We start from the raw sequence: 115343 nt of genomic DNA, 5'->3' as shown, positions 1-115343 counted from the left end.
AAACGGTTAGCCTCCAATAAATCCTCGAGTCGCCCCGTATCCTTCCACCACCCCGATATGACATGTGGCCTAACCTCGAATCCTTCGTCTATGAGCCACTGGATTGCATCAGTTATTTCCAACTCGTCTCTCCAAGAAGGCTGGATCGACCTAACAGCCTCGTGGATATGTTCATCGAACATGTACACGCCGACCAGAGCAAGGTCACTCGGTGGATGTTCGGGCTTCTCCACAAGACGGCGTACTCGTCCATCCGGGTCAAGTTCGGCAACACCAAAGCGTTGTGGCTCTGGAACCTTCGCAAGGAGTATCTGCGCGTTGGCTCCGCACCTCAGAAACTCTTCTACAAAGCCTTCTATACGGTACTTGAGAATGTTGTCTCCTAGGTACATAACGAATGGATCGGATCCCAAATACTCTCTCGAGATCAAAACTGCGTGCGCTAATCCGAGAGGCTTTTCTTGATAGATGAAGGTCGGAATGATTCCCCACCGACTTCCATCTCCAACAGCATCCTTTATTTCTGCGCCAGTGTCTCCCACGACAATGCCGACATCGGTTATTCCTGCCTTGGCTATAGCTTCTAGGCCATAAAACAGAATCGGCTTGTTGGCGACAGGAACCAGTTGCTTTGCTGATGTGTGAGTAATCGGCCTGAGGCGAGTTCCCTCGCCGCCAGCCAGAACTAATGCTTTCATTGCAGATCGCTTCCCAAGCGCAGAACAATGTCTCCTTCGAGAGCTCTAGTGGTGTAGACGAGGCGTGCCCCTGGACCGACGATATCCTCAACTGTCTTAGCGTACTGCTCGGCGCCCCGTTCGTACCTGACTTCAGTTCCAGAGGTGGGCTTTTGGGCGACTATGCCGGTAACAGAGAATCCTTGTCCTCTCAGGCGCTGTGAGACTGACTCGGCCAACCCAGCCTTGCCCGAGGCATCCAGAATTTTTACCTTAATTTGAACTACTCGGGGAAGAGCATCCCTTGATGGCTGAGGCGTCCCGTAGTCAGGGCCGCCGCCCAACGAGTAAAAGAGATTGTTCGCATCCGGCTGCTTGAGCACGACGTAGGACACCCCGTTTATCATCTTCGGCTCCCCTGGCACCGAGAGCATTTCGACCCTGTCCGGGCTCATGTCCCCAAAGCGGCGGTAAAGTTGGATAAAGCTCTCTACATCGACTCCCTCGTCGACTTTCACTCCAGCAGAAACAGCTTTTGCCAGCTCCCTCCACCTCGCCAGAGCATTCACGCTAATAGCCTGACGCATAAGAGCTTTCAAGAATTGCTGTTGGCGCTGAATCCGCCCGAAGTCACCGGAAGTATCGGGAACCCAACGGCCATTCTCGAAAATCTGCGGAGTCCTCGAGCGCGTATAGGCGAGGGCATACTCCCCCGACAACCTCTGACATCCGGCCTGGCGGATATCTAGACCGGTTTTCTCGTCTCTTATTGGGGCGTCGAAGCAAATCTCGACCCCACCAACGGCATCTACAACAGAGATAAAGCCGCTGAAGTCGACTTCGATATAGTGATGGATTTTCAGTCCCGTCAGTTTCGAGACCGTCTGAATAGCAAGATCGGCTCCACCGTAGGCGTAAGCAGCATTGATCTTGTCAAATCCGTGGCCGGGGATCTCTACTCTCGTATCACGAGGTATCGAGAGCACCACTCCCTTGAGGCGCCGAGGATCAAGTTGCAAAAGCATAATGGTATCGGAGCGGCGACCCCCGACTTGAGACGGTGAACCGAAATCAGAGTTTTGCCCCTCCCGGCTATCACTTCCCAAGACCAAAAAGTTCTGAGGCTGCCCAGCTTCTACTGGGGCTAAGGTACCCCTACTCACCGTTACAGTGGGAATGTCCTCTACTGTCTGTCGCGCTAGATAGTAAGCAAATCCCGCAGTTGCCGTCACTGCCACGAGGGCAACGGCCACAAACACCCCCAGAAAAACGGCTATTCGCCTTGCTGATCTATGAGGTTTCACCCTCTCGGTATCTGTGACCGCCGATGAAGAGCTGACTTCACATTTGCCTTGTCGTCGGAGTGCCACGGGCGTAACCCCACCTTCCGCTGCGTAATCTCTCACTAGCTGATCTTTATGGTTTGCAAGCGAAGCGCCGTCTTGCGTGGCAGGTACACGGTCGATCGCACCCGGCGAATTTAGATCGTGAGCCTCTCCGCCACGTGCAGAGGTCGTAGCCCCGGTTGGCGAGTCTACCCCTCCGGGCTCACCTAGACCGAGTATCGCTACGTCCGGTAGCCGTTTCGGATGCGTTGCTGCACTTTGCTCGCTTTTGTCTACGTGCCCGTCGCCCCCTGGGGCTTGCTTTGCTTGACTGTGTTTTCTAAGTCTCAAATGCGGTCGCATGAGTGAGAGATTATGTTCTAGACCGAAGAAAAATTTCCATGGAGCTTACCTGTAAGCCACTTTCTACGGTTCCGTTAAAACCCTTCGAAAAATGCAGCGTCTTCTGGGCCTGCATCCTTTCCCTAACTCCAGAGCTCATCCAATCGAGAAAAATCCCCTGGATACCCCACCAGCCTCCTTAGTGTATGATGCACCCCCTGAGAATCTCATTGACACGCGGACCAAGCGCTCGGACGGATTGTCCGGCCCACTCCCACCTTGAGCTTGTCCAACAGTGAGGATGACTTTTGACAGTGGTTGGAAATACGGCTTCTTCAGATCGATCCATCTTAGGCGACGACCCTAGCTTGAAAGAACGCGTCGGCGCGCGTGCTGGGCGATTTGTGGTAGTGGGCGGCGCCGGGCCGGCCGGCCTAACCGCGGCATACGAAATGACCAAGCATGGTATCCCAGGCGTGGTGGTGGAAAAAGACTCGGTTGTCGGCGGCATTGCTCGCACCGTAAATGCGGAGGGGTGGCGCTTCGATATTGGCGGACACCGTTTCTTCACCAAGGTGAAAGAAGTAGAGGATCTTTGGCACGAGATGATGGGCGATGATTTCCTTACTCGCCCTCGACTGAGTCGCATTTATTACAAGGGTCGTTTTTACTATTATCCCCTCCGTGCTTTTAATGCATTGCGCAATCTCGGGATATTCGAAGCCTTTTTATGTGTCCTTAGCTACATAAAAGCCCGTCTATTTCCTAGGCCCACTGAAGAGTCATTCGAAGATTACATAATCAACAAGTTTGGTCAACGGCTATATAAGCATTTCTTTAAAACCTATACAGAAAAGGTATGGGGCGTACCATGCACCGAGATCCGGGCAGAATGGGCTGCTCAACGCATCAAAGGTCTTAGCCTAACATCCGCGATTATCAATGCGGTCTTCAAACCAAAAAAGCAGGGAATTAAAACTCTGATTGAGCGTTTTGAGTATCCACGTCTCGGGCCCGGAATGATGTGGGAAAAATTTAAAGACTATGTTGAACAACATGGAATAGAAGTGCGCATGGATACGGAAGTAGAGAAGATTCTATGGGACGGAAACCGCATTACAGGTGTCATCGTTCATCCTAAAGGTAAGGATCCATATGAAATTCAAGCCACAGACTTTATCTCTTCAATGCCCATCAAGGAGCTTGTCGCCAAGATGGATCCGCCGCCGCCTGACGCGGTAAGGCAGGCCGCGCAAGGGCTTAGATACCGAGATTTCCTAACCGTAGCTCTCGTGATTAATGAAGAGAACCTGTTCGAAGACAACTGGATTTATATCCACTCACCGGACGTAAAACTTGGTCGGATTCAGAATTTCAAAAATTGGAGCCCCGAGATGGTTCCGGATCCTAAAAAAACGTGCCTCGGGCTTGAGTACTTCGTCTTCGAAGGCGACGACCTGTGGAGTATGTCAGACGATGCTCTCGTAAAACTAGGCGAAGAAGAACTACTAAAACTAGGCCTCATAGAGCCCGGAAAAGTGGAGCGCGGATGGGTGGTTCGGATGCCAAAAGCCTATCCAATGTACGACAGCGGGTACGATCAACGAATAAAGACTCTGAGAGATTTTCTCGACTCTGTGGATGGACTGCACCCGGTGGGACGAAATGGCATGCACAAGTACAACAATCAAGACCATTCGATGCTCACTGCGATGCTAGCTGTGCGAAACATTACTGGTGCTTGTTATGACGTATGGTCAGTGAACGTAGAACAGGAGTATCACGAAGAGGGTGAGGAGGTATCGTTGTCCGATAAAAGGGCGACAGCGACAGGGACTCACATCGAAGCTCCGATGCCGGCTACTAGCACTGGCTCCTGAACTCGTCGCACTTTCGGGCTAGTATGTTCTGTGAATTGAGCAGAGGTTTAGCGTCCGGTTAGTTCATATATCGCTACGTCTTCGAAATCAGCGCGCAACACTAGTTTTGGAGTAGACGCTATTTCTTTTCGTATTTCAATTTCTAGAGAATTGAGGTCAGGGTATTCCCAGCCGTAGTGAGCCGCATCCGGTCCTCCTTTTCTGTAGCGAGCGAGTGCCGGAAAGTCAACCACGATGTAGCGGACCCTCAACGACTCCAACCGATCCATAGCTTTTTGGGCCGGAAACGTCGTTAGATCCGACACCGTATCCAGATAGCCGACAGGTTCGTATCCGGAGTATCCATTTACCCGAGGCTGCCAATCGTACGTAGATAAATACACACGCACTGCTTCTGCCTCCGCACTAGAGGGCACGCCGGGCGCGTAGATAGGCAACTCCACACTGGGGCCTCTTTCGGCTTGGGCCAGCCATCGCACATAGACCGGGGCCTCCCGAATGTTTGCTGGAAGAGGAGCGGACTGTCCCACCGCTATTGCGGACTCAAAAACCCACAAACCACATACTCCCATGACGAACAGCGATCCCACCCAGGAACGCCTCGCTAGCCGAGCCCACGCCGAAGCTGCGCAGGCTGCTACGAAGATATAGACGAGAAGTGAAAATCGACCCGCGGCTCTGAACTGTGACAGTCCAGGTACCACAGTGAGAAGTCTGTAAGGACCGGGTACTCCCGCCCAGCTCCTGCGAACTCGCATTTCAGGGCCGAGCATGAAAAAGATCCCGACAATAGCAGTGACGAGCCAGGGAGTAAGCCTCTTTACCAACTTTGCATCGAGAAAATCATCCATTTCGGGGCGCGTATCGCTCCGGTTCGAAAACGATCTCGTATTGGCGCGTTCACCGTTTCTCTTTTGCCTCCGCTGAGAAAGGCGTACCAGCGTGAGCCTACCGAGCGGACAGAAGTAGCCTATGAGAAGTAGCACCACCCCGGATACACCTATGTAAGCTATCGTCTCCATCTTGTCGTTTTTGCCGACAGGTGCAGGTAAGTGCTTGTACGCAATGGACCGCTCGGAAGGCTGGAAGAGGTTTGATAGCTTGACCGAGTAAATCGCTATCTCGACAGGGGATCTGGTAACGTTGACCTCTGAGCGTGCCTTAATCAACTGGAGCGAAAGTGGAGCCGCTATTACAAGCATCACAAGAGCGGAGCCACCTAGATACATTACGAGTTTTCCCGTAACTATTCTGCGAGCGGACGAAGCTCCCTCGGTGTCGCAAGTACCTCTCGATGATTTTTGGATCCTCCCCACGGAGCTAGCGTCATCCACGGAAGAATCACTACTTTCAAAAAGATCCTTTCGTCGGAGCTCCCCGTTGACCCCTAGCCATGCCAGGGCAAAGAATGGGATCGCCACGCTCGCAATCGCCCAACTGGAGTAAGAAAAAAGCGGTGTGGCTCCCCACAGCACGCCTAGTCGCATTGCCCTCGCCATCGATGGCTTTCCCAAGAGGTCTTCTAGAAGTAGCAAAATCAAAGGAACGGTGAAGTAGGAACTGACATGCATGTGTCCTATCTGGTTGAAGTGAAAAGCAGAAAAGCTCATCGCCACAGCGCCGACTACGCCCGCCCCGTAGGAGCGGCCTATCCTTTTTCCCAACATGTAACCTGCCCAGCCATCGAAAATGAAAAGAGAGACGGCGACGGCAGTGAATGCAGCAATTGCAGATGAGAACATCCATTCGAATACCTTGAAAAGTGGCATCAGACCGAGGATGTGTTCTGTATATCCCATCACCCACCTTTTGGGGTAGAAGAACCATCCCTGCCAGAACTGATGTATGTAGCCTTGCGTCAGCGCACGCCACTGCCAACGCCACGTCGCTACGTACAACGAGGGATCCCCTGGGTTTTCCAGAAACGAATGCGAGAAATCGAGTCGTTCAGGGATGACAAGCAGAATTGAAAGCCCCAAGAGAAGGAACGTAACTACTAAACCTCTTCCCACTGCAGCGAGGCTCTGTCTTTTTATCGAAAACCCAAAGGGTCTGCTTCGGGACACTTTCGAAAGCCCTACTCCAACCAACGACCGTGAAATCAGCAAATGAAAGTGCTCATAGCCCTGCCAACATACAACGAAGCTCAAAGCCTAGGAGCAATCGTGTCGTCAGTTCTAGCCAGAGTCCCCGAGGCGTCAATTCTCGTCGTCGATGACTCCTCTCCTGACGGAACCGGCGAGATTGCCGACAAGTTAGCCGAAGAAGACAGTCGTGTATTCGCGCTCCATAGGCCCGCTAAAGCAGGTTTGGGGTCCGCATACAGAGACGCCTTTCGGTGGGCATTGCAGAGAGACTTCGACTCTGTTGTCGAAATGGACGCCGACTTCTCACACGATCCGGAGGCATTACCAGAGCTCATCGCTGCCTGCGACGGCTCCAACCTAGTTATCGGAAGCCGGTATGTCAACGGGGGAAAGGTTCAAAACTGGTCAAAAGCGAGGCTATTGCTGAGCAGAGGCGGAAACCTTTATGCCGCTGTAGCGCTAGGACTGCCCATAAGGGATGCCACAGCTGGTTTCCGCGTCTACTCGCGCTCGATACTAGAGCGAATAGACCTCGACTCGGTTCGTACGAACGGCTATGCATTCCAGATAGAGATGGCTTACAAGGCCTTCCTTCTCGGAGCCGACATTGTAGAAGTACCCATTACTTTCACCGACCGCCGAGTTGGCGAATCGAAAATGTCGGGAAAAATCGTCGCCGAGGCACTGGCGTGGGTGACTGCGGAGGCTATAAAGCGACGGCTCCGACGCCGATAATCAAATCGATATGTGGACAAAACGAACTTTTCTCGTAGCCGCAGTAGTGGCGGTCTTAGCTTCATCGAACGCGCTCGTTGATTCTCAAAAAGTAGCCCACGCACGCCATCTGACCGGCGTGCCACAGTTTTCGACCATAGCTTGGAGTCCAATTATCGGACTCCAAGGAAGCTGGTCGAACCTTCCGGGAACCGACCTGGGATCCAACTTCGACCATTCCAGTCCTGTGATCGCCGACCTAGATGGGCCTGGCCCTTTACCCCCTGCCGCATTTGTGGGAACCAATGACGGGTGCGTCCATGCGTTCGTATACAACGGGAGCTCTACGCTTGGCAGTCTTCCTGGCTTTCCAGCTTGCGTCGGTACTTACATGGGTTCTTCCCCTGCAATAGCCGACTTGGATGGAAACGGCGTCTCCGAGATCGTCATCGGTGCAGGCCGCCTTTACCAGCCAGGAGACCCTGACCCGTGGAGACAGGATTTCGGCGGCATCTGGATCTTCTGGAACGGCAACCCCAACAGTCGAAGCCACTACCAAGTAAAAGAGGGGGTTTTCTCAACCCCTGCCATCGGAGACATCGATGCTGACGGCCGCCCAGAGATTGTTTTCGGCGACTTTGCTATGTGGGTGAGAGCGCTCAGCTGGAACGGACAGTTGAAATGGGCAGTGTTCATCGCTGATACGGTTTGGTCTTCGCCAGCTCTCACCAAAATTCCTGGGCAAAACTACTTAGCAACCGTGATCGGGACCGACTTGGGTGGGGGCAATCCAGGCGGCCACCTCGGCTGCCCGCAGTACTACGCAGGGTACTTGGTGCGTGGCTTTCTTCTTGCGCTTGATCCCAACGGCAATCCGATCCCCGGCTTCCCCAAGTGCATGGATACCCCAATCTGGTCTACGCCGGCGATAGGAGATATCGACAAAGATGGACGGGCAGACGCGGTATTTGGCACAAACAACTACATAGAGAACGGGACCAACGTGGGAGCTGCGCATCGCATTCACGCCATCGACTTGTGGAGCAGCTTCCGAGGTGGCACCTGGGTCGACGACAAATCGATCGTATACCTTCAAGGATGGCCGGTGAGCGTTTCATCCCAGAACGCAAGAATCTTCTCTAGCCCTGCTCTGGGAGACATCGACGGCGATGGATACGACGAAGTCGCACTTGCCGACATACGCCAGTGCCCGTGGGATCCCCCTACCACCTGGAACTGCGGAAAAATGTCGATTTACAACCGCTTTGGATTGCGTCTGGCAGACCAGGACGGTGGAGACCCAAACGCTATCCAGAGTTATCCGTTCACAGGTTCGCCGATCATAGCGGACGTTGTAGGAGATGCACGCCCTGAGGCGATCTTTGGCGGCGGTGACGCGCATATACACGCCATAGGAGCATCCTGGGGTGTGCAAGCAACGTTTTACTCATGGGGAATTCCGGGCAGCGTCTACGGAAGGCAGTTCAGAAACTCGGCTGCAGTTGGAGATCTCACCGGAGACGGAAAACCGGAATTGTTTGTGGCCGGGGGCACTCATGAGAACCCCTCGAGGGGAGCGGCATGGCTGCTAGCGCCTATGAAGACGAACCCGACCTGGCCAGCACCGTGGCCACAGTTCAAGAGGGATCCCCAGCGCCAGGCCAATAAGTTCTCCCCGCTCGTCTACACGCTAGAAGCTACTCCCGGAGACAGTAAGGTAAGGCTTCGGTGGTTTACGAATTCGACCCCGGCGGTGGCATCCAAACTGCTACGCAAACTGGCACCCGCCTGCCCTGCCTCTCCTACCGACGGAACCGTTGTTTTCCAGGGGTCTGCAAATACTTTCACCGACACGGCGGTCGTGAACGGAACGACGTATTGCTACGGAGCTTTCTTCGACGATGGCTCAGGGGAGTTTTCCTCGCCGGCTTTCGCTAGTGCCACCCCACTTCCTCCCCCTCCGCCTCCATCGAATCTCGTAATGCGCGAGGAAGATGGACAAGTACTTTTGTTTTGGGATTACTCTACCGCCGGGAACTTCAGCGGAGTACGGGTCGTCCGAAAAGCAGGAACTGTGCCACCGGCCAATCCTTCCGATGGGACCGTAATCTTTGATGGCAAAGCCAAGTCTTACGTCGATTACGGTTTGACCAACGGAGCTCCCTACTCGTATGCCCTTTTCTCGCACAACGGGATACCGGAGTATTCGGCTCCCGCAACCTCCTCAGGCAAGGTTCCCACTCCTCATTCAGGGCTACCCTATGCGTTTTTCACCGCAGAAGGCTACACAGGCAACCCGGGGTTCCGATCTGTTCACTATCTTACGCTCGGTAACCACGAGATCACTGATGCGTCAGTAGTTCTCACCCTCTACCCAGAGGGTGGGATCCCTGTCGAGTTCTCTACGATAGTCCCGAAAAAGTCGCGCAGGACATTGCTGACCAACTCGATCGTCGGTCCGGCGAAATCGGTGGGGGTGAGGGTAGGCGTTTTGGCAGGCCCAGGAGTGCTGCTCGAACGGCCCATGTACTTCTCAGGCGATCCGGGAACGGGGTCTTGGGTAGCCGATGGTCACAACGCCATGGGAGTACGATCACCTAAAACCGAGTGGTATTTTGCGGAGGGTTACACGGGGCCGGGCTTTGTGGAGTACTTGACCCTTCTAAATCCCTCTGCAGAAGCGCCATCCCAGGTTCGACTGGACTTCGCCTTCAACGGCGGGGTGCCTCCATCGTCTATGGCAGTTACTGTGGGTCCTCAAGCTCGCTTCACAGTAAACGTCAACTCGGTAGTGGGAGGAGGAAAAGAGGTATCGACCAAAGTAAGTGTGGTGTCGGGACCGGGGGTCGTTGCCGAACGGGCAATGTACTTCGTCGCCGACCCTGCGGTGGGAGCGGTAGTGAGAGGGGGACACGCAAAGCCGGGGACATCCGCTCCCCGTTCTTCGTGGTATTTCGCGGAGGGTTACACGGGACCGGGCTTTGTGGAGTACTTGACTTTCCAAAACCCTTCTTCTCAGCCCTCCCAGGCGGATGTCGATTTCAATTTCAACGCTGGGCTACCTCAGATCAAGAAAAGCTTCGGCATACCTTCTAACTCCCGCTTCACCGTTAGAGTCAATGACATCGTTGGGCCGGGAAAGGAGGTGTCCGTCAAGGTGTCTGTGCCGGCGGGTATGCCAGCTTTGGTAGTGGAGCGACCGATGTACTTTCATGCAGACCCGGCTTTAGGAACCTTTGTCACAGCAGGACACAACGCCGCTGGCATTCAGAGCCCCGCTACATCGTGGCTGTTCTCGGAGGGATACACCGGCGGAGGATTCGTAGAGTACTTGACAGTGCAGAACCCCTCTCTCACCGAAACGGCTGTGGTGCGGTTCGAGTATGTCTTCAACGACGGAGGAGTCCCGGTAACGATAGAGAGGGCGATAGCACCTTCGAGCAGGGCCACTTTCAACGTCAACTCCGATGTGGGCCCCTGGCGAGAGGTGTCGGCGCGATTGACGGTGAGATCGGGCCCCGATGTCGTCGTAGAACGACCAATGTACTTCGCTTCCGACCCTGCACTGGGAGCAGTGGTCCGCGGCGGGACCGTAACGTTTGGTTATGCTCCTTGAACATGATGTCTAGGAGTAACCGGAGGTTTGGTGCCGCGATACTGCTGGCTCGGTGACAAACTTGTACCCGAGCGCTCAGCTAAGGTCAGTGTGCTGGACCGCGGCCTTCTTTTGGGCGAAGGGCTGTTCGAAACGATGCGAGCCTACAACGGGAAAGTCTTTGCCCTCGGCCGCCACTACAAGCGGATGAAAGCCGGCGCCCGGGTTCTGGAAATCCCTCTTCCTCCGCTGCGCTATGTCGAGGATGCGATCGCCAAGCTTCTCGCCGCCAACCGCCTCTCAGAGGCGAGAGTCAGGTTGACAATGACATCTGGACCCGGGGGACCCGGCCTACTACCCACAGGACCCACTTCTCCGACCATGATTATCCTCGCCCATCCGCTAGACGCCCTTCCCGACAGGCTGTACCGAAAAGGGGCTAGGGCAGTAATTTTGCCCATCCGGAAATCCACCGGGTCGACTCTAACAGGGATCAAAACCACCAGCTACGTAGAGAACATAATCGGGAGAAGAATGGCCAAAAAAGCAGGCGCAGACGAGGGGATTTTTCTCAATTCGGAGGGAGATCTGTGCGAAGGTGCGGCATCCAACATCTTCTTGGTGAAATACTCGGATCTGTACACACCTGATACAGGGTCGGGCTGTTTACCTGGCATCACCCGAGAGATCGTGTTGGAATTGGCACCAAAAGCTGGGTTGACACCTCAAGAGCGAGCACTGTCGCCGATCGACCTAGTCGATGCGGAGGAAGCGTTTATCACGTCCTCGACCAGAGAGCTGATCCCTTTAGTAGAAGTCGATGGCGACGAGATTGGAGAGGGTCGTCCCGGAAGTAAAACCGCACGGCTCCACCAGATCTACAGGGAGATGGTAGAGCGGTACTGTCCCTCGCCGAGACGAGAATGACGAGCGCCATCGTGGCCTAGGCTGCTCGGACCTCTCTAACGTCTCCCGCCACGATCACCTTGCGCTCTCCGGAGTCCAAAGCCACAACCAGATCCCCACGCTCGTCGATGTCGACAGCCACGCCCTCGAGCTCGTCTTGGAGTAGCTTGACTCGCACCCTCAAGCCGATGGTCGAAACGGCTCTTCTGTAGCTCGCCGCAAGGTCCCGAGGGCCCGATTCCAGCTCGGCGAGCCAGTACCCGAGCTTGCGAACGATTGAGATTGCCAGAGCTCGCCTCTGGGGCGGTGAGCCCGCTACGATCGACAGCGCGGTTGCGGTTTCGGCAATATCCGGCGGAAAATCTTCCGGCCTCCATTCGACGTTCAGGCCAATCCCTATGACGAAAAACGGGCGCCCCTCTCGATCGGATCCCCGCTCGGTTAGTATTCCCCCAAGCTTTTTGCCCTCGAAAACGATGTCGTTGGGCCACTTGAGCTTGGTATCCAAGGACGATACATCTCGCACCGCATCGACGACAGCTAGCCCCGCTGCCGCATTTACCAGCCCGGCGTCTTCGCTGCTAACTCTTGCCCTGGCCAAAACGGACATAAGAATGCTTTTCCCTTTTGGAGATGTCCAGCTGCGACCCATTCGTCCCCGACCTGCGGACTGTTCTTCTGCCAATAGGACAAGACCCTCCGGCTCACCAGCGCGACCAAGCTCAAACAGAGCAGTATTGGTCGAGTCGATTTTTTCGACTACGAGTGCTCTGAAGAAGCGCTGTCCGCGCAGAGCTTCGTTGATTTGGCGAGCATCGTAGGATCCAGCCGCAGTGATCGAAGTGTCGGAGTCCGCTCTTTGGATACGATTCTGCAACTCTCTTTTTACCTCCGTTTGCATATACTGCGCATTACGTTGTGACCTACGACCTAAATCGTAAATCTAAGCCACACTCCGGATTGGGAGCCGCCAACCCGGTCTCGTGCTGCACAAAACGCAGGCACTCGCCTATACTGCGCTTGCCGATGTGCCTATACTGCGCTTGCCGACAAAAGATCGCTTTGTGAGAGGGTAATGTTCCAGAAGATTTTGATTGCAAACCGTGGGGAGATTGCTGTTCGTGTCATCCGCGCCTGTCGGGACCTCGGCGTAAAAGCGGTCGCTGTTTACTCCGACTTCGATCGAAACTCCCTACACACTAGGTTGGCCGACGAATCGTATTACATTGGGGACTCTCCAGCCACAGAAAGCTATCTAAAGATCGAAAGGATCTTAGAAGTAGGGCGGGAATCGGGCGCCGAGGCAGTTCATCCCGGGTACGGTTTTCTCGCAGAAAATGCGACCTTCGCAGCCGCAGTCGTAGACTCGGGGATGACGTGGATCGGACCGTCTCCCGAGGCCATAGCAGCCATGGGAGACAAGGTATCGGCCCGCAAACTCTCCGAGTCAGCTGGATTTCCGCCAGTCCCTGGGACTCTCGAAATGATCACCTCACCCTCTCAAATCGTGGAATTTGCGAACGAGCACGGTTGGCCAGTCGCAATCAAGGCCTCCGCTGGGGGGGGTGGCAAGGGCATGCGGGTTGTCCATTCCGAAGAAGAAGCCGAACAAGCATTTATTTCTGCCCGACGTGAAGCCAGCTCCTATTTCGGAGACGACTCCGTGTATTTAGAGCGATACATTGCCCGGCCGCGTCACGTAGAAGTCCAGGTTCTTGCCGACTTGCACGGCAATGCGGTCTACGTCGGAGAGAGGGACTGCTCTTGCCAGCGCAAGTACCAGAAAGTAATAGAAGAGACTCCCTGTCCCTCGATCAGCGATGAAACCAGGCGATCACTCGGGGAGGCCGCGCTAAAGCTCGTGAGGGCATGCGGATATCAAAGCGCTGGGACCGTCGAGTGCCTACTCGACGAAGACGACAACTTCTACTTCCTGGAGATGAACACCCGGATCCAGGTGGAGCACTGCGTCACAGAAGAGGTTTACGGGGTAGATCTCGTAGCTTCACAGATCAAGATCGCTGCGGGAGAGCCATTGCCATTTTCTCAAGCCGACCTTGTGGGAAGGGGGCACGCCATCGAGTGTCGGATCAACGCAGAAGACCCCACTCAAGGATTTATGCCCACACCTGGTACCATAACATCCTGGCAAATGCCGCAGGGTCCAGGAATCCGAGTCGACGCTGGATACGAGGCAGGGTCAGAGGTAGGCCAGTTCTACGACAATCTTGTGGCAAAAATTATAGCCTCTGGCAGCGACCGCCAACAGGCTCGGGCTCGCATGCTGAGAGCTCTTCAAGAGACAGTAATAGAGGGCGTCGCCACCAACATTCCACTTCACAAGGCGATACTTACCCACCCCGATTTCATAGACGCCAAGCACTACACACGTTTCATCGAGGAAGAACTAGACCTCCGATCACTGAAAGGGCATCCGACAAAACCGGTACTACCTCATCCGGGATATCAGGAACGCCAGGTAGTCGTAGAAGTTGGATCGAAACGTTTCGATGTCAAGGTATATCTGCCGGAGTCTGCACAGCCCGTAGGCGCAGGCTTGAGTAGGCCTTTGAGTACCGTGAACAAGTACAAGCCCAAAGTCCCAGCCAGTGTGGCGCCCACCCGGGCTGCAACAGGTACTGCGCCTGGAGTCGTGACCGCGCCGATGCAGGGAACGATAGTTCAGATACTCGTCGAAGAAGGACAGCAAGTGGCTGCCGGGGATGCGCTTTGTATCCTGGAAGCAATGAAGATGGAAAACCAAGTAGTTGCGGATGTATCCGGCCGCGTAAAAGAGCTCAAATGCAAAGTGGGAGACACGGTGGGGGCTGGCGACGTTTTGGTGATCTTGGATAGCGCCTAGAAGCGCCGCGCTCGGTCTTGATCGCCTCAGGGGCCGGCGATCAATTAGCTTACTCTCAATCACTGCCCACTTCGCGCGAGAGGATCGAGTCTGCTCTTGCAGCCAACCCGATACGTGGTCCTAGATCGTAAACAGCCCCTGCACGCGATAGCCAGAGCCAAATACCGAATCCCACCACAACAACGAAGAACGCCAGCCTCCCTAACCCTTCTCCAATTGCTCTTATGTTTGGTGAGAGAAGGACATAACCTCCCGGAAGTTGGGTGAACGAGTAAACGAAGGCGGCGGCCATCGCAAGACGAAAAGTCTGCCCTTCAGAGACCAGTGCCAGTACGAGCATCGGCCAAACCAGATACCACGGAAGCAGGTAGGCAGTGGTAAAGCAGAAGGCCAGCAACGCTTTACCCCACACCTCTGGAAGCAGCTCTTCGGAGCGACCTAGTCGGCGGCAGAGAAGCAACACGTACAGACCGAACACAACGCCTAGAGCGACCCGAAAGATTGCCACCCAGCCAGAAACCCCGAACAGCCTCACACCGAGGGACTCCAACCCCAAGTGAACGACCTGAGCAGATACGTACGGCGCGGATATGCTGGTCTGTAGTCCAGAGACTCGTACGAGAGCTCTTAGGGTATCGAGTCCTTTCCAGAACGGCGCATACGCAGCAACCACCGTGGCGCTTGATAACGAAACCAGCCACGCCACTCTTTGCCAACCCCCGATATCCTCTCGCTTTCTCCACACCAGCAACATGTAGAGAAAAAGAGGAACCAGAGCAGTTACCTTCACTAAAGAACCCAGTGTAACAACGACGCCAGCTAGAAGGCGGTGCCCCTCCAGAAAGAGGAGAAGGCCGCCAAGGAGTGCAGCAGCCACCAGGATATCGTTGTGGCCCCCGCCCACTATGTGAATGAGTACCAGCGGATTCCACCCAACAGCCACCACAGCTACCGTGGCTGCCCTCGACAATTTCTGAGCACAGCGAATTAGAAGCCAGAGCGATAATGCGAAGAAAAAAGCTGCCACAGCTTTGAGCCCTATTATCAGGATGCCGAGCCCACCTAATACTCGCGCACACGCCCAAGCTATCCCCTGCATAACGGGCCCATAGACGCTCGGCATGTCCCACCACATCCTTCCGACAAAGTTGGCCGTTGAATCTTGTGCCACCTTCGAAGGCCCAGAGAGATAAGGGTTCTCGTAGTAGAAAGCTGCCATTCTTCCATAAGCGGCGTATGAGTAGATATCTTGACTGGCGATCGGAGGAGTCGGAACGAGCAGAATAGCGAACCCTACCGCCCATGCAGCTGGTAGCAAAGCACGTTGCGGCTGCTTTTTTGCCTCTCTCAGTGCAAGCGCAAAGAGCGCAAATGCCGATGTGAGCAGAATGACGAATGCCACAACAAGTACGCTCGGGGATCCGTGAAAAAACCGGGCTATGAGGGAGTAAGGGCTTAACCGTTCTATGTCCGCGGGATAAGGCGGAACAATAGGCGATCTAGGAAGCAGCGAGAGTACGCCGAACGACATGTACACCGCTGAGCCAGCCAGGCCCAACGCTGTCCATCTGGGCTTTGTCCTTCTCTTCCCGTCTAGCCTGAAGTCGCTCGATTTCCACGAAGAAGAATCGTCGCATAGCGTCGTTGGCGAGTCAGATTCAGAATCGAGGTTGGTAGGTGCCAAACTCCGCTCTAAGTTCGTCACATATCTCGCCAATGGTCGCTCCCGCTCTCAGAGCCGCTTTCATCGCATCGAGGAGATTGCCGTCTCCCTTGGCAACTTGTCGCACGGCTTCTAGTTTCTCCCCTACTTCAATCGGATCTCGCTTCTTGCGTGCTTCCTCAAGGCGTCGAATCTGGGCTTCTTCTAAGGCCTTGTCAACTTTGAGGACCTCGAGCGGTTCCTCTTCGTCTTCGATAAACTCGTTAACCCCTACGATCAATCGCTTTTTCGTCTCGACCTCCTGAGCCCAGCGGTAGGCGGCTGCCTCAATCTCCGACTGCATGTAGCCGGCCTCTATAGCTGCCACCGCTCCCCCCATTTGCTCGATCTTGTCGAGATATTCTTGGGCACCCTTTTCTACCTCGTTTGTTAGCGACTCGACGTACCAGCTGCCTCCTAGTGGATCGACAACGTCTGCAACCCCGGACTCGTACGCAATGATCTGCTGAGTCCTCAGCGCAATCCTAGCTGCCTTCTTCGTTGGCAGCCCCAGCGCCTCGTCAAAGCTGTTGGTATGAAGGCTCTGCGTTCCTCCCAGCACCGCCGCGAGTCCTTGGATGGCCGTCCTTACGATGTTGTTCTCCGGTTGCTGAGCGGTGAGCATGGATCCGGCTGTCTGCGTATGGAAGCGCATCAACCAAGACTTTGGATTTTTGGCACCGAAGCGGTCTCTGCAGATGCTAGCCCACATCCGCCGAGCGGCTCGAAATTTGGCTATCTCTTCGAAAAAGTTGTTGTGTCCGTTCCAGAAAAAGCTGAGTCGGGGCGCGAACTCGTCAATTTCCAATCCTGCATCGAGCGCGGCTTCTACGTACGCGATAGCGTTTGCCAACGTAAAGGCAAGCTCCTGCACAGCTGTGGCACCTGCCTCCCGTATGTGATACCCCGAGATCGAGATCGTGTTCCAGCGAGGAAGGTTTCGCCGACAGTAATCGAACGTGTTGGTTACGATCCGCATCGAGGGGCGAGGAGGAAATATGTATGTGCCCCTCGCTACATACTCCTTGAGGATGTCGTTTTGAATCGTCCCTCCTAGTTTCTTGGGGTCCGCACCCTGCTCTTCGGCTACGATCTGATACATCAATAACAAAAGGGAGGCGGGGGCATTTATGGTCATTGATGTCGTAACCTTTTCGAGAGGGATTCCCTCAAAAAGTCTTCTCATGTCGTCAACGGTGTCAATAGCGACCCCGACCTTGCCCACCTCCCCCGCTGCCCTGGGGTTGTCGGAGTCCAACCCCATCTGGGTGGGAAGATCAAATGCAACCGACAGTCCCGTCTGACCAGCCGCGAGCAGGTACTTGAATCGCTGGTTGGTCTCTTCCGCGGTTCCGTAGCCGGCGTACTGGCGCATCGTCCACAGGCGACCTCTGTACATGGTCGGATGAATGCCCCTGGTAAAAGGAAACTCGCCCGGGTCTCCCAGGTCGCTGTCGTAGTCGAAGCCCGCTATGTCTTCCGGTCTGTAAAAAAGCCGTAGTTGGATACCTGAATGGGTCTCGGCAACAGGCACAACTTTAGAATCGGATCGGGCACTGCCCCGGTTTTCGCTTTGCGAAGAAGACGTGGACGCGCGCTCCTCTATTGTGTGGTCTTTTGCGTTTTGTTCAGTCATCGCTAGGGTATAGGTGGCTCTTCACTCGCATATTCAGGATGAGTACAGCTTACCCGCCGCTTATGAGAACAGGTGAAGCTGAAGCGCGGACGTGCACCTCGTAGCCACTGAGGCCTACTAAAGGCAGCAACACGAACGAAACCGTACAAACAGCGGCTCCCTCCACTCGTGCCCCCTGCACCTGAAACCAAGCACGAGATCCCGTGGGAGCATTGACCGTAAATACTCTTTCGGCTGCTGAAACTGCTGCTAAACGCTCGGGTTCGAGATTGTTTTCTATGGAACCTTTGAATTTCTCAAGATCCACGTGCCCTGCACCAGCAAGCACCGCGGCATCCAGCGCGTTCTGAAGCTGCCGTCGGATTAGAAACGCTCGTGATCCGTCGAGAACGAGACCCCCAATAGCTAGAACGATCATCAGTACTGCCATAACCAGAGGGAAAGATTGCCCAGACTCGAAATCGAGGTTTGAATGTTCGCGCTTCATTTCGGAACCGGTGAGTGCGGGCCGATTTCGAATCGGCTCTTGGAAGAAACTGTGATTGGCAACGAGGCGTGGAGTGCCCCACCCAATGAAATTTGGAGTGGGTAAGTGACAGCCACCTCCACACTGGATCCACGCGCCAGCCTGCCTTCCAATGATATATGGGCTCTTGACGGATCGAGACCATAAGTCCGCAGCACGCCGCTAGCAGAAGCCACGGCCGATTCTCTAGCAGCAGCTTCGAACCGTGCCACCGAGGCCGATCGAGCGGCGTCTCTCGATGCAGCAGACACAGCTAGTGCGACGCGCTGTGCCTCGCTCAAAGCTGCAATCGAGAAAGCTAAAGATAATGCGAGAGCCATCCCCACCAAAATTACCTCTACCAGGGCACTCCCTTGCTCTGAACAGTGGTTGGCAGATCGCGTCATCGTCGCTGAACCGCTTTTTCCTCTCGAAATGCCCAGGCCTTTGCTCGGAGGGGAAGTCGGGGAAGAAAGGGTGCGGAGGGAACGAATTCGCCTTGGACCTCTACTTCCACAAAGTCGCCATCTTCTCGAACATAGGCGTTCAACGCGCGAGAGTACTCACCGACTACATCGGGCAGTAGTTGATCTATGCGAACTTTTGCAGAAGAGACATGCGTTCCATAGGGGGCTGCGGTCCGGGCAGCCTCAGCTGCAGCAGCGTGCACGAGATTGCGGACATAGGCAAAGATCCCGATGTCTATCGACACGACGAGTACTACTACCAAAAGGACGAGCGAAGCCAAAAACTCGACTGTCACAGAGCCTGTGTCGCTTTGAGCTTCCGACTCGCTGCTTTTGTAGAGCCCTACAGAATCGTTCGATCGAAATTTGTGTGCGGAATACGTGCGCATACCCAGCTCACCTAAAGAGCTTGGACAATGCCCTGGTAAGAATCGAGCCGAGCATGGGCTGAGCGATCGCCCAAATAAACAAAGTTATTCCGACAGCCATCACCAAGATCATCACCCACTCTCCGATCGACCCGTCCTCCGAACTCGCACCTCTTTGTGCGCGAAAGAAAATGCGTCGCTTCGAACGGAAGTAATCAGCCCATTCCGCCGCTATCGAAGACACAACAATCGATAACGTCAAAAAAGCGAAGGTGGCCAGCCAGGTCCAAAAGCGTTTCCGAAAAACAAACAGTTGGCTCCCACAGGAAGGACCTGGGCTATTTGCGACTGTGGAATTGCAATTGACAGGACGTGTTGTTGATTGCTTCACTCCCCCCTCCTTTTTTATTCGGGTTTTGATTGTTTTCTTGGCTTACCTGCGCTTCAACCTCCGAAGCAGCAGTGACCTCAACCCATTACGAGCCTCAAGGTGTAAAACCCTGGAAGCGCCGCAAACACAAGGGCTGTGGGCAAGATGAGAAACACCACTGGAACGATCATCAACATTTGCCTCTTTCCCATCGACTCGACGACCGCGGCCTTGCGTGCCTCTCTCACGTCTCTAGCCAGTGCGCGAAGCTGATCGGTCAAGCCCACCCCCCTTTCATGAGCTCTGCCAAGAGCTTCCGCCAATACGTTGACCGCGGGACGGCGTATACGTTCGGCGAACGCAGTGAGAGCTACTTCAAAAGGAGTCCCCGAGGTAACCGCGGCAACCACAGTAGTGACCTCGCTTTGCAATGGGTGCTCCACCAAACCACTGATCGCTGCTAATCCACTACGGACGCTTTCGCCCGATGAGATAGCTATGCACAAGAGATCGGCCAGATTGGCCACATCAGCGGCGACTCTGTCACGGGCCTTTTCTGCTCTATGCTTGACAAAAAACTCCAAGCCGCCTCCTGACACAAACGCGGCAAAGAGAGTCGTAGCAGCGAGCTGACGTATTCCGCCTTGCCAGGTATAACCTGACAGTCCTATTCTGGAAGCCCCCGAAACCGCCGAATATAGGGTTCCGCCAACCAGCGCGCCTATTGTTGCAAAAGCAAGTTGGCACGCTCGGAAGCTCGTAGCATCCAGTCCTACTCCTGCTAGCTGTAAATCGACGTCGAGACCAGATGAGACAAGATACTTCTGGACTCGACTAGGGAATGATGCGACCGCTCGGCGAGCCCACGCCACCTCTGCGAGATTGTTCGTGAGGAGCAGACGGCAACCTACAAAAGCCGCCACAAGTGGGAACAGGAGGGTCGGATCCAGTGCCCTCACCTTGAAGGTACCTTTCCGATTTTCGACATGAGGGCGTATCCGGACACCGTCGCAATCGCCCCGCCCACGATCACCTTTGTGCCGAGCGCTGTCGAATAAACTGCGGCCGTTGCTGGCCTCAATGAGAGGAGTACTACGATCACCCAGGGTGCCGCAGCGGAGATACGCGCCGCCGTAACTGTCCACGACTGCCGAGCTTCGATGTCGCGCTCTATGCTTAGGCGTTCAGATGCCAGCTCTGCTGCGGTCTTCAAAACTGACACTAGCTCCGATCCCCCTGAGCGGTGTGCCAATCGGAGCGCTCCGAGTTGCTGATGGATGCCCGCATACTCGAGCTCGGACCCCAGTGCTTCGACAGAGCTGTCAAAGTCGCCAGTGGCGGAGTATCGGCGTGCAAAGCGCGCAAAGTACGGGCGAAGCTCTGCCGGTCCACTCGATCCTAACGCTGCAAGCGCTCGAGGCAGCGAGTCTCCAACCTGGAGGTTGGCTACTAAATGGCGGCAGGCATCGGGCCAGCTAGACCGTATCCTCTCTACCCTACGACGCTTCCGCATGCTCGAAATAGAAATTGGAATCCACACACCGGCCACTGCTCCCAACACCCCGAGAGCGGGAACCGCGGTCACTAGATAAGCAGTCATCCCGGAGGCTGCCGAGGCACCTAAATAAGGAACCAGCGTTTTCGCAAAGGCTGCAACGCTAGAGAAAATTGCATCTTTGAATATCGGCGGGGAGTATGAGGCGGCCTCGTCTGCGACCAAGCTAGAGAATGTTTTAGCACTTTTTGGATGCCTGGTCCGCGGGGCGTTATATGCTTTTTGGCTTCTGAAAAAGAACTGCTCGATTGCTAGATATCCCCCAAGAGCCGCGCCGAGAAAAGCTACATACACCGCCATAGCACGAACGCTCATGCTCGCTCTCCTCCCGCTTGAGCCCCAACCCGTACCGATGCCCGCTCGCCGTCCCGTAGCACATCCAAAAGATCGATCCCTACATCCTCGAAGCGGGCCAAATTTCTGGGAAACTCACCGGTCCAAACCAGTTGTCCCTCCTCCCGGCTAAAAATGGGGGACGCGGTTACGCCATCCGGAGCAAGCTGATCACCGATGGCGAGAATCTCGTCAACGTAGCGAAATCCGCTCCTTCTTTCTCTTTTGCAAAAAACCACTAGGTCGATGCAGGAGGCGACTGTCGAGGCAACGAACTCCTTTGAAATGTTCTCCCCGGCCAACAACGGCAGGGCTGTCAGCTTTCTTACAGCCTCTCTAGCGGTGTTCGCATGGACACTAGTCATAGTGGCGCAACCCGTGTTCATGGCGATTAGCATGTCGAAAGCCTCTGCGCCTCTTACCTCTCCAACGATGATTCTGTCGGGGCGCATTCGAAGCGTTTCCTTGACTAAACGGCGCAGCGTAATTTCGCCCTCTCCTTGCATGTTGGGCTCTCTGCACTGCATCCCTACGAGATCAGGGTGATCAATGCTCAACTCGAAAATCTCCTCGCAGGTGACAACTCGCTCGGACGCTGGTATAGCGGAAGCCAAGCAGTTGAGCATAGTCGTCTTCCCAGCGCCAACAGCTCCTGCCACGACGATGTTCAGCCCCGCAAGGACAGAAACCGACAAAAAAGAAGACGCGTGTTCGCTAAGAGATCCTCGAGACACTAGCTCGTCCAAGTCGTTCACCTCTATGCCGGTGAACTTTCGGACGTTTAGAGTCCAGTGTTGCGTGACAGGGGGAATCACGACATGTAGACGACTTCCATCGGGCAGCGAAGCATCCACGAAGGGAGATGCTCTGTCGATACGCTTCCCGGTGAAACCCAGCATTCTCTCGACTAGATCTCTTACTTCTTTCGAATTGATTCGTACCGGAACTCGCTCGTGTACACCTCTACGCGACACGAAAACATTTCCTGGGTTGTTCACCCAGACCTCTTCGACAGCGGGATCCGCGAGCAGGTCTGCCAAAGCTCCGAAGCCGGAGAAGCGCTTAATCAACTCTCCTGCCAAATCTCCGTCTGATTCCCCGTCTGTCAGCAAAGGCAGTTTTTCCGTCAAAGCTCGTTGCCTGTAGCTGCGAACAACTTCTTTGGCCACGCGATAGAGAGATGGCGGGTCCAAAACTGCCTCATTACGGATCCGCTCTTTTAGATCGTCTTCCAAAATCGACATGGCATTGCTATGCATCTCTTTTCCTCCTGGCGATAACAGCAGCCACGAAAGAACCGCAGAACAACTTCGATCTGCCGCCGGAGCCATTGCCATTGGCGCCATCAAAAGCGGGAATCTCAAAGCCAGCCGACTCAGCTAACGACCGCACTGCAGCGGTGAACTCGGTCCCGCCAAGGTCCGAACTCGGCAAGCGAGTACTCCAAAAAAGGTTGAGCAAGCGAGGATCGTGAGGAAGGCAGACCACAGCGCTGCATCCCGTGGCCGAAACGAGAGCCTTGCAGTGGGCTCTCAGTTTCCTAAGAGGAACCTTTTCTGGAAGCAAGTTGAGGGCCACTACAAGGTTTGTGGAGTCTCCCAGTGCTCCACAGACGCGTCCCCAGGTTTCAATGAAGGTTTTCACCCCGCCGGGATCCGCTCGGCAAACCAAGATCCACCCTCGCTGAGCAAGGGGGTCGGCTCCCATGGATCCGCCGATTGAGCCGAGGAGGGCCATACCTAGAGACCGGCGGACACCCCGGGTTATTGAGCCCGCATCGAGTATGACGGCCTCAGCTCTCCGCTGTAGCTCCAACACCACGGGCCGCAGGGGAAGAAAAGGCGAAACGCGTCCAGAGACGGGGTCCCCACTTTCTTCTGCGATATCTGGACGGTTCTTTGCACACGCCAACAACTCCCTGCTGGAAAGAGGTTGAATTCGCCAGCAAATCTCGCCAGAGTCACCGAGGTGATCGCGGTTGCAGGCGCCATCGACTGAAGGATCTTTTCTCTTTGCCACCCCAAGCCACCGAGATAAACCCCATGTCTGGCAGTCGACATCGCCAACCGCTACCGACCATCCCGCCTGTGCCAGCACACGCGCCAGAGCAATCGTAAGAGTAGTACCCCCTGCCGAGTGGCCGAGAGATGCAACCCCGATCGATCGCGGCCGGCGCACTGCAGAGGGGACGACACTCTCATGTCGCTCAAATGCCTGTGATCCCCGAGATCGTGCACAGCTCTGGCCTGTCTCAGCCGAACCCGAGGCGACTCGGAGGATCTGAAAGACAGCCGAATCCAGATCTGCGCCCAAGGGCACTCTTGTTCGCACGGCGTTTTTCGCGAGAATCGCCTCACCCTCTACATCACCGGCTTCGAATGCGCCAACCAGAGCGCAGCCGTGGGACTCGAGTTCGGATACGAGCTTTTTAGGAAACGGCGCAGCGTCTGGGAACACCACCACGAGGTCCGCCGAGCCAAACCAAGACCATATAGCGGCCTCTGCAGCCTCTTCGACGAGTTCTGCAGAAGTCACCGATCGGTTGTGAGATAGGGCGCCCACTAAGGCTTCGCCTAGTCGGTCTTGGCGACCTCCTACAATCACCGCGCGTACCTCGCGGCCATTTCGGACACCTCTTAGGCCAGGCGATGAGCCATCACTGCTGATTACGCCTCGCCCAATACCGTCGCAAGTGCCGGCGCTCATCGCTACTCCTCCTGCCCTAAGGAAGTATCCGAATCGAATGAGACGCCACCCGACATCTCCCGTCCCAAAACGCTTTCGCCGGGGATAGACCTCACGACAGAGACCACAGCGTTTTGCGATGCGAATACCAATCGGACGAGGTCGGCTGCCGCGACCTCGACCGTGCACAAAATCCCCGGCTGCCCGCCGAGTGCGGAGGGCAAAGACTTGCCCGAGCCCGACATCTCTATGCCGTCGCCGTCAGTTGCAGGAGCCGATACGGAGATTAGTTTCACCGCAGATGCGACAACGACAGTCCGAGCAGCTTCGGTACCAACGGTGAAGCTAGCTAGCACATCTACGCTGTCTCCAGGTGCCAAATCGGGAGTGCTACCGGCCCGCGCTGCGTGCAGCTGGACGAGGCGTCGAGGGGTCTCGCTGCTATCGGGAGCAAACGACGAGCGCAAAATAGGTTCCCCGGCCCGCGAGGGCTTGAGCAGGCGCAGCCCCATAACCGATCCTCTCTCTTCGCTCCTTACGAGGTGGTCGAGTGTGTCACCTGTTGCGGCCACAGCAGCTTCGGAAACGTCCGCATCGGATAACACCGCTCCGGCGTCCATATCGTGAGAAAAAACCAGCACACCTACAGGCGCTACTCGACTCCGCAGTACTGCAGTTGCAGATACCAGCGAGATCGAGATCAACGCCACCCCGGCGACAACCCGTGGCGCTACAGTCCCCGGACGGAGCGAACGCCCGCTGAATTTGGTGTAATTCGATCCGATTCGTGTCATAAGTCCTTCTTAGATGTCCTTTGTAGGTAACTACGTCCAATACAATGGAACTGCCAGCATCTGAGCGTGACGGCAGCGTTTTGCTTTTGTGCAGAGCCTTTGAGGAGGAATTAGCGAAATGGCTGAGGCAACACGTAGACCACAAAACAAAAGGGGCCAAACACCCACTACCCCCTCACGACTCCTCACACCCAAAGAGGTCGCCGAGTACCTAAGCGTCACCGAGAGCCAGGTGTACACCCTCATGCGAGAGGGGGACTTGCTGGCGCTCAAGATTGGAAAGCGCGGCGTATGGCGTGTAGACAGGGAGGAGCTGGAGCGGTACATCGAGAGTTTGAAAAAAGAAGCCATCCAGCGAGTAAGGACAGCCTCAAGCAGAGGAAAACGCCAGCGCAAGCGGTCCAGGAAAGAGTAGCTTCCCTCTCGACCACTCGAGACTTCGATACTTTCTATCCCCCCTCTTTTCACTTCCCCCTCTTTTGACTATTCTTTTGAACTATTGCCGACCCCAGGACAAATCGCCTCTTCCTAGTAACGAGGCAATAAGGCGATCGCCTGCCGCAGGAAGCTACCTGACCGGCAGTCGGAGCAGGTCTACGCTCGGGACACAAGTGTAAATAGGAATTTCACCGGACGCAATAGTAATTTTTACAACCTAAATAAGGCTAACTCAATGTAACACATAGTATAATCTTGCAAAGACAGGCACATTGTTTTATATCACTTACGGTGCTGTGCCCATATTGACGAGTAGATCGAGTGTCTATTCAGTCATCTTGAAATCGGCGTTAGACGGTTCGGCAGATCAGGAGGGGGGCCATGAGACTTGCCGAAGAGACCACTTCCATCGATTCGACCGATGCGCTCAGCCTTCACGATCGGCACAGCGCTTACGTGTGGATCTTTTACTCGTCTTTGGTAGGAGTCGAAGCAATGGGCTGCTACTGTTATCTGGCATCTCTTCTAGAACAGGGGGTTTGCGAGGTCACGTGGGAGCAGGTGACAGAAAACCTTGGTCTTTCGAATCGAGAAATCCTGGTGAATGCGCTCTGCTCGCTCGTTACAGCGGGCATGATCGAGCTCAGTCAAGGTGTGTGTCTAGTTCGCGAAAAACTCCCCTCGATCGATCCAGTCTTGGAATCCCAGCTTCCCAGGCAGCTTCGGCGAATCCACTGCGAGGCACGCACTTTGCTGTCGAGCCTCCCGCCAGGTCAAAACGTGCACCGTCGAGCGGTCTCGAACGTCGAAGCCATGCGAAACAGAGCAAGAAGAGAAGCTGTATCCCTCCTGAGACTCGGTCACTCCTGTAAAGAGACTGAGCTGGAATTGTCCACTCGCGGATACCACCCATCTCTCGTTACGTCGAGTACGATTTGGGCCCTGTGGCACCTGGCCGCCACTGCACAAGACAGAGTTTCTATCATGTCCCCGATATCATCGCCGTCACCCCTGAGGCTCATCGATTCGACCCGCAGTCTCGAGGTAGTAGGCCAGACTCTCCCCACCCGTTCACCGATAGACTCATCGGTAAAATAGTTCATCACAAAAGAACGCTTTTTTCCTTAAAGCGACAAGCGCCGGCTGGGCACGGCATCTAGCACGCGGGCAGGAGTATTGGTATGAGCGCAGAAACACCCTCGAGCCAAAGGTATCCCGGTGGCACACAATTTGCCGATCCCAGCATCTTGACTGCTGCAGAGTGGGTCGCCAATGCCACCGCTCTAGTTGTATTCACTGGAGCTGGTGTGTCTACGGAGTCGGGTATTCCAGACTTCAGAGGGCCCCAGGGAATCTGGAAAAAGATCGACCCCTCTATTTTTGAGTTTTCAAGGTATGTGCGCGACCCAGAGATACGCAAGCTTTCTTGGCGGATGCGCCTAGAGCATGGAGCCTTCGAAGCGCGTCCCAATCCTTCGCACTACGCGATAGCAGAGCTAGAAAAGCTCACGTCCTTCGAGGCACTGATCACTCAGAACATCGACGGGCTACACCACGCAGCCGGTTCCACTCCGGAAAAGATCTACGAGATCCACGGGACGATGAAGCAAGTCAAGTGTTTGGATTGCGGGAGGAGATGGCCTACAGAAGTCATCCTTGAAAGAGTAACAAAGGGACAGGAGGATCCATCATGTACCTCGTGCGGCGGAATTCTAAAAACTGCAACAATTTCCTTCGGTGAACAGCTTGAGTCCCACACTCTCGACAAGTGCCAGGAAGCTGCAGTCCGCTCCGATGTCTTTTTGGTAGCAGGAAGCTCTCTGGTCGTTTACCCGGCTGCCGCACTCCCTCAGATAGCTCGCGACACCGGTGCCAAATTGTTGATCTTCAACCTCGAGGAAACTCCTCTGGATTCGGAAGCAGACCTTGTGTTTAGGGGAAAGACTGGTGAACTGCTGCCCCGTCTGGTAGAAGCAGTCAAGAGCGTGCAATAACTAAGACAGACCTGCTTCGGCCGGGAATTTCCACCGATTAGCTCGGTTTTTTCATGTAGCGTTCAGCGAGGAGAAAGGTAGCTGTCCGACGACGAGTGGTCTCCTCGGGAAGAGCCGTGGACAGGTTGGCTAAAAGTCGCTTGCTACATCTACATATAGAGGCAGCGACCATATCTGCATAGGGTAGATCGGCAGTGTTGTCTCACATGACGGGGTGATCCGTGGCACAAAACTTCAGAGAATTTTTGCAAAAAACCAAACAAGAGATAGAAGAGGTCGATCCCCACAAGGCACACGCCCTCATCCAAGACGGATGGAAAGTGATCGACGTTCGCACCGATGAAGAGTTTTCTCAAGGAGCGCTGCCTTCTGCGATTCACATAGATAGAGGTTTTCTCGAGTCCCGCGTTGAAGATGCCCTTCCCGACAAATCCCAACCAGTTGTCGTCTATTGTGCGGGCGGTGTTAGGTCTGCATTTGCCGCTAAGACTCTAAAAGAGCTGGGTTATCAGCGGGTGGTCTCTATGAGTGGCGGTTTCAATGCCTGGAAAGACGCGGGTCTTGAGTGGAAGGTTCCCAAGGTCCTCACGGCAGAACAGCGGACCCGCTACCACCGCCACATCCTTTTACCGGAGGTCGGAATAGAAGGGCAGATAAAGCTCCTTGAGTCAAAGATTCTGCTATTGGGCGCAGGAGGCCTCGGAGCGCCGGCCGCGCTGTATCTCGCTGCCGCAGGCGTAGGAACCCTGGGGATAGTCGACTACGACGTCGTCGACCGGTCGAACTTACAGCGCCAGATTATCCACAATGAAGAGCGTATCGGGATGCTGAAAGTGGAGTCGGCGAAAGAGACGATTCAAAAACTCAATCCCGACGTTGAAGTCGTGGGATACAACACCCGCCTGGCTGCGGCCAATGTTGTAGACATTATCAAAGATTACGATGTGATAGTCGATGGGACGGACAACTTCCCCACCCGCTACCTGCTGAATGACGCATCTGCGATACTCGGAAAGCCCGTAGTGCACGGATCTATCTTCCGCTTCGAAGGGCAAGTTAGTGTATTCTGGCCGGGCCACGGGCCATGCTATCGCTGCCTTTACCACCAACCCCCTCCCCCCGAGCTCGCCCCCTCCTGTGCGGAAGCGGGAGTTCTAGGTGTGCTGCCAGGAATCGTAGGGGCCCTGCAAGCCTCAGAGGCGATCAAGATCATCTTGGGAATCGGCGATCCTCTTGTTGGGCGGTTGTTGGTCTTCGATGCTCTCGAAGCGACCTTTAGAGTTCTTCGCCTACGTAAAGACCCTTCCTGCCCGACTTGCTCCGAGGGCGCCCGAATCGAGCTCGTCGACTATGACGAGTACTGCTTGCCAGCGAGCGAAGTCGCCAACCCCCGTCAATAGGTCGAACTAGAACACAGAGTTGCTGCAGCGTTTCGAGCAGGAACCCATCACCCCGGCGGCTGGTAGACGGTGCCCGGAACTTGGCTTGCCGGCGCGGCAGCAAAACCCGCGCCGAGCATAGGGTAGCTGTAGGGTCCGTAATATCCAGATCCGTACGTGTAGTTCTGCCCATACGTCCACCAATATCCGCCGTAGTAGTTTCCAGGCACGCCGTGCTGAAGCGGATAGGGAAAGTAGTAGCCACTAGCGTAGTAGTAAGCGCCGGGCACATATGCGATCGAAAACAAGCGCCGTTCTTTGGGGTCCAGCATAGGTGGTTCCTCGCCACCGGCCATGTAGTACACGCTAACCTGGCGCTTCCGTGCTCCCTCGAACACCCTTTCTACTCTAGAGCTGAGGAGCATCCATAAAGCCAACCAGAGCGGCGCAGCAATGATGGAAGCCAGCACTATTAGGAACGGGAAGATCGGGAGCAGAAGCAACTCGCTGGAGACCAAACTTAGAACCAGCACGAGAGTGGAACCAAGAAGCCCGGACACCGTCAGTGCATATGCCCATCTGTACCCCATGAGCATGAACACCGGTGATATGACAAGCACGGAGGCTGGCACATAAACCAGAACCAACAGAACGATCGAGCCTGTGCCCAACACCTCAGAAACGCCAAAGCCGAGAACTACCAAGCCCCAAACAATCGCCAGCGTTGCGCCCACTAAAAGCTGCCATGGGCGGCTCCTCAAACTCGCTCTCCAAGATGGCGGCTGAACTTTGGCGAAGTAGTAAAGCGGTGGCGGGTGAGGCCAGACGGTCACCAAGTCAACTTCCCATCGCTTCAATGAGGGCCAAAAGCGTTCTCACCCCCACACCAGTTCCGCCTTTAGGAATCTCGAACTCATCTGCTTCAGAGCGAGCAGGTCCCGCTATATCCAAGTGCGCCCATGGAATCCCTTCTTCGACAAATTCTTGAAGGAAGAGTCCCGCAGTGAGCGCCCCGCCGTAACGGCTGCCAATGTTCTTGATATCAGCAACCTCGCTCTCCAGCTGCTTCCTGTAGTCTGCAGGAAGAGGAAGTCTCCACGCACGTTCTCCCGCTCTAGATGCAGCATCAAGGACCGCGGCTGCAAAATCGTCGTTGTTAGCCATGACGCCGAAGATCTTGTTCCCGAGCGCGACCATACAAGCGCCCGTGAGGGTCGCAAGATCCACGATGGCGCGAGGTTTCAACTCGGACGAGAGCGAAAGGGCATCGGCCATAATCAGCCGTCCCTCAGCATCGGTGTTCAACACCTCCACGGTTTTGGAGTTGCGGAATACCAGGACGTCTCCCGGCTTGGTGGCCGAACCAGAAGGCATGTTCTCTACTAGGGGGAGAAACCCCACAACTCTTACTTTGGCTTCGAGTCCGCGCAGAGCCGACATCGCTGCTGCCACGGCTGCAGCGCCGGACATGTCGGTCTTCATCGTTTCCATCCCGTCAGCTGGCTTGAGAGAGAGGCCTCCAGAATCGAACACCACTCCCTTGCCCACCAGACACAATGGCTGGGCATCTTGCGACTGCGCCGGTACGTACTCGAGGCGAACGAGGCAAGGATCGTTGGACGAACCCTTTCCTACGCCAATCACTCCACCGAGCCGTTCTCGCTCTAATCGATCCCTTCCCCATACCTCGACTGCTAGACCAGCCTCCTCCGCCCTACGGCGAATTTCCTCGGCCAACACAGCAGGAGCTTTAGATCCAGCTGGCTCGTTGACCATATCCCTGGCCCAGCACACCGCCTCTACGACACATCTCGCCTTTATCAAGGCTGCTGAAGCCTCCTCTAGGGGGCACTCCGCTAACACGAGCTTCTCAGGGCAGGTGTTCGCCCCGGTGTTCGAGTTGGATGACTTGTACCGATCGAAGCGGTAGGAGGCAAGTCCCGCTCCCTCTGCAGTAGCCCTCAGAGCCGCTGGGGCATCTACCACAGATTCGTCAACTTTCCAAAGGGTCGTCGCTATCGTCTTCGCGTTCTTGGCACTCCTCACTACTGCTGCTGACGTCTCCCTGATAGTCTGCGCAGTAAGCGTCCCAGGTTTTCCTACGCCGACCAGCATGACCCGAGGCGCGCGGGTTTTACCCCCAAGTGCCTCTGATGGGAGCACGAGCGTCTCGCCCTTTTCGGCCTTGAAACCAAAGGCCCGTATAAATCGCGACAACTCCCCTCCGGTCTCCGAATCGAGCTGGTCAGCACCGGGACCGAGCCTGGGAGAGTCTCCCGCAAGCACAGGCAGAGCGACCATATCCACATCGACACTGGATGTAGACTCTCGGCTAACTTCAAACTCCATGCTTTTCCTCCTTGTGCCTTGAGCTTCCCCTCGCAATCCACTCGATCTTCCCGGCTATGTAACGACCGCTCTCAATGCTCGGTGAGCGTGGGCCCTCTACAGCTTTTCGTACTTCGAGCCCTCCTGCCACCGCGCGAGCGTGTACACCAAGTCTCCGAGCCTGTTCATATAAGCGAGCAAGTACTCGTTAGATACCCATCCGGCTGCCTGAGCAGCGACGACGGCACGTTCGGCCCTGCGAATGACGGTACGCGCGTAATCGAGATAGGCTGCAAGTAAATTCTGCCCGGGAAGAACAAAGGCTCTTGGAGGATCGCAGAACTCAAGAAGGGCGTCGATTAGGCGCTCGAGAGACTGCACCATCTCTGCACTCACTTTGGTCTCTCCTGGTCGAAGCTTCTCCCTGTTTTCGGGAGCCGTAGCAAGCTCTGCTCCCACGACGAAAAGCTCCCGTTGAAGCTTCTTGAGCACGATCTCCAAACCTGGATCTGTGTTGGCTGCCCTAGCCAACCCCAAAGCCGAACACGCCTCGTCGCATGCCCCGTAGGCCTCCGGCCCAGGATCGTACTTTTTTACTTTGCCACCAAATAAAAGGCCTGTCTCTCCAGAGTCACCCGTCCTGGTGTACGGCTTGAACGGCCACTTCTTTTTTGATCTCAAATGACACCGCCTATCATCGCCTTCGCTATAACGTCAACACCGAAAGCAGTCAAGATCGCCAGGTAGGAAAGTCCCGTAGCAGCCATCACTGCTGGGTATCCCCTGTTTTTTAGAGCACCCAACACTGCCAATCCGAGTACGACGGTGAGCAACACATCTGCGTACCAAAAGAGGCGCAGGTATCCGGAAATGCCAGCAAGCGGCGCTTGCGATACATCGAGCATCCCCGGTTTCAGGATAAGTGATACGACTTCTATGGGAAGCGATGCAATGAAAACGACGCCGAGGCTGTATATGGCCGACCTGTCAAGCTTAGGATCGACCAGGAACCAGTGTCCCAGAACCATAGTGGCCGTAACGGACCCCAAAAAAGCGAGAGCAGACAAAGCCCTCGCTACTCCGAGGTCTGGGGGGGTTTGAGCCGCACCGGCTGCCACGCACGAGACGGCGGAGGCGAAAGACCCAGCGAATGCCGCCACATCGGAAAACCGCACTGGTACCTGTCTGTCAAACCAGTACGCAAGCCCGGCCATAGCTAATACTCCAGCCGACACCAGACTCGATCCTAGCCATATCCTTTGGTGTAGAACGGAAACATCGGGAAGTTGAGACGACGTGAGCACGGTAGCGCCAATAACCACCCCCGCGCTTGCGGTGAGTGTTCCATAGAAGCTGGGCTTGACGGCTTTCCATCTTCGTACTATCAAGGCAAAAATGGCCATGCCCGCCCCCCACGGACACAAGACTGCAGCAGCGAAGAGCTTCACCGGTCCACTTTGCCCAGGAGAATCTGTTGCTCTATCAAGCTAGACAGGGAGCGAATGTACTCATACCGCTCACACATAGATGGGGTCCCTAGCGGCATCGTTGAGTCGCACCCCGCCTTCTTTGGTAGCCACAACAATGTCTTCAATCCTTATCCCCCACTCTCCCTCCTTGTAGATTCCAGGCTCAATAGAGAAGCACATCGATTCTGCGATTCGCTCCTCCGAGCCCTGTGCGATGTAGGGAGGCTCATGAGGATCTAGGCCAATACCGTGTCCTGTGCGGTGGATAAATTGGTCCCCATAACCGTCGCCCGATATCCAGTCGCGGGCCACTCGATCGACATCACCAGCCTTAGTTCCCGCACGAGCCGCCTCGACTGCCAGTTGCTGGGCTGTACGCACAGTTTCATAGGTGGCCTCGAAGCTAGTAGGGGGATCGCCGACCACGACAACTCGTGTGATATCCGATCGGTAGTGCCGCACCACACCGCCAAAATCACAGACGACTATGTCGCCGTTGGAGATCGTTCTTCCCGTTGGCTCGTGATGGGGACTTGCGGAGTTCGGGCCCGAAGCAACTATCACAAATCCCACCGAGTCGTTTCCGACATCCAAAAGAGCCGAGGTAATACGAAGAGCGATTTCCTTTTCTGCGACGCCTGCCTCGACAATCTCGCCTAGCCGTGAGGCCACTTTATCGGCAAGGCACGCGGCTTTTCTCAACAACCGCAACTCCTCGGAGTCTTTTCTGGCTCGTAGCGGGCCGATTACCTCGGAAGCTTTACAAATAATGGGATTCGACAGTCTTTTCGCCAACTCTACAAAATGCATGGCCCACATCTGATCACCCACCGCAACAGTTCTCGCCCTGCCTATCGCAGCAGCTACGGCCTCATAAGGCTCGTCTCTCTCATCCCAGCACACAACTTCAGCGAGCGACGTGGTCACCTCCGGTACCCGCAGCCTCTCCAGGCGAGGAACAAAGAGCGTCGGATGTCGCCCTTCTGTGATCACCAAGAGGGTAGGCCGCTCTAATGCCAAAGCGTCGTAGCCGCACAGGTACAACAGGTCGGAAGAGGGAGACAAGACGACGGCATCCACTCCTGAGTTCGCCATCGTCTCTAAAAGGCGTGAGACCCGGGAAGCATACGTTGTACGCGAAAATGTTCCTGCTTCCATCGATGCCTGCGTTACTCCTGCGCAACCAGCTACCTAAACCGACACCGATACACTGTAATCGCCTCTAGAACTCAGAGCCCGTTTTGCTCAACTGGCACATAGACGCGACGTGCTTGACTGACTGCGAACCGAAACGGCAAGCGAGGGATTGCAGTGGTAGACAGAGTTACATACAAAGCTAACGGAATCGACTTCCATGCTCTAGTTGCCGGAGAGGGGGACCCTGTACTGTTGCTTCATGGCTTTCCCGATATCCAAGAGAGCTTCCACCATCACCTAGAAGCACTGGCGGAGGTAGGCTTCCGAGCCATAGCCCCTCCACTTCGTGGCTACCCACCCACCAAAGGGCCCGGCCCATACACAGTAGAACAGTTAAAAACAGACACTCTGGAACTCGCACACAGAGTTGGGATGAGCTCCGAGGTCCCCGGCTACCTTGTAGGCCACGACTGGGGAGGAATAGCCGCGTGTCTCGCAGCTGGAGAAGAACCCTCATTGTTCAGGGGAGTCGTCATCGCCTCCGTACCGCACCCTGCCTCATTCGCTGCTCGAGTACTCGGCGGCGACTACGACCAACTCAAAAGAAGCTGGTACATGTTCTTCTTTCAGATGGAAGGCTTGGCGGAGACAGTCATATTGACATCTAAGATGGCCTTCGTAGAGCGACTTATGCTCGACTGGTCCCCCTCGCTGCTCAAAAACGAAGGATCGGAGTTGGTGCACAAACGGATGGAAGCGATGGCGGAACCCGGAGTTTTGAAAGCTGCACTCGAATACTATAGGTCGGTTTTTCCCAAACCTGACCGACCGCCTCCCCTTGTAGCCAAGCCAGTTTCCGTACCGGCCCTGCTCGTTTTCGGGTCCGAAGATAATTGCATACCTCACACAGTAGCCTCGGACTCGAACGCATTCTTCACGGCAGGATACCGCCTCGAGGTACTGTCTGGTGCTGGACACTTCGTCCACACGGAAAAGCCAGAGGCATTTTCCAGGCTCGTAACCCAATTCTTCACGGATATCCGTAGTCAGTAGAGCCTGAGCCACCGTATGGGCTTCGAATGGAGGGTGGTTTGGGAGCCCCGGCCGGCGGCGGGATTTCTATTGGTTCGGATCCTGCTCCACCTTCTGGAACTGAGTTCCCCCAACCCTCGCTTTTAGAGGTGGTCCAGGGAGAAGGGGGTACGCCTTTTTCGTTAAGTACAGGACAAGAGGTGGGACCAAGTGAGAAATATGACATGTTTGAGGGCCCGTAGCTCCACAAGGAAAAGACAGTACCCCTTTCCGTTTTTATCTGGAGCAAGACCGAAGCGGCTTTGGCGGCTTTGGTGTCACACACTTGCACGTAGACAGCTCCGCGCCGCTGCGGATTCGATCCCTGCTCCCACAAGACGCTAGGCATTCTCGATCTTAGAAGACTCGTATCATCGGTGAACCCGCCTGTGTCCATGTAGTGAGCAATCTCCGTTTTTAGAGCATTGTCGAGCGCGATCTCGGCCTGTGTTCGCTCGGCAATGTTTACTCCCACAACAGCGGTGCGTCCCGCACTCCTCACGTATAAGTAGACAGCTAAAACGATCCCCCCTAAGACGGCAAGCCCCAACATTGCGGCCGCAATTGCAGCGGTGATCCTCCGTCTGCGTTCGGGTTTTTTTTCACCGGCAGGTACAAGCGCCTCGCGCCCATAATCCCCGTGTCGAGTCTGCGTTGCCTGCCGCTCAGCGCCGGCTTTGGCAGCGCTGAGCATAAACGGTCCCTCTTGCGCTCGTTTCCAGGGATCTGTTTCCTGGGTTGTATCTTCCATGATGCTTCTCTATCCCGCTACCCGGCCTCACTCAAAAGAAGAACAGGCAGTCGCGTTGTCAATGCGTCGCCTCACAGCCGATTCCACCGCCGCTTTTGCATGGTATGAAGAGCGCACCAGCGGGCCGGCTTCCACGTGAGTAAAGCCCATTTCCAATCCGACACGGCGAATCTCCTCGAACGCCTCACGTGGCCACCATTTCTGTACCTCAAGGTGATTGCAGGAGGGCTGCAAGTACTGTCCCACCGTCAAGACATCCACTCCGACTGCCTTTAGATCAGCCATCGTCTGAATAACTTCCTCGAAAGTTTCCCCTAATCCGACCATAAGGCCGGACTTGACTACCGGCCTGGGCGAGTGCGCCGACGCTCTCGCTAGAAGGGTGAGGCTGCGAGCGTAGGTGGCAGCACCCCGGACAGCTCGCTGAAGCCTAGCCACCGTTTCGATGTTGTGGTTCAACACGTCCGGCTCGGCGTTTAGAACCGTCGCCAATGAGGAGCGATCTCCCTTGAAATCCGGGATCAAAACCTCGACTCTGCATCTAGGGATCCTTCGCCGGATAGCCCGAATTGTAGCGGCAAAGGCCGAAGCTCCTCCGTCTTCAAGATCGTCCCGGGCCACACTGGTCACCACAGCATGGTCTAGGCCCATAGCGTCGACAGCCATGGCTACCCGCTCGGGCTCTTCATCATCGAACCACCGGGGCTTGCCCGTCTTTACGTTGCAGAAACCGCAAGCCCGTGTGCATGTATCCCCGAGGATCATCACTGTTGCAGTACCTTGGGACCAACACTCGTAGATGTTTGGGCATCTAGCCTCTTGGCACACGGTATGTAGCGCGAGATCTCGCACCAGCGCCTGGATGCGACGATACTCACTTCCCATGCGGGCTTTTACTCTCAGAAAGGACGGTCTCGGCTGACCTTCTGCGCTGCGAGGTGGTCCACTACGTTTTAGTGCAATGGTGCGCTTTCTTTGCCCTACCATTGGGACACCACCCCCCACGCCAGCAAAATCGAGCGAGCCGAGGTCCAAAACGCTCGCTAGGTGTTCAGCCAGAGCCTTCGCTAAGTCGGCAGGGTCAAGCCTTGCACCAGTTTCGGCTTCGATAGAAGTCACACCTGCATCTGTGATTCCACAGGGAACTATCTTGTCGAAGTAGGAGAGCTCGGTAGAGACATTGAGGGCCAGACCGTGCATAGTAGTTCTTCGCCCAACCCGAACGCCTATAGCGCAAATCTTTCTTTCGTTGACCCATACACCCGAGTTTTTATCACTTCTTTTTGCTTCGATCCCCAGCTCTCCGAGCAACCGAATTACGGCTTCCTCGAGCGAGCGAACATAGCCAACTACGTCAGGGCTGTTGAGTTGAATGATTGGATATGCAACCAGCTGGCCCGGCCCGTGGTAAGTGATAGCGCCGCCCCGGTCGGTTTGAATTACCTCGGCTCCCAGTGTCTCGTACTCTGCAACTGCCAGCAGCAGGTGTTCGGGCTTGGAGCGCCGTCCTAGGGTGTAGACGTGTGGATGCTCCAGAAGAAGAAGGTAGTCACCTGTGAGTCCACCCCCCCGCCGTTCGAAAAGGGCCTTCTGTAGGTCGTACGCTTCTTTGTAGTGAACCCGTCCAAGCCATCTAGCTGTGAGAACCCGGCTGGCTGGAGCAGCGGTGGGCAGCGCCATCGACCGTAAACGCTCAGCTCAGCTGTCGGGCGCCGCTAGGGCATCCCAGTCCCAGCCCTCCGCCGATCCTTCCAGGCGCCTCTTTACTGCCTGAAGGAACCGGGCAGCGTTAGCCCCGTCGAAGGCCCTGTGATCCCACGAAAGACCGAGCGTTACCATCTTTGCTGGAACAACCTGTCCCCCGCGTACCACCGGCCTATCTTCGATCGCTTCTAAAGACAGGATCGCTACCTGAGGGGTGTTGATGATCGGAATGGAAAGTTTAGTTCCGAAAGAGCCCGGGTTCGTAATGGTGAAAGTTCCACCAGTCACATCGTCTGGAGTCAGTTTGCCGGCCAAAGCGCGCTGCGAGAGATCCTGAATACGTCGAGCTAGCTCCCAGACCGTCATTTGGTGGGCATTGTGAATAACGGGGACGATCAGTCCTTCCCCCTCCAAGTCGACAGCTACGCCTAAGTTGACGAAACGGTCGAAAAGCGTCATTGTACCGGCTTCTAGATCGAATCTGGAGTTGACAAAAGGAAGCTCTAGAAGCGCGTTACACGCCGCGAGGGCGACGAACGGAAGATAGGTAAGGCTGTAGCCATGCCTGTCGGCGAAATCTTTTTTGTACCGCTCCCGGGCGTCTGCCACCCGCTCCATCTCGACATCGATGCACTCGAAGCAATGCGCCGCACTACGCCTTGCCTCTTGCATGTGTTCGGCGATCCGCCGCCGGAGTCGAGAAATAGGTATCGTGGTGCCTGCGGGCTCAGGTGTATGACCATGCGGTTTGGCCGGCCCTGCAGAAAGAACTTCCCCCGATCCCGCAGTTGGAGCGGCGGCGGGCTCGATCACAGATGGCGCCTCTGCAGAAGGAGCGATTTGACCGGAAGACGACACCGCAGCTTCCTCCGTCGCTGCCGCTGTGTCTGCAGCAGCTGCTGCCTCGACATCTTTCAGAGTAATTCGACCGCCAGCCCCGGTACCCGCGATCTTGTCCAGATCGACTCCTAACTCTCTAGCCTTCTTGCGGACGGCAGGCGAGAATATCCCTCGCCTCGGCCCGCCGGGCTTTACCTCCTCACCGAGCTCGGGATGTTCCAAACGCCGCAGTCCCTCGGGAGTCACCCTCGCTTGGGGCTTTGGAGGCGCTGGAGGCGCCTCCCCGCGAATCTGGGAGGGGTGTGCCTGAAGACGCAGCTCCTCCAGCTTTGGAGGACTTTCTCTGGGCAGCGAGGGCTGGGCATGAAGGCGCGACTCCTCTGACAAAAGCCGGCCCCGAGCAGAGTCCACAGTGCTTGCCTCAGATGGTCGGGCTCGCAGCTCTTGAGTCCTACCGGGTTCCCATCCCAACCGCATTGTCGAGCGAGCATCGGCCGATACCGGTTCGGATTGACCCTCCGATGTCACTTGAGACACCGCTTCCTCGAATGTTCCCGGCTCTGAAGACTTCTCCTGAAAGGGCGGTTGCTCCGCAATAATGCACAGCTCGGTCCCCACGGGAACAGTCTGACCTTCTTGCACAAGGATCTCGGAAACCCACCCCGCTGCAGGAGACGGAACCTCGGTCTCTACCTTGTCGGTAGAGACCTCAAAGAGGGCTTCGTCTTCCTCAACCCTCTCGCCTACTCTCTTGAACCAGCGGGAGACCGTGCCTTCCGCGACACTTTCGCCCAGCTGGGGCATTCTCACTGTGTAAGGCACCGCACCCCCTAGCCGTTACGAGCGCTCTCCTAGCATCTCACCTGCGCCGAGCCCTAATACCTGCTCACCGTGCCCCTTCCCTTGGAGCACCGTGTCTTATATATCAAAGCTCCTGATCTTCACCCTCACCACTCAGTCAGTTCTTTGACTGCTTTTACAATGTCTTCCTTTCCGGGGACGTAAGCGTCTTCTAGAACCGGAGCGAACGGTACCGGTGTGTGGGGCGAGGTTAGTCTTCGAATCGGAGCATCCAACAGATCGAAGCCCCGATCGGCAATCACTGCGGCCACCTCGGCTCCGACGCCACAGACGGGATTAGCCTCATGGCATATGAGTACCCGATGGCACCGAGCTACCGATTCCAAAATCGAATCCACGTCGAGAGGGGCTAGCGTCCTTAGGTCCAAGACTTCAAGCGAGATACCGTCAGCCTCTAGCTGCTCTGCTGCGTCCAAAGCGGTGTGGACCTGAGCCCCGTATGTAATACAAACAGCGTCACTACCCCGACGCTGGACCTTGGCTTTGCCTATCTCTACCACATACTCACCCGCGGGTATCTTCTCTTTGATACGCCTGTACAAAAGCTTGTGCTCTAAAAAGATAACGGGGTTGTCGTCCCGTATCGAGGCCTTGAGAAGTCCCTTGGCGTCGTATGCCGTAGCAGGTGCGACGACCTTGAGGCCAGGGGCGTGACAAAAGAACGCCTCCGGCTGTGCGGAGTGGAATGGGCCAGCACGGACCCCTGCACCGGATGCTCCCCGTACGACCATCGGCACCGGCTTTCCGGTGCGATAGTGCATCTTTCCGGCCTCGGTGACGAGCTGATCAAAAGCCTGGGTTATGAAGTCGATGTACTGCATCTCAGCTACCGGACGCATTCCCTGGAGTGCAGCTCCGATAGCGTACCCCACGATCGCGGCCTCACTGATCGGTGTGTTGATGACTCGTTCGGACCCGAATTTTTCCACGAGTCCTTTGGTGACTTTAAAAGCCCCACCATACTCGGCTATGTCCTCACCCAACAGGAACACTCGCTCGTCGGCCTCCATCTCCTCGATCAGGGCGTCGGTGAGCGCTTCTATGTAAAGGCGCTCTACCGTCTGGGCCTCGAGCTCAGGCGAAGACACCTTCATCCACCTCCTCTGGGGATGGATCCGGCTGCTGTTGCGCCCACGATATAGCCTCGACTATCTCTGCCTTGATCCTGGCCTCCAGCTCGTCCCGCTTTCTCTGGTCAAGAAGACCCTGCTCTTCAAGAAACCGCTCGAAGCGGACAATGGGGTCTCTCGCTTCCCAATAGCTACGTACCTCAGGTGGAACGTATTCGGCGGCGTCGTGACCTGCGTGCCCCAACTGCCGAAAGGTGTTTCCCACAATCAGGGTCGGTCCACCACCCCCACGCGCCCGGTTGACCGCGGCGCGGACAGCTGCTACCACCTCCAAGACGTCGTTTCCGTCAACCTCGACACCGGGGATTCCATAACCGCGTGCCCGCTCGACTAGGCTCTCGCAACAGAACTCCTGCCTGTTCGGTGTCGAGTAGGCATATTGGTTGTTCTGAACCACCGCAATAAATGGCAGGTTCAAAACCGCTGCCATGTTGATCGTCTCGTGCCACTGGCCATTGTTGGCAGCCCCCTCCCCGCACATGGCCAAAGCCACACGGTTTTCCCCTCTTAGTTTGAACGCGAGAGCACTCCCACCCGCCAACGGGTATCCGTCAGGTAAATGGCTCACGACATTCATAACGCCGATGTCGAAGGCGTGAAAGTGGGAGTTTCCGTCTCGTCCTCTAGTGGGTCCGTCACGCTTTCCGAAGTAGTTGAGCATCACGCGCTTTAGGGCCATTCCCTTAGTGATCGCTAGCACTTGATCGCGATGAGTCCCACTCACGACATCGCCCGGCCCGAGAGGAAACGCGCATCCAACTTCCATTGCCTCTTGTCCCCTAGCGAGAAACACAGAGCCGGGGAGGCGGCCTTGGCGGTACATCACGAAAATACGATCTTCGAAGAGGCGTGCAAGCTTCATGTAGTAGTAGAGCTGGTCGAGTTCGGCTGGCGTCAGCCCAGCAATATTTTGCAGCGGCGGTGGCTTAGATATAGAGGACTCACCCATGAAGCGGTCTCCCCACAAGAGCCATTGCTGCCTCACCCAGTATTTCGGAAAGAGTCGGATGAGGCTGTATGTATGCCGCGACCTCCTCGGGGAACGCCTCCCAGTTTGTACTGAGATATCCCGGCGAGAGCAGTTCGGAAGCCCAGGGCCCGATGATGTGCACGCCGACTACAGGCCCGTCTGCGAGCGCCACGAGTTTAAGCATGCCTCGCCGCTCACCGAGGATGGCCGCCCGGGCATTTCCAGCGAAATTGACCTTCGAGACGCGCACCGAATCCTCGCCGTATGCCGTTTTGGCTGCGGCTTCTGTCATCCCGCAGAAGGCCACCTCGGGGTGCGTGTACACGCACCAAGGTACCTTGCGGTAGTCAATAGGCCGTGGATCTTCGCCCACTATAGCTCTCACAGCCACCCCTCCCTCGGCGAAAGCGACGTGCGCCAGCGCGGGAGTCGAGATCAAGTCGCCAACCGCGTAAATGCCCCGAACGCTCGTCTGGAGTGTCTTCGGGTCGACTGCCACGTGGCCGGAGGGCTCTTGGGCGACCCCGACCTTTTCCAGTCCCAACCTTGTAGCGGATGGTGCTCGGCCGACTGCTACGACAATCAAGTTCGCCTTTATGTTTAATTCCTCACCGCCGCTCCTGCGCACGTGACACACCCCAAAACCCGACTCGCGGATACGATCGGGTATTTTCTCTAACCCTAGTACCCGAGCATTGCATATGACCTCCACCCCTAGGGCTGCCAGTGCTCTCTCCAGAGCGGACGACACCTCTTCGTCGGCTCCCTGTAAGACATTCGGAAGAGCTTCAACCAACGTGACATTGGAGCCGAACTCCGCTAGGTATGTGGAGACCTCTACACCGACCGAACCAGCACCCACGACCAAAACCGATTCTGGAAGGCGCTTTATGTCGAACACTTCGTCGGAGGTAACAACTAGGTCGCCGTCGGGCTGCAACGCATCAAGTTGGCGAGGGGTGGATCCAGACGCGAGTATGACGCCTTTTCGGGCAGTTACAATGCGGACCGAGCCATCTCGAGCATGCGCTACGACCGACCCTGAGTCATCCAAAACACCTTCCCCTTCTACGATCACAACTCCTGCGGACTCGAGAAGGTTAGACAGTCCCCTCCACAGCCTCTCCACCAACGAGCTCTTACGAGCGACGACAGCCGACCAATTCACCGTTGGCACCTGACTACCACCGAGCCGTGGCTGGCCAACTTCCGAACCTGTAGGTGCGCTAGGAGCGACAAATTCGATGCCAAAAGATTGAGCTTTCTTGACTGTCCTTAGGACCGCAGCCGTTTCCAGAAAATGTTTGGCCGGCACACAGCCCCTGTGGAGACAGGTCCCGCCAACTTTTTCTTTTTCCACGACGACCACTCCGAGACCTAGGCGGGAAGCATGGAGCGCAGCGGCGTATCCGCCGGGGCCTCCTCCTACTATGGCTATGTCGCACTCGATTCTGTCGGACGCCATTGACATATCCGGTCGTACCATTGCGACTAATAAGAGCTGTACTAGTTGACAGATTATCCGAAATGCGGAATCGGCCTAACCTCGCATAGAGTAGTTCGCGAATCCGACAAGGAGAGCATTCTGCGATTTTGGACCCATTTGCCTCCGGTGAAATCGGTCCGCACTGTTTCGAGTATGGCCCCTGATTGAAAAAGGTACCGGGCTAATGCAGACTAGAAAGCTCGTACTGGCCGCAGCTGCTGTCGCAATAGCAATATTGTTAGCCGGAGCGGTTTTTCTTCTACGCATTACATAAGTCTTCGATTCTTTGTTAGTACGCGAATCTCAGAAATCTCGGGAGCGGGAAGAGTACAAACCTATGCATGCGCTACGCGGCAAAAGCCGATGGTTAAACACAGTAGCCATAATGGCAGCGGTAACACTGGTCTTCAGCGCATGTGCACGACGCAACCCGGTAGCACAGCGAGAGGGAGCAGTAGAAGGCGAGCAGAATGCTCGCCAATCGGGCCTTGTGGTAACTACCGTCGCTCCAATAACAAGCATCGTAAAAGCCGTAGCCGGTGACGATCTGCAGGTAAAAGGAATAAAAGGAATACTTCCGGAAGGAGAAGACAGCCACACTTTCGAGCAGCGAGCAGCAGAAGTGGCCCAAGACTTTGCTGCAGCAGACCTCATCATATTCAATGGCTTGGCTCTTGAGACCCCAGCAATCGAGATGGCCAAGAAGACCAAGCGTCCCAATGTCAAAGTCCTTTTATTGGCAGAAGAGACGATAACCCCAGACGCCTACGTGTTCGATTTTTCCTTCCCGCGAGAAAAGGGTGACCCTAATCCGCACCTTTGGCTCAACCCAATGTATGCAGCGCGTTATGCTGAGATAGTCGCCAACAACCTCGCTGAAATCTTCCCCGATAAGAAAAGCAATTTTCTCTCTCGTTACCAGGCATACCGGGAACTTTTGAACCAGCTTGACGAGGCAATATTTGAATCGCTTGCCACAGTACCTCCGCAAAACCGGAAACTACTTACCTACCACGACAGCTTCGCCTACTTCGCTCCACGTTATGGATTTCAAGTCATAGGGGCGATTCAGCCCTCTGACTTCTCCGAGCCTTCGGCGGCCGAAGTAGCTGCCATAATCGAGCAGATTAAGCGGGAGCGGGTACCCGCCATTTTCGGTTCCGAAGTTTTCCCGTCCCCCGTGATGGAGAAAATTGCCAAAGAGACCGGCGCTAAGTATGTGACCGATCTATCAGACGATACCCTTCCAGGAGATCCCCGTTCTCCGGAGCACAACTACGTTGGGATGATGGTTCGGGATGTTGAGATCATCACATCCTCTTTGGGCGGAGATCCCTCGCCTCTCCGCCGGATAGACGTCTCCAAGGGTGGAAGGTGGGACTAAATCCTGCTGTCGATCTGCGCTCCGTTACGGCCTTGTACGACAGCCACAGTGCTCTCGAAGACGTATCTCTACAGATAGAGCAGGGAACGCTCGCGGCTATTCTCGGTCCCTCTGGAGCCGGGAAAACTACCCTCTTAAAAGTAATCGTAGGGCTGACTTACCCATCGGAAGGCGAAGTAAAGGTTTTGGGAACTTCTCCCACTAAAGCACGCAGCCGAGTGCGGTACGTGCCGCAGCTGGAAACGATCGACTGGAACTTCCCCGTAGTAGTCGAACAAGTCGTCGGCATGGGTTTTCTTAGAAAGAGACGTCTGCCGTGGCTGTCCAAGGAGGAGAAGTCCCGCATCGGGCAGGTGCTGGATCGGCTCGGCATAGGCGATTTGAAAAAACGCCACATCTTAGAGCTGTCGGGAGGACAGCAACAGAGGGTGTTTTTGGCACGAGCCCTCATCGACGAGCCAGAGGTTCTAGTCCTCGACGAACCGACCGCCAGCACGGACGTTGCTACCCGGTCGGACATCCTCGGCCTCCTAGAAGACATCAACGCAATGGGAATAACGGTACTTCTAACCACCCATGACATAAACCTTGTTGCCAATCGAGTCGGACGCATAGTGCTACTGAACCGCACCGTCCTAGCAGACGGTGAACCCCGAAAGGTACTCGACAGCGAGAATCTTTCCGCCGCCTTCGGGCGGCCGATCCTTACCCTTGAACATGACGGACAGATCCTAGTGGCAGAGGTTCCCCAAGAAACCCAACACCGCCACCACATACACATCCATCACGAACACTCGAATTGAGGGTTAAGTGATCGAATTCGTCGCAGAACCGCTTCGCTACGGATTCTTCCGCTACGGGTTGGCTGCAGCAGTCATGGCGGGTGCGCTGTGCAGCCTAGTCGGGGTGTACGTGGTTTTGCGCAACATGAGCTATATAGGTCACGGATTGTCCCACGCGATATTCGGTGGGGCCGTCTCGGGTTACATGTTCGGCGGCGGTATCTACGTAGGTGCTGCAGCCTTCGGGATCGGCGGAGCACTCGCCATTGCCTGGATCTCCAGGCGGAGGGGGATTGGTGCGGATGCGGCAATCGGCATTGTTTCCACCGCTGCCTTTGCCCTCGGAGTCGCCATGATCTCGACAAGACAGCGGTTCACCCGTAGTTTCGAAGCCACCCTTTTTCGGCAACATCTTGTCCGTTGGAAGGACCGAGATTTTAGTGTTGATTGCAGCGACAGGGGTTACCGTGTCAGCGTTGTTGATCATGTACAGACCCCTTCTCTTCACTATCTTCGATAGGGATGTCGCCGAGGCATCAGGCGTTCCGGTCGGACTGGTAGAAGTAGGCTTTTCGGTCGTACTTGCCGTAGTCCTCATTGCTTCCATGCAGATCTTGGGGGTCACGCTGATTGCCGCATCAGTAGTGATCCCTGCCTCGACCGCCAGGCTGCTCACAAAATCGTTCGGAAAGCTTACAGCAGCTTCGGTGTCGGTAGGCATGGTGTCGGGAGTTGCTGGAATGTACGCTTCCTATTACTTGAACATTGCGTCTGGAGCTACGATAGTTCTAACTGCTACAGCGATTTTCTCTTTAGCCTACGTCAGTAGCGCCGTCCGACGATTCATAGTCCGAACTAGCTTGGCAGGGTCATCTGAGTTGACAAGGGTGACAACGAGCCAGACAGCGATTCGGCCAGGAAACCGAGTTTCGGCAGTTGAGTAGAGCGGCAACTGTCCGCACCGCAGCTCTTCGCTTTTTTAACGAGCCTCCCTCGCGTCTTTTTGTAATCGCTGTGTTGACAGCGAGCATGCTCATATCAATCAGCTGTCCTAACGCGGCCTCTAAATCTCGCAACAAAACCCTTCTCACCTCGGTCACTCCTATTGGATCGATAATGCGAAACGTAGTCGGTGACAAATTCGACGTTGTGTCGCTCACAACTCCCCGGGAAATCGCTGAAGGAAGGTTACGTCCTCCCTCGAACTCAGAAATCGCGGCTCTCAGCAAAACCGCAGCGGGAGCGATCCTTTTCGGAACCTTTGACAAAGACGCCGTAGAGGTGGTCTCCGATACTTTCAGCAATTCCTTTTCCACCTGGACGCTATCTGATTCCATGCGATCCTCCCAGACCTTCCCCTGGGTAGACCCGATTGCAGCAAAGGAAATAGCGATCCGAGTCGTAAACATAGCCACGCAACTCGCGCCGTCCGAAACCGAATACTTTCGGCGGGCAGCAGGCGAGTTCTCCGCTGCATTGACCCGAGTAGATAGAGTCATCTCCGACACGGCATCGACTATCCCAGCCGACGGACGCAAGCTAGCCGCTACGACTGAGTCTCTGCGGCCATTCTTTGAGCGATACGGGTTCTCTTACTACTCCATCGAGTCCGAGGGGGGAACATCCGCTCTTGCAGCCAGGATGAGATCAGAGGGTATCTCCGTCGTGTACGTCAATGCATTCGGGTCCTCGCACTACGGAGAGCTGGCGCGAGAAGTTTTCGAGGATTCTGGTGCGAGGCTACAGGGAGATCTCTTCGATGCCCGCCTACCCGGTCCGGTGGGATCCCAATTCCACACTTACCTAGGGATGCTCATAGAAAACGCTCGCCAAGCATTTGCCCCGCTCGGTGCAGATGTGTCGAGACTGGACTCGTTGAGCCCCGTGGATGTCGCCCCATGAAGCCCTTGTCGCACTTCCCCCTCAGTCAGTTCCGACTCGGCCAGTCTCTTCTCGACTGCTACTGATGCAACCCCCTTTCGCTGCCGACAAAGCAGACCTAGACTGCCCCGAGTCGTCTAAGTTGAACGTTCTTCATACGACCGCATTTGCTTTTTTTACCCCATCAAAGTTCCGTTTTACCCATCCCTCGAGAACTGAAATCACTCGATCGGATTTCACGAGCAAGGATGGTGCCGAGCGGGGCAGAGTATGAATTTCGCAGGAATCGCCTATGACTTCAGCGAGACGCTCCATCTCCATTGGGGACGCCAACTTGTCACCTTCTCGGCACACAAGCAGCACCGGTCGGTTTTGCAAGCGCCGCGCATGATGCAAGGGAGCATAGGCTATGAGTTCGCGACGCCACGAGTGAGGATCGGGAGGAAAAGACTGTGATCGAATCAGACCTGCGCTCCGGGCCCGTTTGATGTATCCCTCTCGCGACAGAATGGAATTGGCGAATTCCGAAGGGGATCCAGCGACCGCAACTCCACGGACCCTCATGTCTCCAGCTGCTACGCTCAGAAGGCAGGAGCCCCCTATCCCGAAACCTACCCCCAGTACTTCGACCTGCGTATCTCCTCCGGACAATGCGGAGGTAACATAGTCGATGGCACTGGCGATGTCTCTGCACCAACCAGATATGGAGAAATCGCCCTCCGATGCACCAACTCCCCTCAGCCGCGGAGCCAAAACGCCAATTCCGCAAGATTTGGCGAGGCGGTCCGCCACCCCCTCGTACAGTTCGTCTGTCTCCTCGTCCCAGGATCCTGTAGGAAGCCAGTGCGCGAGCAAGATTGCGCGAGGGCGGGGTGCGACGTCTCGGCGCTCTCCTTCCGCAGGCTGACCAATCTCGCCCTTATGAGGAACGAGCTTATCGTTGCCGTATGCAGTGACGAAAAGGCGCGGTGTGGATCCGAAATAGAAGCTGGAACTCTTCATATCTCCAAAAGCCTAGTTTTTGAGCCTCAAGGCGAGCGCTCTAATAAAAGTCAACTGTGTCGAGATACAAGCATGCCGGATTTACTGATCCTATCGGCACTTGAGTCGCTGTATCGTCAGGTGAACCTAGACCAGAGCAGTAGCGAGGAGGGAGACGTGACCAACACGGCAGAGAGCTACACCAACTTCGGACGTAAGGACGGGGGCAGCAGTCTTGAAATCAATAAACCAATTATCGAGGCATTCCCAGCTCTCAAAGAATGGGCCGTCGTGTGTGCATCGATTCTAGAGGGCGAGCAAATCCTGACAATCCGCAAGGGTGGGATCAAGGAAGAAGGCCGTCGCTTTGCCGTACGGCATCCCCAGTTTCTTCTGTTCCCGACCTACGAACACCAAGCGCCAGAACACATCAAACCTGCATACCGCCGAAGGATTACCCGATTACCCGACAGTTCAGCCTCTGGTACCTCACCTAGCCCCACGAGTGCACCCGAGGTGACGCACAGTATCGCTATAAGCAACGAACCCAATGACTCTGGTGACACAGTGCGTCTGGAAAGTTACTGTGAGGTGGTCGATGTCTTCGAGATAACAGAGGCGCGCGCTCTGGACGCTCTAGATTCGATGCACATTTGGCAAAAGTCTTACGTACAAGAGCGTCTGAGATGGAAGCCACGACAGCCACTTCTGGTCATAGCGTTAAGAGCATATGCGCTCCAAAAACCTATATGCGTTCCGTACCTGGAGTCTTACGGGGGCTGCAAATCCTGGATAGATATTGAACTTCCTGGCGATATCTCCTTGGAAGCCGAGCCCGCTCTCTCTGACACGGCCTTTGGGGCAAAACTCGAGGCACTACGAAAAACTCTCCAAGTCCAACCCTAAAAGCTTGCAGGCGTTGCCTATCAAGATCTTGCGAGCAACTTTTTCCTCAACTCCCAATGATTCGAATGCCTCGAACCACTTTGCGTGCGTTATAAAGGGATAGTCGGTACCGAAGAGAACTTTGTCCTGCAACCGGCCTTTCATCTCGCGCACAAGTGCCTCGGGAAAGTACTTTGGGGACCAACCGGAAAGGTCGATATAAACGTTGCTTTTGTGCAATGCGATCATAATCATCTCGTCTTGCCATGGCCACGACGGATGAGCTCCCACGATCGTGAGCTCGGGAAACTCAGCAGCCAGGGTGTCTAGGTAGATGGGGCGAGCTCGCTCTAACTTCATCCCCATTCCACCCGGAGTTCCCGCTCCCAACCCAGTGTTGCCGGTATGAATCAGCACTGGGATTCCGAGTTCCGCTGCTTTTGCAAAAAGCGGATAGAACCTGTCGTCGTCAGGCCTGAAGTTCTGTGCCACTGGATGTAGCTTGAGCCCGACCAAACCAAGTTCGCGAACAGCTCGTTCTAGTTCTTCGACCGCGGCGTGGCCCTTGTGGGGATCGACCGAGGCAAACCCCACAAATCTCTCGGGAAAACGCCGAACGACAGAAGCTACATAGTCGTTGCTCACGGGTGGGAGCCCTGTGTAGGTTTCGGCATCCCAGGCTAGAAGCACACCGAAAACTCCCTCTGCTTCCAGCTCGGCCACCATCTCCTCTTCAGTACGGACAGCAATGCGAGCCTTGAAAAACTTCTGGGTCTGTTCGAAAAAAGGACCGAGCGCTAACTCCAGATACTCCCGAGTAGAGGGATGAACGTGGAAGTCGATTGCCTTCATTCCAGCTTAGAGTTGCAGTGGGGACACGGCGAATAGCCCCGATTGCGGGCCTCTGAAGCATGGTCCGGGCCGAAGAGGGCGACCGCCTCGGCAGCTACTATCTCGTCTATGCGACACCCCTCGGTCTCTGCGGCCAGGTCGTGATAGAGCATGGATCGCTTGTCCCCCACGATTCGGTGTTCTTCGAAAGGCCGCTTCACTCCAGCCATCTCGGTCCACAACTCCTAATGCTCACACCCGCTCGAAGATCGTGGCGGTTCCTAAGCCACCACCACAGCACATCGTCTCCAGCCCATACCTTCCTCCGCTCTCTTGTAGCGAGTACACCAGGGTGGTGGCCAACCTCGCACCTGTCGATCCCAAGGGGTGTCCTATAGCTATCGCCCCTCCTTTGACATTCACCTTTGACATATCCGGGTTGTGTTCACGCTTCCACGCAAGAACCACGGTCGCGAATGCCTCATTTATTTCAATTAGGTCAATGTCTTCCAACCGCAAACCCGCCTTTTCCAATACCTTGTCGGTGGCAGGAATAGGACCTGTCAGCATAAGAACCGGATCGACGCCAACTACGGCTTGCGCCACGATACGGGCTTTTGGCTCGAGGCCCAGCTCGTTGACTTTATCCTCGGATGCGAGCATTACAGCCGCCGCGCCGTCGGAGATCTGACTGGAATTGCCAGCGGTGACAATGCCACCCTCCATGAATGCGGGTTTGAGAGTAGCGAGAGCCTCCAAAGACGTGTCGGGCCTGATGCCCTCGTCGAGTGCGAATACCTCGGTGGTTCCGTCTTCGGCTTGGATCTCCATTGGGATCATCTCTCTATCGAAAAGCCCTTGCTGGGTGGCTCTGGCAGCCTTCATATGGGATTCGTAGGCGAACTCGTCACACTCCTCGCGAGTGATCCCCCACTTCTCTGCGATCATCTCCGCGGAGATACCCTGCGGAACCAGATGGAACCTTTTCTTGATCTCGGATGTGGAGGGTTTGCCTACCCCCTCCACCCGAGCAGTGCTTCCCATAGGGACCCGTGTCATTGACTCGACACCGGCCGCGATCACCAGATCGCACACACCGGCTTGAACTAGATTAGCGGCGAAGTGAAGAGCTTGTTGGCCGGAGCCACACTGGCGGTCGACGGTCGTCGCAGGCGTCTCGACCGGATAGCCCGCGTGAAGCCAGGCTGTTCTTCCGATGTTCAGGGCCTGTTCCCCGACCTGCATTACGCATCCCATAACAACGTCTTCAACCTGCGCTGGGTCTACGCCGGATCTATCCACCACTGCTTTAAGAGCCCTTGCAGCCAGGTCGATCGCGTGAATGTCCTTGAGCTTGCCGTTTCTTCTCCCCACAGGGGTCCGCGCAGCCTCCACGAGAAAGACTTCTCTCATCCAACCTCCTTTTCACTGACCGAAGGACCGATCGCTCCAATCCTTGAAAGGTACTCGATCGTGGCTCCAACCGCCGCCAGGGCGTCGGATGACGATACCTCCAAACCTGCGCCGTCGGCGCGCTCTACGATGTACTGAACAGAGGTTGCGCTTCCTAAGACCACTGTCGTACGAGGCCCTGGGACACTGTCATCACCGTTAGCCACCGCACCAGCAAGCTTCATGTAGTCAAAAACCCATGAAACGATCTCTCTTGCGCCCGATAATCCAAGGCGCTCCTTGCCCTCGGCTGACAGCGCTTCGAATATCTCAAGAGCACACTGCTCGGGATCGAACTCCTTAGCTACCTCGTGCTTTGAAGGCAGCGATTGCTCTCTCGCAACAAAGTAGGCCGCTACTCCTAGAACGACCACCAATGCAACTACAGCGAAAACAAAAGCCACGGTAGATCACCCCAGAGATGGCGCACCGCATCTGACGCAGCAGTCTTTCCAAGGCGTCACAATCCGAGGCGCTGAGCCAAAAGCTCTCGATGATACGCCGGGTCTCCCAGCAACAGTTCGCTGGATTTTGCCCTCTTGAAATAGAGGTGTGCATCGTGCTCCCAAGTGAATCCGATCCCCCCATGGATCTGAATATTCTCGGCCGCACAGTGGAAGTAAGCTTCCGAGCAGTAGGCCTTGGCCAACGGAGCTACCACGGGAAGCTCTTCGTTGTCTTCGGAAGCAGCCCACCCGGCATAGTACGCAGCTGACTTTGCCGACTCGACCGCGACGAGCATGTCCGCGCACTTGTGTTTTATTGCCTGAAAAGAGCCGATCGGACGTCCGAACTGCACGCGTACTTTCGCATATTCCGTACTCATCTCGAGGCACTTTTGCGCGCCTCCGACTTGCTCCGCCGCCAGCGCCACTGCAGCCAGGTCGAGAACCTTCGATAGGGCGGTCCAGCCCTCCCCTTCTTCACCCATCAATCCAGAGGCCGGAACCTTTACCGCGTCAAAACTAACCTCGGCCATCTTCCGGGTTTGATCCATCGTCGCCAGCGGTCTCCTGGTAATGCCCTCCGAGTTCGCATCGACGACAAACAAAGAGATCCCTTCCTCGCCCGAGGTCCCTTCTTTGCGAGCCGCGACAACAATGGTGTCTGCTGTGTGCCCATCGAGAACGTAGGTCTTTTTTCCGTTTACGACGAAATCACCACCTGAGGATGTGTACGTAGCCTGAATGCCCCCTGCATCCCATCGGCCGGACTCTTCGGTCAGCGCGAGCGTCGCGATGCGCGACCCATCAGCAATTCCGGGCAATAAAGCCTGTTTTTGTTCCTCTGTACCAGCAACGAGGAGAGCGTTGGCAGCGAGACACACCGTGGAGAAAAAGGGAGCAGCGAGCACCGCACGACCCATTTCTTCCATGAGGACTATAAGTTCAATCTGGCCAAACCCATACCCTCCGTACTGCTCGGGAATTATCATTCCCTGCCAGCCCAACTCCTGGGCCATTCGCCTCCAAAGCTCTTCGTCAAGGCCGGTATTGGTCTCCATAATCCTGCGGACCACCTGCGAAGAGAACTGCTCTTCGCAGAATCGACGCGCTGACTTTCTCAGTTCTTCTTGCTCTTCGCTGAAGGCGAAGTTCATTTACGTGCCTCCCTCGCTCGGTCTGCCGACATCAAAGTTGTGCTTCTGCTGGAGAGTGCAACAACGCTACCCGCTCTGGCCCAGCAATGTCACACTTGACCCTAAGTAATTGCGTCCGAAAAATCGCATCAAGGACTCACGGAGTCGAATCGATTACCTGACCCCTGCTGGCTCGGCCATCCTGGAAGGGGACGCCTTCTTATCCTTGTCTTCTTCGACCCGAGGCTCCCTCGCAAGACCTAGTATGCGCTCCCCAATAATGTTCCGCTGAATCTCACTGGTACCTGCGTAAATGGTCTCGGAAAGACTGAACAAGTACGCCTGCTGGAAAGCATCAAGGGTGTAGTTTTCCCCGACCACCTGCCCTTCGAGACCCCGGATGGACATCATCGTCTCCATGGCCCGCCTGTGGTACTCGCTCCAGAAGAGCTTAGAGATCGAAGACTCCGGTCCGGGAGGTTTTCCGGCAAGCACGTTGGTTAGAGAACGGTACCCAGAGTACCTCATTATCTCGACCTCAATGTGGTGCTGGGCAATACGCTGGCGCAAATTTAGGTCGCCGAGCTTTCCACGTTCTCGAGCCAGCTCCACAATGCGGCGAAGCTCTCTTGAAAAACGCAAATAGCTCGTCGTCGCTGTGCCGCCTCGTTCGAAACCGAGCGTCGTCATCGCTACTGTCCAGCCGTTGTTGACACCACCCACGACGTTGTCTACGTGGGTGCGAGCTCCGTCGAAAAAGACCTCGTTGAACTCGGCAGTTCCCGTGAGCTGCTTGAGTGGACGCACCTCGATACCTTCTTGATCCATCGGGACGAGCAGATAAGAGATGCCTTTGCGCTTTGGAGCGTCAGGATCGGTGCGAGCCAGTACGAAGCACCAATTGGCATACTGTGCCATGGTCGTCCATACCTTCTGACCAGTGATGACCCACTCGCCACCGTCGAGCATGGCGCGAGTCTGAAGAGAAGCTAGATCGGATCCTGCGTTTGGCTCGGAGAACCCCTGACACCAGATGTGTTCGCCCGAAAGTATACGGGGCAGGAAGTACTTCTTTTGTGCTTCAGTTCCCCACTGGATGATCGTGGGCCCCACAAGACCTTCGCCGAAGAAGTTAAGTCGCTGAGGAGCACGAGCCCTCACCATCTCCTCGTTGAATACCAGCAGCTCAAGAGTGGACAGCCCTCTTCCCCCGTACTCTTTGGGCCAGGCAATACCGACGTACCCGGCATCCCGCAATTTGGCGTCCCACTCCCTGAGGAAGCTTTCCCGGTCGTCGCCCTGGAGAATAATTCTGAGTTCATCACCAGTCTTTTCTTTGGGAAGGTTCTTCTCCAGCCAGTCTCTTACTTCCTGGCGGAACGCCTCTGCTCTTTCGCCGTAGTCGAAATCCATTTCCTCGACTCCTCAAAGTTTCTATGTCACACACCTTTTCGCTACCTCGACCCGCTGACTCCGGCTCCTATAAATAAGATTCCTCAAGAATCCAAGCCGAGGGCAGTTGCCCGGGGTTCTGTTACCTGAATTTCACTTCGGTTACTTAGCAGAGTACAGGTGCATGATAAACACGCTCAGATCTTGACACCACAACAGCCATACTCCCAAATAGCGAAGTTCAAAAAGCCACAACGGGCCGGATAAAACATGTCGCGCAACCTTCACAACGCGACACATTTAACCTCGCGCACAATTGACTGATCGGTCAAGATCTGGGAGGGAGTCTCTATGCCTAACAAACTGCCGCACTTCGAAGACGCCAACAGGATTTTATTCAAGATCGTAGTCGGTCCATTCGACAACAACTCATACGTTCTCGCTTGCCGTAAAACCGGGATTGCGGCACTCGTGGACGCAGCCAACGAGCCCGAAAGAATATTGGATGTCGCATCAGAGTTCGACCTCCGATACGTTCTCACGACCCACGGCCACCATGACCATGTGCAAGCAGTCACCGAAGTACGCGAACGTACAGGGGCAGCAGTAGGTATCCATCGAGCGGATGCCTCCTCGATCCCCTCTGGACCCGATTTCTACATAGAGCACGAACAAATTTTCGAGATCGGAAACGTATCTTTGAAAGCCTTGCATACCCCCGGGCACACGCCCGGCTCCACATGCTTCGTAACGGAGGGACTTCTGTTCTCTGGCGACACCCTTTTCCCCGGAGGGCCAGGAAACACGTGGGGAAACCGAGACGCATTTGCGACGATAATCGAGTCGATCAAGACCTCGCTGTTTGTGCTCCCGGAAACGACATTGGTTCTGCCCGGCCACGGACTCGACACTACTATCGGAGCTGAAAAGCCGCATCTAGACGAGTGGATAGAACGAGGATGGTAACTAGACGATTCTCGAATCCGGGCGCGCCGACCGCGTCTCTTTTCAATTCGCTCTTTTAGGGTGACCAAGGGACCGATAGAATTATTACGAAGGATCCAGTAAAAAAGGTGGCGATGGAAAACTCGGACAACACTGCAAAACCAGACGCTGAGACTGCCATGAGCGGCCAGCGACATGACATTGAATCGATGAATAACGAACCGGCTCCCGCCCTTGAAGTAAAAGACCTGTGGGTGGCGACCGAAGACCGCCAGATTGTCAAGGGGGTGTCACTCGCTATCTACCCTGGCGAGCTTCACGCCATAATGGGGCCCAACGGATCAGGGAAGTCCACCCTCGCCTCCGCTATAGCCGGGAAGCCTTCATATCACATAACCGCCGGAAAAATATTCTTGCAAGGTACCGACATCACGGAGATGAGCCCCGACGAGCGGGGCCGCGCCGGCCTGTTTCTTGCCTTTCAGTACCCAGAAGAAATCCCCGGTGTAACCATCCTGCAGATGCTAAAAGCTGCCCTCACGCAACGAACCGGCAAGAACTACGCAGCCTTTGAACTTCGTTTGATGCTGCAGGACGCCTTGAGAGAACTTCACATGGACCCATCATTCGCTGATCGCTATGTGAACGAAGGCTTTTCGGGCGGTGAGAAAAAGCGCTCGGAAATTCTCCAGCTTGCCGTATTGGAACCTGTCGTGGCCATTCTAGACGAGACAGACTCAGGCCTGGACATAGACGCACTGCGCATAGTCGCCGAGGGAATCGAAAAAGTAAGAGCGCACCGACCCGAGATGGCCATTCTCTTGATCACGCACTACCAGAGGATTCTCAGGTACTTGAAGCCAGACAAGGTACACGTGCTCGTGGACGGACAGATAGTTGCCAGCGGCGCTGCCGAGCTGGCAGAAGAATTAGAGCAGCAGGGCTACGAACGCTTTCTCTCGGCAGCTGTGGGGAAGACCCAATGAACGAGCGCTCCGCTTCCGAAAGTCGCTTCGGAAGGGATCTTCGACAGGACTTCCCCATCCTCACAAGAAAAGTACGTAGCGGAAAAGACCTCGTTTACCTTGACTCCGCCGCCACCTCTCAAAAACCCCTTAGAGTGATCCAATCTCTCGATGCTTACTACTGCTTGCACAATGCAAACGTCCACCGAGGTGTGCACACACTCGCTGAAGAAGCGACCGAGGCGTTCGAGCGCGCACGACAGAAAGTGGCTAAGTTCCTCCGCGTACCAGAACCCGAGCCACAGCGCTCCATCGTTTTCACCAAAAACGCCTCCGAGGCAGTAAACCTAGTTGCCTACTCTTACGGCCTTGCCAACGTGAAGGAAGGAGACCGACTAGTTGTAACGCTCATGGAACATCACTCCAATATCGTGCCGTGGTTTTTACTTGCCGAGCGCACCGGGGCCGTCGTGGAGTTCGTAGGCTTGACGCCCGAAGGTGAGATCGACTTCGAAGACTTCGAGAAAAAGCTCAGTCGTCCTGTCAAGGTATTCGGGTGCACGCACGCATCCAATGTCTTGGGAACGATCAATCCAGTCCGAGACCTCGTTTCGAGAGCGAAAGAATCAGGGGCGATTACAGTGGTCGACGGCGCCCAGGCTGCACCCCACATGCCAGTGGATATCTCGGCTATAGGGTGCGACTTTTATGTTGCAACTGGTCACAAAATGTGCGGCCCGACCGGAGTAGGTATCCTCTATGGGCGGCGTGAACTACTCGAGGAGATGCCGCCTTTCTTAGGAGGCGGCGAGATGATTGCCGACGTCACTACCCAGGGTGCTAAGTGGGCTCCCCTACCTCACAAGTTCGAGGCGGGAACACCACCCATAGCTGAAGCCATCGCTTTGGGAGAAGCCGTCGATTACCTGACCGACCTGGGAATGGAGCGGGTGAGGGAGCATGAAATCGAGATGGTGGGCGCTGCCCTTGAAGCTCTCCAGGACGTCTATGGTAAAAATATCCAGATCTATGGACCTCGCTCTCCGGAGAGACGCGGAGCTGCAGTGAGCTTTTCCTTCTACGACATACACCCTCACGATCTGGCTACCATCCTCGATCAAGAGGGAGTCGCCGTGAGGGCAGGACACCACTGCGCTAAGCCGCTCATGGGTTATCTTGGGGTACAAGCGACTACGAGAGCAAGTTTTTACATCTACAATGACGAAGCGGATGTCGACGCCCTCGTCAAAGGGTTGCATGTAGCCAAGGAACTGTTCGGTGTCGCTTGAGGACGTCTACAAGGAAGTCATTCTGGATCATTACAGAAGTCCTAGGAATCAGGGGGCCCTGCCATCGCCACCGGCGATCAAGGCAGAAGGTTTCAACCCCCTGTGCGGGGACGAGATCACCCTTTACTTGTTGTTCGACAACGAATCATTAATCGACGTCAAGATAGAGTCCCAGGGATGCTCGATATCTCAAGCGTCTGCATCGATGATGAGCGAGGCGATAAGGAATAAAAAGCTTGAAGAAATCGATGACCTAGTGGATCGTTTCAAGCGAATGATGACGGTACGGGAAGAAAAAATCCACCAGGGCGAGAGTGAAATCCCAGAGGGAAATTTGGGTTCGACCGGACTCGGAGAGCTGGAAGCATTACAAGGCGTAGTGAAGTTTCCGGTCAGGATCAAGTGTGCCACCCTCGCCTGGAATACGCTACTCGAAGGCGTAGAGCGGTGGCGCGGCGGCCATGGCACGTCTAGCTCTACTTTCGTAGAAGGGCAAACGGCCGGTCCTCCAGGGGAGATCAAGTAAAGCCCACTGGCACGTCCGAGGGCCTTTCATTCTGAGCACACTATCCTCGACAGGATGCTAGCGATGGCGAGACCCAGACTCGAACGGTATCAGCACCGGGAACCTTGCCCTTACTGTGGCAAGCCGCTGAAACGCCTTCGAAGACAGGCCCATATTCGCTTCGAGTGCGAGAAGGCGCCCGAAGACAAGCGACGGGAGCCAGTCCCGGTGTCAGTCAAGGGTAAGTGGCGCCCACGCTTCGGCTGATCGATATCCAAGGCTATCGCTAAGCTAAAAACGCGGAGACTTGGTGCGCCCATTCCTCTGGTTTTTCCAGAACCGGAAAGTGGCCGCACGATGGGATTGCGACAAATGTAGCGCGAGGAATCATCTCGGCCCATCGCTTCCCAATACCGACGGGCAAAAACCTGTCCTCGGCTCCCCATACCACGAGGGTCTCACACCCGATCCGCCCTAATCTCGCCTCCAGCTTCGGATCTACAAAGTATGGGTTCCATGCAAAGCGAGCTGTGGCAGCCAGAGAACGAAGAAAAGGAAGTACGGCTTTCCCTGATCCGATCGGACGGCCCGATGCCCCACTCGCAGCTTTCATCAATTGAGCGAATGGCTGCGACTGATCGAAGAAAAGCAACTCCGCCATCTTATCGAACGGGATCCCAAAAAACTCTGCAGGCCGATGGCGCTCGGTCTGAATGCCAGGAGCCCCTGTAAGGACTAGCCTATCTACCCGCGCAGGGTTGCGTACTGCAAACTCCGCTGCGAGCCATCCCCCTAGGCAAGTCCCGACTACTGCCACCGACGCCAGACCCTCAGCGTCAAGTAAGTCTACAAGCCAGAAAGAAAGATCGTCGAAACCGTCGATTCCCTCCAGCTCATCAATGCTTTGGAAGCCAGGAATCCACGGCCTAAGAACTTCGAACCCCGTCTCGGCGAGATGGTCAACAGCGGGGGTGCCCAATCCTTCCCCCAAAAAACCATGCAGATAGAGTACGGGCCTTCCCTGGCCTTTACGGTCTACCAGCCCGACTTGGGCGGGTCGCTCAGATTGAATCTTCAAGTCCGCAGACATCTACTACTCCTGGTCCTGGTACGCCATACGGCCATTAGGCACAAATAGCTAGCAAGGGAGGGGTTGCTAGATCGGTGTCGGACCGGTACCGCCCCACCCAGCAAACTCTTCTCGCAACCTAGGTAGAACTGCTTCGGCAAACCTTCGCATGTTGTCGACGGCCTGGGCATGAGGCATCGAGCCGAGCTGAAAAAGACCCAGCAGCACTCCGACTCCGAGTTCTCTTATATAACGCGAGAGCTTGTCGGCGACCGTCTCAGGTCCCCCCACTATGGCATACTCACCTTTTTCTATCTCCTCCCAAGTTTCGACAGACTCCATGAACGTGCCTGCGTTTTCTATGATCGCTAGCCATGAACGCTCGGATGTATACCCGGGTGGAACTATGGTGATCCCTGGGAGGAGGCGCTTGACGAAATACCACAGGTGTGGCTCGAACTCTCGGCGAGCCGATACATCGTCATCGCCGACGTAAATTGGTACGAGCCAGCCCGCCTGCTCTGGGTCGGGCGTGTATCCCGCTCTCTCGCACGCCTCTCTGAAAAAAGAGAAGTTGCGGCGGAACACATCGATATGGAAGTAAGGAATGCCCATGTAAGAGTAGCGCTTGGATGCAACGAACTCCATGGTCTCGAGCGAGCCTGCACCTGGGATCCAAACCGGAGGGTGAGGTCTTTGTAGTGGCCGAGGCCAGGGATTGATCTTCCTAAGCCTTACATGCTTTCCCTCGAACGAGAAAGGTCCTTCTTTGGTCCATGCTGCAATGATTAGGTCGTGATACTCGTAAAACAGCTCCCTCGCGTATGTAGGGTTTATTCCGAAACTGTAGTACTCCGGTCCCCCTCCAACCACCATTCCAGCAATGAGTCGTCCGCCAGAGATTACGTCTATCATGGCGAACTCCTCAGCGACTCTTGTCGGCGGATTGTAAAGGGGAAGAGCATTGCCTACGACGGCTATCCTAATGCGCTCCGTCTGGCGAGCCAAGATGGATGCGATAAGGTTCGGGCTTGGCATGTTCCCGTATGCGTTCTGATGGTGCTCGTTTACGCAGACACCATCGAAGCCTAATGACTCGGCTTCTACGAGCTGGTCTATGTACTCGTTGTAATAGACGTGTCCTTTCTCGGGCTCGTAAAGCTTGTTCGGGACGTCAACCCAAGCAGGACCTCGATAAGAAGGATCCAAATCTCGGTAGGGCATCAAATTAAAGACGAAGAACTTCATTGCGGCTCCCTGCATGATGCGGTGGCGTCATCCTGTTTTTAGCAAAACTAAATATACTCGGATCCTGGATAAATCGGCAGACGTAGGCGCCGCAACACGGAATTGCAACCCGCTAAATTGCCGAGTTCGGCTAAAAGGCCAACACATGGACAAAAACGGCACGGAGCCCCAGGAATTCAACGAGTCTTTTCGTCCAACGGAAAGCTTGCCCGAAGTTACGACAGATCGGATCTCATCGATTCACGGGCACGCCTCTCAGCCCAACTCCCGAGCCGCCAATACACAGCATCAGCAAAATCCCCTAGGGACAGGTCAGCCCCGTGTAGCTCCTCCAAAGCAGAGGAAAACACGGGTCGTGGTTCTAGTAGCTGTACTTGTTGTGGCCTTGTTATCCGCATTGGCGGGTGCAGCCGTTGCACTACGCAAGATCGGAGCTAAAACTACGGCGCCCGAGATCGAATCTCCACGAACCAACTCCGCCCCCGAAACTGAAGGACTGCGGATTACTTTCAAATCAGCCGAAGCGCGGTTCTACAAGTTTGAGTACGCAATGGAGGGCACCGTATTGGGCGGCGGAGAACTGGCCGATCACTCCGGACCCGTAAGCGTGAAGTCGATCATAACCTCGGACATGACTTTGCGAGTCATTGAGCGACTCTCTGATGGGGCAACACAAATCAAGATTGATCTGTCCAACACTCGGATAGGAGTGAGTGTAAACGGCCGACCGGTCCAAAACCCCCAACTCGGCCGGGACAACTTTGAAACCGTACTTCGTGTCAATCCCGATGGGAGCTTCGAAATAGAAAGCGGGCAAGGTAGTCCTGTGTTTATCCCGGGTCCAGCTCTCGGGGGAGGACAGGTACTTGGCGGAGGGGTCATCTCACCGTTCGGGTTTACTGGGCCAGCCCCATTACTGCCTGATCATGCCATACGACCCGGGGAACAGTGGACCAAGAGCATCCAGATTCGACCTAAGGGTTTCAGTAGGCCGTTACAAATGACCACTGTCAACACCTACGAGCATGATGAGAAAACCGAGTGGGGACGAGCTATGTTAATCACCAGCCAATCCTTGACCTCGGTTGATCTCGCCACTCTCGACCTCTCTCGGATCGGTCTCCCAAACGGAGTTAGGTCTTCTGGCACGATGACCCTCAACACGTTCACGAGATTCTGGTTCGTCCCCGACCTAGGTGAGCCCATCAAGATCGTAGTCGATCCGTCATCTTCTATAAAAGGTTCCCTGCGTTTCGCTGAGGCATCCAGTGGCCCACAAACGTCACAGAGTCTACAGCTAGAAATGGATATTGCATTCGGTGTGCAAATAGAGCGCCAGAGCGGGGAACCACCCTTAGGAAACGGAGCTACAAATGCTCCCGCTGTATCGTCATAACCGTATCACCAATCGAATACCCGCTGTCACTGCTGGGCTGACGCGTTCTTCCCGGTAGCCTTTGTATTGAGGGTCTCCGGGTTTTCGGCCAGCTTTTGCGGGCTCTGTTGGACGCTGTCCGATCTTCTTAGCGACTCGACTCCCAGAGCCGGCACCATTGCCAAAAAAGCTACAATGCCGGCCCCAGCGTACGCCAAGGCATAGGCGCTTCCCTTGCCTCCGGCGGTGGCAGCGACGCCTCTCAAGGTCTCCATCCCTAGTACAGCCCCGACCGTCGACGCGAGGTTAGTCGCCGCGCCAGCAGTGCCCAAGTAATCCGGAGTAACAGCGTTCGCAACCGTAGACGAAAGGGAAGGACTCGCAGAACCCAGCGCCGTACCGCTCAATACCAACCCCGCCACGATAGCGCCGCCGTGCCTGTTGGCCGCACCAAACGAGAGAAGTGCCATTGAGGCACTCATGCATACCATCGCCCCCAATATGGTCCTCCGCTCGCCCATTCGAACCGCCAGCGCTCCAGCAAGTGGTGCAGTCAGGGTGAACGCAACAGGGCGTGGAAGCATGAAAAATCCCGTCTTTGTCACAGAAAACCCGAAAACTCTCTGGAGCAAGAACGGCGTGATGAAAAAGCCGCCCATATAAGCGAAACTCGCCATCAGATGGGTCGTGATAGGCGCCGCAAAGTTACGAGTTTTCAAAAAACCGATAGGAATGAGCGGGTTTTTCGCCTGTTTTTCGGCGAGGACGAACGCAGCAGCGAAGACGGGGGTCGCCAGAAGACTAGCTATCACAATAGGATGGCGCCATCCCCACTCGGCAGCACGGTTCACACTAAAAAGAAGCAGTCCCACAGCGGTTCCAGCAAGAGCTGAGCCGGCTAAATCTAAAACAGCACCACCCTGATCTCGGTCCGATGGAAGAAAAATCACAGCCAGCGCGATCGCCACGAGACTAAGGGGAACCTGTCCAGCGAAGACGAAGCGCCAAGAGAACCGCTCCACGAGAGGTCCGCCTATAACCACACCTAGGACGGGTGCGCCCGCCGATACGAACGACCACCATCCCATTGCGCGGACCCTCTCGTGAGGCGGAAAAGCCCGCATGATGATAGCCATGGATGATGGACCCGCTGCCACCCCAGCTATAGCCCACAGAACCCGGAAAGCGATAAGGCTCGTGATACTCCACGACAATGCGATAAAAACAGCCAAAACCGAAGATGCTGCTAAACCAGCCAAGAACAGGCGTCTGTACCCCCAAAGGTCGGCCAGACGCCCCGCCAGCGGCATTAAAACGCCAGAAGCGAGCATAGGACCAGTTAGTACCCAAGTCACCGAGGCATCCGAAGCGCCCAGATCCGTGGCGATTCGAGGAAGAGAAGCCGAAACGATAGTTATCAAAAACGCGGTAGAGAAGTACCCGATAAGCGCTACAGCGAGCACTATCCAGGATTTGGGAGCTACAGCCGGTTCTGCATCCCCACAGCCACGGTGAAAGGCTAGCGTCGTATCTGGGTGATGGGAGAAAACTCTCTCTTCGGGCGGGGCCACCTCAGACTTTGGTTTGCCGATCGGCCCAGAACGGATCTCTCAACTGTCGCTTTATGAGCTTTCCTGCCAAGTCCCTCGGAAAGTCCTCATGAAAACTGATCGATCGGGGAACCTTGTAGTCGGCGAGGCGCTCCCGGGCCCATCTCTGGATTTCTTCCGGTGTAAGGATGGCCCCAGCGACAGGCTGAATAGCAGCGTGTACTTTCTCGCCCCACTCCTCGTCGGGAATTCCAAAAACCGCCACATCTGCTACAGCGGGATGCCGATGCAGAACGTCTTCGATCTCTGCGGGGTAGATGTTGACTCCTCCAGAAATGATCATGTCGATCTTCCGGTCGCATATGTAATAAAAGCCGTCTTCGTCCCTGTAAGCGATGTCTCCTACCGAAACCCACTCACCTTTTTGCGCGCTTGCCGTTGCGTCCGGTTTCTTGTAGTACTCTTCAAAGACCATCGGGTTGCGCCTTACGTACAGCTCCCCCGGAGTGTTTACACCCACCTCGTTGCCCTCTTCGTCAAAAAGGGCTATCTCCACGCCAGGCATAGCCTTACCGCACGAACCAGGCTTCTCTATAGTTTCATGGGGCTTGAGGATCGTGTTTATACCCAGTTCGGTGGACCCGTAGAATTCGTAAAGTACGGGTCCTATCCGCTCCCACACATCCTCTTTGATTTTTTGCGGACACGGCGCCCCCGCGACTATCAGGACGCGGAGACTAGAGATGTCGTATTTTCCAAATGTCTCCGGATCCACTTGCAAAATCCGCTTTACCAAGGTCGGAGCCATAAAAGTAGTGGTGACCTTGTGCTCCTGGAGCTCTGCTAGAGCTCGCTCTGCGTCGAACTTCCGCATTATTACTGAGGTATTTCCCATAGCCTGAGCAAGCGTGGCGAATGCAAGCGGTGCAGAGTGGTAGAGCGGCCCAGCTATCAAATGCACATCGTCAGGTCTCAAACCGAACTCCTGAATCCAGGTCATAACAGACGCTGGATTCGAGATCCCTCTCCGCTTCGCTCCTTTCGGCTTTCCTGTTGTTCCCGATGTGTAAATCATTGCCTGCGCTTCACCAGGACTTTCCTCTGGAATCTCTACGGGATCTGAAGAGCCCTTCTCGACCAAACTCGCAAAAGGAATCGCCCACGACGGAACGTCTTCACCAACGACTACCCAGTGCGACACAGAGGGCACGCTCTTGCGAGCCTCGCCCAGTATCGGAAGGAATTCCGACTCCGATACAACACAGGTAGCGTCGGAGTCTTCGAGAATGTAAGCGACTTCTTCGGCCTTGAGACGATGATTAATCGGGGTATTCGTTGTCCTGAGCTCCGAGGCCGCCGCCGACACGAGGCAGCTCTCGATAGAGTTATGCAAGAACTGTACTAAGGTGGACCCAGGCCTAAGCCCGAGATCTAGGAGAGATCGGGCCAGTCGGTTCCTCAGGTCCCGATACTCCGCCCACGTCAACACCCTCTCCCCCTCTATAAGCGCTGGGGAGTCTCCCTTTTGCTGTGCGTGCATGCCAATAAGATCCACCGAGAGCTCCTAGTGGCTAAGAGAGTAGATAGGGTTGTGCAAAAAAGCCACACCAGTCAGGTGCCGACGCGAAAAAGCGAGTCCCGGTAGCGGGCAGTTTCGAGTGTGGCTGGGGAACACCGCCGAGATGCCTTGGCACGGGCAATGGCTGGGGAACATTGCCCGCTTGCTTGTGCACCGGGACTCGCGCCGTATAAGCATACTCTTTTCTTCCGATCAAGTCGACCCACACTGAACAGGCAAAACGCGACTTGCGGCGCGTACGAGAATAAAATTTCGAGTTATACGGATCCAGACCCCATGGCCGGGTACACGCCATGAACCTAGGCTGTTCTGTATTTCCCTATCAGCCCAGAAGTCGCTTGCCCTCCTCCAACAGTTCGTCCAGTGTCCACCTTGAAGCCTTCTCAATCTTGTGTTCTTCGTCAAAAGTCCAGCCCTTGACACGCTGTACGGTTCCTCCGAAAACAAAGAACGTCTCGCCATTTGCGGGGCAGTCCTCGTGGGCGAGCCAAGCCACGACCGGCGATATGTTCGCTGGATCCCAAATATCAAATTGACCCTCCGGCACCGAGAGTGCTTGGCTGCCAAAGGTTGACTCCGTCAGCCTGGTTCTAGCCCGAGGCGCGATAGTATTCGATCGGACTCCGTATCTCGCCAATTCCTTGGAGGCAATGATGCTCAAGGCAGCGATGCCGGCCTTAGCAGCACCGTAGTTAGATTGGCCCGGGTTTCCGAACAGACCGGACTCTGAAGAAGTGTGAATTACCGACGCTTTTAGGGGATTGCCTGCCTTTGCCTGTTGTCTCCAGTAGGCGGCAGCGTGGTGCAACGGTGCAAAATGCCCTTTTAGATGGACGTTGATGACAGCGTCCCACTCCTCCTCGGTCATGTTCACGATCACTCGATCTCGCAATATTCCGGCGTTGTTTACCAGAACATGAAGAGTGCCGAATGTATCGATTGCTGTCTGGATCAGTCTTTCGGCGCCTTCCCAATCGCTAACACTATCGACGTTGGCAACAGCCTCGCCACCCATCTCTTTTATCTCATCGACTACCTGCTGGGCAGGTGCGCGATCAGCGCCCGTTCCGTCGATGTTTCCTCCCAGGTCGTTCACGACAACCTTGGCTCCCTGGCTGGCGAGATATAGGGCGTGCTCACGACCTATTCCACGTCCAGCACCCGTCACAATGCACACCCGACCGTCTAGAGCTCCCACTGTTTCTTCACCTCCTGTCCGTTAGATATACCCCGACCTCGCTAGAGAGTAACACCTGAGGCCGCAAACTGTGGACTCCAAGCTGTCTTCGTCAAGCTGCCTTGCTGGAATCCTCGTCGTCTTTGTCTAGGTACCCGAGAATTCTCCTCGAGATCACTACGCGCTGAATCTGGCCAGTGCCCTCGAAGATGTCATAAATCTTTATGTCCCGGTACCACTTCTCGACGAGGTGCTCCTTGGAGTAACCCTCCGGGCCCATGATTCTAACCGCGTCACGGCAGACACGATAAGCCGCCTGGGGCGCGTATGCCTTCGCCATGGAAGCTTCCCTCGTGTTGGGGATCGAACGGTCTGCCATCCAGGCGGCTCGCCAGATGAGGTGGCGACTTATCGCAAGCTCCCGTTCTGCGTCGGCCAAGGTCAGCGACACCTCCGTACGCTTTTTGAACGGATATCCTGCTTTTATTTCGGTTCTTACCCACTCTTTGACGTAATCGAAGGCAGCCTGGCCAATTCCGAGGGCCAAAGCTGCAACCATTGGACGCGTCGAATCGAAAGTCTTCATGGCGCCGATAAACCCCGCTTTGCGCTTTGGATCCAGTGCCGCTTCACCGCCGAGGAGGTTGTCCATTGGCACCCTGACGTTGTCCAAAATTAACTCGGCGGTCTCCGATGCCTTGATCCCTAGCTTGTCTTCAATTTTGCCGACTTCGAATCCTGGGGTCCCCTTTTCGACGACAAATGCCTTGATTCCCTCACGCCCCAAACTTTTGTCCACTGTGGCAAACACAACAACGATGTCGGCGCGAGCACCGTTGGTGCAGAAGATCTTTCGACCGTTCAACACCCACTCGTCTCCATCCCGCTTTGCAGTCGTGGCTACTTGCGAGGTGTCGGATCCAAAGTGTGCCTCTGTATACGCGTACGCTCCGTAACGCAACTTGCCATCGTTCTTTTGAAATATGCCGAGAAAACGTTCCTTTTGCTCCGGGGTGCCCATGGCGTTTATGGCCGGTGCCGCTAAGCCCGGGCCGGGGATGTTCATAATTACTGCGGGATCCCCATACGCCATCTGCTCGGCACCGACGACAGCGAGCAGGTTGTTCTCCTTGGGCTCGGATTCCGCTCCTAGCTCCTCCCTTTCGCGGCCAAGAGGCATGGAGCCCCCCACCATCCCGAAGGAGGCGAGCTGGCGGATTACCTCTTCGGGCATTTTCCCTTCCGTGTCCGCCTGGCGTGCGTATGGACGAATGTTGTTGAGAGCGAACGCGCGCGCCATGTCCTGAATCATCCTCGCCCGACTCGACAACTCAAAGTCAATCATTGGTCTCTATCCTTTTTCTTTCGAACCTGCTTTTTACCCCTGGCGGCGTGCCCAAAATGCCCCATCCCACCTACAACTTGAAAAGTTGCACTGCCATTGCCCAAAAGCCAATCCCTGGCATCGTGCACACGCAGCAAGATTCTCAGTCGGCGTAAGATTCAGCAAGATATGCCCGTGCGTCGAGAGCTCCTTCAAATGCATCGAGAGCGATCGCATCCCGATACCATTTCTCTACAGGATGGTCAGTGATAAAGCCATGTCCGCCCAAAACCTGCACAGAATCGGTTCCGCATAGCAAGGCCGTGTCGAGCGCGGCAGAGTTCGCTAGCGCAACAGCTCTAGTAGGTGCTCCGCCTTTATCGATCTCAGAAGCTGCCGCCCATACAGCCAACCTTGCGCCGTCGACGGCAGTAGCCATGTCCGCGATCATGAAAGAAATTCCCTGAAAAGCACCGATAGGCTTTCCGAAAGCGACTCGCTCGGTCGCATAGTTCGATGCATATTCCAGCGCCGCCCTGGCTAAGCCAACCGCGATCGCACCCGTATCTATGCGGCAAGCGCATAAAGCTCGCTCCAAACGACCGGAGTCTGCAGCGTTTCCGCCAAGAAATGCGTCGCCTTTTACGATCACTCGGCGCAGCTCCACTTGGCCCGTTGGGGCTGCCCTCAGTCCGATCTTCCCTTCTATGGAATCGTCTCTTGTCACGTCCACCTTCGAGTCCTTGGGAAGCAAGAAGGCACCCAACCGATCGCTACCCTCGATCCCTGCCACCACTACTCGGACATCGGCTCCCCGTGGCCATAGGACACCGCACTTGTGCCCATCCAATATCCAGTCCCTGCCATATCGGCGCGCCGTAGTTGCAAGTCGTGCGCCAGACGAGAGTGGGGGGTGTTCGTAAAGAAGCACCGAACCCTTTATGAACTCACCTGATGCGAAAATGGGTAACCACTCTGCACGCTGCTCTTCGCTACCGGCCATTCCTATCAGAATGGCGGGCTGTGAAGACCAAAGTACGCATGCTGCTATTCCCGGGTCTCCCCACGCTAGCTGTTCAGCTATCAAAGCCTTCGTGACGCTAGAAAACTCACCTGCTCCCCCATACTCCTCCGGAACAGAGGCATGAAAGCCCATATCCACGAGGTGCTTGAGTACGGCTTCTGGCGGCTCCCCAGCCTTTTCAGCATCCCTGGCAAAGGGACGAATTTCTTCGGCGGCAAATTCTTGGAGCGTTTCAACCACAGCTGATTGCACTTCGTCAGGTGACAAATCGAACACGATACGACTCCTACTCGGCTCCTCAAGACTAGATATCGAGACAACGGCCCAAGGTCGACACCGAAACGGTCGATGCTCAATCCATCCAGTTAACAGTGTTTTCGAAACTTGACCAGCCGGTCAAGTTAGCGAACGCGGGGCCTAAGAATTGCATCTCTTCGAGGTCTCAAGTAGATAGCACCTGGGGTCCTTCCTCTAGCAGTCGAACAAACTGTTCCTCGTTCAGAATCGGAATCCCAAGATCTCTGGCCTTTGCCAGTTTTGAACCGGGGTTTTCTCCCGCCACCACATAAGAAGTTCTCTTCGACACCGAGGAAGAAGCGCGCCCCCCTCTTTCTTCGATAGCAGCCTCCGCCTCCTCTCGACTAAAACCAGAAAGCGTCCCGGTAACTACGATAGTGATGCCCTTTAAAGGTCCCTCAACCTGGCGACGCTCCTCGACCATGTTTACTCCGGCCCTTCGAAGTTTGTCCACGATTGCCAGGTGGGTTTCGTCCCTGAAGTATTCGTAAACCGAGCGAGCGATCACGGGGCCGATCTCAGGAAGAGCTTCAAGCTCTTCCACAGACGCAGAGGCGATCGCGTCAAGGCTGCCGAAGTGTTCGGCCAAAATCTTGGCAGCCCTCGGGCCAACATGCCTGATGCCCAACCCTACGAGAAGATTGGACAAAGGACGCTTTTTGGATTCCTCGATAGCCGCGGCAATGTTAGCTACAGACTTTTCTCCAAAACCCGGGTAGGCAGACAAATTCGAAAGGTCAAGGAAATAGAGGTCTCCTTCATCCTTGATGAGCCCTTCGTCTAAGAGAAGAGCAAGTGTCTGGTAGCCGAGCCCTTGTATGTCCATAGCTTGTCGGCTTACGAAGTGGTGCAGCCTCTCTAGCACTTGCGCCGGGCAGGAAAAGCCCCCACTGCAGCGGGCAATGGCTTCTCCAGGAGGACGCACAATCTCGGCCCCGCATACGGGACAGTGTGTCGGCATTACGAACTGTCTCTCTTCTCCCGTTCGACGGTCCTTTACTGGGCCAACGATTTCGGGAATAACATCGCCGGCCTTGCGGACGATCACCCAGTCGCCGATGCGTATGTCCTTTCTTTTGACCTCGTCTTCGTTGTGCAAGGAAGCAAAGGACACCATTGATCCAGCGACTCGTACCGGATCCAGCACCGCGATGGGAGTTACCGCTCCGGTGCGCCCCACGTGAACCTGGATATCCAAAAGCTTGGTGGTTTTTTCCTCCGGAGGAAACTTGAAAGCTATAGCCCATCTGGGAGCTTTCGATGTGGCACCTAAGCGTTGTTGCACGGCGAAGGAGTTGACCTTGACAACTACCCCGTCTATTTCGTATCCGAGCCCATGGCGCTGCTCGAGAAGTCTCTCGCAGTACTCGTACACTTTCTCGATCGACTCTTGCTTTTCGACGAGCGGGTTTACGGGAAGTCCGGCCTTCCTGATCCATTCGAGAGCCTCCCACTGCGTCGCAATGTCTAGGCCTTGAACAGCACCCAAGCCATAGCACCAGATCGACAAAGATCGCGACGCCGTAACCGAAGGGTCTTTCTGTCGTAGCGATCCAGCAGCGGCGTTTCGGGGGTTGGCAAAGATTTTCCCGCCAGCCTCGGCCTGCTCTTTGTTGAGACGCTCGAAAGCCTCGATAGGCATGTACACCTCGCCGCGAATCTCGACAAGGTCCGGTGGATGGTCAAGTTGCAGGTGATGCGGAATGTCCTCGATTGTTTTGACGTTCAGTGTCACGTCCTCGCCAACGAAGCCGTTTCCTCGCGTGGCGGCGAGGACTAACTCGCCTGACTTGTAAGTGAGGTTGCACGAAAGGCCGTCTATCTTCGGCTCAGTGCAATAGCTCAGGTTTTCGACCTCATCTTCTAGAGAACGAGTAATCCGCTTAGCCCACGCCTTCAGCTCCTCCAAAGATAAGGCGTTGTCAAGGCTCAACATCGGAACGATGTGCTTCACTTCTCCAAATGCACTCAGCACCGGCGGACCCACTCGGCGCGTTGGAGAGTCGGGGGTGACAAGAGCAGGGTACTCTTCCTCCAGCGACCGCAGCTCTCTCATGAGCTCGTCATACTCGGCATCCGAGATGATTGGGTCGTCCAGTACGTAGTACCGATAGTCGTGGTAGGCGATCATTTCACGGAGCTCTCTCGCGCGCTCTATAGCCGACTTAGGGGGCATGCGGCCGGGTGCCGGACTCCGTTGGGAGGATTCAGAAGCGAAATCTTCTCGATGCGAGATATCTTTGCGTTGTTCTTCTTCAGGATTCACTGGGGAGCTCATCTCTTTGTCCTGTGGCACCTTGGTCTGATCCACCGCTTGCAACTTCTAAAATTCAGAGAACTCTAAGGTCATCGGTTTGGCCAACCTTTGGCTCACTTTTTACTTCCTGCCTACAAAGGTTTATTTTCCATCCGACCCTTCAATCCCTTGTTTTCGGATATGTATGGAATTCATTTGTCGAAGCGAATGTTAGTTCACCCGGCTGATGTAGGGTCGTGGGCGAACTCTAATAGCCGGCCACTGTCTCGAAGCTCGTACCTGATGAGCTATGTAGATTCCGCGATCCGTTGGAGGAAGAATGGCGAATGTTGAATCGGTAACTCAGGCGACCTTCTCTGAAGAGGTATTGAAGTCGGAGAAGAAGGTGGTGGTCGACTTTTGGGCGCCTTGGTGTGGCCCCTGTCGTTACGTAGCTCCCGAAGTAGAAAAACTCGCAAGACGCCACCCTGACATCAAAGTTGTAAAGCTCAACGTCGACGAGGCGCCTCTTATCGCAAACTCCTATGGAATCATGGGGATTCCGACGATCGGCCTGTTCGCAGGCGGCAACATGGTAGCCCGTGTCGTGGGAGCTATGCCGGTCGAGCAGATAGAACAGCAACTAGGTCTACCTCCCGGAGATGAGACAGTCGATTCGACCGGAGATGCCGAGAAAGAAAAAGGTGCTACGCAGGCCAACGGATAACGCGGCTTCCGTTACACCCACCCCGGCTCTAGTGCGACGCTCGATCATCGATCTGGTACTCCGTCTACTCTGGATCGGACTCTTTGTTTTTCTTGTAGCCGTAGCTGTCAGCATCGAACAAAAGCGGGGGCCGGCAGCAAGTACGATCTTAGCCATCGAAGCAGCTTCTCTGTGGCTGGCAGGATCTTCTGGCCTATCCCTTTCCGGCATCCGCTCGTTCGTTGCTTGGCGACTCGCTGCCGGGTTCATTTTTGCCTGGTCGTTGCTACTAGCTGGGAAAGGTTACTGGCCCGAAGCGGGCGGAGCAGCCGTGTTCTCTGCCTGCTCTTATCTAGTCTCGCTCCACTCCGCGGTGCGGACTCGCCTAGCACAAAGGCTCGCCTTGGAGGGAGAGACCAGATTACCCCTCAGAGTCCCCCTACTTCTTGGAGCTCTGCTCCTCACGCCAGCAACCTTTCTCACAGGACTCACCCTCGGATTGCCAGCCCTGTTAGCAACAGGAGCTCTAAGACTCTCGCCCTTTACGCTTGGAGCCGCCACGCTGGGGATGGTCCTAGCCGTTCCTCTCGCCATCTCATCGTATAGGCTAGAGCGACGCTGGCTCGTGGTTGCACCTCGAGGACTCATTGTCCACGACCCTTTTCTGTTCTCGTCGACACTTCGTATTCCGCCCCAAACGGTCGAGTACGCCGAGCCCCCTCAGCGAAGGTGGAGATGGTCCGAAGCTGATCGGGCTACTCTTTTGCATCTTGGGGCTGGAGCCTTTTCCAACCCTATTTTGTTGCGGTTACGCAAGCCCATCGAGGCACCCCAGCCACGCCATGTAGGACCCGGTACAGCATTTCCTCCGGCAGGATATGTCACACTCATTGCGACATATCTGTCCGAGCCGGACTACGCTTATCGCATCCTGGCCACAGCGGGGTATGCTCGCCCCGGCGAGTTCTCTCGCTTGGAGGCGGAAGGAACCCAACCATTGACAAGAGGAGTACCGTAAGCCATTGGCAAAACTTGCACCGAATCCCAAGCCTGAATACCACATAAGCGAGCCGTATCACACGCTCGTGTTCGATCCAATCGATGACGATGATGTGGGGCCTTTCGACGTATATGTCTGGATACCCAATCCCAGAGCTCAAGGGTGGATGGGGCCGCCCATGGCGATATGGAGATTTCTATCGGTGCCCACCGACCAGCCGCTTACCATCCGCTTAGACCTGAAAAACTTAGGATCCACAAGCTGTAAATTACTAGTGGCCGGCGAGCTATGGTCGTCGGTAGAGTGTTCTGTTCGATCCGACTACCGGATCTGGCCCAGACAATCCATGGGGGTGTCACTCGTCGGATCGCAGGGCCAAGCTTTTGGTATTCACCGCTTTGACTTAGTAATAGCGCATCCCGACATACTCTCCAAGCACTACTCCCGGCTCCACCACGCCACAAGCTACACTCCGGAGCCAGACCACTTCGGCGAAGCGTTTCATCAAGCCAGACTCCGCCAGGCGAGGAGGGTTGTGGGGCCTTTGCTAGGCCACAGCACCCGGGTTCTAGAAGCTGGAAGCGGTTTCTCGCTACTACGAATGGCCTTTGATTCGGTTGGGGGATTCCCGGGACGGCTCGTCGCCTGTGACTGGGACTTGGATGCCATAACTCGAGTAGCGAAAGAGTATCCCACCATAGAGTGGTTTGTATCAGGGGTGGAACATCTTCCGTTCAAAAACGACAGCTTCGACGTTGTCCACGTTGGGGAAGTGATAGAGCACGTGATCGATGTGCAAGCAGCACTTCGAGAATGGAGACGAGTAGTAAAGCCAGGGGGTCACCTAATCGTAACCACGCCAAACCGGAAGCACCGAATGGCCAGATTGACTGGGATCGAGACACCTGAAAACCTCGAGCATCTTAGGGAATACACCGTCGACGAACTCACAGAAGAGCTGAGGTCGGCCGGGTTCTCGGTCGTAAAGGTCGAAGGATTGTACTTGGCCTTGTGCGCAGTGCGTCTTCCCGGACAGCGGTGGATCGACCTGCTTCGAGTCAGGCCCACATTCCGAGGAAAGAGAATTCTTTTGAAGCTCGCAATGGAAGCTGGGCGGTTGGTCCCGTCTTGGGCTTACAACATATGTGCGGTGGCAAGAAAGGATGGAGCTTCGACTTCGACATGGAGCTGATCTTGGTGAGACACGGGCGGGTCGATGGAGGCGAAAAACGCTTCAACGCGTCGGGCCGCTTCGATCAACCTCTTGGGGAGCTAGGTGCGCAACAAAGTCGGTGCCTCGTACCGAGGTTCGAGGGGCAAGAGATAGCAGCTATCTACGCCAGCGAACTGATGCGAACGCAACAAACCGCCCAGCCCCTGGCCGACGCATTAGGGCTACCAATCATGGTCCACCCTAGTCTCAACGAGGTGTATTTAGGCGAGTACGAAGGCCGTAGTTTTTCTCGCCTGCTGCAAGAGCGAGACGAGGTCTACATGCGATTTTTAGAGACGAGGCGGTGGTCGGAGTTTCCCGGCTCCGAGGGCGACGACTCGGTACGCGAGCGGGTAACTTTAGTAATGGAGGAGCTAGTGGAACTGTACCCCAAACAGAGAGTTGTAGCATTTACTCACGGCGGCATCATCAATGCTGCCCTGGCAATTGCTATCGAATCTCCGTGGCTCGTATTGGTCTCGCCCGAGAACGCCTCGGTGACATCTATATACCTACGTCCCAAACCGCCCTTGGTGGTCACCGTAAACGACACCTCTCACTTGCCCGACAGGGACCCTCTAAAGAGAGCACCTCGGTACTTTTTCGATGCAGTAGGCTCCAGTTATTGACGAGCGCAGATCTGTGCTGTGATCCTACGCGACACCCTTGCGCTTTTTTAGCTCTTCGGTAAGGGCCGGTACTACCTTGAAAAGATCTCCGACGATCCCGAAATCGGCAATCTGGAAGATGGGTGCCTCTGGATCCTTATTGATTGCCACTATGTGCTTCGACGTCTGCATCCCTGCCCGGTGTTGGATTGCACCCGATATTCCGCAGGCGATGTAGAGGTTAGGGCTGACTGTCTTTCCGGTCTGGCCAACCTGATGCTGGTGGGGATACCACCCGGCATCCACAGCCGCCCTGCTCGCTCCGACGGCCGCTCCGAGAACATCCGCCAAAGCCTCGATCAGTGCAAAATTCTCGGGGCCGCCTAGACCTCTTCCGCCGGAGACAATAATCTCTGCCTCGTCAACCGCCGGACGATCCGCCTTCTCTGACTCTATGTACTCGGTTACTACAGCCTTCTTGGAGCCATCTTGAACTGACGACATGTCTACGGACACGACTTCCGGAGAACCCCCTGTGTTTTCCACCCCGAAAGCGTTGGGCTTGACGACGTAAACAGCAGGCTTTCCCTCGCTCCAGCAGTCGACCAAGAGGTTGCCCCCAAAAGCCGGATACGTGGCTACGAGGCGGGAGTCCTCGAGACGGATAGCCGTAATGTCGTTCGTGATTCCGGAGCGCATTCGTGCCGCCACTCTCGCACCGATGTCCTTACCATTGGAAGAAGACGCCACGAACAACACGTCGGGCCCCTCTTGGGAGGCCAAAGAGCAAACGATATCCACCTGGGGTTCTATAAGAAACTGCTCCAATTCGTTGCCATCTGCGACGAATACCTTTGAGGGTCCCACCGAAGCAATTTTCTCTTTTGAGCCCTCGAAACCTTTACCAATCCAGACAAGGGCAACCTCGTCGCCGCCGGCAAGCTCCCTCGCCTTCGATAGCATCTCAAGCGTGACTTTTTTTAAGCCACTATCATCTTTTTCTGCCAATACCCAGATTTTCACTGTCTCACCTCAGTCTTTGTCTGAATTCTCGCTTCCTCTTGACCAACACTCATTTCTAATACACCGATTTCTCAGTCCACACTTGCCGACCAGTGGAGCCGTATCTAGAGGAGCTTGTTCTCTTCCAGCCAGTCAGCTAGCTTGAGGTAGGCCTGGCCATCGTCCTCGATGATGGTACCTTGCTGTTTGGGAGGTCTGGGAATCCAAGAGCCAACCTTCGATTTGGCGTTAGCCAGACCCACCAGAGAGGTATCGACTCCGATGTCGGCAGCGCTTTTTACCTCGAGAGGCTTTTTTTTGGCCTCCATGATTCCTTTGAACGATGGATATCGAGGCTCGTTAATCCCTTTCACTACCGAGACAATAGCGGGCATCGCTGCCTCTACTACCGTAAAGCCACGATCGCCTTCCCGATGAATTCGGACCTTTCCACCGTCGACCTCAACCTTTTTGGCGTAAGTAAGTCCCGGAAGCCCTGCGAACTCGACCAGAGCAGATGGAACCAGGCTTCCTCTGGCATCTGTCGACTCCGACCCCAAGATCACTAGATCAAACTCAATAGTCTCCAAAGCCTTAGAGAGTACGTACGCAGTGGCAATCGCATCAGACCCGGCAAGTGCATCGTCGCTGACGAGAATGGCCCGATCGGCCCCCATAGGAAGGCCCTTTTTGAGCAAGGTATCCCTAGCAGATGGTGGTCCCATGCACAAGAGGGTCACCTCGCCCCCGTGTGCTTCCCTCAACCGGAGCGCCTCCTCTGTGCCATACTCATCCAGAGGATTGAGAATCTGGTCGGCGTCGACGGACCTATCTAAAGTTCCGTCTTCCTCAAGTTTTTTCTCGGCCGCGGTGTCTGGCACTTGCTTTACACAGACGACAATGTTCAACAGAATCCTCCCTACAGCCTCGAGTGAACAGCCCCTCATTCGAATGCAATAGGATAGCGAGGCGGTTCACAGGCGGCCAAACCCGTCGAGATCAGAGAACGATATGCGCGAGGTTAGATGGAATCCACTAGCGGGGCGACATGTACTTTTCGCTCCAGGACGTGCGTCCAGACCGCACGATACCAACTCGCCACCGACACTTTCTTCCGCTTCGAGAGAAGCCCTCGGAGCTGGCGAATCCACCCTAGAAAAAAGAACCACCTCTACTAGTCTAACTGGGCACTCCTATCCGAGCACTGGGGCTAGCGAAGAGAAGCCCTGTGTCTTCTGCCAAGGCAACGAGTCTCTTACGCCTCCTGAAATTTTCGCTGTTCGGGCAAAAGGAGGTCCTGATGAGCCCGGGTGGATAACGCGAGTTGTGCCCAATCTTTACCCCGCTGTGGAAGGCCCTGGGCGATACCACGAGGTCGTAGTCCACTCCCCGAGGCACATAACTCTCTTCGAAGAACTCCGTGCAGAAGAGCTGTCGGCAGTGGCCAAAGCATGGAGCGCTCGGCTAGAAGCCATTTCTCAAGATCCGTCTGTTGTCTATTTCCAGGCAGGACTCAACCAGGGAGGGGATGCTGGGGCCTCCCGCGATCATTCCCACTCTCAACTGCTGGCCGTCAACTTCGAGCCACCAATTTGGAAGGTCGAAAAAGAGTCTTTGCAGAGCTCCGCTCTGTGCCCGCTGTGCGAGTTAGTCAAAGATAGTTTGACACTAGGACAGTTTTCGGTGAAAGCAGGAGACGAGTGCGTTGCAGTTTGCCCTCCGTGGGCAGAGTTTCCATACGAGATACTCGCCTTCCCTCGAGATCACCTCCGCTCTATGTCTAGTTCTGGAGACGCCCTAGAGTGGGTCCTCGAATCGCTGACCACGCTAACCTGGGCTATCGGTGCCGAGACAAAAACTCGCTCATTTAACGCTATTTTCCATACCGGGCTGGCGAGGGAACTGGGCGCCCAGTTTCACTGGCACGCCCACCTTTACCCGAGAATAGCGAAACTGGCTAGTGTGGAGCTCGGGACGGGAGTGTTCATCCAAACGGTGGATCCCCTCGAGGTTTGCTCCCGGCTTCGCTCAAGCGATCTCTAGTTGTATTGAGCAACACACTCTTGCTGAGACCTATCGAACTAGCTAAGTCTCGCGCTGTCAGTTATTTCGCGTCTCCGTGTTGAGTCGGTCGTGTGCGAGCTGTAATGCGGCAGTCTGGGGATCCTTTTTGCGGTTGAGCACCGCCTCAAGAGCCGCGTCGAAGTCTTTTCCACTACAAATTTCCTCGGCACGCTTTCCCAATACCTCTCGAACTGTTCTCTTCAGTTCGGCCTGAAGGCGCTCACGGCGGCGAGCATCCAACAATCCTCTAGAGTCCTGGAATTTCTTGTGCTCCAAGACGGCGTCGAAAAGCGCTTGAATCCCCTTCCCTTCGCTGGCGACAGTTTGAATCACCGGACGCTTCCACTCGGACGGCGGTGCTAGCTCCAACATTTGCTTAAGCTCTCGCACCGTTCTGTCGGCACCAGGACGGTCTGCCTTGTTCACCACGAATATATCTGCGATCTCGAGCAGTCCCGCCTTGGATGCCTGGACAGAGTCTCCCCACCCGGGTGTTAGGACCACCACGGTAGTGTCGACAGCCTCTACCACCTCCACCTCGACTTGGCCGACACCTACCGTCTCGACGATAACGTAGTCCTTGCCTGAAGCATCCAGCACTCGCATAGCCTGTGGTGCTGCAAGAGCCAAGCCACCCAGGTGTCCCCTCGTCGCCATAGATCTGATGAACACTTCTGGGTCGGTCGCGTGCTTCTGCATCCTGACCCTGTCACCCAGAATGGCCCCACCCGTGAAAGGACTAGAAGGATCTACGGCAATAACCCCCACGGTCCCGCCGCGTTTTCGAATCAGCTCTATGAGCCTATCTGTGAGCGTCGATTTGCCTGCACCAGGCGCGCCGGTGATCCCGATCGAATATGCGTTGCCCGTATATCGAAAAACGTCTGCCGACAATCCGGCGCTCTCGGCCGATCCGTTTTCGATGAGTGTGATAGCTTTTGCAATAGCGAGGCGATCTCCCTCGAGAATCCGCTCGATAAGAGACCTCTCGATCTCTGCGGTCGAGCTCAAATGGTCTCGACCCCTCGTACTCCGTCGACTCTGCTCTTTATCACCCGCTCCAGACCCTCTTTAATCGACATATCAGGGATGAGACAGGTTTGGCAGTTGACAAGTTGCAGCCTAACAACGCCGTTTCGAATCCCTTTGTAGACAATGTCTCCTCCATCCGCCTGGATTGCGGCTCTTACCGACTCGAGCACCTCCAACAGCTTTCGCTCGATCTCAGCGTCCTTCTCCAGGTCTGTGCCACTTGAGCTGCTTTCCGTTTTCGTAAAATCGCTACCTTTTTCATAGACCCCGTGACGCTTTGGCGTCAAAGACAACGAAACGGGAATCTTGGGCCCCGCGTTCGGTACGTCTGTATCTCCTGCCATAGCTGGCAATCCTCCTCACCTCTAGGAAGAATAACGCAGCGAGTTCGCGGATCTTCCTATGGTTGGTGCAATAGTAGACTTCGAATTATCCAAAGGAGTTATTAGCGAATGAGTGACGAGGTCCTCATAGTTAGCGATTCGCCCGAAGTGGTGGAGAAGGTCTCCTCGGTCGTGGAGGCTTCTGGGTTTGACACACTAATTGCTCGTTCTCCGGCCGACGCGGCGATGCTGATCCGAGCCGAAGAGCCCCAGGTAATCGTGTACGACGCTACTTCCGAAAAGCTAGCAATGCGAGAGGCAGTGGCCACTGTGACTCTAGCTCTGCCAGCGTGGCAGGTGCCTGTGATAGCCCTCACGCTCGACACCGTTACAATCAAAGATCTCCCAGAGTACTTCAAAGTTTTCGACATTGTGCCCCAGCCATTCTCCCCTGCGGAGATCTCAGCAAGACTAACAGCTGCAATACGCACCAAACGCTTCCAAGACCAACTCCAGGAAGCGACTCTCGTCGATCCGGCAACTTCGCTTCTGAATCGGGTAGCGGGAGAGCAGAGACTCAAGGAAGAGATTTCAAGATCGATCCGGTACGGCAGATCCCTGGCACTGTTGCTAGCGAGGATAACGGGGAATCCGCTCGAACCCGAAGTTCGCGAGATCAGCAGGATAAGCCGCCGCCACACCCGTCTTTCCGATGTGATCTGCCGCTATGACCATGACACACTTTTGTTCGCTCTTCCCGAGACAGGCCCATTTGGTGCAGCCCGAGTAGCTCAGAACTTGGAGCGCCTGTACGAATCGAACAAAGAGACCATACTCGGTGCTGGAAAGGACCTTCGGGAACCGGGCGACCGCCCCGAGATCGAGGTGTTTTTTGGGGCAGCAGGATTCGTGGAGGGAGACACTCCCGAGAGCCTAATAGAGCGGGTTTCCCGAGCTCTCCATCTAGCGATCGACTCGCAAGAATCGAAGATCGTCATTGCCCGCCGGGACCCTTCAGGAACCGAGCGGTTCGTGTACGTATGACGCAGGCCAGCGGAGATTGCTCCCGCCTCGAGAAATTACAGCTTCTTAGTCCCGTGCCGAGGTGGACCACTCTCCTTGCGCTAACAGGTACAGCAACTGCGGGGTTCTCGCTTATGTGGCCCAGATGGAGGTTGGTAGGCCCGCTCGGGGGAAACCCCATCTACTCGAAACGATCTATAGAGTTCGCTCCCGGGATAATAGAGGCAATATTTCTCGTGGTAGCTGCAGGCGCATGCATCTCGCTCTTGAAACACCCCGCCAATCCTGGGTGGAGAAGCGCAGGGGCAATAGCAGCACTGTGCGGCGCGTTTGTGTCATCGCTGGAGTTGGCGACAATTCCTCGAGAAGCAATCGGCTATTCCCTGTCGCCGACGCCACCGGTAAGAGCGGGGAGTCTTGCGATCATTGTGGGAATAATAACGCTGCTCGTTCCCTACACAAGAGCTTTACAGCACCGAGTCATGAGTCCCGAAGAGCGCATGGGTAGCCCCCACCCGATCCGCGCCCATCCCCCACCCGAGCTGAACTTGGAAGAGGATGAGCCTGGTTAGGAAGGAGTATCCATAGCCCTGATGCCTTCTTCGATCTTGTGAGTGATACGCATAGAACAAAACTTGGGGCCACACATCGAGCAAAACTCCGCTGACTTGTAGTAGTCGTGTGAGAGGGTCGCGTCGTGAAACTCTCGTGCCCGCTCGGGATCGAGGCTGAGCTCGAATTGTTTGTTCCAGTCAAAGGCATAGCGGGCTCGAGATAGTTCGTCGTCTCGATCTCTAGCACCGGGTCTACCCCTTGCGACGTCCGCCGCATGGGCGGCGATCTTGTAAGCGATCACCCCCTCGCGAACGTCCTCGACGTCAGGTAGACCCAAGTGCTCTTTGGGCGTGACATAACACAAGAGGCTCGCTCCGTACCAGCCCATCAACGCCGCACCGATGGCGGACGAGATATGGTCGTAGCCCGGGGCGATGTCTGTAACCAAAGGCCCTAGAACGTAAAACGGCGCTCCGTGGCACCACTGCTGCTGCTTGCGCACGTTCTCTTCGATCAAGTGCATCGGAACATGACCGGGTCCCTCTATCATGACTTGAACTCCGTGCTTCCAAGCCCTGAGCGTCAACTCCCCGAGTACCTGAAGCTCGGCATACTGAGCCTGATCGCAAGCGTCAGCCAGTGAGCCGGGCCTCAAGGAATCACCCAGAGATAGCGTCACGTCATAACGTGCGGCAATCTCACAAAGCCGATCGAAATGCTCGTACAGAGGATTTTCCTTACCATGGTGAACCATCCATTGGGCCATGAGTGAGCCACCTCGACTCACTATTCCTGTCACACGATGCATCGTTAGTGGAAGGTGCTCTCGCAGAATCCCGCAGTGAACTGTCATGTAGTCGACACCTTGTCTGGCTTGGTGCTCCACCATGTCCAGAATGTCGTCGGCGGAAAGCTCCTCAACGCTGCGAACTTCCTTGACAGCCTGATAGATCGGGACGGTACCGACGGGCACGGTAGCGGCCTCTATGATCGCCTGCCTGATCTCGTCGATCGCCGCCCCGGTTGAGAGGTCCATTACGGTGTCGGCACCGTACTTGGTCGCTATTGCGAGCTTCTCGAGTTCTTTGTCAGGGCTGGAGTCGAGTGACGAATTGCCTATGTTTGCGTTGATCTTCACGGAGGCCTCGGGGCCTATGCCTATTGCATCGAGGCCAGCTTCAAGATGCACGACATTAGCAGGAATGATCATCCGTCCCTCTGCCACTGCTCGCCGCACAAGCTCTGGGTCAATCGTTTCTTTTTTGGCGACCTTTTTCATCTCTGGGGTGATCTCACCTTCTCTGGCCCTTGCCATCTGCGTAACGTGCCAACTACTGGCTGCCATTGCGCGCTCCTTTCCTATTTCTACCGTCCTTCGGCGAGGCAGTCGCGAGTACACGGATCCGACCAAATCTCACGGGTGAATACCTAAACCACCGCGGCCAGCGATAAGCGTTTTCTAATAAGTTGTTTAATCGAAGTATTGCGAAGGAAAAGCCAGCCGCATGCGAGTCGTGCAAAGATCCTCCCTACGCCGGAATTACCCGGATCAGGTTCAGCGGGTCGCCGGCCCTGGTGCCCGACCGAATGGAGCTTTTGCTTGGTTGGGCACAGCCAGCCTCTCAGCCCGGTTCTGCCGGGCTCCCCGAATGAAGCGCTCCTGCCGAAAATGTTAGCACGGTGGCGGACATCCAGACTTGCCAAAACTGGCAGGCTTGAAAGTCTCGCCCGATACCTACAACACCCTGACTGGCGCGTAAGGCGGGAAGCCAGCAGCGCCCTTGCTGCAGCAGGAGAACGGGCCATCCCAATCCTCGTAGACACCCTGGCCTGTACCGACAACCCTGCCGCGCGGCTCGAAGCCGTCATTGCCCTAGGGCAAATTCCATCCGAGTCAGTGATCCCTCCGCTACTTGAAGCATTGGGCGACGAAGAGGGTATGGTGCGAAGAGAAGCTGCAACCGTTCTGGAGCAGCTTGCCGCTGTCGACGAGGGAACTCTTCTAGAGGCCCTGTGTGACCGCCGTTGGTGGGTGAGAAAGGCTGCGGCATGGACACTCGCAACTCACGGCGAGCGCGCCGTTGCGCCTCTCACGAGAGTTCTTGTCGACGAAGACAAAGGTGTCCGTCGAACAGCAGCGTGGTCGCTGGGGAGAATTGGCTCGCCTAAGAGCGTAAGCCCATTGATTAATTCGCTAAGGGATGAAGATCCAAGCGTGAGAGCAGCTGCAGCTTGGGCCCTCGGCAAGCTCGGGAAAGCATCTCTCTCTTCCTTACTCGACGCGCTCGACGACGACGAGTGGTGGGTTAGACGGGCTGCGGCTTGGGCCCTCGGTGAACTCAAAGATAAAAAAGCGATCGCGCCACTTTTATCGGCGCTAGGGGAAAAAGATTCTCGGGTCAGGGCCGCTATAGTATGGGCCCTCGGAGCGATAGGTTCCGAGGAAGCACTGATTCCGCTCCTCCGCTACGCCAATGATCCCGACGCTAAGGTGCGAAGAGAAGCAGTGCTTGCACTCGGATCTCTAGAGTCCTCTATGGAAAAAATCGAGTCCGTCTTGGCAGCTGCGATCACCGACCCGTCGGCCATCGTTCGAAACGCCGCTACCCTAGCAGCCGAAAAACGCCTCAGGCTATCTCCACGAGGGCACCCAAAGACCTAAGCTTCTCTTCGAAAGCCTCGTAACCCCGTTCGATATGGTGGTAATTGCTGACAGCGGTCTGGCCTTCGGCCACCAACCCGGCCAACACTAAAGCCGCTCCGGCCCGGAGATCCGGGGCAGAAACCGGAGCACCCGACAGTTTCTTTACGCCTCGTATTACGGCATGTCTGCCGTCCGTCCTGATGTCAGCTCCCATCCGGTTTAGCTCGGATATGTACAAGAACCGGGAGTCGAAGACGTTTTCGGTCACTACCGCCATCCCCTCGGCCACCGTTAGCATCGCAACCGCGACCGGCTGAAGATCGGTGGGAAAGCCTGGATAAGGAAGGGTGGCAATGTCGGTTGCCACCGGCCTGTCCGGTCCTTTTGCCCAAATCCCCTCAGGACACGTAGAGATCAACATCCCCATCTCGCACAGCTTCGAGATAGGAGTGTTCAAGTGATCGTAGCGAGCGCCCTCGAGTACGATCTCGCCGCCAGTGATCCCTGCGGCGGCAATGAACGTTCCCGCCTCGATTCGATCGGCAACTACCTCGTGCTCAACGGGGTGCAGCTTCGATGATCCCTCGATAACCAACGTAGCACCGCCCACCCCTGTAATATGGGCACCCATGCGGTTGAGCATCGCGCACAGATCCGTGATCTCCGGTTCCCTCGCGGCGTTTTCAATCACTGTTGTACCCTCGGCACACACAGCAGCCATCAACAGATTCTCCGTCGCCCCGACGCTGGGGAACTCCAGGACTACTCGATCGCCTCTTAGCGATGAGGCGCGTGCTTCTAGGTATCCGTGCTTGAAAGCGAATCTCACTCCCAACTGCTCTAGACCCTTTAGATGTAGATCAATGGGGCGGGAGCCAAGATTGCATCCACCGGGCATTGCTACCCTTGCGTGACCGAACCGCCCTATTAGAGGCCCCAAAACGGCAATGGAAGCCCTCATCTTCGAGACAAGCTCGTAAGGTGCCGAGGGTTCGATCAAAGCAGGACAGTCGATGACAACGGAGTCTGCTATCCGTGACACCGACGCTCCCATGTTCTCCAACAACTCGATCATCGTAGCGATGTCCGAGATATCCGGGACTCTTCGCAAAACTGTTCGGCCTTCCACGAGGACCGAGGCTGCCAACAGTTTGAGAGCCGAGTTCTTGGCACCCGAAATGCGAACACGGCCTTGTAGTGGAGGTGACTCCCGAACAAGCAAGACCCTCTGGTCAGCGGTCACGAACGCCCTCCTAGTCTTCGCTTAGTCGGCGTCGTTCGGTAGGAAACCGAATAACCTCGGCGCGCCCTTGCGACGCTTCGGACTCCGTCGGATCGGAGTTGGATCCCGAAGCACCCGCCCACTTAGCTATCCTGGCAGCATCGAACGAGGACATGCCCGTTACCCTCTCCACAAACTGGTCGATAGTCTCATCCGAATCGTAGAGGCCGGTAGCTGTAGTGACGCTTATCGTCGGGCGTTCTTGCCCGGCACACAGGGCTGAGACAAGTTCCTTTTGCAGCACCTCAGCCAATACCGCTAGGCGATCAGGTGTGGCGTTCCCCTGGAGGACGGCGGCGTGAGCCGGCCCCACCCAAAACGCCTCGCTATCCCCCCCACCACAGTGCTTCTGCAGCACCTCCGCCGCTCTCGTCATTGCCCTGTCAACACCAGCCAGGCCAGCCTCCGACGTGACATCTCCCAATCCCTCGAAAACAATGAAAACCATTCCTAACCTAGAGCCATGCCGCAAGGCCATTTCCCGGAGGCTGAGCTCGAAATAGGAGCGCCTTGGCAGTCCAGTCACTTCGTCTCGCTGGCCGTAATCAACCAGTCTGTCAATGCGCTCTTTTGTCTCTAGCAGCCTGTCGATGCGCAGGCTGAGCTCCTTTAGGCTGAAGGGTTTGGAGACATAGTCATGCGCGCCGAGAGACAGTCCCTGGATTCTATCGCTCTCCGCCGACTTAGCAGTCAGGAACACCACCGGGATGTTCATCGTTCCCGGAACCGCCTGAAGCCGCTCAAGTACCTCGAAACCATCCATTACCGGCATCATGACATCGAGAACGAGTAGATCGGGCTTGAACTCTGCTACCTTTCGAAGTACCTCCTCGCCGTCGCCAGCCTCAACGACCTCAAAACCTTGGCCTGAAAGGTGCTTGCACACAAGTCGCCTCAACGTCGGCTGGTCATCTGCGACCAATATTCTCCTTCGATACATCGCACCCCGCAGTGCGCACTCCTCGGTCGGACAAGCCCTGTGTCCGGCACGCGACCAACGCCTGTCATATCCGATAGAACTCTCGTCAAGCAATAGTACTGTAGCGGGGCAGAGGCACGTTCCTTGAGAAGAGGAGACCAATGCCGTGAGTCTTAAAGACGATGTCCAAAAAGTCAGGAGCGCTGTTGACCCGCCGGAGCTTTCCCAGATCCTCGTCGATCTCGTGCGCGCTGACAGCGAGAACCCACCCGGTAACGAGCAGCGAGCAGCAGAAGTGGCCGCAGGCTGGTTAGAAAGAATCGGCTGCTCGCCTATCGAGTTTCACGCCGAGATTCCTGGCCGTCCCAGTGTGATCGCCTGGTGGCCTCGAAGACACAGTGATGTTTCAGAAAAAGACCGGATTCTGGCGCTCAATGGTCACCTCGACGTAGTGCCTGCAGGTGATCCTAGCGCCTGGACGCACCCACCCTTCGGGGGCGACATCGAGAGGGGGCGAATCTACGGACGCGGGACTTCCGATATGAAGTCGGGGATCGCGTCAATGATCGAGGCAGTGGCTGCTATTGAAAGAGCACAGCTCGCCTTGGAGGGAACCATTTGTTTCCAGTTAGTAGCAGACGAAGAAAGCGCTGGCACTCACGGAACCCAGTACCTAGTTAGAGAAGGATATATTCGGGCAGATGCGGCCATAGTGGGAGAACCGACCTCTCTCATGGTAGGTATCGGGGAGAGGGGCGCGCTTTGGGCCAAAATAAAGGCCTTCGGCCGAGCAGCCCACGGGTCAGTGCCAAACGCTGGAGTGAGCGCCATAGAGAAGCTTTCCCGAGCTGTTCTAGCGCTTCACAACAGAGACTTCAAGAAAAACGATCCTCTTTTCGGCTCTCCTACTCTAAACGTCGGCGTCATTGCAGGCGGGGAAAAAGTCAACATGGTTGCCGACTATGCAGAGGCTCAAATCGACCGAAGACTCGTCCCAGGCGAGAACTGGCAGTCAGCTCTCGAGGAGATTCGCCAAATACTCAATGCACTGACGGCAGAGGATCCCGATGCTCGATACGAGATAGAGGTCATGAACTTTGCCGAACCGTCGGTGGAGTCGAAGGATAGCAGGATTGTAAAAGTAGTGGCCGAATGCATCACAGACTGCATCGGCGGACCGCCCGAGTATTACGTAAGCCCAGGGTCCTCGGATGCGAGGTTTTTGAGGAACGAGGCGAGGATTCCCACGATCCTCTTCGGACCCGGAATTATGGGCCTCGCTCACTGTGTGGATGAATATGTCGAACTCGACTCGATGGTTGCGGCAGCAGAAGTGATAGCTGTCGCAGCACATCGCTTCTTGTCAGAAAAAGATTGAGGATCTAGCTGAGGGCCGAATATTGGTTCGCCAAACACATATACGACCGGAGATATATGACGGCACAAGCGGTACTTGCCACTACAGGAGCTACAGAGGAGCTACACGTGAAGGCATGGACAGTCAGGCATCAGCGACCAGCCGACCAAGGTCCCCTCGAGCTGGTCGAGATCTCTGATCCGAGCCCCGCACCCGACGAGGTCTTAGTAGAAGTCGAGGCATGTGGTGTGTGTCGCACAGACCTCCATATCGCCGAGGGTGACCTTCCACTGAAAAAACAGGCTGTCATTCCAGGACATGAAGTAGTCGGTCGAGTGATCGAGTGCGGGGCAAACGCGCACAGGTTCAAGGTTGGGGATCGCGTAGGAATTGCATGGCTAAGATCCGTGTGCGGCAAGTGCACATATTGCCGGTACGGCATGGAAAACCTCTGTGAAGATCCCTGCTTTACTGGATGGAACGCCGATGGCGGATACGCAGAAAAGGCCGTGGTTCCGGAAGACTTCGCATATCTGTTGCCCGAGGACCGCCCTGCAACACGACTCGCCCCTCTCCTGTGCGCTGGGATTATCGGTTTCCGCGCACTAAAGCGTGCTTCGGTTCCCGAGGGTGGGACATTGGGGATTTATGGCTTTGGGGCGTCGGCCCACATTACCGCGCAGCTTGCCATTGCAAGAGGAGCCACCGTCCATGCTGTGACTCGATCGGAGGATGCTAGAAAACTAGCCCTGGAGTTGGGATGCCGCTCGGCGGTAGGGCCCGAAGAAGAGCCCCCCGATCTACTCGACTCTGCAATCATCTTCGCACCGGCTGGGGAGCTGGTCCCTCGGGCTCTAGCGGCACTTCGTCGAGGAGGAACGCTCGCGGTAGCTGGAATCTACCTCTCCGACATTCCCCCACTAGCGTATGAGAGGCACCTCTTCTACGAGCGAAACCTGACGACGGTGACTGCCAACACGCGGCGTGACGGTGATGAGTTTATGCGGGTGGTATCCCGGTCCAAACTGGGAATCGTCACAACCCCATACCCATTTGAGGACGCACCCCGTGCATTAGTAGATCTTTCAACAGACCGAGTGAGAGGGGCTGCGGTATTGCAGATGAAACCACAATAACCCTCCAGCACCAAATGGACCCGGCTTCAAGACGCCCTAATATTGTCTAGAAGGGCAGTATTTCCTACCGATAGTGCGCCTAACATCGTGGCGACATGCCGACATGTGCTAGCGGGGATCCCGCCTCTTTATACGGAATGTTGTGCGATAGTTCTCGGTGATATTAAGTGGTCCTACCTCTAGAAGAGGAGGAAGTGGCGAATGGCAAAAACTACCCAAATCGTGGAAAGTCGATACTTCCTGACTACCGCCAAGAACGCCGTCAAAACAGCTGCGCTGATGGCAGCTCTCATTGCCTTCTTAGCATTTGTCGGCAACGCGCTAGGCGGAACGCGAATAATGACACTTCTCGTCTTTGTGGGGCTCCTAACCAATCTTGGGGCTTACTGGTTTTCCGACAAACTTGCCCTGGCTGGCACCGGAGCTTACCAGGCCGACCCAATCAGAGATCGCGGCCTCTATGAGATAGTTCGCCGGCTAGCTCGCCAAGCCGGAATTCCCGAACCCAAGCTATATATCGTGCCCTCTCCGACTCCCAACGCTTTTGCCACAGGGCGAGGTCCGAGAAGTGCGGTCGTGGCGGTTAACGAAGGGTTGCTACAAATCCTCGACGAAAGAGAGTTGGAAGGCGTTTTAGCTCACGAGTTGTCCCACGTGAAGAACAGGGACATCCTAATTGGTACTATTGCGGCTGCCGTTGCGGGCATCATCACCTGGATAGCAAACATAGCCCAATTCGCCCTTATATTCGGCAGCTCTGACGACGAAGACCGGAACCCCCTTGCTTCCCTTTTGATGATTATCCTTGCCCCTATTGCAGCAGTGCTCATTCAGCTCGCCATTTCTAGAGCCCGAGAGTACCAAGCAGATGCATCTGGAGCAGAGATAACCGGAGATCCTTTAGCTCTTGCTTCCGCTCTCCAAAAACTCGATGCAGGAGCCCACGTTATGCCCGAAGATGTTCCCCCGTCCAAGGCCCACCTCTATACCGTTAGTCCTTTGGCAGGTGAAGGATTCGCTGCCCTCTTTTCTACGCATCCCCCAATCGAAAAGAGGATTCAACGACTTAGAGAGCTCGCCGGGGAGTGAATATCACCTCTATATTGCACGGCCTTATCGGGCCTTCGGTTCTTAGGAGTACGGCCGTTGACGGGAGTCTGTAGGTCCACTCGACATCTTCCCCGTCGATCCTCACTGAAGAGGGCTCAAAAAAAGGTGGGCACCATATTTCCCATACGAGCGGGGCAATCCTAGGTGCGTAAGTACCCTGTTTTTCGCTTACAACTATTGACAGAGCCATCCGATCCTTTGCGAGTTGACGCTGTTCAAAACGTATTGGGTATAGGGCGTACATGCCGTCTCGATAGTCAGTAGACATGAAGTCGTCCTCGTAGTACTGGGAAACCTCTTTGGCTACTTCGGACTCGCCTACGCCAGCAAAGTAGCGCGAGGAAAAACAGAAGGTTTTCATCACCAGCTCTCTCTCAGTAACTCCTGCCACCTGATCGTTTTCGCCGAGGATCTCAACGGTCGATTTGGCAGGCCATAGAACTGGGAGCACGCAGCCCGCCCGGATAAAAACCGGCATCCACTCGAGCGGAGCTCTTACCGAGTACCTGGAAGCTCCCAGGTAGCGGTCGGCTCCCCACGGCATCAAATCGCTTCCAAGCGCAATCCATTCACCCGGGGGAAAATACACGGTACGGGAACGACTTCTCTTCGAAGTCACTGGCGCCACCAAAAGAGTCCGTCCAAGCATGATTTGGTCTTCGATCTCGTAGGCCTCGGCCGCCTCCGGAAACTCAACGAACACGGCTCGCCAAGGCGGAACTCCCTCGCGCGAGTACTCAGCGAACAGCCCGTAGATGTACGCTAGCAGCCGCATGCGCATCGAAATGTAATCTTTGGATATCCTCTCGACATCTGGCCCGAACGAGTAAGGCTCTTGGCGTCCCCAGATTCCTTGAGAGTGAGTTCTCGAAAAGGGGTACACCGATCCCACCTGTATCCAACGAGCGAACAGCTCTTTGCTAGGACGGCCCAGAAAACCCCCTATGTCGGCCCCGCAAAAGCCAACCCCTGACATCGAAAGACCCAAAAGCATCCGTACCGAAAGAGAGAGGTGATCCCACATTGAAGCAGTGTCTCCTGTCCACATTGCAGCAAACCGCTGAATACCGGCGTAACCGGACCGTGTCAAGATGAAGTGTCTCTGACCAGGCCTAGACTTCTCGATGTGCTCAGCCAGTGCTCGGCACTCTTGATATGCATAGATATTGCGGACGGCCTCATGCTCTATTACCTTCCCGTCGGGATCAGTCGGATCAGCCTGGCGCATTCGGGAAGTGTCTTGTGGTACAAGTGGGAGAATCAGCTTGGAAATTCTCGCATCCAGGCGCCATCCTGCTGGCTCATTCATGTCGTTCCAGATACCCGAGATTCCAGAGTTGAACAGACGCTCGTGGAGTCCTCCCCAAAAGGACCGGCCCTCCTCGTCGTTGAAGTCGACGAATGCGGCCTTGCGGGGCCATACCCACATCGTGAACAACTCGCCGTCGTCGCGCCTGCAAAACACGCCGCGACGCCTACCTTCATCGAAGACGTCGTATCCCTTCTCTACCTTTACCCCGGGATCGACTATGGCAACTAAGCGGATCCCCATCTCCCCTAGACGTCTAGCCATATTGTTAGGGTTTGGGAAGCTTCGCTTGTTCCACGTGAAGACCTTGTAGTTGTCCATGTAGTCGATGTCCAAGTGGATAACGTCGAGTGGAATTCCTCTGTTCGCAAACTCCTGGGCGACCCTCAAAACTTCTGCCTCGTTTTCATACGACCACCTCGACTGGTGATATCCCAAAGCCCAGAGTGGGGGCATTGGAGGAAGTCCCGTTCTTGCTAGGTAGCGATTTAAGACCTCTTTTGGGCTAGGGCCCATAAAAAAGGTGAGATCCAGTCCCCAGTAAGCTGTGCTGATAACTACCCGATCCTCGTAAGCACGGGATATGTCGAACGTGGAAGGTGCGAAGCACTCGAGTAGACAGCCTAGTGTTATACGCGGGAGCTCCCAACCGTTAGCTGCGGGTCCTTTTTTCGTCCTACTCTCGAATATTTGCCAGGCTGGACGAGACCACATGAAAAAAGGAATTGCAGCGTACAAAGGATCGAGGTTCTTAGTGACGGGCATGTCTCGGGTGCGCATGGTGTAAAACTGGCCCCGCTTGTCGAGGGGTCCGGTTTTCTCGCCGAACCCCCAATAGCGAGAATAGATGTCGGTGACGACAGCAGCGCTAGCAGCTCCACCGCTCGAAAACTCGAGCAGGTCTAGGCCCCATATCCGCCCGAGAGACCCGGCGGATATGCGCTTTTGATTCGAGCCGTCGAGACGTGCTTCTATACGGCCCCTTGCGCCATCGACCACTACGATAAGGGAGCTCCCCATAGATCGCTTGTCAGATCTGTTTCTAAATGGCGCAACGACGAGCGTGCATTTTCCTTCTAGCTCTTGGACCCGGAGAGGCACGGTGTTCAAAGGGTTCCTGCAGATTGCTGTACCGAGATCTGGACCCAGATCTACGCCTCCTGATGCCCGAAGTCTGACCGTACTGTGGCGATCGACGGTGATCTCCACCGTTGCAGCTTCAAACCGTACTCGCAAAGCCTTCTTATCAGAGGAAAGCTCCCACGACATCATCCTGCCGGGGGGATACCTGTCTGTACTGTGCATTCTGCGAATCATGACTCTCCCAGCGTGTCCGACATATACATCTCAGTACCGTAGGCTTCAAACTATAAGACGCTAGGCGGGAACCAACGATAGCAGCAGAAAAGAAATCTCCTCTGTCTAAGCGATAGCCTCGTAAAGGATGGTCCTAGCGATTTTTGCGATAGTAAGTAAGGAGGTGACGGAGTGTCCCTCCCAGCCGGCTTCTACCGCCGCACAGCATTGCGGTGCTTAGCACGTGCCACATAGAAAGCGGCATCGAGATGTTCTAGGACATGGCAATGAAAAGCATAAATGAAGGAGATCTCCTCTGGAATCCCTCCCCCGAGAGGGTATCCAACTCCAACATTTCCAAATTCCGCGATTGGCTGAGAGAGCGTCGGGGGCTCGATTTCGATAGTTATGCGAATATGTGGTCATGGAGTGTAAAGGAGCTCGAGGACTTTTGGCGTTGCATCGCCGATTATTTCGAAGTGTGGCCCGAACGCTTCGAGGGACAAGTTCTTGCCTCGAGAGAAATGCCAGGAACCCGCTGGTTCGAGGGAGCACGCCTCAACTATGCATCGTTCTTTGAAAAAGCTAGCGCTCCCAATCGCGTTGCTATCGTCGCTGCGAGAGAAGGCGAGCCGCTCCGCGAGATTACTTACACCGAAGTTTGCAGACAAGCAGCTCTGTTCCAGTTGCTCTTAGACGAGTTGAACGTAGGACTCGGTGACCGTGTCGCTGCGTACCTTCCGAACGTTCCAGAAACTGTTTACGCTTTCTTGGCAACAGCAGCAAAGGGATTGGTGTGGTCATCTTGTGCGCCAGAGTTCGGTACGAGAGCGGTTCTGGACAGGTTCGGGCAGATTGAGCCGGTCGTTCTCGTAGCATCGACACGATATCGGTATGGGGGAAAGATTCACGACCGCTGCGATGCGCTAGCCGAGATCGTAAAAGGCCTTCCAACGCTAAAAGCCGTGGTGTTGGCGGACGAAGAGGACGGGTCGATCTCCTCAGCGGCGAGCAGGTTGCAATCTGTACTCGACGAAAAACAGGTTCGCCTTGTCTCGTGGCAGCAGTACAGAGCCGAGAGCTCAAGAGAAGCTGCCACCCTCGAGGTGACTGAAGTACCGTTCGACCAACCTCTTTGGATCTTGTACTCGTCGGGCACTACCGGCCTGCCAAAGCCAATCGTGCACGGCCACGGGGGCATAGTGCTAGAACACCTAAAGGCCCTCTCTCTTCACATGGATCTCAAAGAGGGAAGTCGTTTCTTTTGGTACACGAGCACAGGCTGGATGATGTGGAACTTTTTAGTCTCGGCATTGCTTATCGGCGCTACCATCGTCACCTACGATGGCAGCCCTTTCTGGCCCGACGCAGGAGCATTATGGAAGCTAGCAGAGCTAGCAGAGATAGAGTGCTTCGGGGTTTCTGGCCCCTACATCCACGCGTGCATGAAAGACGGGTCGAGTCCTGCTTCACTATTCGATCTATCCAAGCTTCGCACCATAGGCTCGACCGGAGCCCCCCTCTCACCCGAGGGATTCGCCTGGCTGTATGAGAGCGTCGGTAGAGATCTTTTGGTGGCCTCTATTTCTGGTGGAACCGATGTCTGTACAGCCTTCGTGGGCTCGTGCCCAATCCTTCCGGTACACGCGGGAGAGATTCAGTGTCGGTTCTTGGGAGCTAAGGTCGAAGCTTACAGCGAGGACGGCAAGCCGCTAATCAGTGAGGTGGGGGAACTTGTCGTGACCGAGCCTATGCCCTCTATGCCTCTCTTCTTTTGGAACGACCCTGCTATGCAGCGATATCGAGAGGCGTACTTCTCGACATACCCTGGGGTTTGGCGCCACGGCGACTGGATAAAGATCACCCCCCGAGGGTCCTGTGTTATCTACGGCCGCTCTGACGCCACGCTCAACCGAGGGGGTGTCCGCATGGGTACAGCCGAGTTTTACAGGGTGGTAGAAGCACTCGAGGAAGTTGCAGACTCCCTCGTAATAGACGTAGGAAAGCCTGGGCGAGGTGGCTCATTGCTTTTGTTTGTAGTGTTGTCGGAAGGTGCGAAGCTGGATAATGCACTCCAGAAGAAAATCACGGGGGCCCTAAAGACCGAGTTATCCCCTCGGCACGTCCCCGACCGCATCTTTAGCGTCAGATCGGTTCCCAAGACGATCAACGGCAAGAAAATGGAAATTCCGGTCAAAAAGATATTCGCCGGCGTCGATCGAGACGAAGTTGCGAGCAGAGGCTCAATGGCCAATCCCGAAGCCTTGAATGAATACGTTGCCATCGCCAAACAGTACAACCAGGAGGCCTCATGAAGTACATAGAAGTAGATGGCGAGAAACTCTCAGTAATAGGACTAGGCACCTGGCAATTCGGCTCAGTGGAGTGGGGGTACGGCTCTCGGTACCTCAAAGAAGAGGCTCCAAAAATCGTAAAGGCCGCAGTAGACGCAGGTATAAATGTGATCGACACCGCGGAGATCTATGGCATGGGTCGTTCGGAGAGAGCAGTAGGGAGGGCTATCCAAGGAATAAGAGACAAAGTTTTCGTGGCCACCAAGCTCGCTCCTATAGCGCCGGTGCCCCCTATTGTCCAGTTCCGAGCAGGGCTCAGCGCCAGAAGGCTAGGTGTCGAAACAATAGACCTGTACCAGCTTCATTGGCCGAATTTGTTGGTACCGCTAGGACTCACAATGCAAGGAATGAGGAGCTTGCTAGGGTCGGGTAAGGTTCGGCACGCAGGCGTCTCTAACTATTCCCTATCCCGATGGAAGGAAGCCGATGCAGCCTTAGGGAGACCGGTTTTCTCGAATCAAGTCGAATTCAGCCTTGTCGCTAGAGATCCCCTACGGGAGCTCGTGCCTTTTGCAAAGGAAAACAACCGGGTGATTCTCGCCTACTCTCCGCTGGCAAAAGGATTTCTTTCAGCCAGGTACACCAAAGACAGTCTCCCCTCCAACGCAGTGAGGCGCACGAACTATCTGTTTCGCAGGGAAAACCTTGAAATGGCAGCTCCCTTTTTGGACCTTCTTCGAGAGGTCGCTAAAAAATACAACGCGGAGCCTTCTCAGATCGCTCTCGCATGGCTCGTAAGAAAACCCAACACAATTGCCATCCCGGGAGCATCTAGCGAGGCACAAGTGAAAAAAAACGCTGAGGCGGCGGACATCGACTTATCCGAAGAAGACGAGATCGCCCTGACCACAGCAGCGGAGGAATTCGAGCCGTTCAAACCACCTCCGCCTTTCTTCCTACGCAGGTGAGCGGCGACACCTTCAAAGTTTCTCTTGGCGTGCGTTTCTTCACCTACGTCTCGCATCCGCCTGCAAAGTACCTCTCCTATCTGACACATGTGGATGGGGAGCGACGCTTCGCTTATGTAGTGGAATAAGTTGAGGAGCATGCTCGAATGAAAGAATTCGCGGGAAAGACAGCCGTAATCACGGGCGCTGCCTCTGGAATCGGGCTCGCGCTGGCTAAGAGATTCAGCGAGGAAGGAATGCGCCTCGTGCTCGCCGACATAGAAGAACCAGCTCTTGAGAGAGCCCGAGCCGACTTGGAGAAAGCGGGAGCCGGCGTGGTCGCCAAAAAGACCGATGTCTCTCGATACGAAGATGTCGAAGCACTAGCAGAGTTGGCTTACGACCGATTTGGAGCGGTGAACTTGCTGTGCAACAACGCTGGGGTTGGTGCTGGGTGTGCCCTATGGTCATGCACTCTCGAAGACTGGAAATGGATATTGGGCGTGAACTTGTGGGGGGTGATACACGGAGTTAAAGCATTCGTCCCGCGAATGATCGAGCAAGGGGAACGAGGTCATGTCCTCAATACGGCTTCGGTGGCTGGTCTTGTCTCGGGGCCACAGCTGGGAATCTACTCGACTTCTAAGTTCGGAGTCGTGGCTCTTTCCGAAGCTCTTTTTTACGACCTCCGCATGGCCGGACATGACATAGGAGTCTCGGTCCTCTGCCCGGGCTTTGTGCGCACCCGCATCGCGGAATCGGAGCGGAACCGACCGCCGGAATTGTCCCACAGCGCGTCCCCAAAGTGGACCTCGTCGGACTCTGCCAGGCAGGTCATTGCAGCCGGAATGGACGCAAGCAAAGTGGCATCCATTGTTGTGGACGCCCTAAGAGAGGAGAAGTTTTACATCTTCACCCACCCCTGGACCCACTCATTGGTCAAGATGAGGTACGAATCGCTTCTGTCCGAGCGGCTAGACCAATTGATTATGGAAGCCATGACGCCCGACTCTCGTGCGACCCATGACGGACCTGGGGTGGTTCCTCTCTAAGCTCCGCCTGTCTAAATCGCCGCAGGCTATCAGGCTTGACCGACCTGAGCAGCTTTTCTGGGAGCGCCAGGTTCTCCAACCTGGAATACCCCGACCGCACCTTTGTCTACGTTAGAAAACTTGTGGGTCACGATCAGATACTGCCCGGGTTCATCAAAAGTAAACTCGACGAACCCTCCCTGGGAAGGCTGAAGATCGAGTGCCTGAGCCCCTCCTTTCGCTGGCCCCGGCTGAAGCAAATACGATCCCTCCTTGAATACAGTGTCAAAGATCGTCCCGACTATATGGAAAGAAGAGTTCTCGGAAGGTCCAGCGTTTTCTACCCAGACTCGTATCCGCTCCCCAGGCTCTACGCGAATTGGCGAGAAAAGATACTGCTTGTAGTAGCCGTTGAAAACCACTGTGTCGTAGTTGAAGTCACGCATCTTCGTGTAGCTTCCAGGCATTCCCGGAGGACCCAGATACAGTTCGGATTGAACTAGGACAAACTCTTTGTCCACCGGGGGCAAAGCAGGAGGATCAATGATTACCGCTCCGAGCATTCCATTCCCAATGTGGTGCAGAGCTGGGGGGGTGCCGCAGTGGTACATGAACACCCCAGCGTGCTTCGCCTCGAATTGGTACACAAGTTTCTCGCCCGGCTGAATTGTACGCATCTCGTCATCCCAAGCGACCTTGGAGGCGTGGAAATCGATTGAGTGGCCTAGCTTACCTTTGTTCACGAGCGTTATCGTAAAAACATCACCAACCTTCCCCCTAAGAACGGGTCCAGGATATGTGTGGTTGAACAGCCACATCTCTTGCTTGACCCCCGGGGCGACCTCAATTACGTCTTCGGATGCCTCTATCGTCAAAACATGTTCTTTACCGCCAGGAGAAGGCTGAAGCCTAGGGTCGAAAGGCTTCCATCCCTCAGGGGGTTTGGCGTTCGGGTCAATCGTAGCTGCAGGTGTGACATCCGGGATCGGAGTAGCAACCCGGTCCTTTTGCGCACAGGATGAGAGAAGAAGCGCTAGAAACAACACAAGGACGAGTACTCTCCAACGCTCCGCCCGAAGCGACCCTGCCGTGCGCACCTCCGGTTCCATAGCTGCCTCCTAATCCCCAGAACTCACAAACTGCCTGGCACTCTCTCCAAGTAAATTGGGGATCCTTACCTCAGCAGCGTGACCACTTCATTAGCTCACTGTGAGCGTTCCGATCATGCCAGCCTCTTTGTGCCCAGGGACACTGCAGTAGAACTCGTACTTGCCGGGCTTGAGATCGACGGTGGTCGTCTGGGTAGAGTTTGGGCTGGCGTGCGGTAGGTGTACGTTCAGTGAATCTATCGTGAGATCGTGCTCTATCGAACCTTTGTTGCTGAGAACGATCGTCTTCGTCCCGGCCGACGTGCTTATCTCTTTGGGCTTGAAAGCAAATTCCGTGGCCTCAACGGTAATGGATGACCCGCTTCCCCCTTGAGTCGTCCCTTGTGAAGCTTGCGGTTTTTGTCCGCCACAACCCACTAGTAGTAGTACTGCTATCAACAGTGATGCTGCTGAGAGTCTGCGCATGGGATCTCTTCCTTTCGATCGTGTGTGTGTGTTTGAGCTAGCGACACTCGTCAAGCCTGAGTGATTCACGGACACTCCAACTACAATAAAGTACGTTGACATTCTATAGAAATGACCCCCGCTTTCCAAAACCCGGAGATGAAAAAACAAGTCGATCCCTGAGATCTAAAACAGAGGTCGAAACAAACTTCGAGATCTTCAAACGCGTAGGCTATTCGCTCAGTGCCCTGGTGGCCCGCTCGTAATCTTCTGGCTTGACCCACAGAACCATGCCGTACCGGCCCGAGCCAGCCGCCACAGCAGCCACTGCCGTCACGTTTATTTCGTGCTCCGCTAGCTTACGCAAATGTTCCTCGGCTGCGCCGATTCTGTCGTCACCTTGGATGAGAATTGCCTTTTTTGGCGTGCTAAGACGCACTCCCGCTTGCTCAGCCACGGCGACTAGAGCTTCCGGGTCTTCCGGAACCAGATCAATCTGAGATCGACCATCCCCAAGAGGAAATCCGAGCACGGCCAAAAGGTTGACACCACCGTTTCTCAAAGCCTCCAACACTCGAAGTCCCTCTCCCGGCTCGTCCTGTACAACGGTGTATCGGTACTCGACGTCTTTAACCGAGTCGCTCATTGTAGTCTGCCTCCTCTCTAAGACTGATTGAGGACAGATCGAGTCTGCCGCAGCCGCAACCCTGTCAAGCCTCCCAAGACCCCGGGGGGGACACCGGAACTAATACTTTTGACTGATACGGGTATACTCTACCCCGCTTCTGTATCGACGTGTTCAGCGAGCGCTCGCATATGCACTAAGGCTTTTCAGTCTTTCAGGCATTTTTGGGAGAGCTGAATCCTTTGGGCATCTGGCGCGCTAGCTCTACAACAGAGCCCACACGCGGGGAATCCACATCCAGTCCTGGGTCCTCGGGAACAACAAGAAGGGTCTCCAACCCGGTTAGCTTTGGAACGAGCTCAAGGTTGGTTCGCTCCACTATATTTGGCTTAGAAGGTACCCGGGAAAACGCTATTCCTACTACCGATACTCCTCTTCTAAGTGCTGCTTCCACCGTCAATAGAGTGTGGTTCAGAGTACCGAGACCCGGCCTTGCAACTACTAGACACGCAAGACCTAGTTCACAGGCAAGATCCGCCATTGTAAAGCCGTCCGCTAGCGGTACCAACAGACCTCCTGCCCCCTCTACAACAACAAAGTCACAACGCTGCTGCAGCTCCTCGAAGTCTTTGAAAACCTCGCTCAGCTCCACGTTTTTACCAACCTGACGAGCGGCAACAGATGGTGCTGCTGGGAGAGGAAAGGAAAATGTCGTTCTAGTCTCCACATACACTCCCGCAGACTTAGCAGCAGCGGCTACGAAAGCAGCGTCCGAGCTTTGTGAATAAGAGCCCTCAAGGCCCTCAATTGGATGCCCGAAGCTACTATCGTCCGCGCGGTCTATCACTCCAGTCTGGATAGGTTTTAGATAACCGGCTTGGGCACCTCTCGCTGCAGCCGCGACCGCGAGCACTGCAGAGACCACTGTCTTGCCCACACCCGTGTCTGTTCCTGTAACGAACACCGCCGGTTCTGAGATCGCCTTCCCAGCGTTGAGCACCGGAGAAGCAGGCTTGTCGGTCAAGATGTATTGGTTCCTTTGAGCCCGGTAGCGCCACACACGGGAGCCGCTGGCTCGGTCATGTACCTTCGTGCGAGTTCTGTTACTGCCGTAACGAGCAGTTCCCTATGGGAGTTGTCAAATGTGGCCATAAGGCTAAGTCTTATGCGAGAGGTGCCTTCGGGAACTGAAGGAGGACGAATCGCAGGAGCGAACACTCCCAACTCCCGGAGGTAATCAGCCGCGCGTAGTGCACGTTCAGCATCGCCTATTACGAGAGGAACGATGGCAGCCGCCAAGGCTGGTAGCTCGATGCCCTCGGCGCTAAGAGAGCGTGTGATCTCATCTCTCATGCTGCGCAGCCGCTCGCGGCGCCACTCCTCTTCTTCTGCGATCCTAAGGGCGACGCGAGCCGCTCCCAGTGCTGCTGGGGCAGGAGCAGTATCGAAGATGAAAGAGCGAGCACGGTTTCTAATCCAAGACACGATATCGCTCGAGCCGCATACGAATCCGCCCGCGGACCCGAGCGCTTTTGACAACGTTCCCATGACTATGTCGATTTGGCCTTCGAGCCCCGTCGCCTCCGCGGTCCCTCTCCCCGTCGGACCCACCACACCCGTCCCATGGGCATCGTCCACCATTGTCATGAGGGAATAGCGCTCGGCGACCTCTGTGATAGCCGGCAGATCCGCCAAGTCGCCATCCATTGAAAAAACCCCGTCGGTCACGATCAGACCTCGACGATAGCCGCCCTTTTTCGCAAGAGTGTCAAGGTTCTCTGGGTCAGAGTGGCGGAAAATCCGGATCTCCGCCCCGGACAACCGGCAGCCGTCGATGATGGAGGCATGGTTTAGTTCATCCGAAAAGACGACGTCTCCTTTGCCCACGAGCGCTGTAATGGTACCGATGTTAGCCAGATATCCGGAGGAAAAGACCACACAGTCATCGCATCCCTTGAAGGATGCAATTTCACTTTCTAACTGGCTCTGCAGCTCGCTATACCCAGAGACCAGCGGGGATGCCGACGAGCCACCGCCCCACCGCCTTGCTGCATCGGCTGCGGCCTCCCGCACACGTGGATCGGTTGACAGCCCTAGGTAGTCATTGGAAGCGGCGAGCAACAGCTTTCTTCCGCCCAAGGAGATCTCGCATCCAAAGCGGTGCTCGATCTCGTACGATACGCGAAGCAATGATTGTTCCTTGAGCGAAGCTAGTTCAGCGCCTATCCACGCCGTGGGGCTAGTGCGCTCGAGAGAAGTCATACAGGGAGCACCTCTTCGAGCGAATCATACACAGCTTCGACAAGCTCGGAGATTTCTGGCTCTGAGATGCAGAGCGGCGGCATGAAAACGAGTACGTCTCCCAAGGGCCTTACTACGACCCCGCGCTTTCTCGCCGCCATAGAGATCCGCCACGCTACCCGCTGCGAGATGTCGAAGCGGTCTTTGGTGAGCTTATCTCTGACCAGTTCCACACCTGCCATGAGCCCTTTCTGCCGGACGTCTCCCACATTGGGATGGCTATCGAACCTGGCTAGCTTGTCTGCGAGAGCTGTCACCTTTGCCGGTAAGGACTGCAAGACTCGTTCTTCTACGAACACGTCCAAACTGGCAATAGCCACCGCACATGCCAACGGATTTCCAGAGTAGGTGTGCCCATGGAAGAAAGTCTTCATCTCCTCGTAGGGACCGAGGAACGCTTCGAATATCGCCTCGGTACACATGGTTGCCGACAGTGGAAGATATCCTCCAGTTATCCCTTTGCCGAGAACCATCAGGTCAGGAGAGACCGACTCGTGCTCGCAAGCGAACATGCGAGCGGTCTTTCCAAAGCCTGTAGCGACCTCGTCGCAGATCAGTAAGGTTCCATACCTGTCACACAGGTCCCTGACGCCTGCAAGAAATCCATCGGGGTGGACGACTATTCCTGCTGCCCCCTGTACCAAAGGCTCGACTATGACAGCGGCAACTTCTTCTTGGTGGGCCTCTAGAGTCGCTTCCAGTCTCGAAAGGCACGCGTCCCGGCAGCTTTCCGGATCGCCGGAGCCGAGGGTCGAACGGTAAACATAGGGCGTCGGAGCTCTCAGCACCTCGAAAAGCATAGGCTTGTATATAGCGTGAAACTCCTCTATACCCCCCACACTCACAGCTCCGAGAGTGTCTCCGTGGTAGGCGAGTTCCAGTGCCACGAAGCGGGATCGTCGTTTCTCGCCGAGATTGCGCCAGTACTGGAAAGCCATCTTCAGAGCTACTTCAACCGCAGACGCACCGTTCTCCGAGTAAAAAACCCGAGTCAACCCCTCGGGGGCCAATTCAACGAGCCTCTCCGCAAGCTCGATGGCCGGGGGGTTGGTAAGTCCCAGGAGTGTGGAGTGAGCAACTTTGTTAGCCTGCCCCAGTAGTGCTGCGTCGAGCCGAGGATGTCGGTGTCCATGGACATTGCACCAAAGCGACGAGACGCCGTCGAGATATGAATTACCCTCAGAATCTAGGAGACGACATCCTTCGGCGGACTCGATGACCAAAGGCTCGCTCTCGAGCCACTCCTTCATCTGGGTGAAGGGGTGCCACAAGTAACGCTTGTCGCTATGCTGGAGCCGCTGAGTGCGGCTGTTAGGTTTCATCACAGATCGTGTGCTACCTCTCCGTTTGGCTGGTCGAAGCAGGGATCCCCGGCGGAATGTAGCGCACCGGCCTTCCCGGCTCGACAAGAACTACGCCTTCGGACGTCACGAGATCCTCCTTTCGAGGTTCCACCCTCAAATGACGCATCCTACGGTTCTTCTCCGACTTGATGCGCGAGGACATCGAATCCTGGCTAATTGCTGGCCTCCCCAAATCCTCGAGAAGCTGAAGGTCTTCGTTTGCAGGACGCCCCAGTGTGGTCAGATAGTTTCCTACGATAAGTCCATTGACTCCGGCTACTAGCCCATACGCTTGCAGCTCACGCAAAACGACCTCCCTACCGCCTGCATACCTAAGTAGAACCTCTGGCATGACAAGTCTGAAGAGGGCAATGGCTCGCACGGCGTCCGTAGGACGCACAAGCGGCATTCCAGCTAAGGGCGTCCCCGGTCTGGGATCCAAAAAATTGATAGGGACTTCTACTGGATCAAGGTTCCGCAGTTCGAATGCGAACTCCACTCGTTGACGAAGACTTTCCCCCATGCCCAGAATCCCGCCTGAACACAAGTCCATCCCCGCCTCTTTTGCATATAGACATGTCATAACTCTCTCTTCGTACGTGTGCGTCGTGCAGATATTGGGAAAGAACGAGCGAGCAGTCTCCAGATTGTGGTTGTACGTCGCAACCCCCGCCTCGGCTAAAGAGACGGCTTGATCGCGTGTGAGAATCCCTAACGAACAGGCCAACTCAATCGAAGTCTCGGACCTTATCTTAGCTACAGCCTCGAGAACTTTGTCGAACAGTCTCCTGTCGGGGCCGCGCACCGCAACTACAATGCAGAAGTGAGTCGCTCCCAACCGTTGAGAGTCCAGAGCAGCAGCCAGCAGTGTGTCAGCATCGAGCATCGGATGAACCTTGATCGGAGTACTGTAGTGAGCGCTCTGCGAACAAAAAGTGCAGTCTTCTGGGCATGCGCCTGTCTTCGCCGAGATAATGGACTCGAGCGCAACGCCCGGTCCACACGAATCCATGAGAACCGCGTGAGCGAGGGCAACTATGGACGGAAGCGCTTCGTCGGGCAGCTCAGCTACGGCCATCGCCTCGTCGAAACTTAGGTCCCTTTTCTCCTCCAACAAAGCAGCGGCAGCGACTTCTAGAGGCTCGTAGATTACTGGCGTCATATCACCTCCCAAAGGGTTGGGCCAGCAAGAAAAAGCAGCTCCGGTCGGCTTGCATGACGGCCCAGAACCACCAGCGAGCCAACCTGGGCACAACACTGCCTCCCGACACTACAACGATTCGAACAAGACTAAGAAATGGTCTCATTCAAAAAAAATCGAAGCTAAAGCTCTTCCAATCCACACGGCACTCAGCCCACCTCCAACGTTTACCAAAATGTTCAACAGCCCGAGAGAGGGAGCTGAATCGCTAAAAAGGATTCCTGTCTCGTTAGCGAATGCCGAGAAAGTTGTGAAACCACCTAAAAGGCCCGCGAATATGAAGGTTCTCGCTGCCGGAGAGGGGATCCCCCCATTTGCAGCGAGGTGAGAGGCCACCCCGATCGCCATGCAGCCCAAGATGTTGACACATGCGGTCGCCACAGGAAATCCGCCAAGGGCTCCAACCCGCATCACCGCTAGGTTGACGAGATACCTCAAAACAGAGCCGACTAGACCCCCGACGGCGACGTATAAGAGATAGCCCATGCTGACACCTCCTAAAACGCTTCGATCTGCTAGGAGTCATCAGCACAGGGCAGTTGGGGGCGGACTCCATCGCCGCAAAAATTTTACCAACCTCGGGAGCTAGCTCCTATTCAGCGTTCTGCTGGCTCTGAAGAAAAGGTCGCCCGTTGTTTCTGCAAGAATGCCGAGACAGCCTTTGCAAAGTCCGGGGATCGTAAGCACAACTTTTGAGCAGCCGCCTCCGATTTCAAAGCTTGGTGCAGAGACTGCAAGAATGCTTCTTCTACGAGGCGCTTGGCTTCTCTGAGCGCTGTGGGGGATCTTTCGCAGAAGTCTTGAGCGATCTCTCCGACCCGCTTCATAAGAACGTCTTCGTTTACAATCTCGGCAACCAGCCCCAGGCACAACAGATCTTCGGCTCTTACCTTTTTTCCTGTAAAAATCAAGTATTTCGCTGCAGCGATTCCCGCGTTTCGGACGAGCCTAGCGGTTCCTCCCATATCGGGAACTAGCCCGAGGCGCGTCTCCAACATCCCGAATTGGCTGCCCCGTGCCGCAACGATGAAGTCACAAGCCAACGCCAACTGCCATCCCGCTCCTAGAGCATGGCCATGCACCGCGGCAATGGTTGGAAAGGGAGCTGTGGAAAGCCAGGTTATCGAATTTTGAAGGCTCTGGATAGACCTCTCGATCGAATCCCCTGTCTCTTCTGGACTCGGAGCCTCAACAGAGGACTCCCGAAAGACACCAGAAAGTAGCATTGAGCTTGGAGACCCAAAAACCGAAAGATCCAGGCCGGCGCAGAAACTTTTTCCTTTTCCGTAGACGACTGCTACGCGAACCGAAGAATCTTGACAGAGCTCTTGTCCTATCTCTCCCAGTGCAGTCCAGACACTGCCATCGAGAGCGTTTCGCTTGTCGGGGCGGTCTAGGGCAACCCAGGCAACGCCATCTTTTGTTTCTGCAATCGCCGCTCCGGGCTTTCCTACGATCACAATACAGGATCCTCCACGTAGCGCCCGAATACCTTGGCGAGTGTTTCCATGATCTCTCCAATGGTTGCCTGCGCCCTCACCGCCTCGATGATCGGTGGCATGAGGTTACTCCCCTGCCTAGCGGACTCTTCAACCTTCTTCAGAGAAACTTCTAGTGTCTTCGGATCTCTCGATGCCTTCACCTCCGCTAGCCGCTTCTGCTGCTTTATCTCGGCGTCATCGTCTATCCTGAGGATCTCTATCGGGGGCCTGGCAGATTCAGTGAAAGCGTTAACTCCAACCACAACCCGCCTACCCGACACAACCTGTCTCTCGTACTCGTAAGCAGCATCGGCAATTTCTTTTTGGAAGTAGTTGTTTTCTATGCCCCTCACTACCCCCTCTAGCATCGACCCAGAACCCATCTCATCGATCTTTTTCAGATAATCTTCGGCAAGCCTCTCTACTTCGTCAGTCAGGGACTCAATGAAGTAAGAGCCGCCGAGCGGGTCTATAACAGAGGCAACGCCCGTTTCGTAAGCCAGAATCTGCTGGGTCCGTAGTGCAATTTCTGCAGCACTCTCGGTAGGAAGAGCGTACACCTCATCCATCGAGTTAGTATGCAGACTCTGGGTACCGCCCAGCACTCCCGCCAACGCCTCGACAGTCGTTCGCACAATGTTGTTTTCAGGTTGGGACATCGTAAGAGAGCACCCCGCAGTTTGGGTGTGAAACCGCAGCATCTGCGATCGGGGGTCTTGTGCGCCGTAGCGATCCCGCATCCATCTCGCCCATAGCCGCCGCGCAGCCCTAAATTTGCAAATCTCCTCGAAGAAGTCGATGTGGGAGTTGAAGAAAAACGAAAGTCGCGGAGCAAAGTCGTCGACTTTCATACCGCGCGCAAGGGCTGCCTCTACATACGCGAAGCCATCGGCCAAAGTAAAGGCTAGCTCTTGTGGTGCAGTAGATCCTGCCTCCCGGATGTGGTAGCCGGATATCGAAACGGGATGCCACTTGGGCATTTCCTGGTAACACCACTCGATCATGTCCGCCACAATCCGCAGTGATGGTCTTGGCGGAAAGTAGTACTCCTTTTGCGCGATGTACTCTTTTAGAATGTCGTTTTGAATAGTCCCACCCAGCTCAGAGGCGCCGAATCCCTGATCGTTAGCCACGACGACGTACATAGCCAACAAGATCGCCGCCGGCGAATTGATGGTCATCGAAGTAGTTATCTTGCCGAGAGGGATCCCGTCGAAGAGGACCCTCATGTCTTCTACGGTGTCCACCGCCACGCCGCAGCGCCCCACTTCACCCAGAGAATGGGGATCGTCCGAGTCCCTCCCCATCAACGTAGGGAGATCAAATGCGACCGACAGACCGCTTCCCCCATGTGCCAGCAAAAACTTGTACCGCTCGTTAGTATCCTCGGCTGTACCGAAACCAGAAAACAGCCGCATCGTCCACAGTTTGGTCCGGTAACCGGATGCATACACCCCCCTCGTGTACGGAAACTCTCCTGGAAATCCGAGTCGAGCGACTAGGTCTTCGCCAAGGTGAGCCACCGTGTAGAGAGGTTCGAGAGAAATACCCGACAGCGTCGAGAACTCAACGTCGTCCCGCTTTGGGGAGCTGTCGTAGCGCTCTTTCCATCTCGCATATGCCTGATCTTCTGAGTATTTCTCTACGCTCATCGCCGATCATCCCCTGACATCCAGCAGCTCGCCGGAAGCGCTAAGCCTGTTTCGATGCTATCAGCCATTTCCGTATGCAACACCAGCTAGACTGCTCGGGAAGTCTTATTCAATATGTCCACGATTCACCTTGGAGGTCTAGGTGAATAGTGGGTCACGACACTGAGGCTAGCCTACTCTAGACGAGCCAAAAGTTGTTCTCTTACCGCCTGTCTATCTTTCGCAAGCGTAAAGAATGCCAGTCCGAACAGAAGGCCACACACCAGCCAAGCGACAATTGAAACCACGCCGATGGCTGTCTCAAGGGAGCTGCGCACGGCTACGACACCTGCAACGAGTGGAGCAAAGGATGCGCCACTCCCTTCCATGAAGCTCTGCACCGCAGAGGCTGTACTTCGTATCTCGGGTGGACAGATTTCCATCAGAGTCGCTAGAACATTTGGCCCGGCAATTGGGATTACAAAGGCAGTAAGTGCTGTCATCCACACGAATAAAACGAGTTTTTCATGTGGCACAGACAGCGTGGCCCACAGCAGCGCCGAACCCGACAACACTGCAGTCATCGACACCGCTATCCTGCCGGCTGGAACTCGCGAGTCTGCGGCATCTCCAATCCATCCCCCGATGAGATTTCCCGCCGACATAGCCAAAATGGCGGTTGTCATCACCGTCAATATCGCTAATTCAGAAAGTCTTCGCTCTACCTCCAAATACCTAAAGAACCAAAAAGCAATGACGTTCCAAGGAAAGACTCCGAAAAATCCCTGGGCCACCAGGATCAAAAACGTCGGTCTCCTAACGAGTTTGCCAACTTCCGCCCAGGAAAACTGGTTCACAGGATCAGGATCGGTCGGAAGTTCCCGAGCTACTTGTCCCTTTTGTTGGTGGACTCCTAAAGCCAAGGCATCTGCAGCCCCACGCCGTATTTCGCGCAGACGAACGGCTATCACGATGGCGACGAGTATCCCGGCAGCCCCCGTGAGAAGATACAAGCCCCTCCAGCCCAACTGCTTCCGCAACGCCAAAGCCAGTACTACGGCAAGGAGGTACCCGAGCGGAGCAGTCGCTGACAAGACTCCATAAGCTAGAGCCCTCTTCCCGGGCGAAACATAATCAGCCACCAAGCTGCGTACAGCGGGATAGGCACCATCATCAATTCCAGTGGAAGCCCTGGCAACCAAAAAATATCTATATGAAGGCGCCATTGCGCTCGCCGCAGTCGTTACTCCCCAAATCGATGAAGCAGCAGCGATTACATAAGGTCTCGACAACCTGTCACCGAAGTATCCCCAAAGGGGAAGCAAAGCTATGCTGACTGCTATTGCGGCAGTCGCCGTCAACCCCATGAGATCTTCCCCGATACCGAAAGTCTCCATGATCGGAGTAGTCAGTGGTGCCACTAGAAAACGATCTGCCTGATGAAGGAGCATGAACGCGGTGAGTATCCCGATGGCCCCCGTTGCCCTGGGCTTTTGCTGTGAGATCATGGCTCTCGAAAGGATTCTCGAACTGGCGTCAAGACCCTGGCTTCAAAAAACATGCGTACAGTGAAGCTTACTACCAAAGACACCGACATCGAACGACTGCCAACACCATCGACTCCTATGAAGCTACGAATAGCGTTGGCTGCATCTCTCGTGGTTGTAGGGGCAACAACAGGCTCGTGCTTGCTTCTTCTTACCCACCGGCTGCCGCCAGAAAAGGCGACAACCGAAGGGGCTCAAGATGTGGTCGAACAGTTCATCGATGCTGCTTCCCGAAAAGACACTGTATCGATGGCGGGGCTACTCACCGGAGAGGCAAAGGGAACAATGGACGACAAAGTTCTCTCGGCCATAGCAGAGTACGTGCAAACCAAGGTGGGTACGCCTGCCGGATTTCACCGTACGGACCAGCAGGTCCTACGAACCGGCCCCCGTCAAAAGCTTTTTTTGTCAGTGACGGTGGGAGGATTCACAGGCAAGGCACAAATCCGTTCAACTCTTGCCTACGAAGGAAGCTCATGGAAGATAGAGACCATAGAGATCCGCTGAAAAGCAGTGGCTGTTCGGTCCGGGCCTCACTTGCCTCTGGCCCGAGCTTCCTCGGCTAATGCAACTCTCGCTTCTGCCATTTTTAGCTTTCGCCGATTTATGTCGGATTCCTCGCTTGCCAACAGGGATAAAAGGCGATCTCGCTCTTTTTTCGCCAGCTCGACGTCTATCTCGGATTCGTGTTCGGTCACATCCGCTAAGACAATGACTTTATTAGGAGAAACCTCCATGAATCCCCCATCAACTAGGAATCTCTCTACCGATCCGTTTTGGCGGTGAACCTCGAGCTTACCGGTCCCCAATCCTACGAGCATTGGGGCGTGTCCCTCCAAGATACCGACATCTCCGGCAAGACCCCGAGCTAACACGAAGACGGCCTCATCGGAGAGGACCGTGGACTCGGGAGTCACTACCTCAGCTCTAAAGCTCATCTATCCAGCTCTCGCTCTCTTGTGCGTTCAAGCGATCGTCCAAGGCCGGAAAGGACATGATCGAAGGAGGCTGCGGAACAACTAGTCTCGGGCAAAAGAGTCAGGTCTATATCAAGCCGCCTCCGCCTCGATCTGCTTGGCTTTCTCAATGGCCTCTTCGATTGGTCCTACCATATAAAAAGCCTGCTCCGGCAAGTCGTCGAGCTTACCATCGCAAATCATCTCGAATCCTTCGATCGTCTCGTCAACAGACGTGAACTTACCTGGAATCCCGGTGAACTGCTCCGCGACGAACATAGGCTGGGAAAGGAAGCGCTGAATCTTTCTTGCACGCTGGACCGTTAACTTGTCTTCCTCTGAGAGTTCGTCCATTCCGAGGATCGCTATTATGTCCTGGAGATCCTTGTATCGCTGGAGAATCTGCTTGACCCGGTTTGCCACTCCATAGTGACGCTCTCCGACGTATCGCGGGTCTAATATCCGGCTCGTCGAGGCGAGCGGGTCCACCGCCGGATATATTCCCAACTGAAAGATCTGTCGAGAAAGTTCAGTAGTTGCGTCGAGATGAGCGAAAGTCGTAGAAGGTGCTGGGTCGGTGATGTCGTCTGCCGGCACGTATATCGCCTGCATAGACGTTATCGAGTGACCTCTAGTAGACGTGATCCGCTCCTGTAGCTCACCCATTTCCTCAGAGAGCGTCGGCTGGTAGCCTACTGCCGACGGCATTCGCCCCAACAGCGTCGAAACTTCCGCGCCTGCCTGCGTGAAACGGAAGATATTGTCAATAAACAAGAGAACGTCTTGTCCTTCCACATCCCTGAAGTACTCCGCCATCGTAAGAGCGGACAACGCTACCCTAAGGCGTACTCCGGGTGGCTCGTCCATCTGGCCAAAAACCAGTACGCTTTTGTCTAGAACTCCAGATTCCTTCATTTCGAGCCACAGATCGTTACCCTCTCTCGTGCGCTCCCCGACGCCGGCGAAGACCGAAACACCTTGATGGTGAGTGGCTACTCGGTAAATCATCTCCATGATCAAAACGGTCTTGCCAACTCCAGCACCTCCAAATAGGCCGATCTTGCCTCCCTTCACATATGGTTCGAGGAGGTCTATCACCTTTATGCCGGTCTCGAACATCTCGGTCTTGGCCTCGATATCCTCGAATCGGGGCGGCTCACGATGAATTGGCCAGCGTTCTTTGACCTCGATGGCCGTCTTGTCGATGGTCTCGCCAATGACATTGAAGACGTGGCCTAAGACCTCCGGACCCACAGGTACCGTGATTGGATGCCCGGTGTTGATTACCCTCGCCCCTCTCACGAGGCCATCGGTCGGCCTGAGCGCGATCGCCCGAACACGGTTCTCACCGATATGCTGCGCGACTTCGCACACAATTTTTTCTCGCTCCCCCTCTAACTCGCGATACACCTCTAGCGCTGTGTTGATCTCTGGAAGATGTCCCGGAGGGAACTCCACGTCTATCACTGGACCCGTAATGGAAATTACGCGTCCGTCCGGAAGATCGTTGTTTTTTGTTTCCTCTTTCATCGACTCACTCTCTCTTGCATGGTCATAGCTAACGGCTAGGACAATCTTTTCGATCACCGTCACGCCTGTAGCTCACTAGCGCGCACGGAGTAAGCCAGCGGAGCGTCTCCGCCGTTGCACCCCGGACTTCACCCATATCATTTACACTTGCCCAGAATGCTCCACCGTCTCCAGCTAGTCATCTTCGCCCAGCTGCCTCAAGCTGCTTCTCTTTCAGTGCCTCAGCTCCGCTCACTACTTCCACTATCTCGGTCGTGATCTCGGCCTGACGCTCACGAGCATGAATCCTCCCCAAGACTCGAAGAAGCTCGTCTGCGTTGTCCGTTGCTGCTTTCATAGCCTTCCGCCTAGAAGCATGCTCGGATGCCGAGGCCTCGAGAAAAGCAGCAAAGAGGCGGCTCTCGACATAGCGTGGGAGCAAGGCACTGAGTATCTCTTGGGGGGATGGCTCGAATAGGAACTCTCCTTTGAAACCCTCTCCTCCAGCGAGCTCCGACTTGGGAATGGGGAGAAGCTGGAACTCCTCGGCACGTTGAACAACCAAATTGTAAAACTCCGTATACACTACGGTTACTCTAGAGAGCTTTCCAGACAAGTACGCCGATTCGAGAACCTCCGCCAGTGACTTAGCTTGCTGGTAGGAAGGCTTGTCAGTAACTCCAACCATCTCGTACGCGACCGGGTACCCTCGATACTTCGTATACATGAGGCCCTTTCGACCTACACCATATATCGACACGTTCTCTATGCCACCGAGTCGCTCAATGGCCCCCTCTAATAGGCGCATAACGTTGGCGTTGTATGCCCCGCAAAGGCCCCTGTCAGAAGTCACGACAACCAGCCCGTGAACTCCCGATGAATCCTCACGCTCGCTCAAGAGCGGGTGCTGGGCCACACCGCTCTGAGCGGCGAGATCGCGCACAACCTCTACCAGTCTTTGTACGTAAGGACGGGCTGCCTCGACACGTGCCTGAGCCTTCCTAATTCGGCTCGCTGCAATTAGCTCCATGGCACGAGTAATTTTCCTGGTCGACTGGACCGACCGGATGCGCCTGCGAATCTGCCTTAGCTTCGCCGTCGCCATTTTATCTACAGGGTTACCAATCTACTGAGTTATCTAGCAAAGGTTGCTACCAACCGAGGTGGCTCGTTCGGGTCAGATTTGCCCAAGCCTCGGGCCAGGATCCAGTTCTTCCCTTACTTCGGGCTCTTCCTGAGATGGGGTCATAGGAACCGTCTGGTCATATGTGAACGACCCTAGAAACTGCTCAATGGCTTTGTTAAGCGTTGCACAGACATCATCTGGTAGCGTCCCCTCGGTAGCGATGTGACTCGGGATCTCGGGATAGTTACGGTGTACGAACTCCAACAGCTCTGCCTCAGCCCTGCGACACTCTTCGACCGGTAAGCTGTCAAAGTGTCCGTTTGTAACCGCATAAAGAGATATAACTTGGTCCTCAACAGCCATAGGCTGAAACTGGGGCTGCTTCAACACTTCGACTACCCGTTTGCCTCTCTCTAACTGCATTTGACTAGCTCTATCGAGCTCGGATCCGAACTCGGCAAACGCCTCGAGCTCGCGGTATTGAGCAAGGTCGAGACGGAGTCTTCCAGCGACCTGCTTCATCGCCTTGATCTGCGCGTTGCCTCCAACTCTGGAAACAGAAATTCCTACGTTGATTGCAGGACGCACGCCGGCGTAAAAAAGGTCTGGTTCCAGATAAATTTGGCCATCAGTAATAGAGATCACGTTAGTCGGAATGTAAGCCGACACGTCCCCGGCTTTGGTTTCGATGATTGGTAAAGCTGTCAGCGACCCCCCGCCCATCTCATCAGAGAGCTTGGCCGCCCGCTCTAAAAGCCGGGAGTGGAGGTAGAACACATCGCCAGGGTAGGCCTCCCTTCCTGGGGGACGGCGCAGCAACAGCGAAAGTTGTCTATATGCAACGGCTTGCTTGGACAAGTCGTCGTAGACCACTAATGCATGTTCGCCGTTGTACATCCAATGGTTCCCAATGGCACACCCAGCATACGGTGCCAGATACTGAAAGGCGGCCGGGTCCGATGCAGGCGAGTTAATTACTACCGTGTAATCTATGGCACCGTTCTCGACCAGAGCATCTACTATGCCGGCCACCGTAGATGCCTTCTGCCCAATAGCCACGTAGATGCACTTTACGTTCTTGTCCCTCTGATTGATGATCGTATCGATCGCTATAGCCGTCTTACCTGTCTGGCGGTCTCCGATAATGAGCTCTCGCTGCCCCTTACCAATAGGAGTCATGGAGTCGATGGCCTTTATTCCAGTTTGAAGGGGTTCTTTTACCGGCTGACGATCGGTTACGCCAGGAGCTTGAATTTCGAGCCGCCTGTACTCGGATGCCTCAATAGGCCCTTTGCCATCGAGAGGCTCTCCTAGAGGGTTGATCACCCGTCCCAATAAACCATCCCCAACCGGCACCGATAAAATGCGCCCGGTCGAGCGGACGACGTCTCCCTCTTCGATTCCGGAGTCATCCCCGAGGATGACTGCCCCGACAGAGTCCTCCTCTAGATTGAGGGCCAATCCCATTACCCCGTTCGAGAACTCCAGAAGCTCGGAGGCCATCACGTTAGGAAGTCCAGTGATGCGGGCGATGCCGTCACCGGCCTCTCTTACGAATCCGACCTGTTCGGCCTCGACACCACGCTTATAGTCCTCCACATATCGTCTAAGTGCTTTCCCGATTTCGTCAGGTTTGAGCGTTAGTTCAGCCATCTCTACTCCATTCGGACCGATGCCATCGCCAGCTTGGCCCGTTCCAAACGGCCTCTCACAGATCCGTCAAAGATCTCATCTCCCACACGAGCTTTTACGCCGCCCAAAATCGAAGGATCTACCGACACGTGGGGAGTGAGTTTTTTGCCCAACACTTTCGAAAGTGCGCGAACCAACCGATCAAGCTCATCGTCAGAGATGGGTGTTGCAACTACAATTTCAACAGGAACACAATCAATCTCGTCGGCGACAAGTTGCACTAGGGCTTCCACTATCTCATCTAGCTTTTTTATCTGATTGGATCCTAGAAGAAGGCTCAAAGCCGCCATTGATGACTTGCTAACCTTACCCTCCAACAGCTGCGAGAGGAGGTTTTGACGATCTGCCACAGGTCTAGTTGAATCAGTAAGCGCCATGCGCAACTCTCCCTGCTGCTGCAGGATTCGGGCAAACCTGAACAGTTCATCTTGAACTTGACTCACCTCGCCCTCGGCTTTTGCGATAGCCAGTATTGCTGATGCGTAAGCCTTGCTTGACGTATCCATCATTAATCTGTGCTTGATCCCTTATTCACTCTGTCTATTCACTCTGTCGACGATGCTAATGCCTCAACGTCTCTGATGTACTGCTCTACTAGCCGGCGTTGGAGGTCTGAATCTATCACTTCTCCTACTATCTTTTCAGCCAGCTCAACGGCAACTTTTCCTGCCTCCCGATACACGTCGGCCATAGCTTGTCGACGCTCATTCTCAGCTTCGACCCTTGCTCGCTGGACAATTTCGTTGGCCTGAGCCTCTGCCTTAGCGAGGATCTCTTTGCGCAACCCCTCAGCAGTCTTTCGGGCCTCTTCCAGAATTGTGTTTGCCTCCTCGCGCGCTTTAGCTATTCGCGACCTATACTCATCAAGCAAGCTGTCAGCTGCCTGGCGCGCCTCTTCGGCTTTTTCGAGGTCGGTACGGATTTTATCCTCACGTTGTTGGAGTGCTTTTTTTGCCGCTGGAAAAGCTATTTTGAGCAAGACACCTAAGAGAACTAAAAAAGAAATAGTTCCCCAGATAAGCTCTTCGGTATGGGGCAGCAGTAAATCGGCTCCTCCGCCTCCTGCACTTCCTTCCGCAGCAGCCGCTAATACTACTAAAGCAGATCGCATAGAATTGCTCCTGTATAAGCTATGATCTCACATATCTGTGCATATCAAAACGCGTTTGAAAGTTTGTTTCCAAAAGCTGCACACTGCGCTACCCAACGTTGTTCCTCTAGCTGGAACAATCTGGCACAAACTCAGCTCGCACCTTGAATAATGAACGAGAGCAATAGACCAAATAAAGCAAGCGCCTCAGTGAACGCTATCCCCAAAAACATAGTGGTACGGACATTACCGGCAGCCTCCGGCTGACGGGCCATGGCATTGATCGCTGAGCTCACCACTATCCCGATGCCGATTCCTGGTCCGAGGGCACTGAGTCCATATACGAGCCCCGCTCCTATCAGCGCTGCGGCCGCTTTGTCCATGTTCGCCGTTCCTCCTTTTTCTAGTTTCTAGCTCTCCGCCACATAAGTCTCGAGTCAATGGGTCGGTCTACAAAAAGTTCCTTCGCTGTATACCCGATTCCATGTCCCTCACCATTGACACCACAATCCTGCTGCGATCAGTGGGCCGGATGCATTGCGTCAGCAATATAGAGGCCTGACAAAATTGTAAATACATACGCCTGAAGGGCGGAAACAAACAGCTCAAAGCCTACAAGGACTATCGAGAATGCTAAGGGCAGTGGTGTGAATAGAGAAGTGATTTTTATCGGCCAGAAAGTGGCCGCCGTAGTAGCAAAAAATATTGCAAGAATAATATGACCAGCCACCATATTGGCAAACAGTCGAACCGCAAGGCTAACTGGTCGCATAACAAAAACAGATATTGCTTCAATAGGGGTTACAAGCAGATAGAGAGGAAGGGGCACTTCCGGAGGAAAGAGAACGCCTTTGAGGTAGGAGATTGGCCCCCTGGAGAATCCAACGAAATTGAAAACTACATAAACAACGAGAGTTAGGAGCATGGGGATAGCCATGCGACTCGAAACTGGCATATTGATAAGAGGTGTGATCTCAAAAACGTTGAGAGTAAATATGAAACTGAACAGTGTCGTCAGGAAAGGTACGAACCGCTCTCCCTCTGGTCCCATTACTTGAAACACGATACCCTGGCGAACGAAGTCAACGACTGCCTCAGCCAGATTCTGTAACCCAGTTGGCACAATCTTCGGCCTTCGAAAAGCAATCAGATAAAAGGCAGCAGTAAAACACGTTGCCAGCCAAATTAATACGACGATTCTATTGATAGAAAAATCCAATGGCCCTATGTGGACCTCAACCAGCGGTGGGAAATTGAAGAGCTCTTGTATTGAAGGAATCTTCATGTTCTTTCGACCTCTGGTTCACCTGATACGGATGACTCCGTTTTTTCAACTCGGTGTCCATACCCGATGGCTCCTACCCCCAGTAATGCTAAGTAAGAAACACCCATCGACACTGCCAAAATATGAATTGAAACATACTCAAGTTTTTTTATGAAAACCAACAAGGCGGTCAAAATAGCGAGCTTCACAAAGAAGCCCAGTGTATAGGATGCAGCAATAGCTCTGTCATCTATCCCACTAAAAATGGCCGCGCTATATGCAGTGACTGCTAGGACAAGGAAGGCTACAAGGCCCCCGATTGCAACCGAAACTACTGTTCGCCGCCCTCCTAGCACAACCGAGACCAAAATTGCGCTAGGCAGCATAATCGCCGCGGCAATGCTTATCTTTTTAAGTATTCGAATCTCTGGGGAACTCATCACGCCTGTTTCCCGGTACTGACGCATCTCGCCCTTCCCCCTCGTGCTTCAACCGCGCAAGGGGTGACTCGTAGAACCCCGCTCTGTAGTACAAGCGTACGAAGGACGCGACAGCCCCCAACACCAGCCCTACGCCGCCACCAAACGCTCCCCACACCCGCTGCCCAATAACGTATCCGACAATTGTGACTACGACAATCTCCACGGCAGTGGTAAGAGCATTACCAAAGCCCTCGATTGGCCGGCGCGAGGGCGGTGCGAACCTCGGCCTACCAGACCTCGCTTGTTCGTCTTTGGCCGTCAATGGTCCCGGGGCCCCAACTCTTGACAGGTGGTTCATGACACCGAAACACCTAAACGCGCTTATGAAGCAATGCACAATAATAAGTCGCTCTACCTAGCGTCAAATTAACGACTCAATTACGTGGCTCTTGACCGTGAGCCCCGTACTCTAGCTTCATCGCCTAAGCCTCCCTACAAACAGCTGCGATAGAACGATCGCTCTTCTAAAACGTTTGGTACCGAAAAGCCGCCCGCCAAGCGCAGACTTCCTCTCGGAAGAGAACACCTCCTCTCCCTAGCCCCTCGTTGCGTCTTGGACATGCCCTCCAGCTACAGGAC

At 55.2% G+C, this 115343-nt stretch carries 102 protein-coding genes, 2 pseudogenes and 1 riboswitch (1 of these 105 running past the window's edge); of the genes and pseudogenes, 35 read left to right on the top strand and 69 right to left on the bottom strand.

All coding sequences use genetic code 11. The features are described 5' to 3' along the window. Both C4318_04290 and C4318_04285 read right to left on the bottom strand, forming a co-directional pair. Positions 1-698 carry the 5' portion of a glucose-1-phosphate thymidylyltransferase gene (locus tag C4318_04290; protein MER3454361.1) on the bottom strand. 370 nt of this gene lie to the left of the window's left edge, so 698 of the gene's 1068 nt are visible here — the first part of the coding sequence; it begins with the start codon at positions 696-698; the stop codon falls past the left edge of the window. Beyond that, positions 695-2365 (bottom strand): hypothetical protein, encoded by a 1671-nt coding sequence (locus tag C4318_04285; GenBank protein ID MER3454360.1) that lies wholly within the window; start codon positions 2363-2365, stop codon positions 695-697. The genes C4318_04290 and C4318_04285 overlap by 4 nt, the downstream gene beginning before the upstream one ends. A gap of 383 nt (positions 2366-2748) precedes the next feature. On the opposite strand from C4318_04285, the gene C4318_04280 reads away from it, so the two are divergent. Continuing rightward, positions 2749-4224, top strand: a complete 1476-nt coding sequence (locus C4318_04280) for an FAD-dependent oxidoreductase (GenBank protein MER3454359.1) — start codon at positions 2749-2751, stop codon at positions 4222-4224. 47 nt (positions 4225-4271) lie between these two features. Here C4318_04280 and C4318_04275 read toward each other — a convergent pair whose 3' ends face one another. Further along, a complete protein-coding gene (locus tag C4318_04275) occupies positions 4272-6332 on the bottom strand; it encodes a hypothetical protein (GenBank protein ID MER3454358.1) in 2061 nt (686 codons plus the stop codon). Between C4318_04275 and C4318_04270 the strand changes: the two genes are divergently transcribed. The 3 genes from C4318_04270 to C4318_04260 are packed head-to-tail and all read left to right on the top strand — an operon-like array spanning position 6333 to position 11547. Next, on the top strand, positions 6333-7046 hold the full coding sequence (locus tag C4318_04270; GenBank protein MER3454357.1) for a dolichol-phosphate mannosyltransferase: 714 nt from the start codon (positions 6333-6335) through the stop codon (positions 7044-7046). It abuts the gene before it with no gap. Between the two features lie 10 nt (positions 7047-7056). Next, positions 7057-10641: a hypothetical protein gene (locus C4318_04265; protein ID MER3454356.1), complete on the top strand. Its 3585-nt coding sequence runs from the start codon at positions 7057-7059 to the stop codon at positions 10639-10641. 30 nt (positions 10642-10671) lie between these two features. Beyond that, a complete protein-coding gene (locus C4318_04260; protein MER3454355.1) occupies positions 10672-11547 on the top strand; it encodes a hypothetical protein in 876 nt (291 codons plus the stop codon). 16 nt (positions 11548-11563) lie between these two features. Here the strand turns inward: C4318_04260 and C4318_04255 are convergent, their stop codons facing one another. Further along, positions 11564-12427: a biotin--[acetyl-CoA-carboxylase] ligase gene (locus tag C4318_04255; protein MER3454354.1), complete on the bottom strand. Its 864-nt coding sequence runs from the start codon at positions 12425-12427 to the stop codon at positions 11564-11566. A 174-nt stretch (positions 12428-12601) separates the two neighbouring features. Between C4318_04255 and C4318_04250 the strand changes: the two genes are divergently transcribed. After that, the gene (locus tag C4318_04250) at positions 12602-14389 is read left to right on the top strand and encodes a carbamoyl phosphate synthase (protein MER3454353.1); all 1788 of its coding nucleotides are present in this window, start codon (positions 12602-12604) and stop codon (positions 14387-14389) included. A 55-nt stretch (positions 14390-14444) separates the two neighbouring features. Here C4318_04250 and C4318_04245 read toward each other — a convergent pair whose 3' ends face one another. The 11 genes from C4318_04245 to C4318_04195 all read right to left on the bottom strand — a co-directional run bounded on the left by C4318_04245 (position 14445) and on the right by C4318_04195 (position 24804). Further along, positions 14445-16073 carry a hypothetical protein gene (locus C4318_04245; protein MER3454352.1) on the bottom strand — a complete coding sequence of 543 codons (1629 nt, stop codon included), beginning with the start codon at positions 16071-16073 and terminating at the stop codon, positions 14445-14447. After that, positions 16048-17727, bottom strand: a complete 1680-nt coding sequence (locus tag C4318_04240) for a methylmalonyl-CoA mutase (protein ID MER3454351.1) — start codon at positions 17725-17727, stop codon at positions 16048-16050. Before C4318_04240 ends, C4318_04245 begins: the two co-directional genes overlap by 26 nt. Positions 17728-17776: 49 nt before the next feature. After that, positions 17777-18214, bottom strand: coding sequence for a hypothetical protein (locus C4318_04235; protein ID MER3454350.1), 438 nt, complete (start codon positions 18212-18214; stop codon positions 17777-17779). After that, positions 18211-18639 carry a hypothetical protein gene (locus C4318_04230; protein ID MER3454349.1) on the bottom strand — a complete coding sequence of 143 codons (429 nt, stop codon included), beginning with the start codon at positions 18637-18639 and terminating at the stop codon, positions 18211-18213. The genes C4318_04235 and C4318_04230 overlap by 4 nt, the downstream gene beginning before the upstream one ends. Then, positions 18636-19088 carry a hypothetical protein gene (locus C4318_04225; GenBank protein ID MER3454348.1) on the bottom strand — a complete coding sequence of 151 codons (453 nt, stop codon included), beginning with the start codon at positions 19086-19088 and terminating at the stop codon, positions 18636-18638. Before C4318_04225 ends, C4318_04230 begins: the two co-directional genes overlap by 4 nt. Before the next feature lie 7 nt (positions 19089-19095). Then, on the bottom strand, positions 19096-19458 hold the full coding sequence (locus C4318_04220) for a hypothetical protein (GenBank protein MER3454347.1): 363 nt from the start codon (positions 19456-19458) through the stop codon (positions 19096-19098). A 77-nt stretch (positions 19459-19535) separates the two neighbouring features. Then, positions 19536-20582, bottom strand: a complete 1047-nt coding sequence (locus C4318_04215; GenBank protein MER3454346.1) for a hypothetical protein — start codon at positions 20580-20582, stop codon at positions 19536-19538. Beyond that, positions 20393-21307, bottom strand: coding sequence for a type II secretion protein F (locus C4318_04210; protein MER3454345.1), 915 nt, complete (start codon positions 21305-21307; stop codon positions 20393-20395). The genes C4318_04215 and C4318_04210 overlap by 190 nt, the downstream gene beginning before the upstream one ends. Further along, positions 21304-22584 (bottom strand): pilus assembly protein CpaF, encoded by a 1281-nt coding sequence (locus tag C4318_04205; GenBank protein ID MER3454344.1) that lies wholly within the window; start codon positions 22582-22584, stop codon positions 21304-21306. Before C4318_04205 ends, C4318_04210 begins: the two co-directional genes overlap by 4 nt. Continuing rightward, a complete protein-coding gene (locus tag C4318_04200) occupies positions 22577-24031 on the bottom strand; it encodes a hypothetical protein (GenBank protein ID MER3454343.1) in 1455 nt (484 codons plus the stop codon). Before C4318_04200 ends, C4318_04205 begins: the two co-directional genes overlap by 8 nt. Before the next feature lie 2 nt (positions 24032-24033). Further along, positions 24034-24804, bottom strand: a complete 771-nt coding sequence (locus C4318_04195) for a hypothetical protein (GenBank protein ID MER3454342.1) — start codon at positions 24802-24804, stop codon at positions 24034-24036. 118 nt (positions 24805-24922) lie between these two features. Between C4318_04195 and C4318_04190 the strand changes: the two genes are divergently transcribed. The 4 genes from C4318_04190 (at position 24923) to C4318_04175 (ending at position 28636) form a co-directional block, all read left to right on the top strand. Further along, positions 24923-25219 (top strand): hypothetical protein, encoded by a 297-nt coding sequence (locus tag C4318_04190; protein MER3454341.1) that lies wholly within the window; start codon positions 24923-24925, stop codon positions 25217-25219. A gap of 404 nt (positions 25220-25623) precedes the next feature. Then, positions 25624-26340, top strand: coding sequence for a hypothetical protein (locus C4318_04185; protein ID MER3454340.1), 717 nt, complete (start codon positions 25624-25626; stop codon positions 26338-26340). Between the two features lie 83 nt (positions 26341-26423). Then, positions 26424-27236 carry an NAD-dependent deacetylase gene (locus tag C4318_04180; GenBank protein ID MER3454339.1) on the top strand — a complete coding sequence of 271 codons (813 nt, stop codon included), beginning with the start codon at positions 26424-26426 and terminating at the stop codon, positions 27234-27236. A 221-nt stretch (positions 27237-27457) separates the two neighbouring features. Beyond that, positions 27458-28636: a molybdopterin biosynthesis protein MoeB gene (locus C4318_04175; GenBank protein ID MER3454338.1), complete on the top strand. Its 1179-nt coding sequence runs from the start codon at positions 27458-27460 to the stop codon at positions 28634-28636. A 47-nt stretch (positions 28637-28683) separates the two neighbouring features. Here the strand turns inward: C4318_04175 and C4318_04170 are convergent, their stop codons facing one another. The 5 genes from C4318_04170 to C4318_04150 all read right to left on the bottom strand — a co-directional run bounded on the left by C4318_04170 (position 28684) and on the right by C4318_04150 (position 33570). Continuing rightward, on the bottom strand, positions 28684-29349 hold the full coding sequence (locus C4318_04170) for a hypothetical protein (GenBank protein MER3454337.1): 666 nt from the start codon (positions 29347-29349) through the stop codon (positions 28684-28686). 103 nt (positions 29350-29452) lie between these two features. After that, a complete protein-coding gene (locus C4318_04165; GenBank protein ID MER3454336.1) occupies positions 29453-30964 on the bottom strand; it encodes a leucyl aminopeptidase in 1512 nt (503 codons plus the stop codon). A gap of 96 nt (positions 30965-31060) precedes the next feature. Beyond that, entirely contained in the window at positions 31061-31624 is a 564-nt protein-coding gene (locus C4318_04160; protein ID MER3454335.1) for an ATP:cob(I)alamin adenosyltransferase, read from the bottom strand. Then, entirely contained in the window at positions 31621-32391 is a 771-nt protein-coding gene (locus C4318_04155) for a hypothetical protein (GenBank protein ID MER3454334.1), read from the bottom strand. Before C4318_04155 ends, C4318_04160 begins: the two co-directional genes overlap by 4 nt. A 69-nt stretch (positions 32392-32460) precedes the next feature. Beyond that, the gene (locus C4318_04150; GenBank protein MER3454333.1) at positions 32461-33570 is read right to left on the bottom strand and encodes a peptidase M24 family protein; all 1110 of its coding nucleotides are present in this window, start codon (positions 33568-33570) and stop codon (positions 32461-32463) included. A 117-nt stretch (positions 33571-33687) separates the two neighbouring features. On the opposite strand from C4318_04150, the gene C4318_04145 reads away from it, so the two are divergent. Further along, positions 33688-34602 (top strand): hypothetical protein, encoded by a 915-nt coding sequence (locus tag C4318_04145; protein MER3454332.1) that lies wholly within the window; start codon positions 33688-33690, stop codon positions 34600-34602. Here C4318_04145 and C4318_04140 read toward each other — a convergent pair. The 6 genes from C4318_04140 to lpdA all read right to left on the bottom strand — a co-directional run bounded on the left by C4318_04140 (position 34580) and on the right by lpdA (position 42362). Further along, on the bottom strand, positions 34580-35371 hold the full coding sequence (locus C4318_04140) for a hypothetical protein (protein ID MER3454331.1): 792 nt from the start codon (positions 35369-35371) through the stop codon (positions 34580-34582). The two genes, C4318_04145 and C4318_04140, sit on opposite strands and share 23 nt — an antisense overlap. A gap of 27 nt (positions 35372-35398) precedes the next feature. Next, a complete protein-coding gene (locus tag C4318_04135) occupies positions 35399-37051 on the bottom strand; it encodes a lipoyl synthase (GenBank protein MER3454330.1) in 1653 nt (550 codons plus the stop codon). Positions 37052-37069: 18 nt separating this feature from the next. Continuing rightward, a complete protein-coding gene (locus C4318_04130) occupies positions 37070-38737 on the bottom strand; it encodes a hypothetical protein (protein ID MER3454329.1) in 1668 nt (555 codons plus the stop codon). Positions 38738-38862: 125 nt separating this feature from the next. Next, entirely contained in the window at positions 38863-39870 is a 1008-nt protein-coding gene (locus C4318_04125; protein MER3454328.1) for an alpha-ketoacid dehydrogenase subunit beta, read from the bottom strand. Beyond that, positions 39851-40855 carry a pyruvate dehydrogenase gene (locus C4318_04120; protein MER3454327.1) on the bottom strand — a complete coding sequence of 335 codons (1005 nt, stop codon included), beginning with the start codon at positions 40853-40855 and terminating at the stop codon, positions 39851-39853. The genes C4318_04125 and C4318_04120 overlap by 20 nt, the downstream gene beginning before the upstream one ends. Continuing rightward, positions 40848-42362, bottom strand: a complete 1515-nt coding sequence (lpdA, locus tag C4318_04115; protein ID MER3454326.1) for a dihydrolipoyl dehydrogenase — start codon at positions 42360-42362, stop codon at positions 40848-40850. Before lpdA ends, C4318_04120 begins: the two co-directional genes overlap by 8 nt. Before the next feature lie 337 nt (positions 42363-42699). Here lpdA and C4318_04110 point away from each other — a divergent pair, with 337 nt between their 5' ends. From C4318_04110 to C4318_04095, 4 genes and pseudogenes are all read left to right on the top strand, one after another. Further along, positions 42700-43746, top strand: a complete 1047-nt coding sequence (locus C4318_04110) for a zinc ABC transporter substrate-binding protein (protein ID MER3454325.1) — start codon at positions 42700-42702, stop codon at positions 43744-43746. Continuing rightward, complete coding sequence (locus tag C4318_04105) at positions 43677-44549, top strand: hypothetical protein (GenBank protein MER3454324.1); 873 nt, start codon at positions 43677-43679, stop codon at positions 44547-44549. Before C4318_04110 ends, C4318_04105 begins: the two co-directional genes overlap by 70 nt. A gap of 10 nt (positions 44550-44559) precedes the next feature. After that, positions 44560-45472 (top strand): annotated as a pseudogene (locus C4318_04100) (metal ABC transporter permease). Further along, positions 45465-46430, top strand: a complete 966-nt coding sequence (locus tag C4318_04095; protein MER3454323.1) for a hypothetical protein — start codon at positions 45465-45467, stop codon at positions 46428-46430. Before C4318_04100 ends, C4318_04095 begins: the two are co-directional and overlap by 8 nt. A gap of 132 nt (positions 46431-46562) precedes the next feature. On the opposite strand, the gene C4318_04090 is transcribed toward C4318_04095, so the two are convergent. Then, positions 46563-47264, bottom strand: coding sequence for a hypothetical protein (locus tag C4318_04090; protein MER3454322.1), 702 nt, complete (start codon positions 47262-47264; stop codon positions 46563-46565). A 66-nt stretch (positions 47265-47330) separates the two neighbouring features. On the opposite strand from C4318_04090, the gene C4318_04085 reads away from it, so the two are divergent. Next, on the top strand, positions 47331-48296 hold the full coding sequence (locus tag C4318_04085) for a hypothetical protein (protein MER3454321.1): 966 nt from the start codon (positions 47331-47333) through the stop codon (positions 48294-48296). On the opposite strand, the gene C4318_04080 is transcribed toward C4318_04085, so the two are convergent. The 6 genes from C4318_04080 to C4318_04055 all read right to left on the bottom strand — a co-directional run bounded on the left by C4318_04080 (position 48267) and on the right by C4318_04055 (position 53550). Beyond that, complete coding sequence (locus C4318_04080) at positions 48267-49127, bottom strand: hypothetical protein (GenBank protein MER3454320.1); 861 nt, start codon at positions 49125-49127, stop codon at positions 48267-48269. The two genes, C4318_04085 and C4318_04080, sit on opposite strands and share 30 nt — an antisense overlap. Beyond that, the gene (locus tag C4318_04075; protein MER3454319.1) at positions 49124-49336 is read right to left on the bottom strand and encodes a hypothetical protein; all 213 of its coding nucleotides are present in this window, start codon (positions 49334-49336) and stop codon (positions 49124-49126) included. The genes C4318_04080 and C4318_04075 overlap by 4 nt, the downstream gene beginning before the upstream one ends. 22 nt (positions 49337-49358) lie before the next feature. Then, a complete protein-coding gene (locus C4318_04070) occupies positions 49359-50519 on the bottom strand; it encodes a steroid 3-ketoacyl-CoA thiolase (protein ID MER3454318.1) in 1161 nt (386 codons plus the stop codon). Further along, the gene (locus C4318_04065; protein ID MER3454317.1) at positions 50516-50962 is read right to left on the bottom strand and encodes a hypothetical protein; all 447 of its coding nucleotides are present in this window, start codon (positions 50960-50962) and stop codon (positions 50516-50518) included. The genes C4318_04070 and C4318_04065 overlap by 4 nt, the downstream gene beginning before the upstream one ends. A gap of 56 nt (positions 50963-51018) precedes the next feature. Further along, positions 51019-52158, bottom strand: a complete 1140-nt coding sequence (locus tag C4318_04060) for an acyl-CoA dehydrogenase (GenBank protein ID MER3454316.1) — start codon at positions 52156-52158, stop codon at positions 51019-51021. Between the two features lie 153 nt (positions 52159-52311). Continuing rightward, positions 52312-53550 carry an acyl-CoA dehydrogenase gene (locus tag C4318_04055; GenBank protein ID MER3454315.1) on the bottom strand — a complete coding sequence of 413 codons (1239 nt, stop codon included), beginning with the start codon at positions 53548-53550 and terminating at the stop codon, positions 52312-52314. 330 nt (positions 53551-53880) lie between these two features. Here C4318_04055 and C4318_04050 point away from each other — a divergent pair, with 330 nt between their 5' ends. From C4318_04050 to C4318_04035, 4 genes are all read left to right on the top strand, one after another. Next, positions 53881-54495 carry an MBL fold metallo-hydrolase gene (locus tag C4318_04050; GenBank protein MER3454314.1) on the top strand — a complete coding sequence of 205 codons (615 nt, stop codon included), beginning with the start codon at positions 53881-53883 and terminating at the stop codon, positions 54493-54495. Positions 54496-54683: 188 nt separating this feature from the next. Next, positions 54684-55460: a Fe-S cluster assembly ATPase SufC gene (gene sufC / locus C4318_04045; GenBank protein ID MER3454313.1), complete on the top strand. Its 777-nt coding sequence runs from the start codon at positions 54684-54686 to the stop codon at positions 55458-55460. Next, on the top strand, positions 55457-56728 hold the full coding sequence (locus C4318_04040; protein ID MER3454312.1) for a cysteine desulfurase: 1272 nt from the start codon (positions 55457-55459) through the stop codon (positions 56726-56728). Before sufC ends, C4318_04040 begins: the two co-directional genes overlap by 4 nt. Beyond that, positions 56718-57254 carry an SUF system NifU family Fe-S cluster assembly protein gene (locus C4318_04035; protein MER3454311.1) on the top strand — a complete coding sequence of 179 codons (537 nt, stop codon included), beginning with the start codon at positions 56718-56720 and terminating at the stop codon, positions 57252-57254. The genes C4318_04040 and C4318_04035 overlap by 11 nt, the downstream gene beginning before the upstream one ends. A gap of 265 nt (positions 57255-57519) precedes the next feature. Here the strand turns inward: C4318_04035 and C4318_04030 are convergent, their stop codons facing one another. Further along, complete coding sequence (locus tag C4318_04030) at positions 57520-58323, bottom strand: hypothetical protein (GenBank protein MER3454310.1); 804 nt, start codon at positions 58321-58323, stop codon at positions 57520-57522. 66 nt (positions 58324-58389) lie between these two features. Continuing rightward, positions 58390-59550 carry an LLM class flavin-dependent oxidoreductase gene (locus tag C4318_04025; protein MER3454309.1) on the bottom strand — a complete coding sequence of 387 codons (1161 nt, stop codon included), beginning with the start codon at positions 59548-59550 and terminating at the stop codon, positions 58390-58392. Between the two features lie 145 nt (positions 59551-59695). Between C4318_04025 and C4318_04020 the strand changes: the two genes are divergently transcribed. Continuing rightward, positions 59696-60946 (top strand): hypothetical protein, encoded by a 1251-nt coding sequence (locus C4318_04020; protein MER3454308.1) that lies wholly within the window; start codon positions 59696-59698, stop codon positions 60944-60946. Positions 60947-60972: 26 nt separating this feature from the next. Here the strand turns inward: C4318_04020 and C4318_04015 are convergent, their stop codons facing one another. The 6 genes from C4318_04015 to C4318_03990 form a co-directional block, all read right to left on the bottom strand. Continuing rightward, positions 60973-62532 (bottom strand): hypothetical protein, encoded by a 1560-nt coding sequence (locus C4318_04015; GenBank protein MER3454307.1) that lies wholly within the window; start codon positions 62530-62532, stop codon positions 60973-60975. Next, on the bottom strand, positions 62498-64030 hold the full coding sequence (locus C4318_04010) for a long-chain fatty acid--CoA ligase (GenBank protein ID MER3454306.1): 1533 nt from the start codon (positions 64028-64030) through the stop codon (positions 62498-62500). Before C4318_04010 ends, C4318_04015 begins: the two co-directional genes overlap by 35 nt. 346 nt (positions 64031-64376) lie before the next feature. Next, positions 64377-65252 carry a short-chain dehydrogenase gene (locus C4318_04005; protein ID MER3454305.1) on the bottom strand — a complete coding sequence of 292 codons (876 nt, stop codon included), beginning with the start codon at positions 65250-65252 and terminating at the stop codon, positions 64377-64379. A 91-nt stretch (positions 65253-65343) separates the two neighbouring features. Then, positions 65344-66576 carry an acyl-CoA dehydrogenase gene (locus tag C4318_04000; protein MER3454304.1) on the bottom strand — a complete coding sequence of 411 codons (1233 nt, stop codon included), beginning with the start codon at positions 66574-66576 and terminating at the stop codon, positions 65344-65346. 142 nt (positions 66577-66718) lie between these two features. Beyond that, the gene (locus C4318_03995; GenBank protein MER3454303.1) at positions 66719-67855 is read right to left on the bottom strand and encodes a butyryl-CoA dehydrogenase; all 1137 of its coding nucleotides are present in this window, start codon (positions 67853-67855) and stop codon (positions 66719-66721) included. Between the two features lie 166 nt (positions 67856-68021). Beyond that, positions 68022-70052 carry a DNA ligase (NAD(+)) LigA gene (locus C4318_03990; protein ID MER3454302.1) on the bottom strand — a complete coding sequence of 677 codons (2031 nt, stop codon included), beginning with the start codon at positions 70050-70052 and terminating at the stop codon, positions 68022-68024. Positions 70053-70452: 400 nt separating this feature from the next. Between C4318_03990 and trxA the strand changes: the two genes are divergently transcribed. From trxA to C4318_03970, 4 genes are read left to right on the top strand one after another with little or no spacing between them, the layout of a single operon-like run. Further along, complete coding sequence (trxA, locus tag C4318_03985) at positions 70453-70839, top strand: thioredoxin (protein ID MER3454301.1); 387 nt, start codon at positions 70453-70455, stop codon at positions 70837-70839. Then, positions 70817-71836 (top strand): hypothetical protein, encoded by a 1020-nt coding sequence (locus C4318_03980; GenBank protein ID MER3454300.1) that lies wholly within the window; start codon positions 70817-70819, stop codon positions 71834-71836. Before trxA ends, C4318_03980 begins: the two co-directional genes overlap by 23 nt. A gap of 4 nt (positions 71837-71840) precedes the next feature. After that, positions 71841-73010 carry a hypothetical protein gene (locus C4318_03975; GenBank protein ID MER3454299.1) on the top strand — a complete coding sequence of 390 codons (1170 nt, stop codon included), beginning with the start codon at positions 71841-71843 and terminating at the stop codon, positions 73008-73010. Continuing rightward, positions 72962-73660 (top strand): hypothetical protein, encoded by a 699-nt coding sequence (locus C4318_03970; GenBank protein ID MER3454298.1) that lies wholly within the window; start codon positions 72962-72964, stop codon positions 73658-73660. The genes C4318_03975 and C4318_03970 overlap by 49 nt, the downstream gene beginning before the upstream one ends. A gap of 24 nt (positions 73661-73684) precedes the next feature. Here the strand turns inward: C4318_03970 and C4318_03965 are convergent. Together C4318_03965 and C4318_03960 are read right to left on the bottom strand one after the other, a co-directional pair. Continuing rightward, positions 73685-74620 (bottom strand): annotated as a pseudogene (locus C4318_03965) (electron transfer flavoprotein subunit alpha). 146 nt (positions 74621-74766) lie between these two features. Then, positions 74767-75588: an electron transfer flavoprotein subunit beta gene (locus C4318_03960; GenBank protein ID MER3454297.1), complete on the bottom strand. Its 822-nt coding sequence runs from the start codon at positions 75586-75588 to the stop codon at positions 74767-74769. A gap of 64 nt (positions 75589-75652) precedes the next feature. Between C4318_03960 and C4318_03955 the strand changes: the two genes are divergently transcribed. Further along, positions 75653-76684 carry a hypothetical protein gene (locus C4318_03955; GenBank protein MER3454296.1) on the top strand — a complete coding sequence of 344 codons (1032 nt, stop codon included), beginning with the start codon at positions 75653-75655 and terminating at the stop codon, positions 76682-76684. Positions 76685-76741: 57 nt separating this feature from the next. Here the strand turns inward: C4318_03955 and C4318_03950 are convergent, their stop codons facing one another. Together C4318_03950 and C4318_03945 are read right to left on the bottom strand one after the other, a co-directional pair. Further along, a complete protein-coding gene (locus C4318_03950; protein ID MER3454295.1) occupies positions 76742-77698 on the bottom strand; it encodes a methylmalonyl Co-A mutase-associated GTPase MeaB in 957 nt (318 codons plus the stop codon). A 14-nt stretch (positions 77699-77712) separates the two neighbouring features. Continuing rightward, positions 77713-78081 carry a hypothetical protein gene (locus C4318_03945; protein ID MER3454294.1) on the bottom strand — a complete coding sequence of 123 codons (369 nt, stop codon included), beginning with the start codon at positions 78079-78081 and terminating at the stop codon, positions 77713-77715. A 108-nt stretch (positions 78082-78189) separates the two neighbouring features. On the opposite strand from C4318_03945, the gene C4318_03940 reads away from it, so the two are divergent. Then, positions 78190-79104 (top strand): hypothetical protein, encoded by a 915-nt coding sequence (locus C4318_03940; protein MER3454293.1) that lies wholly within the window; start codon positions 78190-78192, stop codon positions 79102-79104. Beyond that, the gene (locus C4318_03935) at positions 79101-79655 is read left to right on the top strand and encodes a hypothetical protein (GenBank protein MER3454292.1); all 555 of its coding nucleotides are present in this window, start codon (positions 79101-79103) and stop codon (positions 79653-79655) included. Before C4318_03940 ends, C4318_03935 begins: the two co-directional genes overlap by 4 nt. On the opposite strand, the gene C4318_03930 is transcribed toward C4318_03935, so the two are convergent. After that, positions 79652-80983 carry a thiamine biosynthesis protein ThiC gene (locus C4318_03930; GenBank protein ID MER3454291.1) on the bottom strand — a complete coding sequence of 444 codons (1332 nt, stop codon included), beginning with the start codon at positions 80981-80983 and terminating at the stop codon, positions 79652-79654. The two genes, C4318_03935 and C4318_03930, sit on opposite strands and share 4 nt — an antisense overlap. A gap of 163 nt (positions 80984-81146) precedes the next feature. Further along, positions 81147-81296, bottom strand: a riboswitch (TPP riboswitch). Between the two features lie 11 nt (positions 81297-81307). On the opposite strand from C4318_03930, the gene C4318_03925 reads away from it, so the two are divergent. Next, the gene (locus tag C4318_03925; protein ID MER3454290.1) at positions 81308-82300 is read left to right on the top strand and encodes a hypothetical protein; all 993 of its coding nucleotides are present in this window, start codon (positions 81308-81310) and stop codon (positions 82298-82300) included. On the opposite strand, the gene murA is transcribed toward C4318_03925, so the two are convergent. Then, complete coding sequence (gene murA, locus C4318_03920) at positions 82266-83504, bottom strand: UDP-N-acetylglucosamine 1-carboxyvinyltransferase (protein MER3454289.1); 1239 nt, start codon at positions 83502-83504, stop codon at positions 82266-82268. The two genes, C4318_03925 and murA, sit on opposite strands and share 35 nt — an antisense overlap. A 31-nt stretch (positions 83505-83535) precedes the next feature. After that, positions 83536-84504, bottom strand: a complete 969-nt coding sequence (locus C4318_03915) for a hypothetical protein (protein ID MER3454288.1) — start codon at positions 84502-84504, stop codon at positions 83536-83538. A gap of 145 nt (positions 84505-84649) precedes the next feature. On the opposite strand from C4318_03915, the gene C4318_03910 reads away from it, so the two are divergent. The 3 genes from C4318_03910 to C4318_03900 all read left to right on the top strand — a co-directional run bounded on the left by C4318_03910 (position 84650) and on the right by C4318_03900 (position 88065). After that, positions 84650-85861 (top strand): acetylornithine deacetylase, encoded by a 1212-nt coding sequence (locus tag C4318_03910; GenBank protein ID MER3454287.1) that lies wholly within the window; start codon positions 84650-84652, stop codon positions 85859-85861. A gap of 56 nt (positions 85862-85917) precedes the next feature. Beyond that, positions 85918-86976: a hypothetical protein gene (locus C4318_03905; GenBank protein MER3454286.1), complete on the top strand. Its 1059-nt coding sequence runs from the start codon at positions 85918-85920 to the stop codon at positions 86974-86976. A gap of 201 nt (positions 86977-87177) precedes the next feature. After that, positions 87178-88065 (top strand): protease HtpX, encoded by an 888-nt coding sequence (locus C4318_03900; GenBank protein MER3454285.1) that lies wholly within the window; start codon positions 87178-87180, stop codon positions 88063-88065. Here the strand turns inward: C4318_03900 and C4318_03895 are convergent. Then, positions 88043-90712 carry a hypothetical protein gene (locus C4318_03895; protein ID MER3454284.1) on the bottom strand — a complete coding sequence of 890 codons (2670 nt, stop codon included), beginning with the start codon at positions 90710-90712 and terminating at the stop codon, positions 88043-88045. The genes C4318_03900 and C4318_03895 overlap by 23 nt on opposite strands. Before the next feature lie 266 nt (positions 90713-90978). Between C4318_03895 and C4318_03890 the strand changes: the two genes are divergently transcribed. The 3 genes from C4318_03890 (at position 90979) to C4318_03880 (ending at position 94984) form a co-directional block, all read left to right on the top strand. Next, positions 90979-93006 carry an acetoacetate--CoA ligase gene (locus C4318_03890; GenBank protein ID MER3454283.1) on the top strand — a complete coding sequence of 676 codons (2028 nt, stop codon included), beginning with the start codon at positions 90979-90981 and terminating at the stop codon, positions 93004-93006. Next, complete coding sequence (locus C4318_03885) at positions 93003-93953, top strand: oxidoreductase (GenBank protein MER3454282.1); 951 nt, start codon at positions 93003-93005, stop codon at positions 93951-93953. Before C4318_03890 ends, C4318_03885 begins: the two co-directional genes overlap by 4 nt. A 146-nt stretch (positions 93954-94099) precedes the next feature. After that, positions 94100-94984 (top strand): 3-oxoacyl-ACP reductase, encoded by an 885-nt coding sequence (locus tag C4318_03880; GenBank protein ID MER3454281.1) that lies wholly within the window; start codon positions 94100-94102, stop codon positions 94982-94984. A 29-nt stretch (positions 94985-95013) separates the two neighbouring features. Here C4318_03880 and C4318_03875 read toward each other — a convergent pair whose 3' ends face one another. The 11 genes from C4318_03875 to C4318_03825 all read right to left on the bottom strand — a co-directional run bounded on the left by C4318_03875 (position 95014) and on the right by C4318_03825 (position 106606). Then, positions 95014-96072 carry a hypothetical protein gene (locus C4318_03875; GenBank protein ID MER3454280.1) on the bottom strand — a complete coding sequence of 353 codons (1059 nt, stop codon included), beginning with the start codon at positions 96070-96072 and terminating at the stop codon, positions 95014-95016. Positions 96073-96162: 90 nt separating this feature from the next. Continuing rightward, positions 96163-96639, bottom strand: a complete 477-nt coding sequence (locus C4318_03870) for a hypothetical protein (protein MER3454279.1) — start codon at positions 96637-96639, stop codon at positions 96163-96165. A 109-nt stretch (positions 96640-96748) separates the two neighbouring features. Continuing rightward, positions 96749-97162, bottom strand: a complete 414-nt coding sequence (locus C4318_03865; GenBank protein ID MER3454278.1) for a hypothetical protein — start codon at positions 97160-97162, stop codon at positions 96749-96751. A gap of 193 nt (positions 97163-97355) precedes the next feature. Further along, a complete protein-coding gene (bioD, locus tag C4318_03860) occupies positions 97356-98201 on the bottom strand; it encodes a dethiobiotin synthase (protein MER3454277.1) in 846 nt (281 codons plus the stop codon). Continuing rightward, complete coding sequence (gene bioF, locus C4318_03855; protein ID MER3454276.1) at positions 98162-99403, bottom strand: 8-amino-7-oxononanoate synthase; 1242 nt, start codon at positions 99401-99403, stop codon at positions 98162-98164. The genes bioD and bioF overlap by 40 nt, the downstream gene beginning before the upstream one ends. Continuing rightward, positions 99400-100764, bottom strand: coding sequence for an adenosylmethionine--8-amino-7-oxononanoate transaminase (gene bioA / locus C4318_03850; GenBank protein MER3454275.1), 1365 nt, complete (start codon positions 100762-100764; stop codon positions 99400-99402). Before bioA ends, bioF begins: the two co-directional genes overlap by 4 nt. 13 nt (positions 100765-100777) lie before the next feature. Beyond that, positions 100778-101947: a biotin synthase BioB gene (gene bioB, locus C4318_03845; protein ID MER3454274.1), complete on the bottom strand. Its 1170-nt coding sequence runs from the start codon at positions 101945-101947 to the stop codon at positions 100778-100780. Between the two features lie 141 nt (positions 101948-102088). Next, the gene (gene crcB, locus C4318_03840) at positions 102089-102472 is read right to left on the bottom strand and encodes a fluoride efflux transporter CrcB (GenBank protein MER3454273.1); all 384 of its coding nucleotides are present in this window, start codon (positions 102470-102472) and stop codon (positions 102089-102091) included. 110 nt (positions 102473-102582) lie between these two features. Continuing rightward, positions 102583-103476 carry an enoyl-CoA hydratase gene (locus C4318_03835; GenBank protein MER3454272.1) on the bottom strand — a complete coding sequence of 298 codons (894 nt, stop codon included), beginning with the start codon at positions 103474-103476 and terminating at the stop codon, positions 102583-102585. Continuing rightward, the gene (locus C4318_03830) at positions 103443-105119 is read right to left on the bottom strand and encodes a methylmalonyl-CoA mutase (GenBank protein ID MER3454271.1); all 1677 of its coding nucleotides are present in this window, start codon (positions 105117-105119) and stop codon (positions 103443-103445) included. Before C4318_03830 ends, C4318_03835 begins: the two co-directional genes overlap by 34 nt. A gap of 173 nt (positions 105120-105292) precedes the next feature. Beyond that, complete coding sequence (locus C4318_03825; GenBank protein MER3454270.1) at positions 105293-106606, bottom strand: MFS transporter; 1314 nt, start codon at positions 106604-106606, stop codon at positions 105293-105295. A gap of 51 nt (positions 106607-106657) precedes the next feature. Between C4318_03825 and C4318_03820 the strand changes: the two genes are divergently transcribed. Next, complete coding sequence (locus tag C4318_03820) at positions 106658-107152, top strand: hypothetical protein (protein MER3454269.1); 495 nt, start codon at positions 106658-106660, stop codon at positions 107150-107152. A 26-nt stretch (positions 107153-107178) separates the two neighbouring features. Here C4318_03820 and atpC read toward each other — a convergent pair whose 3' ends face one another. The 9 genes from atpC to C4318_03775 form a co-directional block, all read right to left on the bottom strand. Then, positions 107179-107583: an ATP synthase F1 subunit epsilon gene (gene atpC / locus C4318_03815; GenBank protein ID MER3454268.1), complete on the bottom strand. Its 405-nt coding sequence runs from the start codon at positions 107581-107583 to the stop codon at positions 107179-107181. A 111-nt stretch (positions 107584-107694) separates the two neighbouring features. Continuing rightward, on the bottom strand, positions 107695-109131 hold the full coding sequence (gene atpD / locus C4318_03810) for a F0F1 ATP synthase subunit beta (protein ID MER3454267.1): 1437 nt from the start codon (positions 109129-109131) through the stop codon (positions 107695-107697). A gap of 178 nt (positions 109132-109309) precedes the next feature. Then, entirely contained in the window at positions 109310-110215 is a 906-nt protein-coding gene (locus tag C4318_03805; GenBank protein ID MER3454266.1) for a F0F1 ATP synthase subunit gamma, read from the bottom strand. 72 nt (positions 110216-110287) lie between these two features. Then, on the bottom strand, positions 110288-111889 hold the full coding sequence (locus C4318_03800; GenBank protein ID MER3454265.1) for a F0F1 ATP synthase subunit alpha: 1602 nt from the start codon (positions 111887-111889) through the stop codon (positions 110288-110290). 2 nt (positions 111890-111891) lie between these two features. Next, positions 111892-112437, bottom strand: a complete 546-nt coding sequence (gene atpH, locus C4318_03795) for an ATP synthase F1 subunit delta (protein MER3454264.1) — start codon at positions 112435-112437, stop codon at positions 111892-111894. Positions 112438-112472: 35 nt separating this feature from the next. Further along, positions 112473-113039, bottom strand: a complete 567-nt coding sequence (gene atpF, locus C4318_03790) for an ATP synthase F0 subunit B (protein MER3454263.1) — start codon at positions 113037-113039, stop codon at positions 112473-112475. 131 nt (positions 113040-113170) lie between these two features. Continuing rightward, entirely contained in the window at positions 113171-113401 is a 231-nt protein-coding gene (gene atpE / locus C4318_03785) for an ATP synthase F0 subunit C (GenBank protein ID MER3454262.1), read from the bottom strand. 137 nt (positions 113402-113538) lie between these two features. Continuing rightward, on the bottom strand, positions 113539-114303 hold the full coding sequence (gene atpB / locus C4318_03780) for an ATP synthase F0 subunit A (protein MER3454261.1): 765 nt from the start codon (positions 114301-114303) through the stop codon (positions 113539-113541). After that, positions 114300-114749 (bottom strand): hypothetical protein, encoded by a 450-nt coding sequence (locus C4318_03775; GenBank protein MER3454260.1) that lies wholly within the window; start codon positions 114747-114749, stop codon positions 114300-114302. Before C4318_03775 ends, atpB begins: the two co-directional genes overlap by 4 nt. Between the last annotated feature and the right edge of the window lie 594 nt (positions 114750-115343).

The organism is Acidimicrobiia bacterium (assembly GCA_040289475.1).
GTDB lineage: Bacteria > Actinomycetota > Acidimicrobiia > ATN3 > PSLF01 > PSLF01.
The sequence above is the reverse complement of the archived record's forward strand: the minus strand, read 5'-3'. Positions and strand labels throughout refer to the sequence as shown.

Excerpts from the sequence above, each read along its gene's own strand:
- C4318_03895 (MER3454284.1), bottom strand. The coding sequence starts at position 90,712 with ATGATTCGCAGAATGCACAGTACAGACAGGTATCCCCCCGGCAGGATG.
- C4318_04150 (MER3454333.1), bottom strand. The coding sequence starts at position 33,570 with ATGGAAGCAGGAACATTTTCGCGTACAACGTATGCTTCCCGGGTCTCA.
- C4318_03900 (MER3454285.1), top strand. The coding sequence starts at position 87,178 with ATGGCAAAAACTACCCAAATCGTGGAAAGTCGATACTTCCTGACTACC.
- C4318_04050 (MER3454314.1), top strand. The coding sequence starts at position 53,881 with ATGCCTAACAAACTGCCGCACTTCGAAGACGCCAACAGGATTTTATTC.
- C4318_03960 (MER3454297.1), bottom strand. The coding sequence starts at position 75,588 with ATGAGGGGCTGTTCACTCGAGGCTGTAGGGAGGATTCTGTTGAACATT.
- C4318_04030 (MER3454310.1), bottom strand. The coding sequence starts at position 58,323 with ATGTCTGCGGACTTGAAGATTCAATCTGAGCGACCCGCCCAAGTCGGG.
- atpC (MER3454268.1), bottom strand. The coding sequence starts at position 107,583 with ATGAGCTTTAGAGCTGAGGTAGTGACTCCCGAGTCCACGGTCCTCTCC.
- C4318_03775 (MER3454260.1), bottom strand. The coding sequence starts at position 114,749 with ATGCGTCAGTACCGGGAAACAGGCGTGATGAGTTCCCCAGAGATTCGA.
- C4318_04225 (MER3454348.1), bottom strand. The coding sequence starts at position 19,088 with ATGCGCACGTATTCCGCACACAAATTTCGATCGAACGATTCTGTAGGG.
- C4318_04165 (MER3454336.1), bottom strand. The coding sequence starts at position 30,964 with ATGGAGTTTGAAGTTAGCCGAGAGTCTACATCCAGTGTCGATGTGGAT.
- C4318_03805 (MER3454266.1), bottom strand. The coding sequence starts at position 110,215 with ATGGCGACGGCGAAGCTAAGGCAGATTCGCAGGCGCATCCGGTCGGTC.
- C4318_04230 (MER3454349.1), bottom strand. The coding sequence starts at position 18,639 with ATGACGCGATCTGCCAACCACTGTTCAGAGCAAGGGAGTGCCCTGGTA.
- bioA (MER3454275.1), bottom strand. The coding sequence starts at position 100,764 with ATGAAACCTAACAGCCGCACTCAGCGGCTCCAGCATAGCGACAAGCGT.
- C4318_04265 (MER3454356.1), top strand. The coding sequence starts at position 7,057 with ATGTGGACAAAACGAACTTTTCTCGTAGCCGCAGTAGTGGCGGTCTTA.
- C4318_04210 (MER3454345.1), bottom strand. The coding sequence starts at position 21,307 with ATGAGCGTTCGTGCTATGGCGGTGTATGTAGCTTTTCTCGGCGCGGCT.
- C4318_04185 (MER3454340.1), top strand. The coding sequence starts at position 25,624 with ATGAGACTTGCCGAAGAGACCACTTCCATCGATTCGACCGATGCGCTC.
- C4318_04000 (MER3454304.1), bottom strand. The coding sequence starts at position 66,576 with ATGATTGACTTTGAGTTGTCGAGTCGGGCGAGGATGATTCAGGACATG.
- crcB (MER3454273.1), bottom strand. The coding sequence starts at position 102,472 with ATGGGCTATCTCTTATACGTCGCCGTCGGGGGTCTAGTCGGCTCTGTT.
- C4318_04025 (MER3454309.1), bottom strand. The coding sequence starts at position 59,550 with ATGAAGTTCTTCGTCTTTAATTTGATGCCCTACCGAGATTTGGATCCT.
- C4318_04080 (MER3454320.1), bottom strand. The coding sequence starts at position 49,127 with ATGAAGGCAATCGACTTCCACGTTCATCCCTCTACTCGGGAGTATCTG.
- C4318_03825 (MER3454270.1), bottom strand. The coding sequence starts at position 106,606 with ATGATCTCACAGCAAAAGCCCAGGGCAACGGGGGCCATCGGGATACTC.
- C4318_03915 (MER3454288.1), bottom strand. The coding sequence starts at position 84,504 with ATGTATCGAAGGAGAATATTGGTCGCAGATGACCAGCCGACGTTGAGG.
- atpE (MER3454262.1), bottom strand. The coding sequence starts at position 113,401 with ATGGACAAAGCGGCCGCAGCGCTGATAGGAGCGGGGCTCGTATATGGA.
- bioB (MER3454274.1), bottom strand. The coding sequence starts at position 101,947 with ATGACGCCAGTAATCTACGAGCCTCTAGAAGTCGCTGCCGCTGCTTTG.
- C4318_03875 (MER3454280.1), bottom strand. The coding sequence starts at position 96,072 with ATGGAACCGGAGGTGCGCACGGCAGGGTCGCTTCGGGCGGAGCGTTGG.
- C4318_03990 (MER3454302.1), bottom strand. The coding sequence starts at position 70,052 with ATGCCCCCTAAGTCGGCTATAGAGCGCGCGAGAGAGCTCCGTGAAATG.
- C4318_03890 (MER3454283.1), top strand. The coding sequence starts at position 90,979 with ATGAAAAGCATAAATGAAGGAGATCTCCTCTGGAATCCCTCCCCCGAG.
- C4318_04140 (MER3454331.1), bottom strand. The coding sequence starts at position 35,371 with ATGGAAGATACAACCCAGGAAACAGATCCCTGGAAACGAGCGCAAGAG.
- C4318_04085 (MER3454321.1), top strand. The coding sequence starts at position 47,331 with ATGAGGAACGAGCTTATCGTTGCCGTATGCAGTGACGAAAAGGCGCGG.
- lpdA (MER3454326.1), bottom strand. The coding sequence starts at position 42,362 with ATGGTACGACCGGATATGTCAATGGCGTCCGACAGAATCGAGTGCGAC.
- atpF (MER3454263.1), bottom strand. The coding sequence starts at position 113,039 with ATGCGATCTGCTTTAGTAGTATTAGCGGCTGCTGCGGAAGGAAGTGCA.
- atpB (MER3454261.1), bottom strand. The coding sequence starts at position 114,303 with ATGAAGATTCCTTCAATACAAGAGCTCTTCAATTTCCCACCGCTGGTT.
- C4318_04240 (MER3454351.1), bottom strand. The coding sequence starts at position 17,727 with ATGACTGAACAAAACGCAAAAGACCACACAATAGAGGAGCGCGCGTCC.
- C4318_03955 (MER3454296.1), top strand. The coding sequence starts at position 75,653 with ATGCGCGAGGTTAGATGGAATCCACTAGCGGGGCGACATGTACTTTTC.
- C4318_03865 (MER3454278.1), bottom strand. The coding sequence starts at position 97,162 with ATGAGCGACTCGGTTAAAGACGTCGAGTACCGATACACCGTTGTACAG.
- C4318_04250 (MER3454353.1), top strand. The coding sequence starts at position 12,602 with ATGTTCCAGAAGATTTTGATTGCAAACCGTGGGGAGATTGCTGTTCGT.
- C4318_03820 (MER3454269.1), top strand. The coding sequence starts at position 106,658 with ATGCGTACAGTGAAGCTTACTACCAAAGACACCGACATCGAACGACTG.
- C4318_03830 (MER3454271.1), bottom strand. The coding sequence starts at position 105,119 with ATGAGCGTAGAGAAATACTCAGAAGATCAGGCATATGCGAGATGGAAA.
- C4318_04120 (MER3454327.1), bottom strand. The coding sequence starts at position 40,855 with ATGGGTGAGTCCTCTATATCTAAGCCACCGCCGCTGCAAAATATTGCT.
- C4318_04195 (MER3454342.1), bottom strand. The coding sequence starts at position 24,804 with ATGACACGAATCGGATCGAATTACACCAAATTCAGCGGGCGTTCGCTC.
- C4318_04055 (MER3454315.1), bottom strand. The coding sequence starts at position 53,550 with ATGGATTTCGACTACGGCGAAAGAGCAGAGGCGTTCCGCCAGGAAGTA.
- C4318_04285 (MER3454360.1), bottom strand. The coding sequence starts at position 2,365 with ATGCGACCGCATTTGAGACTTAGAAAACACAGTCAAGCAAAGCAAGCC.
- C4318_04060 (MER3454316.1), bottom strand. The coding sequence starts at position 52,158 with ATGAACTTCGCCTTCAGCGAAGAGCAAGAAGAACTGAGAAAGTCAGCG.
- C4318_04235 (MER3454350.1), bottom strand. The coding sequence starts at position 18,214 with ATGAAGCGCGAACATTCAAACCTCGATTTCGAGTCTGGGCAATCTTTC.
- atpD (MER3454267.1), bottom strand. The coding sequence starts at position 109,131 with ATGAAAGAGGAAACAAAAAACAACGATCTTCCGGACGGACGCGTAATT.
- C4318_04205 (MER3454344.1), bottom strand. The coding sequence starts at position 22,584 with ATGCATAGCAATGCCATGTCGATTTTGGAAGACGATCTAAAAGAGCGG.
- C4318_04200 (MER3454343.1), bottom strand. The coding sequence starts at position 24,031 with ATGAGCGCCGGCACTTGCGACGGTATTGGGCGAGGCGTAATCAGCAGT.
- C4318_04255 (MER3454354.1), bottom strand. The coding sequence starts at position 12,427 with ATGCAAACGGAGGTAAAAAGAGAGTTGCAGAATCGTATCCAAAGAGCG.
- C4318_04110 (MER3454325.1), top strand. The coding sequence starts at position 42,700 with ATGCATGCGCTACGCGGCAAAAGCCGATGGTTAAACACAGTAGCCATA.
- C4318_03880 (MER3454281.1), top strand. The coding sequence starts at position 94,100 with ATGAAAGAATTCGCGGGAAAGACAGCCGTAATCACGGGCGCTGCCTCT.
- C4318_04270 (MER3454357.1), top strand. The coding sequence starts at position 6,333 with ATGAAAGTGCTCATAGCCCTGCCAACATACAACGAAGCTCAAAGCCTA.
- C4318_04075 (MER3454319.1), bottom strand. The coding sequence starts at position 49,336 with ATGGCTGGAGTGAAGCGGCCTTTCGAAGAACACCGAATCGTGGGGGAC.
- C4318_04070 (MER3454318.1), bottom strand. The coding sequence starts at position 50,519 with ATGAGAGAAGTCTTTCTCGTGGAGGCTGCGCGGACCCCTGTGGGGAGA.
- C4318_03925 (MER3454290.1), top strand. The coding sequence starts at position 81,308 with ATGTTAGCACGGTGGCGGACATCCAGACTTGCCAAAACTGGCAGGCTT.
- bioF (MER3454276.1), bottom strand. The coding sequence starts at position 99,403 with ATGACTTCTCTCGAGCGCACTAGCCCCACGGCGTGGATAGGCGCTGAA.
- C4318_03935 (MER3454292.1), top strand. The coding sequence starts at position 79,101 with ATGACGCAGGCCAGCGGAGATTGCTCCCGCCTCGAGAAATTACAGCTT.
- C4318_03870 (MER3454279.1), bottom strand. The coding sequence starts at position 96,639 with ATGTCAACGTACTTTATTGTAGTTGGAGTGTCCGTGAATCACTCAGGC.
- C4318_03930 (MER3454291.1), bottom strand. The coding sequence starts at position 80,983 with ATGGCAGCCAGTAGTTGGCACGTTACGCAGATGGCAAGGGCCAGAGAA.
- C4318_03905 (MER3454286.1), top strand. The coding sequence starts at position 85,918 with ATGACGGCACAAGCGGTACTTGCCACTACAGGAGCTACAGAGGAGCTA.
- C4318_03970 (MER3454298.1), top strand. The coding sequence starts at position 72,962 with ATGTGCGGTGGCAAGAAAGGATGGAGCTTCGACTTCGACATGGAGCTG.
- atpH (MER3454264.1), bottom strand. The coding sequence starts at position 112,437 with ATGATGGATACGTCAAGCAAGGCTTACGCATCAGCAATACTGGCTATC.
- C4318_03940 (MER3454293.1), top strand. The coding sequence starts at position 78,190 with ATGAGTGACGAGGTCCTCATAGTTAGCGATTCGCCCGAAGTGGTGGAG.
- C4318_04180 (MER3454339.1), top strand. The coding sequence starts at position 26,424 with ATGAGCGCAGAAACACCCTCGAGCCAAAGGTATCCCGGTGGCACACAA.
- sufC (MER3454313.1), top strand. The coding sequence starts at position 54,684 with ATGAATAACGAACCGGCTCCCGCCCTTGAAGTAAAAGACCTGTGGGTG.
- C4318_04125 (MER3454328.1), bottom strand. The coding sequence starts at position 39,870 with ATGAAGGTGTCTTCGCCTGAGCTCGAGGCCCAGACGGTAGAGCGCCTT.
- C4318_04190 (MER3454341.1), top strand. The coding sequence starts at position 24,923 with ATGGCTGAGGCAACACGTAGACCACAAAACAAAAGGGGCCAAACACCC.
- trxA (MER3454301.1), top strand. The coding sequence starts at position 70,453 with ATGGCGAATGTTGAATCGGTAACTCAGGCGACCTTCTCTGAAGAGGTA.
- C4318_04040 (MER3454312.1), top strand. The coding sequence starts at position 55,457 with ATGAACGAGCGCTCCGCTTCCGAAAGTCGCTTCGGAAGGGATCTTCGA.
- C4318_03945 (MER3454294.1), bottom strand. The coding sequence starts at position 78,081 with ATGGCAGGAGATACAGACGTACCGAACGCGGGGCCCAAGATTCCCGTT.
- C4318_03885 (MER3454282.1), top strand. The coding sequence starts at position 93,003 with ATGAAGTACATAGAAGTAGATGGCGAGAAACTCTCAGTAATAGGACTA.
- C4318_04135 (MER3454330.1), bottom strand. The coding sequence starts at position 37,051 with ATGGCGCTGCCCACCGCTGCTCCAGCCAGCCGGGTTCTCACAGCTAGA.
- C4318_03800 (MER3454265.1), bottom strand. The coding sequence starts at position 111,889 with ATGGCTGAACTAACGCTCAAACCTGACGAAATCGGGAAAGCACTTAGA.
- C4318_04020 (MER3454308.1), top strand. The coding sequence starts at position 59,696 with ATGGACAAAAACGGCACGGAGCCCCAGGAATTCAACGAGTCTTTTCGT.